This is a genomic window from Nonomuraea candida, assembly GCF_000725485.1.
In the GTDB taxonomy this organism is placed as follows: domain Bacteria; phylum Actinomycetota; class Actinomycetes; order Streptosporangiales; family Streptosporangiaceae; genus Nonomuraea; species Nonomuraea candida.
The window spans coordinates 55,883-166,714 of sequence record NZ_JOAG01000013.1; the positions used below are offsets into that span (position 1 = coordinate 55,883).

Here is a 110,832-nt window from a genome sequence, read left to right on the forward strand (position 1 = left end):
TGGAACAGCACGTCGTTGAAGCCGTGCCCGGCGACGTCGTCCATGAACGGCCCGACCTCTGCCACGGACTCGGCGGAGAGCATGTAGTTGGCGCCCACCGTGACCTCGTGCCGGCCGATCAGCCGATCGGCCAGGGCCAGTTGCCGGTCGTAGTTGCCCGCTCCCATCAGCCGGTCGTGCACCGGCCGCGACCCGTAGAACGAGAGTTTCACGTGCTCGAACGAGGTGATCCAGGCGGGCACGCCGGTGGACAGCCGGTCGCCGTTCGTGGTGACGAGCTGCAGGATGCCCAGCGAACGGACGTGCTCGACGAGGCGCGGCAGAAGCGGGTATTCGAAGGGCTCGCCCCCGGAATAGGAGATCTTCGCCACCTTCAGCGCCAGCAGCCGATCCGCCATGGCGAACGGATCGTGCGCCGGGTGCCGGACGTGCGGGCCGCTGACCGACAAACAGAACGGGCACGCCCGGTTGCAATTGCGGGAAAGGCGCCAGCAGATTATCCGATGCGTGCTGAAGTGGCGTGCCATGGTCCCTGCGCATCCAAAGAGAGCTTCGAGGTCCAAGGGCTCAGCCAGACGTCAGCAGGACCGTACGCCAGGACATCTCGCAGCGTCACCCTCGATCCGGCCATCCGTTCGAGTCCGCATAATATCCACGAGACGTGATGAACGTTCACTGTCCGGGCGGTCGAGGTACGTATACATACCTTTCTCGGCATGCGGAAACTCGATCCGGCGCTGGGCTGCACGACGCCCGCGCAATCCACCAGAGAAAGCCGGCCGGGGAGCACGTCCGGAATGGCCGGTCCGCCCGTTCCGGTGAGGAAGAAATCCACCACGCGCCCGGCGACGCGTAATGCGCACCAGCTTTTCCCGAGAATCCGCAGCACGTCGTCCCGGCGGGCCGAGCCGGCGGTGTTCGACTCGTAGGAGGCGGCGATGCTGGAGAATTCGCGCGGGCCCAGAAAGGCGCAGGACTGCCCCAGACAGCTGCCCAGGAGCTCGGCGAGGTCGCCCTCGTGATCGACGACGAAGTCCCAGTCGGAGCCGTACGACCGCAGTCCGAGCAGGCGCGACCCGTACAGGTAGACGCGGGCCCCCCGGGACAGCAGCGCCGACAGCAGGCCGCGCAGGACCGCGGGATGGTCGCGGACGGAGGAGCCGGCCGCACCCACCGGGCGGGCCCGGCACGGAGTCAGCAGCTTGACCTCCTTCGCCCCGGCCAGCGCGCAGTCCCGGTCGAGCAGCGGATGCCTGCGCCCGGGCAGGGCGGCCGCCATCCGGGGTGTCAGCTTCGTCCACCCGCCGGCGGAGCAGCGGTAGACGGGGCGGAAGGCCACGTCGCCGCTCTCGGTATAGGCCCGGAACACGCCCAGGACGCCGTTGGAGGTCAGGACGTAGTCGTAGGGCTCGTACATGGGACGGGCTAGGACGAGACCAGCTTGAGGCACTCGGCGCGCATGAACTCCTCGTGCAGCCGGAGCAGCGGGGTGCCGTGGGTGATCACGTAGGACGACTTGATGTCGATCTGCCGCCAGGAGAAGCCGGGCCCGGCCCGGCGGGCGAAGTCGGCGGCGTCCTCCAGGGTCGCGCCGTACACGATGCCTTCCAGCTTGGCCCAGATGGCCGCCGACGTGCACATCGGGCACGGCTCCAGGGTGCTGTAGAGGAAGCAGCCGGGCAGGTATCTGCAGTTCGCACCGGCGCAGGCGCGGCGCAGGGCGAGGATCTCCGCGTGGGCGGTGGGGTCGGGCTGCGAGTGCAGCTCGGTGAAGGCGGAGCCGAGGACCTTCATCCCGCCGTCCACGACGATCGCGCCGATGCGGTAGTTGCCGGACGGCGCCGCCTGCCCGGCGACGGTGATGGCCTCGCCCATCGCCCGGGCGTTCGGATGCGTCTCACGCATGGCTGTTCGCCCTCATCTCCTCTTCCCGCTCCAGCGCCCTGAGTCGGACGATGACCTCCGCCACGCCGACGGCCAGACTCTGGAAGCTCCTGCGGCCGGCGGGGTCGGACAACACCCGTTTGTTGCCGAAGGCGCAGACGACCCCGGCCGGCGTGTCGTCGTCGCGGTGCATCGGGAGCGCCAGGACCCAGGTGATCTGCGGGTCCACCTTGTTCTTGATCCGCGGGTTGTACCGCTCGGGATGCGTCACCGGCAGCTCTTCGTACAGGATCTCGTCGTTGTTGTACGCCTCGCAGATGACCAGCTCGTCGGTGTCGGGGTAGGCCACGTCGAGGGAGTAGTTGAGCGGCAGGTCCTCGCACTCGTAGTAGACCGTCCGGTCTTTCCGCAGCACCCGCCTGTCGTCCAGCGTGTCGGCATAGAACAGGTGCACGTTGACGTTTCCCCGGCGCGGGCTGCGGCCCATCGTGTGCAGGAGCGAGGAGAGCACCTGCTGGTTGCTCTGCTTGAGCCGCCGCAGGGACTCCAGATGGGCGTTCCGTTCCGCGGCGGCGGCCGCGCGCTGCGTCAGGATGTCGTTCACGAGGTCGAAGATCAGCAAGGCAACCCCTATGGGCAGCAGGAGATTCCACCAGCCGAGCCGGCCGGGCACCGAAGCTAGTCTTTGCCCGTCGGAGACCGTGTTCGCGACCAAGTTGGCAAAGAACCCCAATGTGGTGGGCACGGATAGCTTTATCAGGATGCGCAATGCCACCGGTTTCGGTTTACCCTGCCGGCGCAACGACTCGCCTGGGGATTTCGATGCACACAATGTCCGGAACACCCCTTTCCGGCCACTCTCCCGCCGATCAGCCGACCGTCTCAGGCGTACAAAGAGATTGCATTTACTTTCATACCTACCACGTTTATCAACCCTCTACCAGGGGTAACGGCGCCTGGGTCAGGGTCTGGCCGGAACGTTTCCTACTCCTGCGCCGCGTGCACCAAAAGCACCTTCTGCCGCGCCCGAGCCGCAAGGCCCGATATATACCAGCCCGAAAACATGAATCCTTACCACCCACCGGAAGCCCGCCGGCGGAACGAATGAATCACCCCGTTGCCGAACGTGCTTTGTCGGGCTCAGCTGGCAGCATGTCGGCATGATCGCGACCGCCGCCGACTACGCCTGGTTCACCTACGGCCGCTTCACCTATGACGAGTACACCGACCTACGGGCGGCGTACTGTTTCACCCTCGTCCGCGGGCTGACCCCCGAGCAGGTTCTGACCCGGGTGGGGGCGCGGGCCGGAGACTTTCCGCTCATGGGGCTCAAGGAGCTGATCAGAATGGGCTTCTCCGACCTCGACCGACCCGGCTCCCGGTACGGCCACTTCTTCGGGGTCGTCACCGTCGGTGACTGGGCGTTCATCGTCGAACCGAACGGCTTCATGGGCGTGCTCCCGGAGATCGCCGGACGGCTGTCGGCGGGCACCCGGCTCGTCTCCCATAGCCTCAACGCCGACGGGACGATGGAGGACTTCCTCTTCATGGAAGACGGCCAGGAGCGGCTGTCCCTGGAGCCGGATTGTCCCGACCTCGTCGCCTACACCAGATGGGCCGAGGAACTCGACGAGATCACCAGGCAGGTCGGTTTCGACTCCGAGCGAACCAGCGAGTCGCTCTTCGCGATGGCCGAGCACCTGACCGGGGTCAGAGTGACGCCGGACCTACTGGAGCATTCGATCTACCAGTGCGGGATCGCACAGTGACCGGAGCTTCGGGCACGCCGGCACCCGTTCACTGGAGTGCATTCCAGGGGTCGTCCGGGCTTGGGTGATCGTCAGGGGCGGCGTAGCATCTGGGCGGCCAGTCCGGAGCTACAACCGCTCCGTCTTTCCGTGGGCCGTCGCCGAGAGCCCACGCGTGAGGGTCAGTGAAGCGAGGCTCTTTGGTGACAGCTCATCAACGGGCGAGCGAGGTGAAGGCAGAAACGAAAACGCCCCGGAGCGGTATTCGCTTCGGGGCATCTTGGCTGTTCAAAGCTGGTGGTCAGGGGCAGGGTCGAACTGCCGACCTTCCGCTTTTCAGGCGGACGCTCGTACCAACTGAGCTACCTGACCCAGAGCGGTCCTGACGGGACTTGAACCCGCGACCTCCACCTTGACAGGGTGGCGAGCACTCCAAACTGCTCTACAGGACCTTGCGTCTTGCGTTTCGTTCTGTTTGCGCTCGCTTAGCTTACCAGCTCTTCGGTGGTCTTCGACCAGCCGTTTTGCGGGTGCGCTAGGCGCTCGCGGTGCCCCCAACGGGATTCGAACCCGTGCCGCCGCCTTGAAAGGGCGGTGTCCTAGGCCGCTAGACGATGGGGGCTCAGGATTCCCTGTCGCCTTCCGTCGGGGACCTCTGAAGCATAGGGGACGATTGCCCTTGATGCCAAAGTGGCGGACCGGCGGCCGGCGAAGGTGGCGTGCCAGTGGCCGATCCCGTTGGCGACGGGGCGGTCGTTGGCTCCGGGGAAATCATACGTTGTGGGTCGGGCTCCACGTGACGCTGGATGTACACCGACTGCTCCCCGAGCCCTCCGAGCGTGATGTCGTCCCAGGCCTGAAGGCGCCTGGTCTCCTTGTCGAAGTACAGCACCGAGGCCTGCACGGGGGTCGGCTGGGCGTGTTCCAGCGCCCGCAGGCCGGCCCCGCCGGTGGAGCCCTGGATGAGGATGCGGGTGCCCGTGGGGAGCATGGTGGTCCTGCGCTCGTGGGTGTGACCGGCCAGGATCATGGAGGCCGCGCCGGAGAAGCCGCGCCCGACCTCGGCGTCGTGCACGGCGATCAGGTCCGGCCTGGCCGCGGCGGCCCGGTCGCGGTGGGCGCGGCCGAACTCGGCGAGGGCCGCGGGGTCGGCGTCCACGGACACGGACTTGTCCGGGGTGAAGCGGGGGTCGCCGAGGCCGTAGATGGTCAGCCCGGCGACCTCGCGCGTCTCGCCGTCCAGCACGATGGCGTTCTTCTGCCTGGCCACCGCCTTCTGGGTGGTCATCGAGTCGTGGTTGCCGCGGACGAACACGTACGGAACCTTCAGCGTCGAGATCTCCTCGACGAACTTGTTCTCCGCCTTGGTGCCGTGGTCGGAGATGTCGCCCGTGTCGATGACGAAGTCCACGGCGAACTGGTCCTTCAGGGAGCGGATGACGTTCCAGGCGATGGGGTTGAGGTGGATGTCGGAGATGTGAAGGACCCGGATGGTCTTGGGGTCGGCGTCGTACAGGGGCAGGGTCGAGACCGTGTCGTACAGCTTCGAGACGTTCGTGACGAGCTTGGTGAGCTGGGAGCGGTACGACTCGAAGCGCGTCACGATCGACTCGGCGCTGCCCACGAGCGACGGCGCGGCGGCCACCAGGCCCGAGTAGCGCGGCTCCACGAGCGAGCTGGGGCGGAAGGTGAGGGCCGCCAGGGCTCCGGTGGCGGCGAGGGCCACGGAGGCCGCCAGAAGGCCCATGAGGGCCGTTCTGGGGCGCCTGAAGACCATCAGGACGGCCACGAGGGCTCCCGCGCCCGCACAGAGCAGCGAGCGGATGACGAGGTCCCGCACGCCGTGCAGCAGGTCGTCCTCGATCAGGTCGGGCAGGCGGTCGGCCAGGCGCGGGTCCTCCAGGAGGGCCTTGGCACGTTCCTGGTCGATGTTCTCCAGCGTGATGCGCAGCCGCAGGGGCGCCGCGTGGGTCTGGAAGGTGAGGGTGCCGAGCGGGCTGGCGTCGACGACCGTCTCGCCGTCCCAGGCCGGGCGCAGCGACATGCCGGTCTCCACCGGGCCCACCTGGGTGCGTACGGTGCCGCTGAGGAAGATGCCCAGCCAGGCGCCCACCGCGGCCACGAGGAGCACGGCCGCGATCCGGGCGCCGCGCGATCGAAGGACTGCCTTTGACCTCTGCGCGAACTTCATACGGATTCTTGCTTACCTAGAATGGCGAGGGTGATCGAGGTTTCGCGGGAGAAGTTCGAGGAGCTCGTGTCCGAGGCGCTGGACACGATTCCGCCGGAGCTCACGCGCGCCATGAGCAACGTCGTCGTCACGGTCGTCGATGACCCGCCCGAGCCCCACCTGCTCGGCTTGTACACCGGTGTCCCCCTCACCGAACGCGGCGACTGGTACTCAGCAGTTCTGCCCGACCGGATCGAGATCTACCGCAATCCCATATGTGAAATTTGCGATAGCGAGGAACAGGTGATCGACGAGGTCCGCATCACGGTCGTCCATGAAGTCGGCCATCACTTCGGCATCGACGACGCGCGCCTTCACGAATTGGGCTGGTAACCCTTTGCTTTTGGTTGGCCGCTTTCGGTTGCGGCCCGTGCCGCCCATCGGGCACCTTAGGTCACATACCGAGCACCCTGAGTCAGGCACAGCGGAGTCCAGTGGGGGCCATGCGGGCACGACGGCCGCCGGGACGGCATCGCCGTGCCGGAGAAGCACGACAAGTCACCTATAGGGAAGTCATCGCCATCAGGGAGTTCCGTGCCCTGTGGTACGGCCAGGGCATGTCGCTCCTGGGCGACCAGCTCGCCCAGGTGGCGCTCGCCGTCCTCGTCTACGACCGCACCGGCTCGGCGCTGGCCACGGCGGCCGTCTACGCGCTGACCTACCTGCCCTCCATCATCGGCGGCCCGCTGCTGGCGGGGCTGGCCGACCGGTTCGCCCGCCGGGCCGTGATGCTCACCTGCGACCTGCTGCGCGCCGCGCTGGTCGGCGTGATGGCGGTGCCCGGCGTGCCGTTCTGGGCGCTGTGCGCGCTGGTGTTCCTCGTGGTGCTGCTCGGCGCCCCCTTCTCGGCCGCGCGGGCGGCCCTGCTGCCCGAGGTGCTCAAGGGCGACGCGTACGTCCTGGGCTCGGCCCTGCAGAACATGACGAACCAGGGCGTGCAGATGCTTGGTTTCGCCACCGGCGGAGCGCTGATCGCCACGATGGGCCCATACCGCGCGCTGGCCATCGACGCGGCCACGTTCCTGGCCTCCGCGCTGGTGCTGGTCACGGGCGTGAGCCGGCGACCGGCGGCGGCCCGCGACGACTCCAGGCCGTCGATGTGGGCGATGACCGCGAGCGGGGCCCGGCTCGTGTTCGGCTCGCGCAGGCTGCGCACGCTGGTGCTGTTCGCCTGGTTGTGCGGCTTCTACATCCTGCCCGAGGGCATCGCGGCGCCGTACGCGGCCAGGCTCGCCACCGACGCGCTGCCCGCCCCCGTCGTCACGGGGCTGCTGATGGCGGCGATGCCCGCGGGGACCGTCGTGGGGGCGTTCCTGTTCAGCCGGTTCGTCTCGCCGGAGCGGCGGCTGCGGCTGATGGGGTGGATGGCCATCCTGAGCTGCGCGCCCCTGATCGTGACCGCGATCCGGCCGCCCCTGGCCGTCGTGCTGGCCGCGTGGGTGCTGTCGGGGATCGGCGGGGCGTACCAGCTCGCCGCCAACGCCGCCTTCGTGCAGCACGTGCCCGCGGAACGCCGCGCCCAGGCGTTCGGGCTCGTGCAGTCGGGTCTGATGGCCGTACAGGGGGTGGGCATCCTGGTGGGCGGTTTCGCGGCGGAGAGACTCGGCCCCGAGCCGGTGGTCGCGCTGGCGGGGTTCGCCGGGGTGATCAGCGCGGCCGTCCTGGCCATGCTCTGGGCCGAGTCGCGCGACAAGCCCGCCCGGCTGGGCGCCCGGGCCACCGCCTGATCACGGCTGGGGCTTCTGCTCGCCGCTCCAGTCCGTCGTGGTCGTCCGGCGGCTCTGCTGCTTGCTTATGACGTCCTGGACGATGGAGGTCTCGTGCTCCTCGTCCGGCATGAGGAGCCAGCCGATCGCGTACAGCGCGACACCCGCCCCGCCGAACAGCGTCGCGATCGCGAGCCCGATCCTGACCAGGTTGGCGTCGATGCCGACGTACTGGCCGACACCGGAGCAGACGCCCGCGATGATCCGGCCCTTCTGGGTCCTGCGCAGCTTCTTGACGTTGTATTCGCTCATGCCTCAAGACTGCCCCTCGGCCCGGTGTTCGCACATCAGGATTGCCCCTGGTAGAACCCTGGTAGTCCCCGATGCCCGGACGAGAGGACCCCGAGATGGACGACCTGCTCCGACTCGACGACAAGCTCAACTCCGACCAGCGGCTCATCCGCGACACGGTCCGGTCCTTCGTCGCCGACCGCGTCCTGCCACACGTGGGTGACTGGTTCGAGGAGGCCGCCTTCCCGGCGCGCGAGCTCGCCCCCGCGCTCGGCTCGCTCGGCGTCCTGGGCATGCACCTCCAGGGGTACGGCTGCGCCGGCACCGACGCCGTCTCCTACGGGGTCGCCTGCCGCGAGCTGGAGGCCGGCGACTCGGGGCTGCGCTCCTTCGTGTCCGTGCAGGGGTCGCTGGCCATGTACCCGATCTGGCGCTACGGGTCTGAGGAGCAGAAGCAGGAGTGGCTGCCCCGGATGGCCGCCGGCGAGGCGATCGGCTGCTTCGGCCTGACCGAGCCCGACCACGGCTCCGACCCGGCCGGGATGCGCACGTACGCGAAGAAGGACGGCTCCGACTGGATCCTGAACGGCTCCAAGATGTGGATCACCAACGGCTCCGTCGCCGACGTGGCCGTGGTGTGGGCCCAGACCGACGACGGCATCCGCGGCTTCGTCGTCCCCACCTCCACCCCCGGCTTCTCCGCCCCCGAGATCCACAAGAAGCTGTCGCTCAGGGCCTCGGTCACCTCCTCCCTCTACTTCGACGACGTACGCCTGCCCGCCTCGGCCGTCCTGCCCGGCGTCACCGGCCTGCGCGGCCCGCTGTCCTGCCTCTCGGAGGCCCGCTTCGGCATCGTCTGGGGCGTCGTGGGCGCCGCCCGCGCCTGCCTGGAGGCGGCCGTCGACTACGCCAAGACCCGCGTCCAGTTCGACAAGCCGATCGGCGCCTTCCAGCTCACCCAGGAGAAGCTCGCCTGGATGTACGTCGGCACCGCCCAGGCCGGCCTCACCGCGCTCCACCTCGGCGAACTGAAGGACGCGGGGCGGCTGGAGCCCCGGCAGATCAGCTTCGGCAAGCTGGCCAACGTACGCGCCGCCCTCGACATCGCCCGCCAGGCCCGCAGCATTCTGGGCGGCAACGGGATCACCCTGGAGTACCCTGTGATCAGGCACATGAACAACCTGGAGAGCGTGCTGACCTACGAGGGCACCCAGGAAGTGCACACCCTGGTGCTGGGGGAGGCGCTGACGGGGCTGGCGGCTTACCGGTGATGGAGGCGTCGCGGGCAGGGCGGTAATCTCTGTACCCTTGCTCTTGCGAGGGGCGTTAGCTCAATTGGCAGAGCTGCGGACTTTTAATCCGTAGGTTCCGGGTTCGAGCCCCGGGCGCCCTACCACTCTTCACCCTTCTGGCCAGGGGCTTTATCTCTCCCCTGGAATCCGCAGGGTCGCCAGTGCCCTCTGGGGAGACCGAGGGGAGACCGCCAGTTTGGGAGGCCGCCCTCGGCACGATCGCGACGCTCGCCTCGGCGGCGGCGTAGGCGCCGGACAACATGGAGCCGAGTTGCCGCCCGCTGGTGTCCTTGCGGCGCAGCTCATCGAGGTCAGGTGGCGGCGCCTGCTTCTTGTTGGCCGCCTTGGTCATCTCGCGGATCTCCATCCGCGCCTCGTGGCCCTCCGGGCCGGCCTCGGGGATGTCGAGCAGCCGCAGAGCCTTCTCGTAGAAGGCGATCAGCTCCGTCTCCGTATAGACCCGCAGACGCCCTCTGATGGCGGCGCCAGACGTGTAGTCCTCCCCACGCGAACCCGATCGTCGCCGCGACCGAGAAGGGGATGTGCGGCCGAGCCTCGCGCCGGCAAGAACCGCGCCGGTCATGGTCGCCGGCTGGATCATCGCGCTGCCCAGCCGGGTCAAGGCGATGGTCGCGTCGACCAGCTCGCTGTTGCCGAACCTCGCCATGGTGAGGTCGGCGCCGGCCAGGCTGGCATCGGTCAGGTTGGCATCGGTCAGGTTGGTGCCGGAGAAGATAGCGCCGCGTGCGGAGGCTCGCGACAGATTGCGCCGGTGAGGATCATCTGGTCGAGGTTCAGCCCGCGCCGAAACGCTTCGCCCGTAGCGGATCGTCGAGAGCGGCGCTCTCCTGCCTCGCGGCGGCGACCTCTGCGAGGAGTTCCTCGTCGTCGGGATACACCTCCGCCATCGCCTCCACCATCGTGAGGCGCGTGTCCAGCAGCCTGCGTGCGTTGTCCCGGTCGCCGTCCCTCTCGGCCAGGCCGGCAAGGCGCCGGAAGGCCAGAGCAGCTTCCATGGCGGCTGCCGGGCTCCTGATCGCCTGGAAGAGCCGGCTACGGATCACCGAGCACTCGGACCAGGTCTGGTACTCCTTGGCCTTGTGTCCCGGCAGGTCGAGCGCGTGGTACAACTCGCCGAGGCGTTGCAGCGAGTCAGCGAGCCGCTGGTCGGCCTCCATAAAGGTGGGATGCTCGGCCGCGAGCTCGCGGTAGACGTCCACGGCGATCGTGAGCACGGCCTCGGCCGCCGCCACGTGACCGTCGGCGAACCGGGTCTGGCCGCAGATGTCGTGTGCGGCGCCGAGGCGGAACCCGGCCTCGTCGCGCTGCGGGTGCGTGGCGGCCAACTCCTTGACGGCGGGCAGCGATCGTTCGGCCACCTCTCGTGCGGCGCGCGGGAAGCCGTGCCGGAGCAACATGGCGGTCAGGTGCTCACGAAGGAGACTGTGGTGACGCGCAGGCACGTGCGGCGCGATCTCTCCCAGGAGCGCCATCCCCGCGTATCCCCGTTCACTGTCGTCCTCCAGCAGGCACAACGCATGCGACTGGGCCGCCGGGCAGCGCCACGGCCGCTTGCGCCGGGCTGATGAAGAACGAGCTCAAGAGCAGGAACGACAGGGGCAGGCGCAGTCGCACACGACCTCCGCAGATGGGGGTTTCCGAGACGGCCACCGGTGTACCGGCCAGGTTCCGGCGTTCTCCGGAACCGGCCTTCAGTATGCCTGAAGGTGGGATCGGTGATCGCGGCGGGGTGCCCGTGCTCTCTCTCCGGAGCACGGCACCGCAGGAGGCTCAGCCGGTCGTGACGACCTGGGCGTCGAAGAGCTGCCGAACGTGAAGCCGAGCAGGCCCGCGTGGCGGGACTGCAGACGGTCGCCCGCACCGAAGAGGAACGGTCACCGGCGGATACCTGCCGGCGGTCATGTGCTGCGTCTGTTCGGCCGAATCCATCATCCTCCGTGTCAAGGCGTCGCGTTCAGGATGAACGGCTGGTCCGGCGGACCCGAGCGGCGGCTGTCGACGTTCCCGCCCGGCCAGAGCGCCGGCTCTGATGAGGCAAGGTGATAGGAGGGAGGCATGAACAGGAGTGATGCGCGCGTGCGAGAAACACAGGGTGACCTCGTCCTGCGGCCGGACGCCCGGAAGGGGGCGGCCTTTCTGATCACCGCTTCGGTGGCCACCGTAGCCATCGTCGCCGCCATCCTGATGGGTGACGCTCCGCCGGTGTTCGCCCTCGTCGTGGGCACCCTCTTCACCGTGCCGATCCTCCTGGGGGTCGGCGCCTTCTTCCGTGCCCGGATCATCCTGACGGCACATGACATCGTGCTGCGGGGAGTGTTCTCCCAGCGGCGCCTCCCACGCTCGCAGGCCGCGGAGGTGGTCCGCGCGACCCTCGTCGCACCGCGGGGATCTCCCGGCGACACCCTGTTCGTGCTCGACGCGCACCGCAACCTGCTCCTCAGGGTGCCCGGTGGCGGCTACGCGCGCGAGGACATCGACCGGCTGGTGACCGCGCTCGGCTTGCCATGCAGCGGCCCCGACCACGCCGTGAACGCCAGCGAACTGGCCAGAACGTATCCCGGCCTCGTGTCATGGGCCGAGCGGCATCCCTACCGGCTCGCGTTCGTGATCGCCGGGGTCCTGGTCGCAGTCGTCATGACGCTGGTGCTCTTCTCGATCTCGACGTGACCGAGGGCGGCTCCCGCTCACCGACTCAGCGCTTTCGTCCGGGGCGGGTGAGCGACCACGGTGGCCCCCTCCCGACACTGCTCGGCATCGGCGATGCGTCCGGCGTCGAGCAGTTCCCGGCCGGCCCACGTTTGGCGAAGGGGGCGGTGCGGGGCGTTCGGGGGCGTTGGGTACCCGAGAGGTAGTCTCGGATCTTCCCGGGCGCGGGCGGCCGGGCCGGGCGGGCTGACGGGCAGGAGTTGGTCTTGGTGGTCGCGAGTGTCGCGGACGAGCCTCCGGCGATCGATGCGGCGCTGGTCAGGCGGCTGATCGGGGCGCAGTTCCCGCAGTGGGCCGGGCTGCCGCTGGAGCCCGTGCGCCCGGCCGGCTCCGATCATGTGATCTACCGGCTGGGCACGGAGCTGTCGGTACGCCTGCCCCGCCACGCCGGCGCGAGCGGCCAGGCCACCAAGGAGTTCGAGTGGCTGCCCCGGCTGGCCGGGGAGTTGCCGCTGGCCGTCCCGGTCCCGGTGGGGCTGGGCGAGCCGGGCTTCGGCTATCCGTGGCCGTGGTCGGTGTCGCGGTGGCTGAAGGGCGAGGTGGCGACCGTGGAGGCGCTGGCCAGCTCGGCCGAGGCCGCGGTCGGGCTGGCGGAGTTCCTGACCGCTCTGCGGCGGTTCGCGCCCGCCGAGGCCGCGGCCGTCGCCGGCCGTGGCGACCTCGCCGGTGCTCCGCTCGCCGAGCGGGACGGCGCGACGCGGGCGGCCATCGCGGAGGTGGCGGGCGCCTTCGACGCCGCGGCCATGACCGAGCTGTGGCAGGCGGCGCTGGACGTCCCCGAGGGGGATCAGTCCCGGACGTGGGTGCACGGCGACTTCCACACCGGCAACCTGCTGGTCGATGGCGGCCGGCTGAGCGCGGTCATCGACTTCGGCGAGTTCGGCATCGGCGATCCGGCCTGCGACCTGACCATCGCCTTCACCCTGATGTCGGCCGGCAGCCGGGCCGTCTTCCGCGCCGCGCTCGGCGTGGACGATGCCACGTGGCTCCGAGGTCGCGGCTGGGCCCTGGCCACCGCCCTGAACGCCTACACCGGCTATGCGGCGGTCGATCCGCGCGTCGCCGCCCAGACCACCCGCCAGATCACGCAGGCTCTCATCGGCTGACGGCGCCGCGTTGAACCGCTGCGGTCCTCGTCGAGCAGGAGGCCCATCAGGCCGAGCACCAGGATGCCCTGGCCGGCCCCGAAATAGCCGACGCCCGCGCCGGCCGCCAGCATCTGCCTGCCATGGACGTAACGGGCGAAGCCCGACGAAAGGGGTGATAACCGATGGCTAGGCTCGGGGGGTTCGAGGGGCGACGACGGGGAGTGCAGTGGACTGGATCACCGAATACGTCAATGCGGTAAGTGATCTGCCCTTTCCCCTGGTGGGCGCGGTGGCCGCGCTCATGGCCTTCGCCGAGTCGGGCCTGGGCGTCGGGTCGGTGCTGCCGGGTGAGACCGGGGTGCTGCTGCTGGGCGCCACCGTCACCGGCCCGGTACGGTTCGCCGCCATGCTGCTGCTCGTGGCGCTGGGCGTGACCGGCGGCGACCACGTCGGCTATGTGCTCGGACGGCGGTACGGCGACCGCATGCGCCGGCTGAAGGTGGTGCGCCGGCTGGGAGTGCACCACTGGGACCGCGCGCGGGCCGCCCTGCAGCGTCATGGCGCGACGGCGGTGTTCGTCACCCGGCTGATCCCCATCGTGCGGACGCTCACGCCCGCGGCCGCCGGAGCGGCGCAGGTGACCTACCGCCGGTTTCTCATCGCCTCGCTGGCGGGCTCGTTGCTCTGGTCGGGGGTCTACGTGAGCCTCGGGGCGCTCGCGGGCGCCTCGGCCGCCCAGCTGGAGCGGACGCTCGGGCGCGCGTCGTGGCTGGTGCTGGGCGGGGTGGTCGTCGTCGTGGCGGGCGTGGGCCTGCTCCGGCGCAGGCGCGCCTCCGCGAAACGGCGCGAGGAGGCAGGAGACGCGGACCTGCGCGAGCGCACGCCCGCAACACGACGTGAGCAGGCGAGAGACGTGGGCCTGCCCAGGCCCGCGTCCGCGGAACGGCGCGGGGAGGGCGGCGGGTCAGCCGAGTAGCCGGAGCAGCTCGGCCTCCTCGGCGGGGGTGAGGCCGGAGCGGCTCACCGTGTGGCCCGACTCCCGCTGCCAGGCGAGGGTGTCGCGGGCCGTGTCGGCGACCGGGCGGATGCTCAGGCCGGCGGCCAGCGTGGCGGAGGTGTCGCGGGCCATGAAGCCGGCGTATTCGGGCAGCGGCAGCCACATCGGCAGGGAGCGCGGCCCCATCCACGGCTCCACCTTCTGCTCGACCAGGAACGCCTGGTCGGCCCAGACCAGCTCGGGCTCCACCGACAGGCCCGCCGCGATGCCGGCCAGCAGCTCGCCCCTGCCGAAGGGCAGGGAGATCGCGTCATAGGGCCCGGTCAGCCCCTTTTCCGCCGCGTCCAGCGTCCAGGCGGACAGATCGCGTACGTCGACGAGCTGGACGAGATCGTCGGGCGACCCGGGAGCCAGCACGGGGCCGCCGCGCGCCAGCCGCTCGACCCAGTAGGTGAACCGGTCGGACTGGTCGTCGGGGCCCACGATCAGCCCGGCGCGCACGAGCAGCGCCGTGTCGCCGAAGATCTGCTCGCACGCCACCTTGGCCGGCCCGTAGTTCTCCGGGTCGGCCTCGTCGGCGTCGGCGGCCAGCGGCGGGTGGAGGGTCTGGTTGGCCTCGCCCGTGTCGGCGTAGACGCTGCACGACGACACGAACGTCCAGTGACCGGCGCGACCGGCCAGCTCCGCCACCGCCCGGCGGACCACGCTCGGCTGCCTGGCGACGTCGACGACCAGGTCGAACGTGCCCTCCACCTGCGCCAGCCCGCCGTCCTGGCTCCGGTCGGCCCGGACGAACGCGACACCGGGCGCGGGGTCGCCGGCGACCCCGCGCGCCGCGCACACCACCTGGTGCCCGCGATCGCGCGCCTGCCGCGCGATCTCCCTGGACAGGAACTTCGTACCGCCGAGAACAAGTGTCCGCATTCCCCCATCCTGGCCGCCCGGACGGGGACGTTCCGCCCTTCTTCACCCGCAGCGTAAACAGGGCTCAGCGGTGGCTCTGCCGGGCCGGCGGAGCGGACGGCCGCAGGACGTCCCGCCAGTCGGCGGGCCAGTTGGCCAGCGCGAGGACCCCCATGATGACCAGGTGGACGGGAGCGGCGACGCTCTCGAACCAGGCGTCGTGGTTGACGATGTGGGTGGTGACCGCGCCGGTGAGCACGAACACGAGCGTGGTCGCCGCGAGGAACCGGGTGCGCCTGCTCGGGATCAGCAGCAACACCGCACCGAGGAGCTCCAGGCCGCCCACCACGAACCGCATCCACGACGGGTAGCCCCATTCGACGAACTTCACCGAGTACGGCGGTCCGTAGAAGGTCTCCCCCGGCATGTACTTGGTCACGGCTCCGACCACGAACTCCAGTGCCAGGAACACGTACAGGCCGGTCATCAGCCGTCGCCGCCACACCCCGGCGGTCACCGGCCGATCCCTCCGGCACAGGTCCCACCCCTGGTCGCGGTGACGGCCGGCGGGCCGATGGGAGGTTCCCGGCGTCGTCGCGGGCCCGGGAAGGCGCCGTGAATGGTGATGTCCATGGCGGTCACGCTAGGTGTGCCCGCCCGGCGTCGCTTCTCGAATCCTGATCGATCGCGGGCGCCGCCGGCCGTCAGCGGATGGTCAGGGCCGCGCGCACCAGCTCGCCGGGGTAGGCGGGGTGCAGCCCCTCCGGGCGGAACAGGATGCGGTACATGATCGGCGCCACCACGCGGTCCAGCACCGTCTCCACCTCCGGGGCGGGCTCCGCGCGCCGGCGCGCCCGGGCGAGGATGACCTCGACCTGGTCGGCGGCGTACGCCGAGCACTGGCCCGCGTTCGTGCCGTCCGGGTCGCCGAGCAGCGCGTCCCGGATGTAGGCGCGGCCCGGCGGCGAGGACATCTCGTCGAGGAAGTGCTCCGCCCAGGCCGTGAGGTCGGCCTCCAGCGCGCCGTGGTCGGCCGGCGGCGCCTCGGGGCGCAGGCGCTCGACCGCCACGTCCGACAGCAGCTCCTGCAGATCCCCCCAGCGGCGATAGACGGTCGAGGGCGTGACCCCGGCCCTGGCCGCGATGGCCGGGATGGTCAGCGCCGCCCGGCCCTGCTCGGCCTCCAGCTCCCGCACCGCGGCGTGCACCGCCTCCTGCACCCGCGCGCTGCGCCCTCCCGGGCGGGCCATGGTCTTACGACTCATGCCATTGATGCTAGTGAGTCCCGATGCCGGTGAGTCGCGTCAAGCCGCGGCCGGCGCCGGCAGACCGGCCCGCCCGTACGCCGACTCGTACGCCGACCCGGCCCGCAGCACCGTGGCCTCGGCCAGCGCCCGGCCGATGAGCTGCATGCCGATGGGCAGGCCGGACTCGTCGTGGCCGACGGGGAGGGTCAGCGCGGGCACGCCGGTGATGTTCGCGGGCGCGCTGAGGCGTACGTACGCGTCGGAGACGGCCTCCACGGTCCCGTCGGCCCAGGCCACGCTCTCCTGCCCGGCCGGGACGGCGGTCATCGGGACCGCGGGCGCCGCGATCAGGTCCACCCGCTCGAACAGGCTCGCCCACGCCTGCCGCATGAGCGTGCGCGCCCGCCGGGCCCGCACGTGGTCGGCGGCCGGGATCAGCGCGCCGGCCTCCAGGAGCACGCGCACGTCGGGGGCGTACCGGTCGGGCGTCGCGCGCAGGGTCGGCTCGTGGTAGGCCGTGGCCTCGGGCACCATCAGCCCCCACTGGGTGGCCTGGACATAGCGCGCGTAGGGGATCTCCACCTCGACCGGCTCGGCCCCGAGGTCGGCCAGCCGGCCGACGGCCGCCCGTACGGCGCCTTCGACGGCGGGGGCGACGTGCTCGAAGTAGTGGTTGACCGGCACCCCCACGCGCAGGCCCCGCAGGTCCCCGCCCGGCGCGGGCCGGAACGCGGCGGCGGGCCGGCTCGCCGGGTCCCTGGGGTCGTGCCCGGCCAGCGCGGGCAGCACGAGCGCGGCGTCCGCCACGGTCCTGGTGATCGGCCCGACGTGGTCGAGCGACCAGGAGAGGGGCACCACGCCGTGCCGCGAGACCAGCCCGTACGTCGGCTTGAGCCCCACGACCCCGTTGAGCGCGGCGGGCACGCGGATGGAGCCTCCCGTGTCCGTGCCCAGCGCGAACAGCGCGGTCCCGGCCGCCACGGCCACCGCCGAGCCGCCGCTCGACCCGCCCGCGATCCGGCCGGCGTCCCAGGCGTTGCGCGTCTGGGGCGTCGTCAGCCCGTACGCGAACTCGTGCGTGTGCGTCTTGCCCACCAGGATCGCCCCGGCCCGCGCCAGCCGGGCCGCCACGCCGCTGTCGGCGGTGGCGAGGTGGCCGTCCCTGGCCCGGGAGCCGGCCCCGGTCGGCAGGCCGGCCACGTCGATGAGGTCCTTCAGCCCGAACGGGATGCCGTGCAGCGGCCCTCGGTGCCGGCCGGCGGCGATCTCGCGTTCGGCCTCGGCGGCGGAGGCGCGGGCGGACTCGGCGAGCACGGCCGCGTACGCCTGGAGGGGCCCTTCGACGGCCTCGATCCGGGCCAGCACGGAGGCGGTCAGCTCCACCGGGGACAGCTCGCGGCGGCCGATGGCGGCGGACGCCTCGGCGATGGTCAGCTCAAAGGGTGACATCTGCGGCCTCCCAGCCCGCGGGCCACGCGCCGGGGGCGGTCTCGCCGAGCTCCAGCTCGCGCAGCGTGCTCACGACGGCGGCGATGTGGTCGGCGGTGGCGGCCACGACGGCGTGGCGCTCCTCCTCCAGGGGCAGCCCGGCGCGGTCCGCCCAGCGGGCGGCCTCCTGGGCGGTGAGTCGGTCGGTCATCAGCGGACTCCCTAAAGCTAAAATTTCGCGTTAATGGACTATAAGGAGGTAGGGTGCGCTAACGCAAATTTTTAGCTTTAGAAGGGACCTCCGATGACCTCCTGGACGGCGGGCGAGCTGACCATCCACCGCGTGGACGAGATCGAGCTGCCCCCGCAGACCGGCCCCTGGCTGCTGCCGGAGGCCACCCCCGACGTGGTGACCGCCACCCCGTGGCTGCGCCCCGCCTTCGCCGGCGACGCCGGCGGGCTGCGCCTGTCGAGCCACAGCTTCGTCTTCACCGCGGGCGGCGTGCGGGTCCTGGTGGACACCGGCATCGGCAACGGCAAGCGCCGCGCCAACCCCGCCTGGGACAACCTGGACACTCCGTACCTGAGCCGCCTCGCCGCCGCCGGCTACATCCCCGAGGACATCGACCTGGTGATCCTCACGCACCTGCACACCGACCACGTCGGCTGGAACACCCTCCCCGACGGCGCCCCCACCTTCCCCAACGCCCGGTACGTGACCTCGCGCGCCGAGTGGGACCACTGGGCGTCGGTGGACATGGAGGAGCCCAGGCGGGCGATGTTCCGCGACTCGGTCCACCCCGTCCGGGAGGCCGGCCTGCTCGACCTCGTGGACGTGCCCGCCGGCGGCGTCGAGGCGGCCCCCGGCGTGCGGCTCGTCCCCACGCCCGGCCACACCCCCGGCCACGTCGCGGTCCGGGCGGGCACGGCACTGATCACGGGCGACTGCGTCCACCATCCCGTACAGCTCCGCCACCCGGACATCACGAGCTGCGTGGACGTCGATCCCCGCCAGGCGGTCGCGACCCGGCGGCGGCTGCTCGCGTCGCTGGCCGGCACCGGCACCCTGCTGCTGGGCAGCCACTTCGCCCCGCCCACCGGCGGCGTGGTGGAGCGGGACGGCGACGGGTTCACCCTGGCGGTCCGGCCCCCGGCCGCGCCCTGACCCTCGCGACGCCGCCAGGGCCACGGTCGCGGTGGCGCGCCGGCCCGGCCGGCGGCCGCATCCGGGGAGCCTCTTGACGGTGTGACAATCTTGCATAAGATTGTCACGATGTCACAGGATAACGAGAAGCAGCAGCAGATCCTCGACGCCGCGCTCCAGGTGTTCGGCCGCTACGGCTTCCGCCGCACGTCGATGGAGCTGATCGCGCAGGCCGCCGGGGTGTCCAGGCCCGCCCTCTACAAGCACTACACGGGCAAGGAGGAGATCTTCCGCGCCATGGCGGAGCGGGCCATCGACCAGCTCATCACCAGGGCGGCGGAGATCGGCACGGGAGACGGCGACGTCGCCGACCGGATCTTCCGTGCGCTCTACCTCAAGCTGGAGTTCCTCGCGGGCAGCGTCGAGGCGGAGTTCAGGGGCGAGATGCTCGCGGAGGTGAGCGTGCTGGCCCCCGACCTGACGCGCTCGTTCAAGGAGCGTCACGTCGCCGTCGTCGAGTCCGTCCTGCTCGCCGCCGAGGCCGAGCTGCCGCGGCTGGGCGCCGTCCTGTCCGCGCGCGACGCCGCCGAGCTCCTGCTGGCCTCCTTGGCCGGCATCGCCCAGCAGGAGGAGGAGCTGGACGTGCTGCGCACCCGGCTGTGGCAGCTCGTCGACATCACCGTACGAAGCCTCACCTGACCACCGGAGCGACCATGACACAGACCATCCTGCTCAGCCTCTTCGCGGGGCTCCTCGCCGCCAACGCCACACCGCACTTCGTGAAGGGCATCACCAAGGAGGAGTTCCCCACCCTCTTCGGGCCCAGCCCGCTGATCAACCTGGTCGCCGGCTGGGGGATGTACGTGCTGGCCGCGATCCTGACGATCCTGGCCGACGTCGCCGCCCACCCGGTCCCGGCGTTCGCCGCGGGCGCGGTGGGCGTGCTGGCCATGGGCGTCTTCCACGCCCAGGTCGGCGCCGCCGGCGTCGGCAGGCGCTCCGCCCCGGCCCGCGGCCGCGCGACGTGAGAGGAGCGCCGCCCATGACCCCGCCCACGATCGTGATGACCGGAGCCACCTCCGGGCTCGGCGCCATCGCCGCCGCACGGATGACCGCCGCCGGCGCGCGGCTGCTCGTCGGCGCGCGCGGCCCCGGGCCGCACACCGGCGACGGGTTACCGCCCCTCGACCTGTCCAGGCTCGACTCCGTACGCGCGTTCGCCGCGGCGCTGGAGGAGCACCTCGGCGCCACCCCCATCGACGTCCTCGCGCTGAACGCCGGCGTCTCCTTCCACCACATCGACCAGCGCACCGCCGACGGCTACGAGACCACGTTCGCCGTCAACCACCTCGCCCACTACCTCCTGCTCCGCAGGCTCCTGCCCCGCCTCGCCGACGGCGGCCGGGTGGTGATCACCAGCAGCTCCGTGCACGACCCCGAGCGCGGCGGCACGCTGCCGCCGCCCAGGCACGCCAGCGCGAAGCTGCTCGCCGCCCCCGAGCTGGACCCGGACAGGGAGAGCAGCCCCCGGGCGGCCGGCGGCCACGCGTACACCGCGTCGAAGCTGTGCGGCCTGATGACCGCGCGCACGCTCGCCAGGCGGCCGGAGACCCTGGACAAGCGGCTCACCGTGCTCGCCTACGACCCCGGCCCGACGCCCGGCACCGGCCTGTCCCGCAACTTCAGCCTGCCCATCCGGATCGTCTGGTCCCTGCTCGGCACGCCCCTCGGCGCCCTGGTCCCGCGCATGAACAGCCGCCGGGCCGCCGGTCACACGCTGGCCGACCTCTGCCTCGGCACGATCACCCCGCCCGCCGGCCAGGGGTACGCCTCGCTGGTGCGGGGCCGGCTGACCTGGCCGCAACCGTCGAAGACGGCTCGCGACGACGCGGCGGGCGAGGCACTCTGGCAGGACAGCGCCGCCCTCGTCGGTCTGCCGGCCTAGCGACATGAGGTGCCCGGCATGCCGGTGATCCAGGAGAGCGGCCTGGTCCGGGACGCCGCCGGCGCGGACGGCCCGGCCTACACGAAGGGCACCCATCTCTCACTCGGCCCCGTGCTGGCGATGCGCAAGAGCTTCGTGCCGGAGGCGCAGGGCTGGTGGCGGGTGGCCGACGTGCGGCGTGACGCGGAGTTCGACCAGGCGTACCAGATCATGGTGCCGTTGACCGGCAGCCTGCACGCCGTCTGCGCCGACCGGCACGTCTCGTCCGGCGCGGGCCAGCTCGTCATGCACGACCTGGCGCGCATGACCAGCGTGGCGTTCCGGGGGCCGGCGCGGCGCGAGAGCTTCGAGACCGCCGCCGTCATGATCCCGAAGCCGATGCTGCCGCTCCCGGGCGGCCAGCTCGACGCGATGATGGGCAGCAACGTCTCGGCGCGTGACGGGATCGGCGGGCTGCTGGCGGACTTCGTCACCCGGCTGACGCACGAGCCCGACGCCTACCGGGCCTCCGACGGGCCGCGCATCGGGATGGTGCTGGTCGACCTCGTCACCGCGCTGGTCGCGCACGCCGTCGACGGCCGCTCGGCCGTCCCGCCCTCCAACCGCGACGTGCTGGTCATGCGCATCCAGGCGTTCGTCCAGGAGCACCTGCGCGACCCCGCCATGACGCCGCGGGCGCTGGCCGTCCAGCACCACATCTCCACCAGCTACCTGCACCGCCTCTTCCAGGAGCGCGGCCTGACGGTCGGCGGTTACATCAGGACGCAGCGGCTCGAACGCGCCCGCCGCGACCTGGCCGACCCGGCCCTGGGCTCCGTGCCGATCCACAACATCGCGGCCAGGTGGGGCTTCTCCCATGCCGCCGACTTCAGCCGGGCGTTCCGGCGCGCGTACGGCGTGTCGCCCAAGGACTTCCGCCTCGCGGCGCACGGCTGAGCCGTTCCCCGGGCGGGCGGCTCCTTCTCGGATGGCCCGGCCTCCGGGGCCGTCCGGTCAGGGGCGCAGGACCAGGCGGATCGGGTCGCCCTCCTTGCGGGGCACCTCGCCGGGGCCCGGCTCGGGCACGGGCACGCGCTCCATGCGCAGCTCGCGGGTGGGGACGTCGCATGGGGCCGGACGGGATGCCGTTCGCCGACGCGCTGCGCGCCGCGATCCTGCAGCTGTTGCCGCTGGACCCGGCCCGGCGCGACGCCCGGCTCCGGGCGGTGGACGCCGCCGTACGCCTGCTCACGCAGCCAGGGGCCGCGTGACGGCGGGAGAGCGGCGGGCCGCCGGAGCCCGCGACGGCGGGACGGGGCTGCGTGACGGGGGAAGCGGCGGGTCGGGGTTACGTGACGACGGGGAAGCGGCGGCCCAGGCCGGTGACGTTCAGGAGCCGGCTCATGAACGGGGGCAGGCCGGTCAGGGCCAGGGTGATGCCCTTGGCGCGGGCCCGGCCCTGCACGCCGAGCAGCACCGCGAGCCCGCCGGCGCCGCAGAAGGTCACCTGGGACAGGTCCAGGACGAGCAGGCGGTCGCTGTGGCCGAGGGCGTCCAGCAGGCGCCCGCGCAACTGCGCCGTGGTGAAGATGTCGATGACGCCGGACAGGTGGACGACGGTGGCCTCCGGCGCATCCGCCTCGCCAGGGGCGGCGGCGTTCGCTTCACAGGGGGTGGCGGCGTTGGTGACGGTCATGGTGTCTCCTCTTCGGAGAGGCGCATATGAAGGGCCGGCTGTGCCTGCTGACCGGGTGCGGTCCGGGCTCGCCCGGCCCGGGCGCCGCCGGTCCCGCGCGGGACTGCGCTGCGCCCGCCGCGCGGCGGCCTGGGAGATCGTGGACGAGGCGGCGTCGGGCGGCGCGTGTTGGGAGGAGCCGGTGTCATGGTCGCTGACCTGTTCAGGCCCTGGGAGAAGGGCCGATGGTGGTGGTTCGCCGGGGGCGACGCAGACCTGAGTGCCGACGCTCGAATAGTCCTCGGTCTCATCAGACTACCTCACGCCTCACAAAACAGGCCTTTCACGCATCCGGCTAGGGTTCTGCTGCCGGGCACGCCGGCAGCAGACGTCAGAACGGGACGGCGCGGATCTCCGTGACCGTGAACGCGTCCACGATGTGCCGGTTGTCGAGCAGGAACCCGACCAGCCCCGCGACCGCCTCCGCGTCCGTCGCGGCCCGTGCCTGCCCGCTGAGGAGGAAGACCAGGGGCGTGGACGGCTGGTCGAGGGCGAAGCGGCGGCCGTGGCGGCGCACGTCCTTCAGCACCCTGATCGGCATCGGCCGCTCGGAGGTGAACCACACCGCGATCCGCCACAGCGGCAACGGCGCGTCGGCCGTGAGGGAGGCGTGGTAGCAGGTGACACAGCCCGCGCCCGCGTGCAGGCCGTGCGGGCAGGCCCATCGGTTGACGTCCGGGGTCAGTTGGCCGCGCGGGCTCAGCTTCGCCTCACTCACGCGGCGGCGCGCCGGCCGGGCCGGCTGCTGGGACGGGAGAACGGAAGGGGTGGCGATGATGCGATTCCTTCGGTGAGTCGCTGGGATGTCAGGCGTCCGGTCCAGTGCCGGTGGTGGCGGCCGGGCGGGTGAAGGAGACCAGGTGGTCGATCTCCGCGAAGCCGGCGGCCTCGAACAACGCCCAGGACGGCTCCGGATCGCCGGCCGCGTAGAGGATCGTCTCCACCGCTCCATGACCGCCGAGGAGGGTGTCCGCCTGGCACAGCAGCGCGCGTTCGAGCCCCTCGTCGGCGTGGCCCGCGGCGGCGCCGAACCACCACAGGACGCCGAGGCCGTCGATCGGCTCCTGGGCGACCAGCTCGGCCGAGGCGTCGTCGTCGCGGGCCCGCAGCCACCAGCCCGGCGGCGTGGCGCTGGCCGCCACCTCCACCACGGGGGCGGTCTGCGCGGAAGGAGCGCCCGGCACCGTACGGCGCAGGTAGCGCCAGGAGTCCCGGGCGACGAACCCCGCGTGTTCGAGCACCTTGCGCGTCACGGGCCGGCGCCCCGTCGGCAGGGCGGCGGGACCGGGGCCCGGCGCGGCGGTGAACGCGTGCACGGGCGTGCCGCCCCCGAGCCGGCGCAGGGCGTGCCGGACGAGCGTCTCGACGACGCTCAGGACCTCGCGCCCGTGCAGCCACAGGATCTGCCCGCCGTCGTGGCCGGCGCGCGTCGCGTACGACACCACGCCCGCGACCTGCCCGTCCTCGTCCACCAGCACGTCGGTGCGGGGCGGCCCGAGACCGGAGGCCCGGGGTGACGTCCCCGCCACGGCCCGCACGAGCATGCCGGGCGTGCACGGCGGCCGGCCCGGCAGGCGGTCGGCGTCGATGAGCGCGAGCACCGCCCCGCTGTCGGAGCCCCGGTAGCGGCGCGTTCTCATGCCCGGCGCCGGCGGTTGAGGGAGCGGGCGAAAGGGGGCGACGACCTCGTCCGGCGCATCAGGGGGCGGGTGGAAGGGGGCGAGGATCTCGTCCGCGGACAGCATGTTGCCCGTGCGGGCGGCGGTTCTCATCGCGGCCGCCGCGGCCGGCGCGGCCGTGCGCGGCGGGATCACCAGGAGCCTGAAGCCGTCCTGGCCGCCGCGGATCACCTTGACGGTGTGCGGGGTCGCCGAGCGGCCGCTGACGCGTACGAAACGGCCGTCGACGAGCAGGTGCGCCGGGACCTCGTCCCAGGCGGCCGCGTCGAGCCCGACCCGCAGGACGGGGCCGAGCCGGCCCTCCAGGAACCGGACGAGGTCGGGCAGCTCCCGCTGGAGGTCGGTGGAATGCGGCCACCAGGCCCCGTCGAGGGTCCCGTCACGGGTCAGCGTGGGCTCGAGGAACACCCGGGCCGGTCGGAGGGCGATCAGCGCGGCGGTTGGGTGGCGGTTCGGCATCAGGTGTGCCGCCTGTCTCCGGCCGTGGCAGGCCGGCTGTGGCCGGGGCGACGCCGACGCGGTTGTCGGCATACGGAAGATCCCAGGTAACCCACCATACGCCGCCCCGCCCCGGCCGCCCATCACTCCACACGGGCATGGGGCAGGATCGCCCGGGCGTTGTCAGCGGCTCAGCGGGTCCAGCGGCTCAGCAGCTCGGGCGTCGTCAGCGGGTCAGCAGCTCGTGCAGCTCGCCGGCGAAGTACAGCTCGGGGTCGAAGCGCATGCCGGTGAAGTGGCCGGCCAGCTCCAGGGAGAGCGCGCCGTGCAGCCGGGTCCAGGCGGTCAGTGCCCGGCGTAGGACCGCGGGCGGGGCGGGATGGCCGCCCGCCCACTCGCGGTGCTCGCCGGACGGCGTCGCAGGGCCCTGCGACGGCAGCGCGGCGCTGACCCCGCCTCGCCACGTCCTACTGCCGGGGCAGGGCGAGGGGGCGGCGTGGATAGCATGGAACGATGAGACGGGCACACCACCCTCACGCGGGCGAGATCACGTTGATCGGCGTGATGTCCGCGCTCAGCGACCCGATCCGGGTCGGGCTGGTGCGCGTGCTGGCCGACGGCCAGGAGCGCGGCTGGAGCGAGTTGCGGGCGCCGGTGGCCAAGTCCACCCTCAGCCACCATCTGCGGGTGCTGCGCGACGCCGGGCTCACCCGCACCCGCGAGGAGGGCACCCGCTGCTACGTGGCCCTGCGCCGGCAGGATCTGCAGGCCCGCTTCCCCGGGCTGCTGGACTCCGTGCTGGCCGCGGCCGAGACCGAGGACGTCGGCCACCAGGTGGGCGTGCGCGAGACCTCCCTCACGACCTGACCTCCGGCCCGCCGCCGTCTTCCGGTTCGGCACCCGTCGCGGCGGGGCGGGGGTTGCGGCCGAAGTCGGTGACCAGCCAGGCCGCCAGGTCCGCCGCCGGTCTGCGGTGCTCGCCGGAGCCCGGTTCCCCCGTCTCCGGCTCCCGCACCCGGTCGAGGCGGAACACCCGCCAGTCGGCGGCGCCGAGGTCGTACGCGACGACGTACCAGTGGCCGCGGGCATAGAGGCAGCGCACCGACTCCACCCGCCGCTCGTTGGCCACCCCGTGCCGGTCGCGGTAGGCGAAGCGCAGCACGAGGTCGTCGCCGGCCGCCCGCAGCAGCACCGACAGGATCGCCGGGTCCACCTCCCCGCTCTCGCCGCCGGCGTTCTCGCTGCCCGCGGCGGCCTGGTCGAGCACGGTGCGCAACCGCCGCGGCAGCACCCGCGACAGCTTGGCCAGCGCCCGCTGCGCGGCGTCCCCCGCGAGCACCCCCTCCGCCATGCGCAGGGCCGCGACCAGGGCGAGGACCTCGTCGTCCTGGAAGATCAGCGGCGGCGTCCTGCTGCCGGGGCGCAGCGCGTAGTGGCCGCCCGGCCCGGGGCGGCTCTCGACCGCGTAGCCGAGGCGTTGGAGGCGGGCCACGTCGCGGCGCACGGTGCGGGTGCTCACCGCCAGGCGCTCGGCGAGCTCGCCCGCCGACCAGCCCGGCCGCGCCGCCAGCAGCTCCAGGAGGTGGAGGGTACGGCCGGCGGGATCGCCGTCGATCGGCTCGAACACGGTCATGGTTCCAGTGTGCCGACCATCGCGGACAGGATCCGGCCACATCTCTTCGTACGGTGACGGCATGGAAATCGCCATCACCGCACCGTCCGGTAATGTCGGCCGCCACCTGGTCGGCCACCTCGTCCGCGCCGGCGTCCGCCCGCGCCTGCTGAGCCGCCACCCCGGCCGGGCCCGCGCCGGCTGGGGCGACCTCGTGGACGCGCGCGCGGTCGACCTGCGGGACGCCGCGGCCGTCACCGAGGCGACCCGCGGCGTCGACGCGCTGTACCTGATCGTGCCGCCCGGCGAGGGCGACGACCCCGTGGCCGGGTACGTCGAGGCCGGCGAGGCCGTCGCCGCCGCGATCGCCGCCAACCGCGTCCCCAGGACCGTCCTGCAGAGCAGCGTGGGCGCGGAGCTGCGCAAGGGCGCCGGCGAGATCGACGGGCTGGCCCGCGTGGAGGAGCTGCTCGACCGGCTCGCCGCCGCCGATCCCGGCCTGGCCGTCACCCATCTGCGGTGCGGCTACTTCTTCAGCAACCTGCTGTTCGAGCTCGACGCCATCCGCTCGGGCTCCGTGTCCGTGCTCCTTCCCCCCGACCAGCGGTTCGGCTGGGTCGCGCCGGCCGACATCGCCATGGTGGGCGCGTCCCTGCTGCTGCGCCCCGACTGGTCGGGGCGGCACATCCGCGCCGTGCACGGCCCCCGGGACCTGTCCTGGAACGACGCCATGGCCGTGGTCGGCGAGGTCCTCGGCCGCACCGTCACCGTCCAGCGCGTCGAGGACGACGTCATGCGGGCCACGCTGTCCGGAGCGGGCCTGACCGAGGCGCAGGTCGAGGCCATCATGGGCATGTCGACGGGGCTGCGCGACGGGTTCGTGCCCGAGCAGCCGAGGACCCCGGAGACCACCACGGACACGACGCTCGGCGCGTGGGCCTGGGCCGAGCTCCGCCCCGCCCTGGCCGCCTCGGACTGACCCGGGCGGGCTGGGCGCGCCGGACTGACCCGGCGGGGCGACCCCGGCGCGACTCCGCCGCCGCCTTCCGCCCGGCCCGGTCGGTGCTCCACCTGGGCTTACTCCAAGCGTTCGCTCAGGTTGACCCCGTACCGTGACCGGATGTCCACGAACCTGGTGAGCCGAGAGAACGGCGGGCGGCAGACGGAGGACCCGGCGCCGGAGTCGCGGCGGGACCGCCGGCAGACCTGGCTGGACGCCCTGCGCGGCGTGGCCGTGCTCGCCGTGCTCTTCGAGCACCTGCTGGACCCCCTCTTCCCCGAGGTCCGCGCGGCCGTCAGCCCGTGGTTCGACTTCGGGCAGTACGGCGTCATGGTGTTCTTCCTGGTCAGCGGCTACGTGGTGCCCGCCTCGCTGGAGCGGCGGGGCAGCGTCGCCGGGTTCTGGCTCGGCCGCCTGTTCCGGATCTACCCGCTGTGGATCGTCGTGGCGGTGCTCGGCACCGTGTTCGGGCTCGTGCGGGTGTACTCGGTCCTGCCCGCCCAGCTGGCCGAGCAGCCGGTCACGGCGGCCGTCGCCCACCTGACGATGCTCCAGGACTTCCTCCAGGTGGTCAGCGTCGTCAACGTCTTCTGGACGCTGTCGTACGAGATGGTGTTCTACCTGCTGGTGACCGCGACCTTCGTCATCGGGCGGCGCCGCGTGGGCACCACGGGCACGCTCGCCCTCCTGCTGGCGGGCGTGCTCGCCGGCGGGGCGCTGCCGGCCGGCGCCCTGTCGCGCGCGCTCGGCGGCGACGTGGTGGTGCCGGCCGTGACCGTGGTCATGGTGGCGGGGCTGGCCATGATCCTGGGGGGCGCCCGCCGGGCACGGCTGTGCGGCGCGATCGCCATCGCCGTCCTGGCCGTCGTCCTGGTCGCGGTCAACAGCCGCATCGGGGCCTGGCAGAGCCTGGCCATCCTGGCCACCATGTTCGCCGGGACCGCGCTCTACCGGCTGGACCAGGGGCAGGACCGGCGGTGGGCGACGAAGGTGGCGATCGTGCTGACGCCCGTCGTGTCCGTGGCCGCCGCCGTCTGGTTCGGGCCGGGGTGGGGGATGTCCGAGGGGCAGGCGCTGGCGTTCCGGTGGAGCTGGTCCGCCGCCGTGGTGGCCGCGTGGCTGACCTTCCTGGCCGGCCGGCTGCTGCGGTCGGCCGTCCTGCCCCGCCTGCTCGTACGCCTCGGGCTGATCAGCTACTCCGTCTACCTGCTGCATCCCCTCGCGGTGCAGGCCCTGCGGCGGCTGGTCCCGTACCCCGCGCAGGTCGGCCTGCCCGCGCGGATCGCCTCCCTCATGGCGGTGTCCGCGGTGGTGGTCGGCTGCGCCGCCCTGAGCTACCGGTTCATCGAGCGGCCGGCGCAGGCCCTCGGCCGCCGGGTGATCCGCGCGCGCACGGCGGCCTGAGGTTTCCCTCGTGCGCCCGGTGGCAGCTCTGTGGCAGGTGGGCCGCCGCGCATCCGGGGGCCGCGAATCCGGGGGGCGCCCATGTCAGAGGCCGTGATGGACTACGTCCTGCCGCTGCGCTGGACGGACGACGCGGGGCTCGACGAGCTGACCGGCTACCTGCGGGACCTGTCCCGCCGGGTGCGGGTCATCGTCGTCGACGGCTCTCCCCCGCCGCTGTTCCGGCGGCACGCGGCGGCCTGGCGCGGCCTGGCGCTGCACGTCCGGCCGGACGCCGATCTCCGTCACGCCAACGGCAAGGTCAACGGGGTGCTCACCGGCATGCGGCTGGCCGGGGCCGAGCACGTGGTCATCGCCGACGACGACGTCCGCTACGAGGCGCGCGACCTCGCCAGGATGGCGGCCCTGCTCGCCGGCGCCGACCTCGTACGCCCCCAGAACTACTTCGCGCCGCTGCCCTGGCACGCCCGCTGGGACACCGCCAGGACCCTGCTCAACCGCGGCTTCGGCGCCGACTACCCGGGGACGTTCGGGGTGCGCCGCTCGTTCTTCGCCCGGATGGGCGGCTACGACGGTGACGTGCTGTTCGAGAACCTTGAGCTCATCCGCACCGTCCGCGCGCACGGGGGCAGGGAGCTGCGGCCCCTGGACCTCTACGTGCGGCGGCTGCCGCCCGACGCCGCCCGCTTCTGGGACCAGCGGGTCAGGCAGGCCTACGACGACCTGGCGCAGCCCGCCCGGCTGGTGACGTTCCTGTCCGTGCTGCCCGCGCTGGCCTGGTGCCTGCTGCGCCGCCGGTACGGCCCGCCGCTGGCCGCCGCCGGGCTGGCCGTGGCGCTGGCGGAGCTGGGCAGGCGCAGGGCGGGCGGCCGACGGGTCTTCCCCGGCACGGCGGCGCTCTTCGCGCCGCTCTGGATCATGGAGCGGGCCACCTGTGGCTGGCTCGCGCTGGGGGCCGCGCTCCGGGGCGGCGTGCCGTACGCCGGCCGCAGGCTCCGCCGGGCGGCGCACTCGTCACGGTGGCTGCGCCGCTCGGCGAGGCGTCAGGCGGCGGGGTCGGGCTCGCTCGGGGCGCGGAAGCCGGCCGCCTTGTGCGAGCCGTCGCAGAACGGTTTGGTCGAGGAGAGCCCGCACCGGCACAGCGCGACGGTCGCCCGGCCCGCCGGGATGGGCTCGCCGTCCTGAGTGACCAGCCGGAACGGCCCCCGCACCAGCAGCGGGCCGTCCTCGCACGGCGTCACCGTCACCGTGTCCTCCCCCTCGTTCGCCATGCCGCCCCTCTTTCCCGCCGGTAGCAGGGGAAACATGCGCACCGTCCGATTGCTCCCGCGCCTGCCGGGTAGCAGAGGCCCACGAACGCGAGGAGCCACGGTACGCCGGTCGTCCCCGTCCCGCTCCGCGAGAAGGGAGGCCCTGATGGGGTTCGACCCGTCGGCCTATGGGCGCGCCATCGCCGACATCTACGACGCGACCGTCGAGGACCTGCCCACCGACGCCACCGTGGAGCAGCTTCACCAGCTGGCCGGGGACGGCCCCGTGCTGGAGTTCGGCGTCGGCACCGGGCGGCTGGCCCTGCCGCTGGCCGCGCGCGGCCTGACGGTGGCGGGCATCGACGGCTCTCCCGACATGGTGGAGCTGCTGCGCGCCAAGCCGGGCGGCGAGCGCGTCTCCGTGACCGTGGGCGACTTCGCCACGACGCGGGTCGAGGGCTCGTTCAGCCTGGTGGCGCTGACCACGAACACGATCTTCGCGCTGCCCTCGCAGGACGCGCAGGTCGACTGCTTCCGCAACGCCGCCGCCCACCTGCGGGCCGGGGGCCGGTTCGTGGTGGAGGCGTGGGTGCCGGACCCCGCCGCCTTCCGCCGGGGCGCCGCGCTGCGGCTGCTGTCGCTGAGCGAGGACGTCGTGCTCGCCGAGGCGGCCCGGATCTCGCCCGCCGAGCAGTTCATGAGGACCACCAAGGTGCGCCTGACCTCGGACGGGGTGCGCCTGCTGCCCGCCGACCACCGCTACGCCTGGCCCGCCGAGCTGGATCTGATGGCGCGGCTGGCGGGGATGGAGCGCGAGCACCGGTGGGCCGACTGGCACAGGACCCCGTTCGGCGACGACAGCCGCGCCCACGTCACGGTCTACCGCAAGCCCACGACCTAAGACGACGCCCAGCCGGCGGCCCGCCGCAGGCCCACCACCTGCCCCCGGCCTACCGCAATCCCACAGCCTGACCCCGGCTCACCGCAGGCCCACGACCTGGCCGGTGCTTTCCTGCCGGGCGTCGGCCGGCGGGGCGGTCTCCAGCAGCGAGCTGCGGCCCCGTTCCCAGCGGGCCAGCACGTACGCCGCCCACCGCCGTTCCAGCTCCAGCGCGCACGCCGCGCCGAACAGGATGTCGCCCGCCAGCGACGGTTCGGCGGCCGCCAGCCCCCCGCACAGGTCGTGCGCGGCGATCTGCTCGTGCACGGCGTCGGCCTGCACGTGCTCGTCGTAGAAGCGGGCGGCGCCGGCGTCGCCCCCGAGCCGGCGCAGCCCGGCGGCGTAACGGCGGTTCGGCAGCGAGGAGGTCATCTCCAGCGCGGCGAGGTGCCCGGCCAGGGCGCCGCGCCGGCGGCGGTGCAGGCCGAACAGGGACATGGCGTTGGAGATGGCCAGCGTGATCCCCGGCACGCGGTCCAGGTAGGCGCCGTAGGAGTCGTCGAGGCCGAGGCCGCGCATGGTGGCGCGGAACAGCTCGCTGTGCATGCGCTCGCGCCGGCCGCCGCCGTACTCGTCGGCCTGGATCTCCACCAGCGCCGCCTTGGGGCCGCCCGCCAGGCGCGGGATCGCCCAGGTGTGCGGGTCGGCCTCCTTGAGCTGGTAGATCGACCGGTGGATGACGAACTCCCTGAACTGCCCGCGATCGGCCCGGCGCGCCAGGTATTCGGACAGGGAGGGCCCGTCGTCGGCGGCGACCAGCTCGTTGAGCGCCCGCCGCACCCCCTGCGGCTCCACCAGGGGCGGCCGGGGCACGGCCCGCGCCAGCGCCGCCTCGAAGCGCCGCTCCAGCGCCGCCCGGGCGGCCAGCAGCGACGGCTGCCACTCCCAGCGGTCGTCCACGTCCTCGAAGCCCCGGTAGTGCAGCTCGTAGCAGGCGAACAGGGCCAGTTGCACGTCAGGATCGGCCGGCGCGGCGCCGGTGACGTCGAGCGGCAGCGGCCGGTCGTCGGGCGGGCCTGCCAGGCGTTCGAAGAGCGTCGCGGTGACGGGACCGCGCGCGGCCGGCAGCCTCATCGCCTGCTCCCCCACACGCCGCCCCGGTCGCGGACGGCATCAACCACTGTCACGAGCCTCCCCCTTCCCGTCCTTCGCCAGTGCCCCCGGCGGGGCCCGGCAAACCCGGCGTCCGGGCGGGCCGGGGGTGGTCAGCGGTGAAGCGCGCCGGAGGTGTCGTCGTCGGCCAGGAAGCCGCCGGACTGGTGGTGCCAGAGCCGCGCGTACGGCCCTTCGGCCCGCAGCAGCTCGCCGTGGGTGCCCTGTTCCACGACGCGCCCCCGGTTGAGCACGACCAGCCGGTCCATCCGGACGACGGTGCTCAGCCGGTGGGCGACCACGAGCGCGGTGCGGTCCTGCATCAGGTGCCACAGGGCCTCCTGCACGAGCAGCTCGCTCTCGGAGTCGAGGGCGCTGGTCGCCTCGTCGAGCAGCAGGATCGGCGCGTCGCGCAGGATGGCCCTGGCCAGGGCGAGCCGCTGGCGCTGGCCGCCGGAGAGCTTGATGCCGCGCTCGCCGACCAGGGTGTCGAACCCGTCCGGCAGCGTTTCGGCGAACTCCGTGACGTGCGCCGCCCGCGCCGCCCGCAGGACCTCGGCCTCGGTGGCGTCCGGGCGGGCGAAGGCGATGTTGTCGCGGATCGACCGGTGGAACATGGCCGGCTCCTGCGGCACGTACGCGATGAGGCTGCGCAGGTCGGCCTGGCGCAAGCGGGTGATGTCCTGGCCGCCGATCAGGATGCGGCCGCCGTCGACGTCCATGAGACGCAGCAGCAGGCGGGTGAGCGTGCTCTTGCCGCCGCCCGACCGGCCGACCAGCCCGATCTTGGCGCCGCTGGGGAAGTCGAGGTCGAGGCCGTCGAAGAGCGGCGCATCGGCGTCGTAGCCGAAGCGCACCCGCTCGAAGCGCACGCTCGCGTCCTTCGGGCGCAGCGGCTGCGGGTCGGGCGGGTCGAGCACGGTCGGCGGCGCGAGGAGCAGCTCGGTGAACTGGGCGGCCTCGGTCAGCACGCTCTCGACGCGGCGGTAGATCTGGTTGAACTCGAACATGATGCTGATCGTGTTCGTGTAGTAGGTGAAGGTCACCACGATCGCCTCCACGCCCAGGCCGCCGCGCAGCGCCACGGCGAGGAGCAGGCCGACGGCGCTGGTGAGGACCGAGAGCGGGGCGACGACGGTGTCCACCCGGAGGTTGCTGTAGTCCCAGGAGCGCAGCGACAGCCGTTGCTGCTCGGCGAGCCTGGCCCGGTGCTCGGCGGCCTCACGCTCTTCGGCGGCGAACGCGCGCACCGTCTCCATGTTGGCCAGCACGTCGGCGACGTGGCCCGACACGCGGACCTTCGCGGCCTCGCGCTCGTCCACCAGCCTCTGCCTGCGGCGGATGAGCGGGGCGACGAGGAAGCCGGTGACGAGGATGAGCCCCACCAGCACGAGGACCAGCAGCGGGTGGTAATTCCAGAGCACCACCGAGGCGAAGATCAGCGGCACCAGCTTCGCCATGATCGAGAAGGCGAGCGTGTCGACGAAGTCCTCGAACCGGGCGGAGAAGCCGAGCACCCGCTTGGTCAGCGCCCCGGCGAAGTTGTCGTGGAAGAACGCCGCGTCCTTGACCAGCAGCTCGTCCATGCCGACCACGCCGAGCCGCTCGATGCCCCGGGCGTCGGTGCGGTTGAGGAAGTGCAGGCCCAACCGCCACAGCGTCTCGCCGGCCAGCAGCAGCCCGCCGAAGCCGAGCACGTACGGCAGCAGGGCGGGCAGCGAGCCGTCGCCCCCGCCCGCCAGGTGGCCCACGACCCCGGCCACCGCCAGCGGGGCCAGGTAGAACAGGCAGACGTTGCCCAGCGCCGGCAGGACCAGCGTGGGGACGGCGACCGGCCACTGCCGCCTCAGCTCGCCGCCGTAGAAGCGCAGGGCCAGCAGGATCGCGGGTTTGCGGGCGGCGGGCTTGCCCGCGGAGATCTCCTGTGATGCGAGCACGGCCGTCCGCCCTCCCCGAGTCCGACATCGCCGTGGTCATGCTGCCGCAGGTCGCGGGGGACGGCGACTGGTTTTTCGCCGCCCCCCCGGCCCGCGGGGGTGTCACAGCGACAGGCCGGAGGCCGTGGACACCAGGCCGCCGTCGATGATCAGGTCCTGCCCGTTGACGTACGACGCCTCCCCGGAGGCCAGGAAGGCGACCGCGGCGGCGACGTCCTCGGAGGTGCCCAGCCGCCCGGCGGGCACGGCGGCCACGACGGCGGCGCCTTCCTCCTCGGAGACGGCGGCGTGGTACATCGGGGTCTCGATGTAGCCGGGGCTGACGGAGTTGACCCTGATCCTCCGGGGCGCCAGGTCGGCCGCGAAGGTGTGCGCCAGATTGTGCACCGCGGCCTTGGTCGCCGCGTACACCGAGGAGCCGGGCAGGCCCCGGTGCAGCGTCCACGACGCGTTGATCACGATCGCCGCGCCCTCCGGCATCAGGGGCAGGCTCTTCTGGATCGTGAAGAACACGCCCTTGAGGTTGATCCGCACGACGCGGTCGAAGTCGTCCTCGGTGACGTCGCCGCCGTGCCCGAACGAGGCCACCCCCGCGTTGGCGAACACCACGTCCAGCCGGCCGCGCCACTCCTTGATCGCGGCCATCAACGCGTCGAGGTCGGCGAGGTCGGCCGCGTCGCCGCGGACCGGGAGGAGCCGGTCGCCGCCGCCCAGCTCCTCGGTGGCCGCCTTCAGCCGGAGCTCGTCGCGTCCGGTGAGGACCACGTGCGCGCCCTCGTCGAGCAGCCTGCGCGCGGCCGCCAGGCCCATGCCGCTGGTGCCGCCCGTGATGAGGGCGACCTTGTCGTCGAAACGGGAAATCGTCTTCGTCATGTGAGCCAGACTGCCGTCCGGTCCCCGGGGCGAACAGTGCGTGCCCAACCTGGGTCCGGCACCACCACCTTCGGGCCCGGGCCCTGGTCGCGGGCCCGGGGCGGCCGGTTCAGGGTTCGGACGCGAGCCCGCGGCGGCCGGTTCAGGGTTCGGACGCGAGCCCGGGGCGGCCGGTTCAGGGTTCGGACGCGAGCCCGGGGCGGCCGGTTCAGGCTTCGGACGCGAGCCCGCGGCGGGACAGCCGCTCCTCGGTGCCGGGCAGCGGGTTGTACAGCTCCAGGTACCAGTCCGGATGATCGGTCACCGTCAGCGTCGTCATGTCGAAGAACAGCTCACCGGCCACCGGGTGGCGCACCGCCTTGACCGCCTGGGCGGGCACGCCCACCTCGTGGCGCGCCCACAACTCGGCGAACTCGGGGCTCACGGCGGCGAGGGAGTCCACCAGCCGGCCGAACTCCGGGTCGCCGGGGGCGTGCGCCGCGTCGGCGCGGAAGGCGGCGACCACGGACGGCGCGACCGAGGCCCATTCGACGTGCATGTCCCGGTAGCGGGCGTTGGTGAAGAACGAGACCAGGCAGTTGTGGTCGCCGTCGCCGTAGCCGAACACCTCGCGGGTCGCGTCGTTGATCGCCAGCAGGTTCCAGTAGCGGTCGCGCAGGATCGCCGGGCGCGGCAGCCACGCCTCCAGCAGGCGGCGCAGCTCCGGGCCCACCGCCGCGTCGGGCCGCCCGCCGGCGCGCGGCGGGTTGAGGCCGGCCAGCACGTAGAGGTGGGCGCGCTCGGGCTCGGACAGGCGCAGCGCCCGGCCGATCGCGTCGAGCACCTCCGCCGAGACGTTGATGTCGCGGCCCTGTTCGAGCCAGGTGTACCAGGACACGCCGACCCCGGCCAGCACGGCCACCTCCTCGCGCCGCAGCCCCGGCGTGCGCCGCCGGCCCGCCGCGGGCATGCCGACGTCTTCCGGGGTGAGCCGCGCCCGGCACGCGCGCAGGAAGTCGCGCAACTGCTCGCGGCGCCGCAGCCGCGCCTCGGGGGTCTCGCTGGTCATACGCCACGGTATCCCGGTACGACGCCCGCCCCGGCACGGGCCGCCATCCCCCTACGACGCCCACCCCGGCACGGGCGCCGGCCGACGGAGTTATGCCGCATCGGGCGGCAAACACGCTGATCAGAGACGTGCGACAACGGCAAACCCGCTCCGCGCCGGCGATGGATCAAGCATTCTAAGGACGGCCCGCATCCCCCCGCCTGAAGGAGTCCTCGTGACTCGGTATGCGATCGACCGAGCCCGCAACGTGCTCATCGCTCATTGGGGCACCGGCATCGGCGACACCGCCACCACCGTGGCCGACCTGCCGAGCCCGCTCCCGTACCACGGCGTGCTGCGCCTGGCCGACTGCCTCGGCAAGCTGTCCAGAGCCTGCTGGCGCTGCTACACCCATCCGGCCGGCGCCGCCGACCGGCACGGGCCCGGCAGCATCGGCTGGCACCGGCAGCGGGAGCGCGACGCGTTCGCCTTCGTGCCCGCGATGCTGGCCCCCGCCGAGCGGGGCGGCGACGAGCCGGCCACCAAGGTCGAGGCCGCGGCCCACGCGGTCGGGCGGGCGCTGCGCGACGTCGGCTCGACCCGGCTCACCGCGTACGTCACGACCGACGTCACCGCCGAGCTGGCCGCCATCGAGCAGGCCGAGCGCGGCGACCTCACCGAGCGCGCCCAGCAGGCCGTCACCCTCACCCGCGAGGACGCCTCGCCGCTGCAGATCTCCCAGGCCGACCTGCTGCTGCGCCACGACCCCTTCGACGCGGAGGCGATCGTCACGCAGATCGATCCCACCGCCGCCGCCATCGCCGCCGCGCACTGGCTGTACGCGGCCGTCGCGGTCACCGCCCGGCACACCGGGACGCATCCCGTGCAGGTGGTCGTGGCCTCCGACCGGCGGGCCAAGCCCCTGGCCACCGAGAGCCTCACCGACGTGGTCGCGGCCATCGGCGCGGGCGGCCGGCCGCGCCAGGTGGTCATGACCCTGATCCGCAATGCCCTGCACATCGCCGAGGGACACCTGCACGGCATCAGCGACGCCCGCCACCGCATCACCGCGGCCGAGCAGCTCATCGAGCAGGCCCACACCGACCACCCCGGCCTGGACCTCGGCCCCGACACCGTCCACCTCCCCCTCACCTGCCTCGACCCCGCCCGCCCCGCCCCCGACCTGCTGGAGAACCTGCTGCACGGCATCCGGAGCTGCCGGCGGCTCTACGAGCGGCACGCGGGGCGCGGGGCCGGCGACCCGCCGCACGGCGCGTTCCTGGCGGCCGTGCGCCGCGAGGCCGCGGTGCGCGGCGGGCACCTCCTGTGACGGACGGCGGGCACCTCCTGTGACGGCGTCAGGAGGTGAGCCGGTCGGCCTCCGGCGCGTCCGGCTCGTCCCCCGGGCGGCGTTATGAGGTGAGCCGGTCGGCCTCGGGCGCGTCCGGCTCGTCCGCGGCGGCGGCCCGGGTGAGGCGGACCTCGGTGATGGCGTGCCGGTCGACCGCCGCCACGCGCAGCCGCCAGCCGCCCGTGGTGACGCTCTCGCCCGGCCCGGTCGGCACGTGGCCGAGCAGGGTCAGGACGAGGCCGGCCACGGTGGTGTAGTCGCCGTCGGGCCGCTCCTCCAGCCGGACGTCGAGGTCGGGCAGGTCGTGCACGGGGAACGTGCCGGGCAGCAGCAGGCTGCCGTCGGCCTCCCTGGCCACGGCCAGGACGTCGCGGTCGGTCTCGTCGTAGATCTCGCCGACCACCTCCTCCAGCAGGTCTTCGAGGGTGACGATGCCGTCGACGGAGCCGCGTTCGTCGATGACCAGGGCGAACTGCTGGCGGTCGGCCTTGAAGCGGCGCAGCGCGTCGGAGACGAGCAGGCTGTCGGGCAGCAGCAGGGGCGGCCTGGCCACGTCGGCCGCCGTGACGGCGCTCTCGTCGGTGAGCAGGTCGCGCAGGTTCACGATGCCGGCGACGTCGTCCAGGCCACGGCCGCGTACGACGGGGGCGCGCGAGTGGCCCGAGCCGGCCAGCAGGCGGCGGGCCTCCTCGACCGGGGCGGCGGCGTCCAGCGTGAACACCTGGCGGCGGGAGACGAGCACCTCGCGCAGCACGCGTTCGGTGATCTCGACGGCGCCGGAGATGATCAGGCGCTGCTCGGCGGTGAAGCCGCGGTGGCCGGCGACCATGTCCCGGATCTCCTCGGGGCTGATCTCCTCGCGGTGCTGGTCGGGGTCGCCGCCCATCAGCCGTACGGCCAGGTCGGTGGACTTGGCCAGCGCCCACACCACGGGACGCGACAGCGTGGCGACCAGGCTGAGCGGCCGGGCCACGAGCAGGGCCCACGTCTCGGCGCGCTGCATGGCCACCCGCTTGGGCGCCAGCTCGCCGAAGACCAGGGTGAGGAAGGTCAGCACGATCGTCACCAGCACGATCGCCACGGCGTCGGCGGCGCCGCCGAGGAAGCCCAGCAGCGGCACCAGCGGCTGGGCCAGGGTGACCGCCGCGGTGGCCGAGGCCAGGAAGCCGGACAGGGTGATGACGAGCTGGATGGTGGCCAGGAACTGGTTGGGGTCGCGGGCCAGCCGTACCAGCAGCTTCCCGCCCTGGCCGCGCTGTTCGAGCCTGCGTAGCTGTCCCTCGCGCAGCGAGATCAGCGCGAGCTCACTGCCCGCGAAGATCGCGTTGAGGATGACCAGGACCACGACGAGGGCGAGCTGAAACCAATAGCCGTCCACGGCAGAAGGGCTCCTTGAAGGGGTGATCCGGCAGATCGCCGGTGAAAGGGGTTGTCAGCCGACCGGCACGAAAGGGCCGGCGCCGACGATGGAGAGAAACCCGCTTCCGGTACGGGGAAAGCGGAGCCTGGTGCGGAGCTCACCGGCCGGAGCCGGGACGGCAGCGCTCGTGGAAGAAGGTACGCCGGGCCGATGCCCGGCCTGGTACTGCACTCCTCCACGGAAGAGTCGCCACTCCGTTCTTCACTCGCTCAACAGCACAGGTCAGTACGGATAACGGCGCGAAAACCACCAAAGTTCCCAGCCCGGGAGGAAAACCCCATCACAGCCGGCCCGAGGTGGAGAGGGTGATCAGCACGAAGGCGGCCGCCCCGAGGGCCACGGAGGCCAGGAGCACCAGGAACAGCCCGACGACGACCAGCACCCGGCGCCACCGCCCGGAACCCCCCGATGGCGGCATGTCCCGCCCCGCCCGTCGCGTCACATCTCCGACGGTAACAACCCGTGACCGCCTCGCCACACTCGGCCCCGGCCACGCTACTCACCGACCACCGCTCGGCCCGGCACCCCCGCCGGGTCGGATGTACGGCCTCAGGGTTTGCGGGCCACTCCGCCCGCCGTGCAGATCGCGCCCAGGCCCAGGGGCCGCTTGACCGGCTGCTCCGGCCGCCACTCCGGCACGTGCACGATGCCCGGCTCGACCGGCTCCAGGCCGTCGAAGAAGCGCACGATCTCGTCCATGTCCCTGGCCCGGCCGGTGCCCAGCATCGCCAGCAGCACCCCCTCCAGCGCCCGCACCTCGGGCGCGCACGAGCAGAAGTGCGTGAGCTGCATGTAGCTGCCCGGGGCCAGCCGCTCCTTGTAGGTGTCCACCAGCTCCGCCGGGCCCTCGTCATCGCCCAGGTGGTGCACCACGGCCAGCAGCAGCAGCCCGATCGGCCGCGAGAAGTCCAGGAAGCCCGCGACCTTCGGATGGTTGAAGATCACCTCGGGCTCGCGCAGGTCGGCGGTGATGACCCGGGTGTTGTCGTTGGTCTGCAGCAACGCGCGGGCGTGGGCGAGCACGATGGGGTCGTTGTCGACGTACACGACCCGGGCGTCCGGGTTGATGCGCTGGGCGACGGAGTGCGTGTTGTCCATCGTGGGCAGGCCGGAGCCGATGTCGAGGAACTGGTCGATGCCCTGCTCCGTCATGAACTTCACGCCGCGGAACAACATCGCCCGGTTGTGCCGCGCGCCCTCGCCGTTGTCGGGGAAGTGCTTCATCCCCTCCGCAGCGATGGCCCGGTCGACCGCGAAGTTGTCCTTGCCGCCCAGGAACGCGTCGTACACGCGGGCGATGCTGGGTTTGCTCGTGTCGATCTCCGGAGGCAGATAGTCCGGATCCTGATGCGTCCAGGTCACGTTCGGGAGCCCCTCGCCCATGGTCACCTTCCACCGCGGTCCGCTGATCGACAGGGAATGTGGTCGGGAGCATAACGAGCACGGGGCGAAAACACATGTTTCACATGAAACTTTCATCGGCGACCGGCAGGCGGGCGCGGCCGAGCAGGTGGGCGAAGGGTGGCATCAGCGGCTGCGGCGAGAAGGCGAACCGGTCCGCCTCCTCCACCGCGAACCCCGCCCGCCGGATCTCGGCCAGCGTGTCCCGGTTGGGCCGGCACCCGCCGGCCAGCCGCGTCCACAACGGCGTGACGGCGTCCTCCAGCAGGCCGATCACGGCGCGCTCCGACCGGACGTGCTCGTAGAAGCGCAGCTCCCCGCCCGGCTTCAGCACCCGCGCCACCTCGGCCAGCGCCGCCGCCGGTGCGGGCACGCTGCACAACACGAGCGACACCACGGCGGCGTCGAACGTCCCCGCCTCGCCCGGCAGCGCGCCCGCGTGCCCGGCCACCACGGAGACCGGCACGGGGGCCGAGCGGGCCGCGGCGACGGCCAGGCCGCGCAGGGTGTGCTCCGGCTCGACGGCGACGACCTCGGTGACGGTCGCGGGGTAGTGGGGGAAGTTGCGCCCGTTGCCCGCGCCGACCTCGATCACCCGCCCGCGCAATCCGGCCAGGAGCCGTACGCGGTGCTCACGGGCGCCGCGCCGGTCACCGATGACGGAGAAGTCAGCGTATTTGCGGGCGAAGCCCGGCCGCTGGAAGGCGGAAAGGTCGTCGGACATGTGGATCACCTCATCTTCAGCATGTCCGACAGCCCTCCGGATCTTGCGGCCCGCTGATCACCTCTTCTAAGTTAGGGGGCGTAACTAAGGGGGTCAGTCGATGCGGACCGGCGGGCGCACGGCCACGTTCACCCTCCGCGACGTGATCGCGGCCGGGGTCAGGATCGGCCTGGCCGAGCTGAGCATGCAGCGCGTCGCCGACGCGCTCGGCGTCACGACCGCGGCGATCTACCGGCACGTGCCCAGCCGCTCCGACCTGGAGCGCCTCGTCGGCGAGGCGATCCTGGAGGAGCTGCACCTGGTCGACGACCCCTCCGAGCCGGCCGTCGCCCACCTGGTCAGCTTCGCCGGGCAACTGCGCCGCTTCACGCTCGAACGCCCGGGAACGGCCGAATACCTGCTGCGGCTCTTCCCCCGCGGGCCGTCGGGCGTCCGGCTGCTCGAACACCAGGTCATGGCCCTGGGCAGGCGCGGCTACGACCCGGCCGCCGCCACCGCGCTCTCCTCCGCGATCGCCACCCTGGCCATCGGGGCGACCGTGGCCGACCAGGCCCGCGCGGCCCTGCACGGCTCGCGCGCCGCCGAGCAGGCCGTCGCGGCGATGGCCGGGTCCGAGCTGCTGCGGCAGGCCATGGCCGGCATCCCCCCGCACACTCCGGAGGACTTCTTCGTGTTCATGCTCACCGCGGCCGCCGAAGGGCTGGTCGCCCAGCTCCCGCCGGGCAGGCCGCTCTTCGATCTGAGGACGGCGTCCTGACCGCCCCGCGGCACGGCGACGCTCCCGAGGAGGCCCGGTGCCGGAACTGCTGACCCTGCTCCCCGAGGACCCGGAGACCGTGGGGCCGTACCGTCTGCAGGGGCGGCTCGGCACGGGCGGACAGGGCACGGTGTACGCGGGCCGCGCCCCCGACGGGGTGCTCGTCGCGGTCAAGCTGCTGCACCCGCACCTCGTCGCCGACGAGGAGGCGCGGGTGCGCTTCCTGCGCGAGGTCAGGACCGCCAAGCGGGTCGCGCCGTTCTGCACGGCGCAGATGCTCGACTCGGGTTTCGTCGGCGCGCGGCCGTACATCGTCAGCGAGTACGTGGACGGGCCCTCCCTCCAGCAGTCCGTACGCGAGAGCGGCGCCCGCGGCCCGGCGGCGCTGCACCGGCTGGCGATCAACACCGCGACGGCGCTGGCGGCGATCCACGCGGCCGGGGTGGTGCACCGGGACTTCAAGCCGGGCAACGTGCTGCTCGGCCCCGACGGGCCCGTGGTGATCGACTTCGGCATCGCCAAGGCGCTGGACCTGAGCCAGTCGCTGGTCAGCAGCCAGCCGATCGGCAGCCCCGCGTACATGGCGCCGGAGCAGATCGCGGACGGCGAGGTGGGGCCGCCCGCCGACCTGTTCGCCTGGGCCGCCACCATGTACTACGCGGCCACGGGGCGGCGGGCCTTCCCCGGCGAGACGATCCCCGCCACGCTGCACGCCGTCTTACGGGGCGAGCCCGACCTGAGCCGGTTCGAGGAGCGGTTCCGCGGGCTGCTGCGGGAGTGCCTGTCGAAGGACCCGGCCCCGCGCCCCACCGCCGCGCAGGTGGTCGAACGCCTGCGCGCCCTGCCCACCCCGGCCTGGCACGACACCCCGCCGCTCCCCACCCCGGGCTGGCACGACACCCCGCCGCTCCCCACCCCGGGCTGGCACGACACCCCGCCACTTCCCACCCCGGACGGGCACGGCTACCCGCCGTGCCCCGTTCCGCCGCTCTCCGTTCCGGGCGGGCAGGACAGCCTGCCGACTCCCGTTTCCGTGCGGCAGGACACCACGGCGGGGCACGATCCCGGCCGGCGCGAGCGTGGGGGCCGGCGGGCGATCATCGCCGTCTCGTCGGCGGCGGCCCTGGCCGTCACCGCCGGCCTCGTGCTCTACGCCCTGTCGCCCGCCACCGCCCAGCGGCAGGCCGCGGCGCCGACACCGGCCGCCTCGGTCCCGCCCCTGGCCTCGCCGCCCGCCGGCACCCCGGAGCCCAGCCCCACCGAGCTGCCGGCCACGATGACCCCGGGCGAGGCGAACGACCTCGCTCCCCCCACCAGGACCGGGACCGGGACCAGGGCTCCCCGCAGGTCCGCGACCCCGGCCTCAGCCTCGGCCTCGGCCCCGGCCCGGGACGCGGCCGCGAAAGACTCCACCGCGCCGCACTCACCCCGGTCCACGCCCAAGCCGACCCGGCGCCCGGCCTCGCCGTCGTCTTCCGCCAGGTCCTCCCCCAGCAGGACCCCGGCCGCCAAGAAGACCTCCAGCAGGCCGGCGCCCGAGCCCTCCACCGGCACGGTCTCCTGGACCGACGCCAGCGCGTACTGCAAGGCGCAGGGGGACACCAACTCGTTCGCCGCGGGCTGGGACAACATGCGCTGCCTGGGGAGCGGCACGACGATCACGCCGTCGATGCTGTGCCAGTGGAAATATCCGTCCTACAGCCAGGCCGTGGCCGAGCCCCCGGCCCACTCGTGGATGCCCTCGACCAACTGCAACCTGTCCTAACCGAGCCCAGCCCGTCCTGGCGAGACTCGTTGCTCCGGTCGGCGGGCTCTGGAGGCGCGCCGACCGGAACGATCGGGCGGCCTTCGCGATCGCTGCGCGAAGGCCGCCGTCACCTTCCCGCGCGGTCAGATCGACAGCGCGGAACCGCCGGCCTGCGACAGGCCGGACCTGAGCTGGTTGGCCCGGTCGCGGACGTCCTGCGGCACGTCCTGGCGCTCGGCGGTCTGCTGAAGGAAGTCCGTGATCGAGCGGACCACGTTCTGGACATTGTCGTTCTGAGCCATGTTTGACCCCCCACTTCGACTACTTACAGTTATGTACTGTAACCCGAGGGTTGCCACAGATCCGGCAGGGCACACCGGCATACTCAAACAGGGACGTGTAACATCCCGATTGTGCAGATGGGTGAAGGAGTCGAGTGGGGGTTGCACTGCTGTGTGACCCTGGGCTGGCTGAAGGACGAGGGACCGGTGTCGATCCGCAAGCTGGCGGCCTGGTTCGACCTGCCGCAGGAATATCTCAAGAAGCGGCTCCAGGCGCTGACCAGGGCCGGCGTCCTCAGCTCCGTCCCCGGCGTCAAGGGCGGCTTCTCGCTGGCCAGGCCGCCCGAGCAGATCACGATCATGGACGTGGTGACCGCGCTGGAGGGGCCGGCGGAGGCGTTCCGCTGCGAGGAGATCCGGCAGCGCGGCGTGGGGGCCGAGGGCGGGCGGTTCCGCCGCCCCTGCGGGATCTCCATCGCGATGCGACGTGCGGAGCTGGCCTGGCGGCGCGAGCTGGCCGGGCAGACGATCGCCGACCTCATGGCCGGCGCGCCCGAGTCCGCCGCACGCACCCGCCGCAACTACGCCCGCATGCCCGGCTGACCCCTCGCACCGGCACTCGCCCGCACGGGAACCGGCCGGGGCAGCGCGAACCCGCCACGCCGCTCGCGCGGGCTGCGGCCGGGCACCGCCCGCGCACCCTTCACGCCGCCCCGCGCGGGCCGCGGCCGAGTGCCGCGAACCCCCTTACGGCACGATCAGGACAGGAACAAGGATGTCTCGTATCCCGGTTAGGACGCTGGTCCTGGGGCTCGGCACGTTCGCCGTCGGCACCGACGCGTACGTGGTGGCCGGGTTCCTGCCGGCGATGGCCCGGTCGCTGGAGGTCTCCGAGAGCACCGCCGGGCAGTCGGCCACGGTGTTCGCCGTGGCCTACGCGCTGCTGTCGCCCGTGCTGGCCACGGTCGCCGCGCGGGTGCCGCGCCGTACCCTGCTGACCGTCGCACTCGTCGTGCTCGCGCTGGCCAACCTGGGCTCGGCGCTCGCGCCCGGCTACGGGGTGCTGATGGTCACCCGGGTGGTGGCCGCCGCCGGGGCCGCCGCCTTCACCCCGAACGCCGGCGCCGTGGCCGCGTCGCTGGCCGCGCCCGAGCAGCGGGCCCGCGCGCTGGCCGTCGTGGTCGGCGGGCTCACGGTGGCGACCGCGCTGGGCGTGCCGCTGGGCAACCTGGCCGATCGGCTGCTCGACTGGCGTACGGCGCTCGGGCTGGTCGCCGCGCTCTGCGCGCTCTGCGCCGCCGGCGTGTGGGCCGTCATGCCCCCGCTGCCGGGCGGCCCCAGCGTCCCCTTGCGGGCGCGGCTCGCCGCCCTGCGCCATCCCGGCGTCCTGGCCGTGCTCCCGCTGACCCTGGGCGGCATGATGGCCGGCTACGGCCTGTACGCCTACGCCGTCCCGCTCCTGCACGCCCTCGGCGCCGCGCCGGAGTCGGAGATGTGGCTGCTGTTCCTGTACGGCGTCGGCGCCGTCGCCGGCAACGTCGTGGCGGGCGGCGCCGCCGACCGGTACGGCCCGGTCCGGGTGCTGGCCGTGGGATTCACGGCGCTCTCCTTCACGATGGCCGCCTTCACCGTGGCCACCGGCGCCGGGCTGCGCTGGTTGCCGCTGACGGCGCTGCTCATGGTGGCCTGGGGGGCGAGCACCTGGTTCCAGACCCCGGCCCAGCAACTGCGGCTGATCTCCGCCGCGCCGCAGGAGACCGCCGTGGTGGTGGGGCTGAACGGCTCGGTGCTCTACCTCGGCATCGCCCTGGGCACGGCGCTCGGCGGGCTGCTCCTGCCCGTGGGCCCGCCGGTCGCGCTCGGCGTGAGCGCGGCGCTGGCCGCCGGCTGCCTGCTCTACCTGACCGCCACGCGCAAGGCTGGCGAACGGCCCCGGACGACGGCCGGCCACCCGCTCGACGCCCCGCCCCATGACTGACGCCCCGGGCCGGACCTCACGGCCGGAACAGCGTGAGGGTCGGAGCAGCGTCGGGGCCGGAGCAGCGTCGGGGCCGGAGCAGCGTCGGGGTCAGAGCAGCGTCGGGGTCAGAGCAGCGTCGGGAGCGGGCCGCCGTTCCAGGTCATCGCGTCACCGAAGGCGGCGATCAGGTTCACCTCGCCCCCGGACGCGTCGGCGTACGCCCGGTGCAGGTTGAGCACCAGCCGCTCGGCGTCCGCCCACCCCGCGAACTCCCCCAGGTCGGCCTCCCGCGCGGCCTCCAGCGGCCCGAGCCCCTTCTCGCGCCCCATGCGCGCGGTGTCGAGCACGAACCGGTAGTACCGCTCGTGGACGGCCAGCACCGCCGGCAGGCCGGCCGCCGAGGCGAGCGGCCCGTGCCCCGGCACGACGTGCTCGGGCGCGAAGCCCGCCAGCCAGTCCAGCGAGCGCAGCGCCCCTTCGACCGACCCCATCAGCAACATCGGCGTGAGCCCGTTGAACAGCAGGTCGCCGGTGAACAGCACCCGCTCCTCCGGCAGCCACGCCACCACGTCGCCGCGGGTGTGCGCGGCGTGCCCCGGGTGCCGCAGCTCGATCCGCCGCCCGCCGAGGTGCACGGTCAGCTCCGCCGTGAACACCGCCGACGGCGGCCTGCGCGTCACGTTCCCCCAGTCGGGCACCGGCGTCCACACCGGCGGGCAGGCGTCGATGTACGGGTCGGCCAGCAGCGCTTCCCGCATCGCCGCGTGCCCGAAGATCACCGTCTCCGCCGGGAGCAGGCTGTTGCCGTAAGCGTGGTCCCCGTGCTGGTGGGTGTTGACCGCCATCCGCACCGGCGCGCCGCCCGTCGCCCCGGCCACCGCGTCCAGGAAACGGCGCGTGCGCCCCTCGGTGGCGCACGTGTCGACGACGAACACGCCGTCGTCGCCCGCCACGGCCCCGGAGTTGTTCAGCCACCAGGTGCCGTCCGGCTGCAGCCAGGCGTAGATCCCCGTGACGATCTCACGCAGTTCCATCGATCCCCTCCATCCTCCGCGCTTGGCGACATCGTCTCCCCGCCCACCGCCGCTCCCGCAACCGGACCGGCGGCAGCCCGTGCCGGGCCTCGCGCGGGCGGGATCACCGCGCCGCGAGCACGGGCACGTCCTTCACCTTCGCGTACTCCTGCGTCTGGTCCCTGACCTCGAGCGTCACCGTCTTCACGGCGTCGGCGGGCGCCGGGTAGTAGACGAACACCCGCTGCGTGCCGCCGGCGTTGATCCCCGTGATCGCGTTCTCGGCGAAGAACGACTCGTTGCCGCGCACCGGGTAGTACCGCGCCTTGCGCTCCTCGTCCACCACCGTGAACAGCCCGTACGCCGAGTGGGTCACCCATTCGTGCTTGAGCGCCCCGCTGAACGGCTGCGGCGCGGGCACCACGAACGTGTCCTCGTTCAGGTTGTGCACCTCGAAGCTGCCCACCAGGTAGGCGCCGTCCCGGTAGAACGGGTGCACGTCCACCTTCAGCTCGCCCCGCGTGAACGACCCGGCCACCGGCCCCAGGTCGTCGCGGAACCCCGCGGGCGGGCCCACGCCGCCGCGCACGTCATCGGCCGGCGCGGCGACCTCGGCGCCGCCGGGCTTGGACTCCTTGACCTTGTACGAGATCTCCACCCGGCGGTTGCGCGCCCGTCCCTCCGGGTTGTCGCCGCCCTCCGGGCGCTCGTTCCTGGCGATGGGCTCGCTCTCGCCCTTGCCGGCGACCTGGTAGGCGTACTCGGTGCCGAGCTCCCCCGCCAGATGCTCGCGCACGGCCCGCGCCCGCTTCTCCGACAGCGTCAGGTTGTAGGAGTCCGAGCCCTTGCTGTCGGTGTGTCCCTCGATGGTGATCGGCGGCTTGGCCGGGTCGGCGCGCCGCCTGGTCTCCCGCGCCACCTCGTCGAGCACGCCGGCCGCCCTGGCGGACAACGTGGCCTTGTCGAAGGCGAACAGCACGTCCGTGCGCAGCGCCACCGTCTCGTCCTCGCCGTCCCGGGTGGTCGAGCGCCGCTCGGTCTCGACGAACTCCTCCAGGTCCTCGACCTGGGACCAGATCTTCCCCGCGGGCGGGACGACCGGCCACTGGAACTCCTGTCCCGGCGCCGCCTCGCCGTCGGCCCTCGGCTTCGCGACCGGCTCGGCGCCGCCGTCGGTGACGGGGATGCCGGTCATCTCGGCCAGCCCGTCGGTGCCGATCACCGTCACCTTCTCCACCTCGGGCGGCAGGGGCGGGAAGTACACCTCGACCGGATAGCGCGTGCCCTTGCGCCAGGTCTCGGAGTCTCCCGCGGAGGTGACGCTCCGCGTGCCGAACGCCTTGCCGTTCCCGTCGTTCTCCCGCAGGGTCGAGTAGAGCTTCTTGCCGACCGGGTCGAGCAGCCAGAACTCGGCGAAGTGGTCGGGCAGCAGGCCATGACCGAAGTGCGGGCCCTGGAAGGCGCCGAAGTCGTTGCTCATCTCCATCCTGAGCGTGGTCAGCGCGGGATGCCGTTCGACGGCCTGGACCGTCACGTCCATCACGGTCCCGGGATAGACGACGCCCCTCCTGGAGAAGCCCCCGGCCTGGACCTCCGCCGACGCCGCACTGCTCGGAGCCGTGCTGCTCGGGGCCGGGCCGCTCGGGGCCGTGCTGCTCGGGGCCGTGCTGCTCGGGGCCGGGTCGGCGGTGCCGGGCCGGTCCTGCGCCGGCGGCTCGGGGGGATCGCCCGAGCAGGCCGTGAGCACCACGACGGAGACGAGTAAGCAGGCGGGTCTTATCGGCCTCATGCCGGAAACCTCCCGAGTCGCTCTGGCGGCTCCGGTCATGCTAATGAGCCACCCCCTGGCTGATCAGCCGAACGGCCTCATCCGCCGGTGCCGTCACCAGCCCCGAGTTTGGTGATCTCGTATCCCGGGCATCCCCGATGCCGCCGAGACCTGGCATTGTGCCGCGCTCGAATCTCGCCTCGGGAGCTGATCAGCGTGGGAACCAACGCCGAGCGCGGGATCGTGCGGGGCGAAGCGGAATGGCCGGCCGATCTCGACGTCGGCAAGCTGCTGGAGTCGGGGTGGCGGCCGACGCCGTTCCGGCAGTTCATCCTCAAGCTGCACAGCCGCTGCAACCTGGCCTGCGACTACTGCTACGTCTACGAGATGGCCGACCAGGGCTGGCGCGACCAGCCGCGCCGCATGTCCAAGCAGACGATCGACCGGGTCGCCGGGCGCATCGCCGAGCACGCCGGCGCGCACGGCCTGACGCGGGTCGAGATCGTCCTGCACGGCGGCGAGCCGCTGCTCGCGGGGGTCGAGCACCTGCGTTACTCCGTCCACCGGCTGCGGGCCGCGCTCGGCGCGGGCGTCACGGCGTCGTTCACCGTCCAGACGAACGGGGTGCTGCTCAACGAGGCGTTCCTGCGGCTGTTCGCCGAGCTGGACGTGCGGGTGGGCGTCAGCCTGGACGGCGACGAGGAGGGGCACGACCGCCACCGCCGCAGGGCGCAGGGCGCCGGCACGTACAAGGAGGTGCGGGCGGGCCTGGAACGGCTGACGACCCCCGCCTACCGGCACCTGTTCAACGGCCTGTTATGCACGCTCGACCTGGCGGGCGACCCGGTGGGCACGTACGAGGCGCTGCTGGAGTTCGACCCGCCGATGGTGGACTTCCTGCTCCCGCACGGCAACTGGGACACCCCGCCGCCCGGCTGGACCGTGACCGGCACCCCCTACGGCGACTGGCTCGTCGCCGTCTTCGACCGCTGGTACCACGCGCCGGTGCGCGAGACGCAGGTGCGGCTGTTCGGCGAGATCATGCGCCTGCTCCTCGGCCGGCCCTCGCGCAGCGAGGCGGTCGGCCTGTCGCCGGTCGCGATCGTCGTGGTGGAGGCCAACGGCAGCATCGAGCAGGTCGACACGCTCAAGTCGGCGTACGACGGGGCCACGGTCACCCTGCTGCACGTCCTGCGCGACTCGTTCGACACGGCGTTGTTCCTGCCGTCCGTCGCGGCCCGGCAGGTCGGCGAGCAGGCGTTGTCGGAGCGCTGCTCCGCGTGCGAGATCGCGCGCGTCTGCGGCGGCGGGCTCTATCCGCACCGCTACCGCTCCGGCACGGGCTTTCGCAACCCCTCGGTCTACGGCCGCGATCTGTACCGGCTGATCACGCACATCGGGCAGGTCATGGCCGGCGACCTGGCGGCCCTGAAGGTCGCCGCCCGCCGGGCCACGCCTCCCGGATGAGCGATCAGATCGGCGGCGGGTCGAAGTCGAGGTCGAGATGGCGCCCCTCGGCCGCCGCGACGGCGTCGGGGTGTTCCAGGCCCAGCGTCTCGTCGTAGCGCCGCATCGTGTCGTCGAACAGTTGCTTGGCCTCCTCGCTCCGCCCGGCCGCGGCCAGGTCGGCGGCCAGGTTGGCGGCGGCGGCCAGGCTGCCGGGATGGTGCTCGCCGAGGAGCCGGCGCAGCCGCTGGACGCAGTCCTCCTCCAGCTCGCAGGCCGCCTCCAGCTCGCCCATGGCCGCGAGGTCGCTGCCGAGGTTGACGGCGACGGTCAGCACGTAGTGGTGGTCGCGCCCGAACCTGCCCTCCAGGCCGGCGATGGCCTTCCTGTTGAGCACGCTGGCCGCCTGCGGATTGCCGCGCACGCGCAGCAGCAGCGCCACGTTGCTGCTGCAGCCGTGGATGTAGGGGTGGTCGGCGGCGTAGATCCGGGCGTAGCGGCCCATGGTGTCCTCGGCGAGGGTGTACGCCTCCTCCGCGTGACCGTTGGCCCGCAGCGCGTTGGCCAGGCAGATGGCCGCGGCCAGCGTGCCGGGGTGGTTGAGCCCGTAGATGCGCACGTAACGGCCGTGCACCTCGCGCGCCGTCTCCAGGCCCTCGTCCCTGGCGCCCGACCGCAGCAGCGCGATGGCCAGGTCTTTCTGCACGATGAGGACGCGCGGATGGTCGACGCCGAGTTGCTGGCGCCCGTAGCCGAGCGCGTCGCCGCCCACGTCGCACGCCTCGGCGTAGTCGCCGCACTGCCGCACCGCGCGGCTCAGGCTGGCCCACAGGTTGAGGAAGGTGCCCCGGCTGACCGAGCCCTCGACGAGCTGCGCCGTTTTGTACGCCTCCAGCGCCAGCGCCTGCGAGCCGCGGTAGTCGCTGGTGAGGCCGTAGTCGAGCGCCAGGTTGTTGATCGCCCGCAACGTCTGCGGGTCCTCGGAGCCGAGCACCGCCCGGTGCAGCTCGACCGACTCCTGGTCGTGCTCCTTGGCGTCCAGGAAGCGGCCGCGGCCGCGCAGGTCGGCCCCGATGCCGTTGAGCAGGATCAGGGTCTCGCGGTGGTCGGGCCCCATCACCTCGCGCATCGAGGCCAGCGTCGTCGTGTTGAGCTGGTAGGCGTCGTCGTAGCGGCCGAACTCGCGGTGCATGTCACCCTGCACGCGCTTCATGCGCAGCACGTCGGGGTGCGTCGCCCCGGAGGACCGGCTCCACGCGTCGATGAACAGCTCGGCGTACGTGGTCACCGCGCCGTAGTCGCCGGAGGCGATGAGGTAGCTCATGATCGTGTGCGCGAAGGCGCGGACGTCGGACCGGGTGCTCTGCGCCACCTCCGCCGGCCGCACGTGGGCCAGCAGGGTCTGGTAGTGCGACCAGTTCTGGGGGTTGTCGGGGGCGGTCGGGGACGCGCCGACGAGCAGGGAGTGCACCTCCGAGCGGATCTCCTCCTGCGTCTCCTGCGGCAGCTCCTCGCGCAGCAGCGCCTGGATGAGGCGGTGGACCTGGAGCGTGCGGTCGTCGAGGTCGATGCGCACCAGCGCGTAGCGCGCCAGCGTGGCGATGGCCCTGCTCAGCCGGATGGGGGTCTTCAGCAGCTCGGCCAGCTCGGGCCGCACCGGCCCCTTGACCGGCCGGAAGACGTCGCGCGGGATGGGCTCGGGGCCGAAGAACGCGCAGCAGCGCAGCAGCTCCATCGCGCCCGGCAGGTGCTCCTTGAGCTTGGTGACCGACAGCTCCCAGGCCCTGGTCATCGACCACGGATATTCCCTGGGCTTGCCCTCCTTCAGCAGGGTCGAGGCGCCCTGCTCGAACAGGGCGAGGTAGTCGCGCGCCGACATGCCGGTCTCGACCTGGAGGGCGGCGGCCTGCTCCAGCGCCAGCGGCAGGTCGCCGAGCACCTCGGCGAGCTGGTCGGCCTCCTTGTCGGTGACCGACGGCACGCGCTTGGCGAGGAACTCCTTGCTCTCCTTGCGCGTGAACACGTCGACGGGGATCGTCTCGTAGACGCTCGCCCAGCGGTGGTTGCGCGAGGTGACCAGGACGTCGCCCGGGCCCGGCGGGATGAGCTCGCTGAAGTCCTCGGGCTCGTCGGCGTTGTCGAAGATCAGCAGCCACCGGTCGTAGGGCTCGCCCCTGCGCAGGGCCTCCAGCACGCCGTTCGCGGCGTCCTCGATGCCGGCCGTCGTGGCGTCGGGCACGCCGAGCTTGGGCGCGAGCTGCGCCAGGGTGGCGCGGACCAGGCCGGGCTGGTCGGCGGGGATCCACCAGACGACGTCGTAGCTGTCGCGGAAGCGGTAGGCGAACTCGATGGCCATCTGGGTCTTGCCGACGCCGCCCAGGCCGTGCAGGGTGTGCGGCACCACGGCCTTGACGTGGTCTTTGACGCCGGTGCGCAGCTTGTCGAGCAGCTCTTTTCGCCCGGTGAAGTTCTTGTTGCGCGGCGGGATCTTCCACACTGTCGGGAATTCGCGCGGCGTCTGCTCTGTGGCGGACGGTTGTGAAACCATCTCGCGTTTCGCCTCCCGTCCACTCGACTCGTTTTCGTTGAACGCGGGGATTGCGACGGCAATGGCATGGGGAAGAAAGAATGACAAGCGCCATCCTAACGGTCCACCCGACCGCGAAGAAGCGTCTCCATTTCGGTCCGGCCGCTCACTGGTCTTCGATGGCGCCGAAAACGGAGCACGACGAGGCGGATGGGCGCGGCCGGATGAAGATCGCCGGATGCGCGGCTCCGGAAAGAGTCCCGATCCTCCCGGGGGCGGCGCCGCCGCCGGGCCACTGCCACGAGGGAGCGTTCATGCGATCGCAGTTTTCCCCCCGACAGAGCGGATTGCTCGACGTGCCCGCTCTGACCTCCGCCGACCTGCGTGATCTCGACGACTCCGCGCTCGGTCACCTCCTGCGCGAGTCGCTCGCGCCGGGCCGCGAGCAGGAGGTGGTCTTCGCGGGCTTCGACAACAGCACTCCCCCGTTCCGCGAGGAGAGCTGACCGCACCGGGAAGTCCGGCGCCCGCCTGATTCTCGGCGGGCGCCCTCCCTTTTTCGGCGGCCCGCAATATCCGCCTGCCACTGAGCGCTCATATCGAGTTGCGGTACCTTGAGAATTGTGGCGCGGCGATGAGACAGAGGCGCGTTTCGGCCTGGACGTTATTCAGCCTCCCACCGCGTCGTACACCGCGAAGATCGGACAAAGGTTGCGGGGCCCCGGTCCCGGAAGACGCGATATGTCAGCTCCTCGGTGAGCGAGGTCTCCCATGGCAGGAATACCCGCGGCACCGCGTCGGCGACGCGGCCCCTTCATCGGCCCGCGGCCATTCGACGCTCATGACGAGAGCCTGTTCCTCGGGCGGGAGCGCGACATCGCGCTGCTGCTGACCCTGTGGCGGCGCAACCGGCTGACGATCCTCCACTCCGACGCCGCCGCGGGCAAGACCTCGCTGTTGCGGGCGGGCCTCATCCCCCGGCTGCACGCCGGCAACGCCTCCGTCATGCCCCTCGGTCACGCGGCCCCGTGCCGGGTCTGGCCCGCCGCCGCCCTGCCGGGGCACAACCCGTACGTGCTGGCGCTGCTCTCCTCGTGGGACGCCGAGGAGACGCTCGGGCGGCTGGCGGCGCAGCCGATCGAGGAGTTCGTCCGCAGGCGGGCGGGCTTCGACAGGAACGGCGAGCCGGCGCCCGTCTTCGCCGCCATCGACCAGGCCGAGACGTTCCTGCGCCGGCGACCGGCCGATCACGTCCACCGCCGCCGCTTCCTGCGCGAGCTCTTCGACGCGCTGGCCCACCGGCCGGACCTGCGCCTGCTACTGTCCGTGCGCACCGACTACCTCGACGACCTCCGGCACGAGGTCAAGCTGGCCAACGGGCCGGAACACGCCGAATACACCCTGGGCCCCTTCACCCCCGAGACCGCCGCCTTCGTGCTCGTCCGCTCGGCCCAGGCCACGCTGCTGCGCGTCCCCCGGGACGAGGTCGAGGAGCTGCTCACCGAGCTGCGCACGATCAGGGACGACGCCGGCGAGGTGGAGCGCCTGGCCCACGCGGTCGATCCGCTGCTCCTGCAGATCGCCGCCGCCCGCGTCTGGGGCGGCCCGCCGCCCCACCGGCGCCTCGGCCCCGCACGGCTGCGGGCCGAGGTCGAGCACGCCCTGCGCGACTGGTGCGGCCGGGTGCTCGCCGAGACCGCGGCCGAGCACGAGCTGGCGCCGCGCCACGTGGAGAGCTGGCTGCGCGGCGCCCTGCTGCGGACGGCCGGCAGCGCCGCGCCGGCGACCCCGATCACCGACGCGTTCCTGCACACGCTGGAGGACCGGCAGCTCATCGCCGACGGCCGCCACGACGCGGGCCCCGAACTGCCCCGGCCCCGGCTGCGCGCGCCGCTGCGCCGGCTCGACGCCGGGCAGTGGCCCGCCGGGTCGCCCGGCCCGGCCGCGCTGCTGCGCGCCGCCGTGCGCGCCCGCGCCGAGGACGAGCCCGGCCGGGCGGCGCGGCTGGCCCGCCGGGCCGCCGGGGACTGCCCGCCCGGGGAGATGCGCATCCGCGCGGAGATCGAGTCGCTGCTCGGCACCCTGGCCTACGAGCAGGGCCTGCTGGAGGAGGCCGTGACCGGCTACCGCGGCGCCGCGAACCTGTACGAAGCCATGTCCGACGGCACGGCCGTCGGCTGGGCGCTGGCCGCGATCGGCCGCATCCGCCTGGCCCAGGGCCGGCGCAGCACGGCCATCGAGCACCTGATGGCGGCCGTCAGCCGGGTCCCGAACGACCCGCTCGTGCAGACCGGCCTCGGCCAGGCGCTGCGCGCCTCCGGGCAGACGGGGGCGGCGCTGGACGTGCTGGTCCGGGTGCTGGAACGCGACGAGATCCCGGAGGCCCGGCGGGCGTACGACGAGCTGCTGGGAGGGCCCGATGCCTCCTGACCGCACCCCGGACGCACCCGCCCGACTCACCGGCCGCGCCACGGACGTGCCCGCCCGACTCACCGGCCGCGCCACGGACGCGCGCCCGCGACTCCCTGTCCTCGCCGGACGAGCCTCCGGGGCGCCCTCGGCGGCTCGCACTCACCCCCCAGGAGGTCCGATTGATCGGCGACACCGCGATCGTCGCGCTCATCACCGGCAGCAGCGCCGGGCTGGCGGCGCTCTCGGGAGCGGGCTGGGCCATGATGTCCGAGCGGGTCAAGGCCAAGCACGTGCGCAGGGCGGCGGCCGAACAACGGGAGGCCGACCGCCAGGACGCGCGTGAGCGGGCCCTGCTGACGGCTCTCGCCCAGGCGCAGAAGGCGGTGCTGCAACTCGGCACGACCGTCAGCAGGTCACTGAACACGCGCGCCAACCGGCTCGTCAGCCTGGGCAACGAGGACTGGGCCGAGCAGCTCCAGCAGATAGAGGCGGAGCACTCGAACGCCCTCATCGCGGTCACCTGGCTGCGCTCGCTGTGCCCGCCCCGGGTCCACGGCCACGTCGAGGCGCTGATCGGCGCGGTGGACGAGGCCTTCCTGCACGCGTGGTCCGTTTCGCCCCCGGTGGACGCGGCGGCGGCGATACAAACCAGCCTCCGCACGAGCCTGTACGCCCTCGACGACGAGCTCTTCCGCGACACCGTCAGGGAGCCGCCCGCCGGGACGCTCAGCCCGATCGCCCGCATCCAGGAGCAGCTGGCGACCGGCTGACCGGACCGCGTCCGGGAACAGCCGACGCCCGCCTGGCCGCACCGCGTCCGGGAACAGCCGACGCCCGCCTGGCCGAGCCGCGCCCGGAAACAGCCGGCGTGCGGCTGACAACCGGCGTGCGGCTGACAGGGGCGCCGGCCACGAGATCAGGACGGCGAGCGCGCCCACCACGGCGGCCACGAGCAGGACCACGCCCTCGGTGCCCAGCAGGGCGAGGAGGTAGCCCCCGGCCAGCGCGCCCAGCGGCACGGCGCTGCCGGAGAAGAACCGGATCGCGCTGGTGACCCTGCCGAACAGCTCCGCCGGCACCCCGGTGGTCTGGTAGAGGCCGAGCGCGACGTTGATGTGCGCCCCCGTGAACCCGATCCCGCCCCACACGGCGGGCAGCACGGCGGCGACGTAGAGGAAGGAGTCGTGGTCGACCACGGTGAGGAGCACGCTCAGCAGCAGCCACGTCCAGACGCCGGCGACGATCAGCCCCGGTGCCGGCATGCGGCGCAGCAGCCCCGGCGCCACGATCGAGCCCAGCACCCCGCCCAGCCCGGAGGCGGCGATCAACAGGCCGATCATCACCGGGGACATCCGCTGGTCGTGGGCGAGCAGGACCAGGCTGAGCCCGAGGGTCTGGAAGACGAAGTTGGCCAGGGCGCAGACGATCATCACGCGGGCGAGGAAGCCGTCGTTCCTGAGGAAGGCGAGGCCCGCGCAGAGCTCGCGCGTCTGCGCGACCAGGCGCAGCGGCCGCTTGACCGCGGGGCGCGCGAACCGCTCCTTGCGCAGCCGCAGCATCATGACGACCGACACGACCGAGGTCACCACGTCCAGCACGAACGGCCACACGCGGTCGATGGCGAACAACCAGCCGCCCAGCGGACGGCCGAGCAGCCCGGCCACGTGGGCGCGGGCCTCGTTGCCCGCCATGGCCGTGGCCAGCCGGTCGCGGGGCACGAGCCAGGGCACGGCCGTGGCCTCGGCCGTGGTGTAGAGCACGACGCAGATGCCCTGGGCGATGCTGATGACCGGCAGCAGGATCACGACCCACTCGTCGGCGAACAGGGCGCCGACCATCAGGACGGCGAGGGCCGCGCGTACGATCATGGTGATGACCATGATCCGGCGGCGGTCGGAGTGGTCGACGAGCACGCCGGCGGGCAGGTGGAGCAGGAGCCGGGGCAGGGTCCCCGCGGCGGCCACCCAGCCGGCGAAGACGGGTGAGCTGGTCAGCGAGAGCGCGAGCAGCGGGGCGGTCACCGTGGCGGCCATGGTGCCGAGCTGGGAGACGGCGGAGCCGGTCCACAGCAGCCGGAAGTCCCGTGAGCCGGTGAGGCCGGGAACACGACTGGATTGCCCGCTTTCGGTGCTTTCGGCCACCTCTATCTCTGCTTCCAGGCGGCGCAGAACGCACTGCGCGGTTGGCGTGCATGGAAAGACGCGCTCCCGCCGGAAGGTGGGAACGCTTCTCCCTTGGATAGGGAAAGGTAATCTACTTCATACCTGGCACGCATCGGAAACTGACCTGGCAACACTTCACAGTTCATCCATGACTTGACCGCGATAATCCCATTTGCACTTCTCGACGGTTCTTCGACTTCAGAGATCCTCACCAAACAGATGGCGCACCCGCCTGCGGACGTTACCGGGGTCACCGCGACCAGCGGTAACCGCAGGACACGACGGAAGGCCCGGTGGGAAGCCACCCCTGCCCTCTGTCCGATTCGGCCGCGCCCATGCCCCGCGCGCGGGCCGGGTCTTTTTGGAGTTGCCCATACCAGCCTAAACAACGGGCGATTACCTGGCGGCTCACAGGCCGAGCGAAACGGATTCACGCCATCGGGCCGGGGTGTTTCCGGTGAATTATCCGGTCAGTGCCGGGCGGACCGGTTGGCGGACCGGCCGACGGACCGGCTGACGGATCGGCCGGCGGATCGGCCGGCGTCACGAAGACGGTCGGGCCGGTTGGTCATGATGCCGTCCACCCCGTACCCGATCAGGCGCCGGATGAGGGCGGGCCGGTCCGCCGACCAGGTGTAGACGCGCATGCCGCGGGCGTGCGCCCGGGCGACGTAGCGGGCGGTGAGCCCGGTGTGCGGGAGCGTGACGCCGCCGGCATATCCGGCCAGCTCGGCGAGCCGGTCGGCGGCGGGCCTGCCGAGCAGCGCGATGGGCAGGCCGGGCATCATCTCGTGCAGCAGCCGCATCGACTTCCAGCCGAACGCCTGCACGGTCAGGTTCTCGCGGCTCCACAGGGCGCGCGCCTCCTGCAGCTCGGCGGCCACCCGCCGGTCGATGTCGGGGCTGCGCCGGGGGTGCTTGACCTCCAGCAGCAGCCCGGTCCCGGTGCCGCGCAGCGCCTCCAGGGCCTGCTTCAGCGTGGGCACGCCCTCGCCGCGGAACCGCCGGCCGAACCAGGAGCCGGCGTCCAGCCGCTGGATCTCCGCGAGCGTGAAGTCCGAGACCCGCCACGGCGACCGCTTCGGGAAGACCTTCTCGACGTCGGTGGTGCGGGCGAGCGTCTCGTCGTGCATCAGGACCAGCCGGTGGTCCCTGGTCTGCTGGACGTCGAACTCGCACACGTCGGCCCCCTGGCTCCTGGCCAGCGCGCAGGCGGCGATGGTGTTCTCGGGCGCGTTGGCCGCACCTCCCCGGTGCGCGATGTTCTCCACCGCACGCTTCCCCGCCGCCTCCGCGCGCTTCTCCACCGCGAGGTTCGCGACGCCGCGGTTCTCCACAGTGCGGTTCCCGGTCGCGCGGTTCTCCACAGTGCGGTTCTCCACAGTGCGGTTCTCCGCCGCGCGGCTTTCCGTCCTGCGGGACTCCGCGACGGGGGCGGTCCTGGCAGGGGTCGTCGCGAGGACCAGGAGCGCGGCGACGATGAGCGAACGGTACATACCCCTCCCCCCATGAGCTTTATGTGGAGAAAAGTGCCCACAAAGGTGGTGATAGACCGTTTTCTTGCGGCGTGTCGGCCGGATCAGCACGGACATTTGGCCGGCGGCAGAGGTGTCGCTGACCGGAGACGCCCGGCCCCGCAACGGGACCGGGCGTCCTGCGGTGAGCCTCAGAAGCGCAGCCTGCGCAGGTAGCGGTAGCCCACCTCCGACGTCTGCCGGGGCGTCACGTCGGGGGTGTCGTTCTCCACGATGTACTCCCTGACGCGGTGGGCCTCGAACACCCGCCGGAAGTCGATCGTCCCGGTGCCCAGGTCGGCCATGTCGCCGTCGAGGTGCCGGTCCTTGACGTGGTACTGCAGCACCCGCTGCGGCGCCCGCCGGATGACGTCGATCGCGAACTTCACCGGGTCCCGCGCGCCGCGCCCGACGCCGCCCGTGACCGCCCAGTAGATGTCGATCTCCAGGTGCACCAGGCGCGGGTCCAGCTCCTTGGTGAGCACGTCCCACGGCGTGACCCCGCCGCCGAGGTCGGTGGTGAACTCGTGGGCGTGGTTGTGGTAGCCGTACCGCAGCCCGGCCGAGCGGGCGGCCCGCGCCTCGACGTTCATCCGCTCGGCCCACCCCTTCCACTCGTCCAGGCTGTTCGAGGCCAGGTAGGGCACGACCATGTAGGTCTGGCCGAGGGTCAGCGCGTTCTCGATCTTCGTCTCCAGCGCGGCGTCGTCGGGGCTGATGCCCTCGTGGCTGGAGCTGGCCCGCAGGCCGAGCCCGTCGAGGAACTCGCGCAACTGCCGCGCCGTACGGCCGAAGTAGCCCAGCGCCAGCTCGACCTTCGGATAGCCGGCGGCGGCCAGGTAGGCGAGGGTGGCGTCGTAGTTCTGGGCCAGGTCGTCGCGTACCGTCCAGAGCTGGATGCTGATCTGGCCCGGCGGGACGCGTTCCCCGCGGCGGTGGTGCGGCGGGGTCGCCGCGGCGGCGGGCGTGGCGGCGGCGGCCAGCGCGGCCGCCCCGAGTCCGAGGCCGGCGGCGAGCACGCCGCGCCGGCTGGGGCCGTAGCCGTAGCACATGGGATCTCCTAGTCCGTGGGCTCGAGCACCACCTGGGTGCTGCTGGTGAGCGGGGGCAGGCCGCCCGTGCCGGGGTCGGTGTACGTGGCGACGAAGACGCCGGTCAGGTCGTCGGTCTCCGGGTCGTGGCCGCTCGGCACGGTCGTGCGGATGGAGCCGGTGCAGCCGCGCGCCGTGGTCTGCGGGTGGCCGTGGTCGTCGTGGCCGAGGATGTAGTCCACGGTGACGTTGTCGCAGTTCACCGGCTGGTCGTCGGTGACGCGCACTTCGAACTCGACGACGTCGCCGAAGGCGAACTGCTGGCCGGCGACGGGGCGTACCAGCTCGACGACGGGGGCGGCGTTGCCGACCACGACGCGCACCGACGTGGCGGCGGACCTGCCGCTGGGGTCGGTGACGTTGAGCGTGGCGTTGTAGAGGCCGTTCTCGGTGAAGGTGTGCGTGGCGTCGGGGCGGCGCGAGTCCACCCTGCCGTCGGCGTCGAAGTCCCACGCGTAGCGGAGCCGGTCGCCGTCCGGGTCGCTGGTCCCGGCGCTGGTGAAGGTGACGGTGAGCGGCGCGAGGCCGTTCGTCGCCGACGCCGCCGCGACCGGGATCGGGCTGTGGTTGCCGGTGTGGCCGATGTAGTCGATGCGGGCGAGCTGGGCGTCGGGGTTCTCGCTGAAGAACCCGTCGCCGTACTCCAGCACGTAGAGCGCGCCGTCGGGGCCGAACTCCATGTCCATCGGGTTGTCGAAGACGAACGAGGGCAGCACGTCCTCGATCCGCTGCCCGTCGCGGTGGAAGGCCTTGACGTAGTCGCGGGTCCACTCGTAGAAGAGCGGGACGCCGTCATAGTGGCGCGGCCAGCCCACGGCACGGGGGCCCCGCGTGTCGGAGGGGTCGAAGTCGTACGCCGGGCCCGCCATCGGCCCGATGCCGCCGGCGCCCAGCGCGGGGAACTCCTGCGACACCCCGTACGAGTACCAGACGTCGGGCTGCACCACCGGCGGCAGCTCGCGCAGGCCGGTGTTGTGCGGGGACTCGTTCACCGGCGCGGCGCAGTCGAAGGCCGCCCCCGACGCGCCGGTGGCGAAGTCGTAGTCCACGTACGGCAGCCGCGCCGTCGCGCAGTACGGCCAGCCGTAGTTGCCCGCCTTGCGGATGACCGTCCACTTGCCCTGCCCGGCCGGGCCGCGCGCCGGGTCGGCCTGCTGCTGGTCGGGCGAGTAGTCGGCGACGTACAGGTCCCCGTTGCGCCGGTTCAGCTCGATCCGGAACGGGTTGCGCAGCCCCATCGCGTAGATCTCCGGCCGGGTGCCCTTCGTGCCCGGCCGGAACAGGTTGCCCTTGGGGATCGTGTAGGAGCCGTTGTCGCGTACGTGGATGCGCAGGATCTTGCCGCGCAGGTCGTTGGTGTTGCCGGAGCTGCGCTGGGCGTCGAAGGCCGGGTTGCGGTCGGGCCGCTCGTCGATCGGGGTGAAGCCGCCGGAGAAGAACGGGTTGGTGTCGTCGCCGGTCGACAGGTAGAGGTTGCCCGCCGCGTCGAAGACGATGTCGCCGCCGACGTGGCAGCAGATGCCGCGGTTCACCGGCACGTCGAGGATGCGCTGCTCGCTGCGCAGGTCGATGGTGGTGCCCGTCCAGCGGTAGCGGGAGAGCCTGATCAGGCCGTCGAAGGGGGCGAAGTCCGCCGGCGTGCCGGTCATCGGGGCGTCGCCCTCGTTGACGTCCGGGGTGGCGGGGTCGTCGACCGGGGTGTCGAGGGGTGGCGAGTAGTAGAGGTAGATCCAGTCGTCCTTCTTGGAGCCCTTGCCGAAGCCCGGGCTGAGGGCGATGCTCTGCAGCCCTTCCTCGTCGTGCTGGTAGACGTCGAGTTCGGCGGCCAGCGTGTTGAGGCCGGTCCTCGGGTCGTGCAACCAGACCTCGCCGCGCCTGGTGGTGTGCAGGACTCTGGAGTCCGGTAAGACGGCCAGGTCCATCGGCTCGCCCGGATGGTCGTTGAGCGTCACCTTCTGGAACCGGTCGTCGGGTGGCGGGGCCGGCGCACCGGCCTGCGGGACTGATGGTGGGGCGGATCGCGGGGTGGCCTGGACGGCCGTCGCCGGCATGAGGATCGCCGTGGCAGCCAGGGCCGCGATTGCGGTTCTCGCGCTCATGCCTCTCTCCTTCGGTCTACTCGGGGGACAAGAGAGGGCAAAGTAACGTGAATGTAACCCGAGTTACGCCGATCGAGGAGGGCCTAATCCCCACTGATCATGCATCTTTCGCCTCCCTGTCGGACTAAGTCGCCAGGGTGTCCGGAAAGCGGTCGCCTCCCGCCCGCGGAGCGCGGACGGGAGGCGAAGGAAGACGAGGGGAAACGAGGGGAATGAGAGGGAACGAGGAGGAGCGGACCTCGCTACTTCTGCTCCTGCATGGTGACGGTGACCGTGCTCTCCTCGCCGTCCCGCTGGTAGGTGACCGGGACCTGCTGGCCGACCTTGAAGCCGCGCACCTGACCGACGACCGTGTCGCCGCCCGAGACCGGCGTCTGCCCGATCTTCGTGATGACGTCGCCCTGCTTGAGCCCGGCCTTCTCGGCGGGGCTGCCCGGGGTCACCTGGCGGATGAGCGCGCCGGACACCTCGCCGGTGGCGTCGGCCAGGCTCACGCCCAGGAAGACGTGGGTCACCTTCCCCTTGCTGATGAGCTGGTCGGAGACGTGCTTGGCGGTGTTCACGGGGATCGCGAAGCCGAGGTTGACGCCGTCGGCGGCGATCGCGCTGTTGATGCCGACCAGCTCGCCGGCCGCGTTGACCAGGGCGCCGCCGGAGTTGCCGGGGTTGATCGCCGCGTCGGTCTGGATCATGCCGCCCAGCGTGGTGGGCTCGGCCGCCTGCCCCTGGCCGCCCCAGCCGGGCGGAAGCTGCTGGCCCTGCCCGCCGCTCCCGGCGGTCACGGTACGGTCCAGCGCGCTGATGATGCCCGAGGTCACCGTGCCGTCCAGGCCCAGCGGGCTGCCGATGGCCAGCACGTCGTCCCCGACCTTGAGCTGGTCGCTGTCGCCCAGCGCCACCTTGGCCAGCCCTGACACGCCCTCGGCCTTGATGACGGCGAGGTCGGTGGCCGGGTCGGTGCCGACGAGGGTCGCACTGGCGGTCTTGCCGTCGTTGAACTTCACCGACAGGCGGCCGTTCTGCCCGGACACGACATGGTTGTTGGTCAGGATCAGGCCGTCCTCCGACAGCACCACGCCGGAGCCCTCACCCGTCTGCCCCTGGATCATCACCACGGACGGCTGCACCTTCGCCGCCACCTGCGCGATCGTGTACTGGTCGGAGGCGGTGTGGAAGACCGGGCTCGGCGCGCTCGTGGTCGCGGCCGCCACCGGCTGCGCGTTCCCCCCGGCGATGTAGGCGCCCACGGCCCCGCCGCCCAGCGCCGCCGCCGACAGGGCGGCCACGGCGGCCAGCGCGAGCCCGGCGATCGCCTTGCGGGTCAGCGTGAACCCGGCCCGCCGCGGCGGAGGGGGCGGCGGCATGATCGACGGGTTCGGCCGGGTGAACCCTCCGGCGGAGGGCGGGGTGGCGCCGAACTGGCTCCAACCACCGGTACGAGGCTCGCTCGGCTCGTTCGCGTCCATGTCATCTCCTAGTGTCCCGATGACATAAGAGTGCGGCATGGTGCGTAAGTCCTGATTAAGCGGATGATCCCCGGGTGGCGGCCCCTCTGACATCGGCCTTATCAGCCCTGGCCGGGCGGATCAGCGGGACCGGAAAATCCCGCGGAATCTCCTGGCGGCCGGCCGTCGCCGTCCTGAGGTGAAAGGACCTGACACTAGCCCGTCCGGCCTGCTCACGTCCATGAAACATCACCCTCAGGTGACTATCCGCTTACCTTCAGTGACAATGGGTTACTGATCGATTACGTTGCGTAGCGATCAAGCCGCTCGCGGTCAGCTCGCGGTCAACCCCCCAGACCGGTCCCGCCACCAACTCCCCCGAACGGTGGCGGGACCTCATCATCTCGCGAGGTGCCCCATGGCCGCACGCCGTTCAGCGGACGTCACCCGCAACGATCAGCCCCGTCTCGTACGCGGCGATCACCGCCTGCCCCCGATCGCGCAGGCCCAGCTTGGTCAGCACGTTGCTGACGTGCGTCTTGACCGTGTGCTCGCTGACCACCATCTCCTGGGCGATCTCCGCGTTGGACAACCCTCTGGCGATCATGCGCAGCGTCTCCTGCTCGCGCCCGGTCAGCACGGACAGCCGCTCCGACGGCGGCACGGCCGGCCGGGCGGACGGGGCCCGGGAGGTGAAGTCGGCGATGAGCTTCGTGGTGACCGACGGGGCCAGCAGCGACTCCCCGGCCGCGACCACCCGTACGGCGTGGACCAGGTCGTCGCGGCGCACGTCCTTGAGCAGGAAGCCGCTCGCCCCGGCCCGCAGCGCGTCGTAGACGTAGTCGTCGAGGTCGAACGTGGTCAGCATGAGAACCCGGCAGTCACCGTCGGCGCAGACCACGCGGGCCGCCTCGATGCCGTCCATGACCGGCATGCGGATGTCGAGCAGGAGCAGGTCGGGGCGGTGCGCGCGGACGGCGGCGACCGCCTGCGCCCCGTCGCCCGCCTCGGCGACCACCTCGATGTCCGGCTGGGCGTCGAGGATCATGCTGAACCCGGCGCGTACCAGCTCCTGGTCGTCGGCCACCACCACGCGGATGCTCATGAGGCCGCCGGCGGCAGCCGGACGAGCACCCGGAAGCCGGGCCCGTCGGAGCGCGGCCCGAGGGTGGCGGAGCCGCCGCACGCGGCGGCGCGCTCGCGGATGCCGATCAGGCCGTTGCCGCCGGAGGGCAGCGCCGTGTCCCGGCCGCGGCCGTCGTCGGTGATGTCGATCATGAATGCGTGGTCCTGCCAGGTGAGGGAGACGTCGGCGCGGGTGGCGCCCGCGTGCTTGACGATGTTGGTGAGGGCTTCCTGGGTGATCCGGTACGCGGCCACCTCGGTGTCGGGAGACAGCGGCCGGGGCTCACCCGCGGTGGAGTATGTCACGTCGAGCCCGGTCGCCCGGACCTTGTCGGCCAGGTCGGGCAGCGCCGTGATCGTGGGCTGCGGGCCGCGCGGGCCCTCCTCCTCCTTGAGCACGTTCAGCAGGCGGCGGAGCTGGACCATCGCGTCGCGCCCGGAGGCGGCGATGGCGTCGAAGGCGGCCACGGCCCTGGCCGGGTTCGCCTCGACCGCCACGGGGCCGGCCTCGGCCTGCACCACCATGACGCTGACCGCGTGGGCGAGGATGTCGTGCATGTCGCGGGCGATCCTGGCCCGCTCGCGCTCGGCGGCGCGCTCGGCCTCGACCTCGCGCTCGCGGACGAGCTGGGCCGCCCGCTCCTCCAGCGCGGCGGCGTGGGCGCGGGAGGCCGCGGCGGCCCGGCCGATCGCGTACGCGGCCACGAAGAGCACGATCCCGCGCACCGCGGTCTCGGCCGAGCCGATGACGAGCAGCCCGCCGCCGAGCGTGAACAGGGCCAGCGACCAGCGCTGCCACCAACCGGAGTAGGCGGCCACCGTGTAGAGGGCGACCATCGCCGTGTACCAGATCGGCTGGGCGGCCACCTCGTCCACGAGGTCGTAGAAGCCGGTGGGGATGACCGCGGCCAGCAGCACCGCCACCGGCGCGCGCCGCCGCCAGACCAGCGGCACGGCCGAGGCGACCACGACCACGTAGCCCCACCAGTGCCAGGGCCCGCCCCACGGGTTGTCGCGGGAGATGAACGGCCACAGTTGCACGACCAGCACCGCTGCCGCGAGCGTGCCGTCCACCAGGGTCGGGGGCAGCGCGCCGTACCAGCGGCGGAGCCGTGAGACATACTGCGACTCGGACATAAGCCCCCATTTTGCCCGTCGCGTCATGCTGCGGCGACCGCGGCGCGGGCGCGCGGCCGGCCCGCGAACGGCAGGAACGCGACCAGCAGGAACAGGGCGCCGACCGGGATGAGGTCCTTGCTCGCGAACGGCACCGCCAGGTTGGCCAGCATCAGCACCGGCACCCACGCCTTGACCAGGCGCTTCGCCGCGAGCTGACCGACCAGGGCGAGCTGGGCCAGGTAGAACAGGAACGGGCCGCCGTCGTAGACGACCAGCGACATCCCCGGCACGCTCTTCACCTGGGAGAACAGCACGCTCATGCCGGCGTGGTCGGCGGCCGTGAACCCGACCGCGATGTCGATCCCGAACTGCGCGAGCAGCGTCGCGATGCCGGCCAGCCCGGCCACCGCGCTCACGGTGGACAGCGCGTCCCGGCCCGCGAGGGCGCGCAACCGCCAGAAGATCTGGACGAACAGGACAAGCGCCACCATGAAGGCCAGGTGGCCGGTGGTCCAGGCGAGGCCGGGGCCGCGGCTGCCGTCGAACCCGTCGATGATGCGGATCACCCCGTAGGCGAAGACGAGCAGGGGCGCCGCGACGAAGGCGACGCGGGCGCCGGTGCGGACGTCGGCGCGAGGGGTGGTGTGGGTGTCGGTGCGAGGGGTGGTGTGGGTGTCGGTGCGAGGGGTGGTGTGGGTGTCGGTGCGGGAGGCGGTGCGGGTGTCGGTGCGGGTGTCGGTGCGGGAGTTCATGCCGGAGATCCTCCGGCCGGGGAGGGGGCCGGGGCATCGCCGGTGCGAGGGATTCGGGGGCTCACTCGCAGGAGGGAGGAGAAATGGGTCGTACCGGCGATTCGCGGTGGGGGTGCCTTTGACCAGGATTTTCGGTGTTCGACCAGCACCGAGGAGACCACCTTGTTGAGAATCGCCGCCACCGGCCTCGCCCTCGCCCTCACCACCGCGCTCGTGGCCGCGCCCGCCCAGGCGGTCGCACCCGTGACCACCCAGAAGGCCACGCCGGCGCCCTCCTGCCCGGAGCCGACCACCGCGCCGGCCGACCTCGACGCGCCGGTGCCGCCGATCAACCCGGCGGCGCTGGCCAGGTCGATCCACGGCCTGCCGGCGGCCGACGCCACCGCGGCGGTCGTGCGGGTGGGCGGCACGAGGGGCTCGTGGCGCGGCGTCAGCGGGATCGCCGCCCTGGACGGCCGGCGCAAGGCGTCCGAGCACGCACGGTTCCGCGCCGGCAGCGTGACGAAGATGTTCACCACCGCGGTCGTGCTGCAGCTCGTGGCCGAGGGCAGGATCTCGCTCGACGGCACCGTCCAGGAATACCTGCCCGGCCTGCTGCCCGGCTCCTACCCCGAGATCCGCGTCGGCCAGCTCCTCGACCACACCAGCGGCCTGCCCGCGCCCGACCTGCCGGACGGCTTCGAGTACGTCTACGAGACCCGGTTCAAGAAGTGGATGCCGGAGGAGTACGTGGCCCTGGCCGTGCGCAACCCGATCGAGTTCACCCCCGGCAGCAAGCAGCACTACCTCAACATCAACACGTTCGTGGCCGGGATGCTGATCGAGAAGGTCACCGGCAGCACGTACGAGCGGCAGGTCACCGAGCGCGTCCTGCGGCCCGTCGGGATGCGGCACAGCTACCTGCCCGGCGCCTCGGTCCGCCTCGGGGGCCCGCGCCACCAGGGCTACCAGGCGGTCCCCAAGGGCTTCCCCGGCTCCCTCCCCTACCGCGACGGGTACGTGGTGGACATGACGCACACGAGCGTCACCTCCACCTGGGCCTCGGGCGACCTCGTCTCGACGGCCGCCGACCTGGAGAAGTTCGTCAAGGCGCTGTTCTCGGGCAAGGTCGTGCCGCCCGCCCAGCTTGAGGCGATGTTCACGGTTCCGGACGTCACGATGTACGGCAGCTGCGAGCCGGCGGCCTACACCTCGGGCATGACCAGGATGGTGCTGCCCGGCGGGATCGTCGGGTACGGCAAGACGGGGGCGCGCTGGGGTTACTCCTCGGGCGTCGGCGCGACCCGGGACCTGTCGCGCGCGCTGGTCTACTCGGTCAACTCCACCGACGCCAAGGCTTCGGGCCAGAACCAGCGCACGATGGGCATCGTCCTCGCCTCCTTCTCCTGATCACCTGCCGGGGCCCTGCGAGATGTGAGGACCGGGGCCCCCACATCTCGGACGGCATCGCGGTCAGCGGCGCCGCCTCCTCCGCCGGCGCGCCCGGCCGCCGCCCGCGCCGCGGTTGCCCCTGGTGGGAGCGGTCGGCTCAGGCCCGGGAATCCCGGGCACGGGCCGGCGGAATGACGTGAGTCCCAGATATCGCTGTATGGCCATGGTGTCCCCCTCGTGGACCCTGGGGTGCGGGCACCGGACACTCCTCGCCCGGCGCCGCCGGACTGACTGGGTCCCCTACCCGGCGGCCTGCCGCAAAACACTCTGACCTGGGATTATTTGCCCGGGATCACTTATTGGACAGCTTGCGGCGCTTGAACATCGGGTGCTTGGTCTCCCAGTAGCGCCAGCCCTCCACCCGGGACGGCACGTTGGCGATGCCGGCGGCCACCTTGACGCGCTGACACGTGCCGAGCACCGACCAGGACGACCAGCCGACGCGGTAACCGAACACGCGGTACCACATGTTGCCGTACATTCCGTCGCTGATTTCCCGGGTGTATTCGTGGCCGCTGTAGACCATGTGCCGTTCTTCGAGGTGCGGCAGGCCGAGCCGGCGGAGGTTGTAAAGGACCTCGCCCTTGTCGATGACTTTTTCGGCCTCGTTCTCCGTCTCCAGGAACGCCGTCACCTCGTGCTCGCGCGTGACCGACACCGTCATCGAGCCGCCGGGGCCGTCGATGTAGCGGGTGCGGGGCACGAAGAAGTTGCGCGGCGACATCTGGTGGATCCGCCAGAAGGTGTGCGGCCTGCAGTTTCTGCCACCGTCGTCGTCGTGCCCGTGGGTGTTGCGGAACCCGTGGGTGAGCTTGTCGCCGTGGTGGTGGCCGTCGCGGTCGTCGCGGGAGTCCGCGCTCGCCGCCGGGGCCAGGGTGACGGCCAGCGCCGCCGCGAGGAAGCCGCGCATGCCGGGCAGCGCCATTTTTCGCATTGAGGTGAACAATTTACCGTTCCTTTCGGAATGCGACGCACATGGTCGCCAGACCGGTACGATGTTTACAGTTGCCGCGAGCCAGATGACAACGCCACGCCGAAGTCGAATTTCCCGTACCGGGAAAGAGCCGGTGAAAGACCGTCGATATAGGACGGCCATTCGGCAAAGAAATTCCTTTGCCGCGCGGCGTTCACGGCGCGTGCCGGGGCGGCTTCGCCCCGTGTCCCGCCATAGCGAGATGCGCCGGCGTTGAGTCGGACGGCGCGGTTCCCACGTACCTCCCTACGGCAGATTCCGGGTTCCGGGAGGTACGTCATGCACCGAAGAGTCAGCCTGCTCGCCGCCATCGCGCTCGCCCTGGCGGGCGCCCTGGTCCCCGCGGGCGGCGCGCAGGCCCGCGCCGTGAACGGGCTCGGCCCCAGGCCCGTGGAGTGGAGCGCGACGGACTCGCCGTCGCAGCGCAGGACCGTCTCGCAGTACTGGACCACGCGGCGCATGCTCGCCGCGCAACCCCTGGACACACCCGCGCCCCGGCGCGGCGCGCGGCCTTCGCTGGGCGACGCGTGGGCCGCGCGCGGCTCGGCGAACACCACCACGAGGCGCTCGCCGTGGACCTTCCGCGGCTCCTCCTGGTCGGTCGGCGGCACCGCCCCCGTCACCCCCGCCACCACCGTGACCGGCACGGGCACGACCGCGACCGAGGCCGCCGCGGGGCGGGGCGCGCTGGTGCCCAACAGCCGGGGCCTGCGGTGGACGGACGGCGGGGCGATCGTGCGCACGACCGGGCGGGTCTTCTTCACCACCGCCGACGGCCGCAACTCCTCCTGCTCCGGCTCGGCCGTGACCAGCGCGAACGAGAGCGTCGTGATCACGGCGGGCCACTGCGTGAAGCTGAACGGCGCCGCCCACCGCAACTGGGTGTTCGTGCCGGCCTTCGACGACGGCAGGCGGCCGTTCGGCACCTGGGTGGCCGCCAGGATGCTCACCACCCGGCAGTGGAACGCCAGGGAGGACATCAACTTCGACCTGGCCGCCGTCGTGGTGGCCCCGCTGAACGGCCGCACGCTGACCGACGTCGTGGGCGGCCAGGGCGTGGCCTTCAACCAGCCCAGGCAGCGGCAGATGTACGCCTTCGGCTATCCGGCGGCCGAGCCGTTCGACGGATCGGACCTGATCTACTGCAGCGGGCGGTCGTTCAACGACACCGTCATGACCGCCGACCAGGGGCTGCGCTGCGGCATGACCGGCGGGTCGAGCGGCGGGCCGTGGTTCCAGGGGTTCGACGAGTCGACGGGGCTGGGCTGGCTGAACTCGGTCAACAGCTTCACCTACAACTTCGCCCCGAACTTCATGTTCGGCCCCTTCTTCGGCGACGAGGCCATGTCCGTCTACCAGGCCGCCCAGAACATCAACGAGCTCTGACGCCCCGGACGGGCCCGGACGACGCAGGGCTGCCCGGGAAGCCGATGGTGCGGCATGATGGCCGGGGACCCCCACGCTCTGGAGGCAGGCCATGCCGCCGACCGCCGACCCGTTGCCGCTGCTCAAGAGCCTCATCGCCATCGACTCGGTCAACCCCGACCTCTCCCCGGGCGGCGCGGGCGAGTCGGCCGTGGCCGGGTTCTGCGCGCGGTGGCTGGGCGAGCGGGGGTTCGAGGTCCACCGCCTGGAGCGGCGGCCCGGCCGCCCCTCGGTGGTGGCCGTGGCCCGGGGCACGGGCGGCGGGCGCTCGATCATGCTGAACGGGCACCTCGACACGGTCGCGTACGGCACGTACGACGGCGAGCCGCTCACCCCGCACGTCCGGGACGGCAGGATCTACGGCCGGGGCGCGTTCGACATGAAGAGCGGCGTCGCCGCCATGATGGCCGCGGCGGCGCGCGCGACCGCGGACGGCCCGCTGCGCGGGGACGTCATCGTGGCCTGCGTCGCCGACGAGGAGCACGCCAGCGCCGGCACCGAGGAGGTGCTGGAGAAGTTCACCGCGGACGCGGCCGTCGTGACCGAGCCGAGCCTGCTCCAGGTGACGACGGCGCACAAGGGGTTCGCCTGGTTCGAGGTGGACGTGCTGGGCCGCGCCGCCCACGGCTCCCGCCCCGACCTGGGCGTGGACGCGATCGCCAAGGCCGGGCACTTCCTGGTCGCGATCGAGGAGCTGGGCCGGCGGCTGGCCGGCTCCGGCGGGCACCGCCTGCTCGGCCCGGGGACCGTGCACGCCGGGCTGATCTCGGGCGGCGAGGGGCCGTCCACCTATCCGGCCGCCTGCCGGATCACGGTCGAGCGGCGCACGGTGCCGGGCGAGAGCGCGCGAGCCGTACGCGCCGAGCTGGCGGCGATCCTGCACCGCCTGACCGCCACCGTCCCCGGCTTCCGGTACGAGCTGCGCGCCGGCCTGCACCGCGAGCCGTTCGAGGCCGATCCGGAGTCGGCGATCGCCCGCGTGCTGCTGCGCCGGGCGGAGTCGGCGCTCGGCCACCCGCCGGTGATCCGCGCCGAGCCGTTCTGGACCGACTGCGCGCTGCTGGACCGGGCCGGGATTCCGTGCCTGCTGTTCGGCGCGGACGGCGGCGGCGCCCACGCCGACACGGAGTGGGCCGACATCGCCTCGGTGCACCAGGTCACCGACATCCTGACCGCCACGGTCACCGACTTCTGCGCCTGACCCCGACTTCTGCGCCTGACCCCGGCTTCCGCGCCTGACCCCGGCCTTCCGCCCGCCGCCTCTTCTGCCTGCTCGGCGGGGGATGAATTTGGGCATTGACGAAAAATCCTTACATGGTACTCATAGATCAAGTCGGAAAGCTTCAACCCTCGCTGAGATCATCCAGAGCTCACCCAAGGAGGACGCGCATGGCGCGTAGCAAGGCAACCGACCCGCCCGCCGACTTACTCGGCCCCGTCCAAGGAGAGGTCTCCTGGTTCTGCTGCGGCACCGCCTGGGGCCCGTGCAGCAGCACCGGCAAGGGAGCCTGCGGCACCTGCAACTCCGGCAGCCTCCAGCACGCCTGGCCCAACACCTCCGACGCCTGCTGGTCGATCACCCGCCCCGACCGCTGCGGCGTCAGCCTGTCGCGCCGGACCTGTGGTTACCGGCACCGCGTCACGGCGCTGTGCAGCGGCGCCAGCGTCGTCACCGCCATCGCGGACTGCGGCCCGCAGACCGACCTGTTCTGCGGCGAGCGCAGTTGTTGCGGCGCGACCTGCGCGGACAACCGCCTGATCGACCTGACCCCCGCCGCCTACAGCCAGATCGCCAGCCTCTCTTCCGGCCTGCGGCCGGTGGAGATCTCGTCGGCCTGAGGGGGCGGAGCATGCGCAGCAGAAGAGATGTGCTCAGGTCCGCCGTGCTCGGCGGGGGCGCCGGCGTCGTGGCCGCGACCGCGATGGGCTCGCTCGGCCCCGAGGCGGCCTTCGCCGCCCAGAAGACGGCCCAGAAGGTCGAGCCCGGCGCGCCCGACCCCGACTTCGCCGAGGGCCGGATCCGCTCGATCAAGGACAACACGCTGCTCGTCCTGGGCTCGAACCTGGTCTTCCACACCATCAGGGTGGTGGACGGCACCAGCCTGTGGAAGCTGGGGCCGGTCCCGTTCGACGCGGCCAGGCCCGGCGACGGCCTGTACGCCAGAGGCGTGCGCATGCCCGACGGGATGCTGGCCGCCGAGTCGGTGTGGCTCAACATCGTCAACATCCGGGGCCACATCAAGAACATCGCCGGCCAGACCCTCCGTCTCGACCACAACGGGCACGAGGTGCTGTGCCACGTCGTGCCCGGCAAGTCGGTCGCCATCCACTCCGAGTCGCCGCCCACCGCCGACCTGTCGATGCTCAAGGTGAGCCAGCACGTGCAGATTCTCGGCGCCTGGCGGCCGGACACCAACGAAGTGGACATCGCCACCGTCTTCTCCCCGCACTGACCCGTCCTCTCCCCCGCCCGGAAACCCGGCTCCTCCCTCGCGAGGAACCCGTTTCCGCCGCGGCCGGAAAACCCGTTTCTCCCCCTCGCACGAAACCCGTTCTCCCCCACCAAGGAGGCAGCGGATGCACGGGATCGCCGCGTCGCAGCCGTACGTGATCGCTTTCTTCCTGCTCTGGGCGGGCCTCATGAAGCTGCTCAGCCGGCGGATGAGGGCGCAGGCCGGGCGGACCGCCCTGGCCCGGCTGAGCGGCCCGGCGCGCGCGGTCCCCGCGCTGCGGCTCGTGGGCCTGGGCGAGCTGGCGGTGGCGGCGGCGCTGCTGCTGCCGCCGCTCCACCTCCTGGACGCGGTGGCCGCCGCGCTGCTGTCGGCCGGGTTCCTCGTCTACCTCGCCTACGCCTCCGTGGCCGCGCCCGCGTCGTCGTGCGGCTGCCTGGGCACGCACTCCCGGCCGGTGGACGTGCGGGCCTTCGCCCGCGCGGGCCTGCTGCTGGCCGCCGCCCTGCTCACCGCGCTGGGCACCCGGCCCGCCGCGCCGGGCGCGGGGGCGCCAGGCACGGTGACGGGTGTGCAGGCGGGTCTGGAGGCGGGTGTGAAGGCGGGTGTGAAGGCGGCGGACGGGCTCGCGGCGCCGGTTCCCGCCGTGATCGTGCTGGAGGTGATCGTCCTCCTGGCGCTCTCGGCGGAGCTGGACCGCTACTGGCTCACCCCGCTGCGCCGTCTCCTCGTGCGGCTGCGCCGCCCGCTGGCCGCCCCGCCCCAGGAGCGCGTCCCGCTGGAGGCGTCGCTGCACCTGCTGCGGCGCAGCCCGGCGTACTGCTCGGCCGCCGCCGGGCTCACCTCGGACGTGCTGGAGACGTGGGACGAGGACGGCATGCGCTTCGTCGTGTACGGGGCCCGCGACCGGACGGCGGTCTTCGCGGTCCCCCTGTCCGGCGACGACCCCGGGGCCGTCAGGGTCGCCCTGGTGGCGGAGCCGCCCCTCTCCGGCAGCCCGGCCTGAGACCACCCGGCGGCGCGACCGGCGGCCCGCCGCGCGTCCGGCCGCCGGCCGCGGCCCCCGGCCCTGCGTCCGGCGGGCGGGCCGGCGGCGGGCTAGTGGTCGCGGCCGGCGGACATGTTGCTGAGGATGAGCTCGTGGTGCCGGACCACCTCGGCGATGATGAAGTTCAGGAACCGCTCGGCGAAGACCGGGTCGAGCTTCGACTCCTCGGCCAGCGCGCGCAGGCGGCGGATCTGGGCCGCCTCCCGTTCGGGATCGGCGGGGGGAAGCTGGTGCTCGGCCTTGAGCCGGCCGACCTCCTGGGTGCACTTGAACCGCTCGGCGAGCAGGTGGACGAGCGCGGCATCGAGGTTGTCGATGCTGGCGCGGAGCCGCTGTAGCTCCTCACGAACCACAATGTCCGCTTCTCGCCGATCTTCAAATGCTTTATCCACAGATAGCCCCCTTTGGCATCCTATGGGGGCAAAATATTACCCGCCAGCCATGAGGTCGGCGAAAGCCCTGGCCGCGGCCTCCGAGCTGAACAGCCGTTCCAGCCGCGCCCTGGCCAGTTCGCGCCGGAACGGCCCGGCCACCGTGTCGTCGCCGGCCTCGTGCATCATCTCGGTCAGCCAGCGCGAGAACTCCTGGTGGTTCCAGACCCGCTTGAGACACGTGGCCGAGTACGCCGCCAGCCCCGCCTCGTCACCCTCGCGCAGCGCCGCCCGCAACGCGTGGGCCAGCACGTCGGCGTCGGCGATGGCCAGGTTCATGCCCTTGCCGCCCATCGGGTTGACGATGTGCGCGGCGTCGCCGGCCAGGAAGAGGCGGCCGTAACGCATCGGGTCGGCGACGAAGCTGCGCATCTCCACCACGACCTTCTCCGTGATCGGCCCCGCCGGCAGCTCGGGGTCGCCGAGGCGCAGCCGTAACTGGGCCCAGATCCGCTCGTCGCCCCACTCGTCGAGGCTCTCGCCGGGCTCGCACTGCAGGTAGAAGCGGCTGGCCCGCGGCCCTCTCGGGAACTGGGCGGCGAAGCCGGCCCGATGGATCCCGAACAGCGGGTGGCGCGGCGGCGGGGCGTCGGCGAGGACCGTGAACCAGCCGATGCCGTGGTCGTAGGTGTAGACGGTCAGCGCGCCGGCCGGCACGCCGGCCCGGCTGACGCCGTGGAAGCCGTCGCAGCCCGCGACGTAGGCGCAGGCCAGCTCGTGCTCGCCGCCGCCGGCGTCGCGGTAGGCGACGACCGGGGCGGCGCCGTCCAGGTCGCGCGGGGTCACCTCGGCGGCCTCGAAGCGCAGGTCTCCGCCGCCCTCCAGGAAGGCGGCGATGAGACGTGCGACGAGGACCTGCTGCGGCACGATGCGGCCCGCCCGGCCGTCGGCGAACCGGACGGCGTCGAAGAAGCGCGCCCGCCCGTCGAGGCGGATCTCCAGCGTGCTGTCGCGCGCGGTGCCGGCCAGCAGGCCGCCGGCCAGGCCCCAGTCCTCGAAGACGCGCGCCCCGGCGTGGTCGAGCACGCCCGCGCGCTGCCGCCGCTCGACGTAGGCGCGGCTCTGCCGCTCCAGCACCACGCAGCGCACCCCGGCCCGCTGGAGCAGGTTGGCCAGGGTCAGGCCGGCCGGACCGGCTCCGATGACGACGACCTCGGTGCTCTCGCGCATGCTGGGCTCCTCCGCCGAGTACGGTCACCCGGCATCCGACACCAAGATCGAAAGATGCGCAAGCCCTCATTCCCGCCGGGAGCCGAAGAGGCGCGGGGCTCGGCCGGGCGGGGGCGTACAGCCTGCTGTACTCTTTCGCCGCCGATCTCCCTCACCCGCCCGCCCCTGACCTAGGGTCGGAGGGCGAGGAGGTGGGATGCCGACGACTCAGGAGCCGACGCCCGGCGAGCGGCCGGCACGTTCACCGGCACGTTCACCGGACCACTCACCGGCACGTTCACCGGACCACTCACCGGCACGCTCACCGAAACGCCCGCCGGCGCTGTTCGCCCGCGCCCGCACCACCCTCGACGCGCTCGAACACCTCGTCGGCGGCATGGGCACCGCCGCGCTCGCGCTGATCGTGCTGGCCGGGCTGTTCGCCGTCGCGCTGGCCTGCCTGGCCGGCGTGGGCCTGCTCCTGGTGCCCGCCGCGCTGCGCGGCCTGCGCGCGGTGGCCGACCGGGAGCGCTCGCGGCTGTCCCGCTGGGGCCCGCCGATCGCCGATCCCGGCCCGGTGCCCGGCGACTGGCGGGCCGCCCTCAGGCAGCCCGCGGCCGGGCGGGAGCTGCTGTGGGTGCTCCACCACGCCACTCTGGGCCTGCTGTACGGGCTGGTCGGCCTGACGCTGCTGTTCAGCGTGGTGCGCGACCTGCTGTTCCCGCTCTACTGGCGGCTGCTGCCGCCGGGCGACGCGGCCGGCGCGGGCCTGGGCTGGACCACCGACACGTGGCCGGGCGCGCTCGCGGTCAGCCCGGTCAGCCTGCTCTGGCTCGGCCTCGCCCTGCTGCTCATCCCCGGCCTGGCCCGGCTGCAGGCCGCGCCGGGCCGGCGGCTGCTGTCCGGCGACCCCGGCACCGACCTGGCGCTGCGGGTCGCGCAGCTCACCGCCACCCGCGCGGCGGCCCTCGACGCGCACGCCGCCGAGCTGCGCAGGATCGAGCGCTCGCTGCACGACGGCACGCAGAACCGGATCGTGGCCGTCAGCGTGCTGCTCGGCGCGGCCCGCCGCGCGCTGGCCCGCGACCCGGCCACCGCCGACGAGGTGCTCGAACGCGCCCAGGACGCCGCCGAGCACGCCCTGGCCGAGCTGCGCGCGGTCGTGCGCGGCATCCTGCCCCCGGTGCTGGACGAGCACAGCCTGCCCGACGCGCTGAGCGGGCTGGCCGCCGCCTGTCCCGTGCCCTGCTCGATCGAGGCGGACGTGCCGGGCCGCTGCCCCGCCTCGGTCGAGGCCACGGCCTACTTCGTGGTGGCCGAGGCGCTGACCAACATCGCCAAGCACAGCCGGGCCCGGCACGCCAAGGTGACCGTGCGCAGGACCGGCGACCGGCTGGAGCTGCAGATCTTCGACGACGGCCGGGGCGGGGCCGTCGAGGAGGCCGGGACCGGGCTGGGCGGCATCCGGCGACGTACCGAAGCACATGACGGCGCGTTCGCGCTGTCGAGCCCGCGCGGCGGGCCGACGACCATGAAGGTGAGCCTGCCATGCGGATTGTGATCGCCGAGGACGACCCGCTGCTGCGCGAGGGCATGGCGCTGCTGCTGCGTGCCGAGGCGCTGGACGTGGTGGCCACCGCCCCCGACGCCGCCGCGTTCCTGGAGGCCGTGGACGCGTACGAGCCCGAGGTCGCCATCGTGGACGTGCGCATGCCCCCGACCCACACCAACGAGGGCATCGTGGCGGCCGTCGAGGCCCGGCGGCGGCTGCCCGGCCTGGCCGTGCTCGTGCTGTCGGCGTACGTCGAGCAGGCGTTCGCCACCGACCTGCTCGCCCACGGCAGCTCCCGCCTGGGCTACCTGCTCAAGGAGCGGGTCGGGCGGGTGCAGGAGTTCCTGACGGCGCTGCACCGGGTGGCGGGCGGCGGCACCGCCATCGACCCCGAGGTGGTCGCGCAGCTCCTGACCCGCAGCCGGCCCGGCAACCGGCTGGACCGGCTCAGCCCGCGCGAGCGCGACGTGCTGGCCCTGATGGCGGAGGGCCTGGGCAACTCCGCCATCGCCGAGCGGCTGGTCGTCACCGACGGCGCGGTGCACAAGCACATTCGCAGCATCTTCGCCAAGCTCGACCTGGCCCCCACCGACGGCACGGACCGGCGGGTGGCCGCCGTGCTGCGCTACCTCGAGAGCACGTAGGAGTCGTTTCCGTATAAAGGGCCCGGGTAGCGGGGCGGCGAGGGACGAAAGAGTCTGCGGAGGAATCGTGCGACACGACGAATTCATCGGAAAAGTGCAGGCACGCGCTCACCTCGCGGGCCGCGACCAGGCCGAGCGGGCTTGCAGGGCCACGCTGGAGACGCTCGGCGAGCGGATTCCCGAAGGGCTCGCCGAGCATCTCGCCGCCCAGCTACCCCACGAGATCGCGGAGAACCTCCGGCGTACCGAGGTCATGGGCGGCTTCGGCACCGGCGAGCACTTCGGACGGGAGGAGTTCGTGCAACGCGTGGCCGATCGCGCCGGGGTCGACCGGCCCCAGGCGATCTATCTCGCGCGCGTCGTGCTGGAGGTGACCGGCGAGGCGACGCAGGGCCACATCATGGACAAGGTCTGCGACAGCCTGCCGCAGAACCTGCGCCCGCTCGTGACCGCGGGCAGCCAGGGCCACCTCTGACGGCCGTCACGCGCCCAGGTCCCGGACGATGTTGTCGAGCCTGACGGCCAGGTCGTCGAGCATCTGGTCGGTCGGGGCGGCGTCCGGGAGCTGGGCCAGCACGTCGTCGCGGCGGGCGATGACCAGCCCCTTGTGGGCGTCGTCCACCTCCGTGGCGGGCAGGACCACGCACTCCCCCCGCACGAACACCAGCGTCGCGTCCGGGTGCTGAGAGTTCAGCAAGGTACGGACGCATTCCCGGTCTATGAGTGACATCGTGGACATGAAGGCTCCTCGCCGTCCGTGCCGTCGGCGCCTGTTGCCCGATCGGCTCACAGCAGGGCGCTTACCCACGTGACAGGGGCGAAACCTCACCTCCCACCAGCCACGCGCCTCGCCCGGCGCTCCCCGCGCCACGCCGCCCTGCGCCTCTCCGTGTGCTGCCCTGTGCCCGCCGCGCGCCTTAGCCGAACGTGGGCGGGCCGCCGCCGGAGCGGGAGCGGCGCGCGCCGAACGCGACCAGGTAGACGGCCGCGGCCAGCGCCACCACGGCGGGCGGCACGGCGAGCCAGCGCTGTCCCGCGAGCACGGCCAGCACCGCCAGGACCACCCCGGCGAGCAGTGCCAGCGCGGCTGCCAGCAGGCGCAGGCTGAGCTTGTTCCGGGGCGGCGGCGCCTGCGCCCAGTCACCGTGCCCCGCCCCCCGCACGCCGGGCACCCCGGTGTCGCTGACCTTCCCGGCGCCCTGTCTCTCGCCGGTCGATGGCTCGTCGTCGCGGAGGACCGGGGCGAAGAACTCGTCGTCGGGGTCGTCGTCCGCTCGTCTGGTCATGCGCGCACACCTCCTGTGGGCCGTCCTGTGGGCCGTCCTGTGGGCAGGGCTGGGGGCAGTGCTGTGGGCAGGGCTGTGGGCAGGGCCCATTCCTCCCGCCAGCCGGGCCGCAGCCGGTAGCCGGAGGCCAGACGGCGCACCGTCGCGCACGGCCGGCCGCCCGCGCACTCCGGGCAGTCCCGCCCGTGCCCGGCCAGCAGCGCCAGCTCCGCCTCGCACCGCGCCACGACGTCGGCGGGGTCGTGCAGCGCGACGTGGATGGCCTCGACCGGGTGCAGCAGGTCGTCGTGGTGGAAGCCGATCGCCGTCACGGCGCGCCCCCGGCCGAACTCCAGCCGGTTGCCCTCCCCGGCCGGCACGTACCGCCAGGCGCCGCCTCCGGCGGTCTCGGCGATGGCCTTGTCCGCCTCGATCTGCGTGCGCAGCCACTGCGCCAGCGGCCCGGCGTCCCCATCGGCGTCCCCGGGGGCGTCCCCGGGGGCGTCCCCGGGGGCGTCCCCGGGGGCGTCGTCCAGCTCGCGCAGGAACGGGGTGACCACGGCGTTCAGTGCTGACACGAGGGCTTCGAGGGCGGCCTGGGCGTCGTCCAGGTTCGGCAGCCCGGCGGCCCGCGCCCTGGTCGGGGTGGGCAGGTCGGCCACCAGGGGCAGGCGCAGTTCGAGCGTGGTCAGCGCGGTCGGCCGCTCGTACGGCGGCGCCGCGTACGTCCCCCCGCCCCCGTCGCCGTCCTGCCGCTGCCATCCCGCCCACCCCTCGGGCAGCCGCACCGGCGCGGGCACGGCCAGCTCCACCACCGCCAGCAGCCCCGGGGCCTCCTCCGGCCGGTGGCAGGTGGCGTCCAGGACGCGGGGGTGGCGGCGTACGTAGGAGGTGTCGGCCACCGGGCGGGTGGCCACCTCCCAGGCGGCGAGCGCGAAGTGCGGCGGGTCCAGCGTGACGCCCTCGGCGGCCGGCTCCCCCTCGGCGGCGGCGAAGGCGTGCCGCCACTTGCGCAACTGCTCGCCGTAGTGCTCCTGTATGCCACGCGTGGCGTCGATCCAGAACGCCTGCGTTCCGGTGCCGGACATGGGCTCCCCCGGGATCGTTCCGATTGCTTCGCGGACTGCCCCTCTGCCCCCTGCTCGCGGCCTGTCACTTCTCATCTGACCTGCGGAAACACCCTCACGCGTGGCGCGCATCCGATTACGGAGAGTAACCGTATGGTGTGCTCAGTGGCCCCAGTGGGCCCAGCAGCTAGTGAGAGGATCCAGCATGGCGCAGGAACCCAGAATCGACGTCGAGACCAGGGCCGAGGGCATTCAGGCCAGCCTGACCGCCGAGCAGATCGACCGGGTCGCGGAGGCGCTCGGGCAGCAGGGGGTCTGGTTCGCCGCCCCGCCGCGGCGCGTGGGCGAGGCCCGCCGGCCCGACCAGGTCTGGAACCTGGTGGGCGACCGCCCCCACCAGGGCGAGACGGCCACCGGCCGGGCGGCGGTGCACCTGGCCGACGGGCACGACGCGCTGACCAGGCCGCTGATCCTGGCCGACGGCTTCAACTACGGCCCGAGCGACCTGGACGAGCTGTGGCGGCACTTCAACCAGCCCTACCAGAAGGGCGCGCCCGGCTTCCTCGACCAGCTTAGGACGATGGGCATCGACGTGGTGCTGCTGGGCTTCGACCAGCGGCAGGCCGCCATCCAGGCCAACGCCGCCGTGGCGGTCACCTGCGTGCTGCGCACGATCGAGGAGCGCCGGGGCGACGACCAGCTCGTCGTCGGCGGGGCCAGCATGGGCGGGATCGTCACCCGTTACGCCCTGGCCCGCATGGAGAGCGAGCGCGTCGACCACCAGACGGAGAAGTACTTCTCCTACGACAGCCCGCACCTCGGAGCCTGGATCCCGCTGGTGCTCCAGCAGCTCGCGTACCTGCACGAGTCCCTGTCGCCGCGCACCGACGGCCCCGGGCAGGCCGAGCTGATCCGCAGCCCGGCCGCGCAGCAGCTCCTGTGGGGCTGGGTGGAGAGCGCGGACTACTCGGGCCCGGTCACCGACAACCCGCTGCGCCGGGAGTTCCTGGAGGATCTGCGCAGGGTGGGCTGGTTCCCGATGCGCCCGTACAAGCTGGGCCTGGCCAACGGCACCGGCAACGGCGTGGGCCTCGACCTGCCGCCCGGCACGCCGGTCATCGACCTGCAGCACGAGGTGCTGCAGGTCGTCGCCCGGGTCCAGCCCGACCTGGGCGAGCTGCAGAACGTCGGCGTCGTGCGCTTCGGCGCCCCGGTGTGGACGAGCGCCACCTCCCACGTGGCCGCGTTCGACGGCGCGCCCGGCGGCACGCTGGACTCCTGGGGCAGGCTCGCCGACGCGGCCGGGCTGCCGATCCAGGACCGGTTCAGGAGCAGCTCCTTCGTCCCGTCGGTCAGCGCCATCGCCCTGGCCAGGGACCCGTTCGAGTGGCAGTCCGACCTGCACCTCGACCTGAGCGACCTGCCGAAGGACGAGACGTTCCTCGACGCGTTCTGCTGCGACGCCGTCAACACCGCGCACTCCTCGGTGTCCCGGCCGCTGATCGAGTGGTTCCTGGAGCAGCTCGCCGGCTGGTGATCCGGACAGGAAAGTGCCGGCCGCGCTGGTCGCGGGCCGGCACTTTCACGTACGAGCGAGCGCCTTCGAGGTCAGTGCGCGCCCCGGTGCACGCACAGGAGCTGGTCGTGGGTGGCGTTCTTGTCGCGGTAGGCGATGATCGCGGGAGCCTCGGCGCTGTAGTGGCGCGGCAGCCGCTGGTCGGCGGTCCAGCCGGAGCCGTTGAAGCTGCTCCACCACAGGCTCTGGTCGCTCGCGCCGCGGTGCACGCAGTAGAGCCGGTCCTTGTAGACGGTCAGCGCGGGGCCCTCGGTGGCGTGGTGGGCGGGCAGCTTCTGGTCCGGGCTCCACTTCGAGCCGTCCCAGCGGGTCCACCACAGCGCGGTGTCGCCGCCGACGCCGCGGTGCACGCAGTAGAGGTGGCCGCGGTAGACGGCCAGCGCCGGGGCCGCGTCGGTGGCGTGCTGCGGCAGCCGCTCGTCCGGGCTCCAGTTCGAGCCGTCCCAGCGGGCCCACCACAGCGCGGTGTCGCCGCCCGCGCCGCGGTGCACGCAGTAGAGCTGCCCGTCGTACGCGGCCAGCGCCGGAGCGGCGTCGGTGGCGTGCTGCGGCAGCCGCTCGTCCGAGCTCCAGTTCGAGCCGTCCCAGCGCGTCCACCACAGCGCCGCGTCGCCCTCCGCGCCGCGGTGCACGCAGTAGAGCTGCCCGTCGTACGCGGTGAGCGCGGGCCCGGTCGCGCTGTAGTGACCGGGGAAGCCCTGGTCCTCGCTCCACCCCTCTTCCGCGTCGTAGACCGCCCACCACAGGCCGACGTCGCCGCCGGCGCCCCGGTGGGCGAGGTAGAGCCGGTCCTGGAACTCGGCCAGCGCCGGGTTCGCCACGCTGAAGTGGTCGATGAAGCGCTGGTCCTGGCTCCAGCCCTCGCCCGGCTCGTGGACCGTCCAGTACAGGCTCGTGTCGCCGCCGCTCTCGCGGGCCGGGACGAGCATGCCGGGCGCGGTCCAGGGCGAGGCCAGCTTGACCCCGTACGGGCGGGCGATCGAGGCGATCCAGTCCGACTTGGCGCGTACGGCGCGCTCGACGATCGGCCCCAGCCAGGCCCCGAGCACGGCGCCCGTGGTCTCGCCGATGAGCTGCGGGATCTCGGCGGCCAGCAGCGCGGCCGACTCGTTGAGGTGGACCTCGTAGCCCCACCACCTGGCCACCGGCCAGACCTCGGCGCCCATGGTGCGCAGCTCGCGCTGGAAGCCGCGGAAGCGCTCCTGGTCCTTGGTGGTGAGCTCGGCGATCTGCCGCTCGCTCTCCTGCCTGGCCTCGATCGCCTCGCGGCCCGGAGCGTCGTCCAGCAGCTCGGTCTCGACGGCCGCGTCCACGACGGCCGAGGCCACGGGGTCGTCCTGGGCGGCGTGCAGCAGCGCCGCCTCTTCCCCGAGCGCCGTGTCGTCGGTCCTCGTCTTGTCGGCCCGGATATCGTCAGTCATTTCCAGCCCCCTGGAGTGATAGATGCGCGAACTTCGCCATCGTAACCAGGAGTAGTGATTCGATTACTCTAGGGCTGTATCGTTCCTAGTAAAGACCATCTGGCACAACGTGTCGGTATCCCCCACTCCCCGCCCCTGGACGATCTTCGCCGGGTACGCTCCCTGACATCACCCCCTCTATCCCGGGAAGGCGCCCCTGATGACCGATCGCCCGCTCGACATCGACACCGGCATCCCCAGCCCCGCCCGCATCTACGACCTGTGGCTGGGTGGCAAGGACAACTACGAGATCGACCGGGTCGTGAGCGAGCAGATCCTCGCCGCCGTGCCCGAGCTGCCGGTGCTCGCGCGGACGAACAGGGAGTTCCTCGGCCGCGCGGTGCGGCACATGGCCGGGGAGGCCGGCATCCGCCAGTTCCTCGACATCGGCACCGGCATCCCCACCGCGAACAACACCCACCAGGTCGCCCAGTCGGTGGCGCCCGAGAGCCGCGTCGTCTACGTGGACAACGACCCGATGGTCCTGGCGCACGCGCGGGCCCTGCTGCGCGGCTCGGAGGAGGGCTCGACCGCGTTCCTGGACGCCGACCTGCGCGAGCCCGACAAGATCCTGGCCGCCGCCGGCGAGCACCTCGCCTTCGACCGGCCGATCGGCCTCACCCTCCTCGGCGTCGTCGACTTCCTGCCCGACACCGGCGAGGCCCGCGAGATCATCCGGCGCCTGATGGCGGCCATGGCCCCCGGCAGCCACCTCGCCATCTCCCACGGGCTGGTGGGCAAGCAGCTCGAAGAGGGGGTGCGGCACTGGAACGAGAGCGGCGGCAGCCCGATGACGCTCCGCACCCTGGAGGAGGTCACCGGCTTCTTCGACGGCCTGGAGCTGCTGGAGCCGGGCGTGGTCCCGCTGCCGCGCTGGCGCCCCGTGCCCGAGACGCTGTATGCCGACCACGAGGCGGTGTACTACGCGGGCGTCGGCCGCAAGCCCTGACGGGCCGGCGGCGCCCGCCCGTACGCGCACCCCATCCGTCACCACCGTGACCAGGACGGTGGTGACGGCCCCCGTAGGGGTGGGCGTGCGGGATCAGCAGTTGCGGATGGACCAGACCGGCGTCCAGTCGTATTCGTGCACCGCCGAATAGTCGGGCTGAAAGGAATGCAGCCACGTCAAAAGACTGGACGGGGCGGCGGCGCCAGGGCATCGTGTTTCGGGGTGCGCCGAAACACGGAGGCTGGCGCCGCGAGCACCAGCATTGCGGGGGGCGACGCTCTGGTGACTTTACGCATTCATTTTTCGGGGGACGACCTGGCCCGGGTCCGGGTGGCTCCGGGCCCCGACATTCTGTGGGAGGTGCTGCTCAGCGTTCATCTGCTGGGCCGGCGTGAGGGCGTCGCGGTGTTCGACGGGTGGCGGCGCCGGGCGCGGCGGGCGCTCAGCCCGGAGCTGCGGACGTTGTTCGCGCTCGCTCCGCCGTGGGGCTACTCGGCGGACTTCCTGACGCCGCCGGAGGCGCCCGACGACATCGACGCCGCCGTGGAGGCGGTGCTCGCCACGCCACGGGCCCGGCTGCGCCACGACATCGACCAGCTGGCCGGCCCTCCCCGGGCGGACCTGGCCGACCTGCGCCGCGGCCGCCCGGCGGCGCTGCGGCAGCTCGGCGCGAGCCTGAAGGGCTATCACCGCCGCGCCGTCGCCCCGTACTGGGACGCCATCGACGCCGAGGTGCGGGCGGAGCGCGCCCGGCTGGCGCGGGAGTTCCTCAAGGGCGGGACCGAGGCCGTGCTGACGGCGCTGCGGCCGTTCGCGATCTGGCAGCCGCCGGTGCTGCGCCTGCCTCGCCACCCCGCCGAGCGGGACGTGCACCTCGGCGGCCGCGGCCTGATCCTGACGCCGTCCTTCTTCTGCTGGCGCGCGCCGACCACGCTGAAGGAGCACGACGACCCGCAGGTGCTGGTCTACCCGATCGAGCACGATCCGGCGTGGCCGGCCGACGACCCGGCGGAGGCGGCGCGCTCGCTGGGCAGGCTGCTGGGCAGCACCCGGGCCAGCGTGCTGGAGGCCGTGGCGGAGACGCCGGCCACGACCACCGACATCGCCCGGCGTGCCGACATCTCCCTGGCCTCCGCCAGCGAGCACGCCAGGGCGCTCAAGGACGCCGGGCTGCTCACCGCCAGCCGGCAGGGGAACCGGGTCTACCACGTCCTGACCAAGCTGGGCGCACGCCTGCTCCACGGCCCCGCCGCCGACCGCGCGGGGTAGCGCGACCGGGGGGAAGCGGGGCCGGGGGAAGCGCGCCCGGGAAAGGCGGGCATCCGGGGAAGGCGGGCATCCGGGGAAGCGCGCGCCCGGGGAAGGTGAGCGTCCGCCGTGATCCGGGCCGCTAGATCCGATCTAGCGGGTGATCTAGCGCCTCCTGGGCGAAAGGGGGCGATGGCCCCTCCTGGCTCTCACTCCGCGCTCTCGCGCGAGCTTCCATGACTCCCACTGAAGGACGGAACCATGCCAGATCTGGCGATACAGACCAGCGGCCTGGTCAAGGTCTTCGGCGACACGCGCGCCGTGGACGGCCTCGACCTCGCCGTGCCCGCCGGCGCCGTGTACGGGGTCCTCGGGCCCAACGGCGCGGGCAAGCCGAAGACAGGATTGTGACACTTTAGTTACGTTGAGTACGGCTACCCGCTCAGCGTGGCTCGCTGGCTCTGTATGGCAAGTTCACTCGGCATAGAGGAGGCAGCGACGCTTGGGCCGCTCCTCCCCCTGCTCCCGCTAGATGCCGCCTCCGGGACTGTCAGGCGGGTTCTGTCAAGGATGGCTTCGCGTGTACGTGCCCCGGTGACCTTCCGCCTCACGTCGTTGTCCAACGTGCGCAGCCATCCTTGACAGGTTCCGCCTGCCCCGGAAAATCAGGCATCGGGTGCAGGGGATACGGCGAGAACCTGGCCACGGCTGGCGATCAGCCTGACTTGGCCGGCCGCAACCCCGCCCTAGGGCCGGAACTCACCCGCGATCACTCCCCGGGTGAAGGCGTCCCACTCGCTCGGGGTGAAGACGAGGCAGGGGCCGTTGCGGTCCTTGCTGTCACGCACGACGACCACTCCGGGGAGATTGGTCGCCACTTCAACGCAGTTGTTGCCGCTACCGCTGAAGCTACTCTTGTGGAACTCGGCCTGCGAGAGATCGATCATGAGATGTAGTCGTCCTTGATTTCCGTGATCAGCCGAATCGAATCCTCTGGGGACAGGGCAGCCGTGGTGATCTGCTCCAAAATCACCCTACAGCGCTCGATTTGATCACTACTCTCCACGTAGACATCGCCGCCCACTCCTTCCACATAGACGACGTCTGGATCTACATCGTCAGCGAAACTCAGGAGGGTGAAGGCCCCCTCCAGCCCGGCATGGTGACCGGCGCTGAATGGAAGCACCCTGATAGAGATGTTCGGTCGCCTGGCGGAGATCAGCAAAGCCCCGAGCTGCTCAAGCATGACCTCCCGACCACCGATAGGACGGCGGAGGACCCCCTCGTCGATGATCGCGTCAAGTTGCGGCGCGTCTGGACGACTCAACAGAGTCCGGCGAGCCATTCGGGCCATGACACGGCGCTGCACTTCTTCTTGAGTGCGATGTTGAGCGATGACCGTGCGCGCGTAGTCCTCGGTCTGGAGAAGTCCGGGAATGAGCTGGACCTCCCACTGCCAGATCAAGGACGCGTCGTCTTCCAGGCCGATGTAAGAACCTGTGAACACGTCAGAGTAGGCGGTCCACCATCCACGCTGGCGGGCTTCGCTCGCCAACTGGACCAAACGGGCCCTGTCACTTGAGTTCATCCCGTACAGATCGCAGGCCGCCATCACATCGGCACGGCTGGGGGCGTGCGCCGGTTCGGTCAACAGTCCGCAGTCTGGGCCCATGTGCCAGTGACGATGGATGTCGGAGAGCTGGGCATGGGGCGCGATCAAGCGGACGCGAAGTGATCTACCGCCCCAATCGGGGCGGTTACGAGCTGGGGTGAAGTCCGAGCAGCTACTGCCTGAGCTGCTTGTGGGGAAGCTTCACCCCGGATGGCGGCAACGCGGTGATGCTCCTCTGGGAGGGGGTTGAGCGCCCGCGTTGCCGCCCTTGAGCCCTCACGAGATGGAGGTGATCGAAAACAGTTGTTGCGACAGTCCGAGCATTGCAGCCAAAACAACAAAGAAGCCGGTCTATGTCCACACGCCAACAAGTAGGGCCGAGAGGTCATGAATCGCCATGGCCCACAAAACCACAGCAATGACCAATTAGGGGTGAATGACTTAAACGAGCGCAAATATATGCAGCCCCGGCGGGCTGATAGAACACCAAGGAGGTACTGTGCAGCAACACGATCTTCTCAACTTCGTATGGTGGGAGATCACAGGTAAGTGCCAGCTTTCCTGCGATCACTGCTACGCGTCCTCAGGCCCTGACGGGACGCAGGGAACGATGACCGTCGCCGACTGGCAGCGCGCCATCACTCAAAGCCGGGACGTCGGCGCGACACTGGGACAATTCATTGGGGGCGAGCCCACGCTGCACCCGGCGTTGCCCCGCCTCGTGCGGCACGCGCTCGACACCGGGATGGAGGTCGAGATCTATACGAACCTCGTCCATGTCACATCGGCGCTGTGGGAGACGTTCAGCCTGCCGGGCGTGCGACTCGCAACATCCTACTATTCCGATCACTCGGACGAACATGAGGCGGTCACCAAGCGTCCCACACTCAGGGTCACCACGAAGAACATCGTCCGCGCTCGTGAGATGGGCATCCCGCTTCGGGCGGGCGTCATCGGGGTTCTCGACCAGCAGCGCGCTACCCAGGCCCTAGCGGTTCTGGAAGAGCTAGGCGTTCAGGAGATCGGCTACGACGACCTTCGAGAAGTCGGTCGTGGCGTGCGGGAACAAGGCCCCAGCGTGGCCCAACTGTGCGGCCACTGCGGGGACCGGCAGGTCGCCATCTCCCCCACGGGGGATGTCTGGCCGTGCGTGTTCTCCCGCTGGCTGCCTGCCGGTAACGTTCGACGAACATCACTGTTCGGTATCCTCGCCGGAGAGAAGTTCACACAGATCACAAACGAGCTGCAAGCGGAGTTCAGGCTACGTCAGCGCGGGGCGTGCAAGCCCAACCAGCCATGTAGGCCCGATCCGTGCAGCCCGGACTGTAGCCCTTCCTGCGCGCCGCAGCGCAACTGCCGTCCCGCGAACAACTGCCAACCGAACTACGTGTGCGGCCCGTGCGCACCCAAGGATCAGAACTGCAATCCGGTAAGAAACTGCCAGCCGAACAAGTGCCGCCCTACGGGTAAGTAAGGGAAACGACATGGCCAGCCGACACCGTCATCCCGAGTCCGGACAACGCGCGTTCCTTCGACGCATCCTTGCTGAAGGAGCGGATCGACTAGGCGTGTCCTTGATCGGGGAAGCGGTGTTCGGCTGGCATGACCGCACAATCGGGTCGGCTTCCGCCACCGAGCGGTGCCGGTTCTGGCTTCGCGCAACTGCCGAACAACGGGACTGGGCGCACGGCGAAGCATGGACCGGAAATCGTGATGCTGCGACCATCAAAGGTGTCCCAAAGCCTGAACTAATTGCTCGCACCGATTGGGATGAGCCTCCCGTATCTATATACGCGGAACTGCTGACTTATATCTCTGATGCGCCTTGTTCCAGCTCTCCCGAACTGACCGAACCCTTGACATTGGCCTCTTCCTGGTGGGTGGGCCTACGTGCTGCGATGGATGTGCTTGCCGAGCATCCCACCGCGCGAGGTGAGCATGATCCGTGGGCGCTGGTCCGGAGGGTCGAAGTCTTCTATGGCCAGCCGCTCAATATGCCGAAGGCCCCGGCCCTGCGTACCGAACACACCGATCTACACTGGTCCAACTTGACCTGTCCGCGCCTGTGGCTGCTGGATTGGGAACACTGGGGCATGGCCCCTGCCGGATACGGTGCGGCTGTCCTCTACCTGCACAGTTTCATGGTCCCTGATACGGCCGCCCATGTGCGTACAGTATTCGCTGATGTTCTCGACACGCCTACTGGTCGTCTTGCGCAGCTCTCTGCGGCGGCACATATCCTCGATCGTGCCGACCGGAGCGATGACTACGCGACTCTTGCCGATCCAGTACGCGCCCACGCTGCCCGGCTGCTTCAGCTCGCAGGAAGACATTAGCCATGCTGCTTACTCATCTGAACGCCCGTCAGCTTCCCGCAGGCTGGCCCGCTGCCCTGGCCCCCGTTCGCCAGTTGGCGGAGCAACGTCTTGAGCTGACTGCTCCTGTCGCCTTCTTCGTTGGAGAGAACGGCTCGGGCAAGTCCACCATCATGGAGGCGATTGCGGATGTGTCCGGAATCAACTCTGCTGGCGGCAAGGCCGGTACCAAATATGCCAGTGCCGGGCCCACGACCGCGCTTGGGGAGGTTCTTGATGCCGAACTCACCACGACAGGCTTGCGCCTCCTACATGGCCCTCGCCTTAAGCGGCGCGCGTTCTTCTTCCGTGCCGAAACCCTGTTCAACCTCGGGCAGAACGTGTCGGGCAGGTATGGATTCTGGGAAGAAGATCTGACGGAGCAGTCCCACGGCGAGGGGTTCTTCACGGTTCTTGAGCGCATGGTGCACGGGCCTGGGCTCTACCTGATGGACGAACCCGAGGCAGCGCTGTCGTTTCTGTCGTGCGTGCGCCTGGTCGGCATGATGAAACGCGTTGCAGACGAGGGTGGGCAGATCATCTGTGCCACCCACTCACCGATCCTCGCTAGCCTGCCGGGCGCACAGATAGTCGAACTCGGCGAACATGGAATGCGCACGACCAAGTGGGAGGATCTCCAATTGGTTGATCACTGGAGACGCTTCCTCTCCAAGCCGGACTTCTATCTGCGATACGCCTTGGACAACGAATGAGGCGAAGCAGGCAGTCTGTACTGCGGGAGTGGAGAGGCCGGCGGAATGGCCGTAGGCCACCCGTAGGGCGAGCGCGAGCGAGTTCCGCCGGCGTCTCCACGGCCTGTTGGTGATCAACGAATGCCATAGCGGCGTCCTCGTGATCACCTCGGCAAAGAGCTAGGTGTGTCCCTCGGCAGTTGCGTTGCCGAGGGACACCCCCTTTTCGGTGCCCGTGTTGCGTTCTCCCTCGGCCAGCCCAGCCTGGACGAGGTCTTCCTCGCCCTCACCGACCGCCCCGCCCTTGAGGAGACCGCAGCATGAGCGCCCCCACGACGAACACCACGACCGGCACCGGCGCCGGCGCCACGACCGGCACCACGACCGGCTACACCGCCGACACCGCCACCGGCACCGCCACCGACACCGCCTACGCCCCCTCCGCCGGCGCCCTGGCCGCCGTCCTGGCGCCGACCGCCCGGCCCCCGCGCCCCAGCGCCTGGTCGGCGTCGGTGACGTTCGGCTGGCGGGCCATGTTGAAGATCAAGCACGTCCCGGAGCAGCTCTTCGACGTGACGGCGTTCCCGCTGATGATGACGCTGCTGTTCACGTACCTGTTCGGCGGGGCGCTGGCCGGCTCGCCCACCGAGTACCTGCAGTTCCTGCTGCCGGGCGTCATGGTGACGAGCGTCGTGATGATCACCATGTACACCGGCGCGGAGGTCAACAAGGACATCGGGAAGGGCGTCTTCGACCGGTTCCGCACCCTGCCCATCTGGCGTCCGTCCACCATGGTCGGCTACCTGCTCGGCGACGTCCTGCGCTACCTCATGGCCTCGACCGTCATCCTGCTGGTCGGCCTGGCGCTCGGGTTCCGCCCGCCGGGCGGGTTCGCGGGGTCGGTGGCCGGGATCGGGCTGCTGCTGGTGTTCTCGTTCGCGTTCTCGTGGGTGTGGACGATGTTCGGCCTGCTGATGCGCAGCGAGAAGTCGGTGATGGGGGTCAGCATGCTGGTGCTGTTCCCGCTGACCTTCCTGAGCAACGTCTACGTGGACCCCGCGACGATGCCCAGCTGGCTCCAGGTCTTCGTCAACGCCAACCCCATCTCCCACCTGGTGACCTCGGTGCGCTCCCTGATGGCCGGCGCCCCCGACCTGGGCGAGATCACCTGGGTCCTGGTGTCGTCGGCCCTCTTCGTCACGGTGTTCGGCACGCTGACCATGCGTTTCTACAACCGCAAGTAGGTGAGGCCGGGCGGGGGATCCACGCCCCCCGCCTCACGCCCCCCACGATGCCGCCTCACGATGCCGCCTCACGATGCCTGCCTGCGCCCGAACGACCGCTCCTGCCCGCGCATCTCCTGCTCCAGATGCTCGTACAGCTCGGCAAGATCGGCGCCACAACGCACGTTGCTCAGCCCGCTCCGCCCGGACACCGGCTCCGTGCGATAGGCGATGTAACCACCCCCGGCACCGTCCAGGATCACCCAGCCCGGGAATCTCCTGGTCATCGCCACGGCGCTTTCACCGGTCACGTGCATCGCCTCCCGAGGGTGTCGTTCTTGACGGAGGAGCGGTGGGACGGCGCAGGCCGGGCGCGGCGGCGCCACTTCGGCAGGAACGCCCGGCCTGCGCCACAGGTGCGTGCGGCGGGGAAGCCGTCACCGGGCCGCACGCACGCCACGTGGCGCGCAACGCGATACGCGCGCTCTGGCCTTCAGCCGGGTGCACGCCACGACCAGTCGACGAGGACGCGAGGAGATGATCTGGCGCGAAGCCATCACACAGAACCTCCAGCCGTTTCGTAGCACCGCGATTTCACTCGGCCACTTCCATAAGCCAGCGTGTCAGCGGCGGAGTAGCTACGGTGTATCTCGCAGATACTTGTGTCACACAGACGAAACCGGAAGTCTGTGTGATTGATGCGTGTGATAGCCGTGGCACAGACTCTGGAAGGGCACCGATGCCAGGCCCCAAGCCGCTCAATCCCGACGACGGCGCCGCCGCCCGCTTCGGTTACGAACTACGCAGAGCGCGGGAGGCCGCCGGGCTCACGCAAGCACAGCTGGGCCAGCGAACCGGTTACCACGCCAACGCGATAGGCATGTGCGAGCGCGCCGAACGCTCCCCCAGAGCCGCGTTCGCGCAGGCCGCAGAGGATGCCCTGGGACTTGAACGGGGCGAGCTGGCTCAGCACCTGCCCATCGGCAGGCGGGAGACGATCTTCAAGACCCTCGTTCCGTGGCTGGAGATCGAGGCCGACGCGCGGGAGCTGTGGGCATGGGCGCCCACTATCGTGCCCGGCCTGCTCCAGCACCAGGACTACGCCCGGGCCATCCTGGAGGGGAAGCCGGGCATCACCGTCGACGAGCTGAATGCTGGCGTCAAAGATCGGATGGCGCGGAAGAAGGTCTTCGACAGAGCGGATCCTCCTCTCCTGTACGCCGTGCTGGACGAGTCGATCCTGTATCGTCCGATCGGGAGCGAAAGCGTCACCCGTGACCAACTGAACTACCTGCTCGATGTGGCCCAACCCCCCGCCGTCACGATTCAGATCCTTCCCTTCAGCGCTCGTGTCACCGCCGGCCTTCTGGGCGGGTTTCTGATCGCGCACATGTCAGCCGGCCCTGCCGCCGCCTTCGTGGACAGTCCGGTCAGCGGGAAGGTGTGGGACGGCGAGGCGGACATGGAGGTTCTCATCCGCCGATACCAGACCTGCCGCTCCGAGGCGCTCCCCCAAAGCCTGTCGCTCCGCAAGATCGAAGAAAGGTTGGACCAGGAATGGAACTGGAGCTGAGCCAGGACCTCGCCGGTGCCGCCTGGCGCAAGTCGTCGTTCTCCGGCGACAACGGAGATTGCCTGGAAATCGCGCCACTGCCCGGCGGTCGCGTGGGCATCCGGGACACCGAAGACCCCGGTAACCCTCCCTTCGTGGTGACCGCCGACGTGTTCAGGGCATTCACCGATGGGGTCAAAGCCGGAGAGTTCGACTTCCAGTAAGCAGCAGGCGGGTGCGGCCTTCTCACCGATGCCGGCACGGTTCACGCGCCGGACCGGCCCGGGGGCGTACCGGCCGAAAGCAGGGAGTCGGGCGGTCTCGGACGGCACTTTCGACCGATGTCGCCGTGGGGTGCGGCCCGAAGAATGGGGCCCCATGTCTGAGAGAAGGCGGCGCATCGGCGCGCTCGACGTGATCCGCGGGTTCGCGCTCTGCGGGATCCTGCTGGCCAACGTCGGGCCGATTTCCAACATCAACGGCAAGGTCGTGCCTGCCGGGACGGGCGGCTGGACGGGGTACCTCGTCGACCATCGGTTCTTCCCCGTCTTCGCCGTGCTGTTCGGCGTGGGGTTCGCGCTGCTGCTGGAGTCGGCCGGGGGACGCACGGCCCGGCCGCGGCTGCTCCTGGTGCGCAGGCTGCTCGTGCTGCTCGCGGTCGGCCTGCTGCACATGTTCCTGATCTGGCCCGGTGACGTGCTCGCCATCTACGCGCTCTCCGGGCTGGTGTTCCTGCTGCCGTCGACCTGGCTGCCACGCTGGGCGGTCGCGGTGCTCGCCGTGGTGATCCTCGTGGCTTCCCTGTTCGTCACCGACGGCTACCTGCTCGCCCCCGGCCTGCTCCTGGTGGGCGCGGCTCTGGTCAGGTACGGCGTGATCGACCGCATCGAGAGCTCCGCGAAGGGACCGGCCATCGCCGGGGCGCTGCTCGCCACGGCCGCGGCGCCGGCGCTGGCGCTGCAGATCGCCCTGCAGGCCAGCGGTCCCGCCGGCCGCGCCACCGGCGTCGCGATGGCGGTCGCCGGCATGCTGATCGGCGGGGTGTACGTGTGTGTGCTGCTGCTCCTGCTCAGGACGCCGCTGCGGGCCGCGCTGCACGCGATCTTCGCGCCGCTGGGCAGGATGGCGCTGACGAACTACCTCACCGCCTCGGTGCTCGTGCTGGCCGTGGCTCACCTGCACGGTCACCCGCAGGACTGGACCCAGCCCGCGATCCTGGCGGTCGTGGCCGGGGTCCTCGCCGCGCAGTGGCTGTTCTCCACGCTGTGGCTGCGCCGTCATCGGTTCGGCCCGCTGGAGTGGTTGTGGCGCTGGGCCACGTGGGGCCGCCGCCCGGCCCTCCGGCGCGCTTAGTGGGGCGACCGCAGACCTCGGCCCGGGGCCCTGCCCGGGTGGCGGCCGGTCGCCCCACCGGCGGTCTCAGTTCACGTACGCCCACAGGTCGTAGGTGTAGTAGCCCGGGTACGTCTGCGGGTAGTGGGTGCTGCACCACCAGGTCTGCCAGCGACCGGTCTGCACGCCCGACTGGCCGAAGGAGATGCAGACGTCGTAGGGCAGGTTGCTGTAGACCATTTGGAGCGTGGGGGACGCGTGGGCCGGCGCGGTCGTGACCAGGGCGGGCGCCAGGGCGGTGACCGCGAGCAGCACCAGGGCGGTGATTCGGCGACGCACCGGTTTCTCCCTTCGTGAAGGCCCTCGGGGCAGCCCTCGCGCGGAGGGCCGGAGGGCGTGAGGAGCGATCACCGTGCATTGGACGACGGCGACCGGCGGCATCGCAAGATCTGCCCGCGCCGGCCTCCGGCGACCAGGGTTTACGTCCCGGTGGCGATGAAAGCTTCATGGCTCGTGGCGTTCAGAGGCGCCAGGGGGTCTCCTCCTGGGGCCGGTAGCGGCAGGTGGAGCCGGTCGAGACGGACGCGCGCAGGTGGGCGGCCAGTTCGGGGTGGGCGTGGTCGAGCTTGCGCAGCGTGTCGCGGATCCGCGCCGTGACCGTCTTGCGGGCCCGCTCCGCCTCGTCGCCCAGCCGCCGCGTACGCCCGCCCGGTCGAGCCCGGCTGGGCATGACGCTTGCACGGTATCCGCCCGGCCCGACAATTCCCAGCCCGCCGGCCCTCGAACCGACCGGAACGACCGGCCCGCGGGCCGGCCGGGGGCCGCCGGAGCGGTTACCAGGTCAGTTCGAGGGAGCTGAGGCCGTACACGATGGAGGACGAGCGGAACTGCGGGGGCGTGTCCGTCACCCGCAGGTCCGGGAAGCGGCGCAGCAGCGCGGGGAAGGCGATGCGCATCTCCATGCGGGCCAGCGGCGCGCCCAGGCAGTGGTGGATGCCGTGGCCGAAGGCGAGGTGGCCGGGGGCGCCGCGGGTGAGGTCGAAGGCGTCGGCGTCCGGGAGCAGCGAGGGGTCGCGGTTGGCGGCGGGCAGGGAGCAGATCACCAGCTCGCCCGCCTTGATCTCCTTGCCGCCGATCTCGACGTCCGTCGTGGCGATCTTGGTGGTGCCCGAGTTGACGATGCTGAGCCAGCGCAGCAGCTCCTCCACCGTGGCGTCGATCCGCTCCGGCTCCTTGCGCAGCAGGGCGAGCTGCTCGGGGTGGCGCAGCAGGGCGAGCGTGCCCAGGGAGAGCATGTTGGAGGTGGTCTCGTGCCCGGCGAACAGCAGCAGCCCGCCGATCCCGACCAGCTCGTCGGTGGACAGGTCGTCGCCGTGCTCGCGGACGAGCATGCCGAGCAGCTCCTCGCCCGGGTCGGCCTGGATGCGGGTGACCAGGCTCTCCATGTACGCGCGCTGCTCGAACTGGATCATCATGCGTTCCTGGCCGGGCACCGTCATGTCGAGCATCCTGGCGGTGCGCTGCTGGAAGCCCTCGCGGTCCTCGTACGGGACTCCGAGCAGCTCGCAGATCACCAGCGACGGGATCGGCAGCGCGAACGCCGGCACCAGGTCGGCGGGTGCGCCGGCCGCCTCCATGGCGTCGAGGTGCTCCTCGACGATGCGCTTGATGCGCGGCTCCATCCGGTTGATCCGGCGGATGGTGAACTCCGGCGTCAGCATCCGGCGCAGCCGCGTGTGCTCGGGCGGGTCGGCGCCGAGCAGGTTGCCCGCCCGTACCTTGGCCTTCTGCTCCTCGGTCATCTCCGGCGCGCCGGGCAGCCGGGCGATCATCTGCGGCGCGACCTTGAAGCGCTCCGCGTCGCCCAGCACCGCCCGCACGTCCGCGTGATGGGTCACGAGCCAGGCGTCCTGCCCGAACGCCGTGGCCATCCTCGTGACCCGCTCCTCATCCCGCGCGGCCGCCAGCTCCGGCGCCGGATGGAACTCCACCCGCCGCATATGCAGCGGCATCGCCGAGGTCTCGTTCATGCCATCCCTGCCCTGGGTGATCCCGGTTTTGTGGGTTGCACGCTACTGATCGGGGACCCGGTGCACTAGTTGCGATCTTCAATTGTTGCGAGCTCGTACCACAGCCATGGCCGCTTCGCGATCACGGCGGCCGGGCGCGGGCGGCGGCGGTGTGCTCGATCGTCCGGGCGGCGTCTTGACGGGGGCAGACGGCCTGAGGAGTATGCCTGCATTGATCTTGATGAATAGGACACATATGGACGAGGTAAGGCAAGTCCCCGACTCCGTGCCCGTACTGATCGCCGGAGGCGGACCGGTCGGCCTGGCGACCGCCGTGGAGCTGGCCCATCACGGCGTGCGCTGCCTGGTGGTCGAGCCGCGTGAGTCCGTGTCGTGGCTGCGCCCGCGCGCGAAGACCACCTCGGCCCGCACGATGGAGCTGCTGCGCAGGTGGGGGCTGGCGCGGACGTTACGGTCGCGGGCGCCGCTGAAGGTGTCGTGGTCGGACGAGGCCGTGTTCGTCACCATCCTGCTCGGCCGGGAGATCGCCAGGATCGGCGGCTGCTTCGGCCTCGACCTGACCGGCTCCGACCTGGCCGCCGAACCCGGCCAGCAGGCGCCCCAGCCGCTGGTGGAGGAGGTGCTGCGCGAGGCGGTCGGCGACGCGCTGCTGACCGGCCACCAGGTGAACGACCTGCGGCAGGACGCCGACGGCGTCACCGTCCGGATCGCCTCGGCCTCGGGCGAGGAGCACGAGGTCCGCGCCCGGTACGTCGTCGGCTGCGACGGCTCCCGCAGCGTGACCAGGGCCGCCATCGGCGCCCGCTACGAGGGCCGCCGGGACGAGCGGCCCAACTTCAACGTCGTCTTCCGCGCCCCCGGCCTGGCCGAGCGCATGCCGCACGGCGCCGCCGTGCACTACTGGGTGCTCAACCCGGCCCAGCCCGGCATCGTCGGCCGCCTGGACCTGGAGGACACCTGGTGGTGCATCGCGCAGGGCGTGCCCGCGCGCGACGCCGACCCCTTCACCCTCATCCGCAACCTGATCGGCGCCGACCTCGACGTGGAGGTCCTGGCCACCGACCCGTGGACGGCGCGGATGCTGCTGGCCGACCGGTACGCGAGCGGGCGCGTGTTCCTGGCCGGCGACGCCGCCCACCAGAACCCGCCCTACGGCGGCCACGGCTTCAACACCGGGATCGGGGACGCGGTCAACCTCGGCTGGAAGCTGGCCGCCGTGCTGAAGGGATGGGCTCCGGCGGAGCTGCTGGCCACGTACGAGAGCGAGCGCCGGCCCATCGCCGCGGACACCATCGAGGCGGCCGCCGCGAACATGGCCACCCTCGCGCCCGAGCTGGCCGACCCGGCGCTGATGGGCACTGAGGAGGAGTTCGAGAAGGCGCGGCCCGCCGTGGCCGAGGCGGTGCGGCGGACCAAGGACAGCGAGTTCCACAGCCTGGACCTGGTGCTGGGCTACACCTACGACGGCTCCCCCGTCGTCGCCCCGGGCACCGGCGAGCGGCTGCCGCACCGGTGGCTCTCGCCCGGCGAGTCCCTCTACGACCGGCTCGGCCCCGCCTTCAGCCTCGTCGGCGACCAGAGCCTGCCCGGGGCCGCGACGCTGGTGGCCGAGGCGCGCGAGCTGGGCGTGCCCCTGCAGATCGTCGACCTGCCCGGCGAGCCCCTGACTCTCGTCCGCCCCGACCAGCACGTGGCCTGGCGCGGCGACACCCCCTCGAAAGCCCTCCACACGGCCCTCGGCCTCGCTCTGTGAGCAACCGGCCACCGGCTCCTGGGTCCCGACATTAAGATGCGCGGAATCCAGGAGATCGGGGGTCGGTGTCCCATGCACGAACGCCGTCTTTGCCACCGCGGCTGGAATCCGGCGGATCCGGTGGCCGACCGGAACCAGGAGGCGGTGGCGCGCCGGTCGAGGCGCCGGCTGCTCGGCGCCGAGCTGACGCGCCACCAGGAGGAGCGGGGAGAGTTCACCGACGAGGAGCTGACCGAGGCCCGCACCCGGATCTTCGGAGAGGCGGAGCCCGGCAGCTCGGCGGGCACGGCCGGATGATCAGCGCCGGCGCCGTCGTCGCCGGCTGCTTTCGTGTCGTGGTGGTAAGCGGCTGACCTGGTGTTTGTAAGCCTTCGCCCGGTTCTCACCAAGAAGGGGTGTAGATCGACGAAGGGAGCAAGGCCGGTGCGTCTCAAACGGGGGAAGCTCGCCACCGACCCCGTGGCGTTCGAAGCCTTCTACCGCAGGCACATCGACGCCGTCACGCGGTTCCTGGCCCGCCGGGTCGACGACCCGCACACGGTCGCGGACCTGGCGGCGGACGTGTTCCTCGCGGTGTTCGACTCGGCGCACACGTACCGGCCGGGCAAGGGGAGCGAGATCGCGTGGTTGTACGGGGTCGCGCGCAACACGCTGTCCGCCGAGCGGCGGCGGGCGCTGCGGGAGTCCCAGCTCACGCACCGCGTGAGCGGGCGGCGCCCGCTCGACGGCGACGACGTGTCCCGGCTGGAAGAGCAGATAGACGCGGAACGGCCCGCCAGGGCGGCCTTCGAGGCCATGGCCGGACTGCCCGACGGCGAGCGCGCCGTCCTGGAACTGGTGGTTCTGGAGCAGCTCACGCCGTCTGAGGCGGCGGGAGCGCTGGGCATCCGGCCGGGGACCGCCATGGTGCGGCTGCACCGCGCCCGCAAGGCACTTCGCAACCTGCCCTTCATCATGGAAGGAACCCCACGATGAGATTCGAGGAGCAGTTGCTGATGGACCTCAAAGCCGAGATGGCCGCGCAGAACGAGCGCCGCCGCAAGATCGGCCGCCGCCTGATCGCGGGGGCGTCGGTGGCCGGGCTGGCCGCGGCGGCGGCCGTGGCGCTGCCGCTGCTGACCGGCTCCGAGCCGGCGGCGTACGCGGTGAGCAAGAACACCGACGGCACGATCAAGGTGCAGGTGAAGGAGTTCCGGGACGCCGACAGGCTGCAGCGGGACCTCAAGAAGCTGGGCGTCACCGCCGACGTCACGTACCTCAAGCCCGCCTACATGTGCGAGTCCGACCGGGGCAGGCTCGTCGGCGGCAAGTACGACACGCCGGAGGAATGGCGGAAGTCCGTCCACTACAAGGTCGCCAGGCCGGCGACCAAGGGCTTCGTCATCGACCCCGGCCAGGCCAAGGCCGGCCAGACCGTGGTGCTGGAGTACGCCGAGCCGGAGGGCGGCGGGCCGGGCTCGCAGCTCCGCGCCCTGGTCGTCGAGGGGCCGGTCAAGCCGTGCGTGCAGGTGAAGAACCCCTTCTGGAACGACCTGAAGGGCTCCGGAGGGTGACCGCCGGGCCGGCGGCCGATCACTGACCGTCCGGCCCGCAGCGCCGGACGGCCGCCTGAACACGGACGGCCCGGCCGCCGGGACACGGACGGCCCGGCCACCGGAACACGAAACGGCCCGGGCCGGCCCGCCGATAGTTTCACCGGCGGGCCGGGTCTCTCCTTCCGAACCACGAAGGAGAGACTTCCGGCATGACGCAGAACCCCGGGGGCGCCCGCCGCTCCCCCGAGCACTGGACGCTGATCCACGCAGAACGGGCCGCCCTGGCCGACGACCTCGCCGGCCTGACGGAGGAGCGGTGGGCGACGCCGTCGCTGTGCGCCGGCCTGACGGTGCACGAGGTGCTCGCCCACCTCACGGCGGGGGCGAGCCTCACCCCGCTGCGCTGGCTGGCCGGGGTGATCCACTGCCGCTTCGACTTCGACAAGCAGGTGGCCATGCGCCTGGCCGAGCAGCTCGGCGGGTCGGGCGCGGAGACGCTGGACCGGTTCAGGAACGTGGTGACCAGCACGACCTCGCCGCCCCTCCCGGCGGTGGCGATGCTCGGGGAGACGATCGTGCACGGCGAGGACATCCGGCGGCCCCTGGGCATCCACCGCGACCATCCGATCGCCACGGTCACCCGGGTGGCCGAGTACTACCAGGGGTCGGACCTGGTCGTGCAGGCCAAGGGGCGGCTCGGCGGGTTGCGGCTGGTCGCCGACGACGGCCCGTTCGCGTCAGGGTCGGGGGCCCTGGTGTCGGGGCGGACGGTCGCGCTGGTCATGGCCATGACGGGGCGGGGGGCGTACTGCGACGAGCTGAAGGGGGAGGGCGTCGCGCTGCTGCGCGAGCGCTGCTGACGGGCAGCGGCTGGACCCGGCCGGCGGGAGGGCGTCGCGCCGGACGCCCCGGGCCGGCGGGCGGCCTGCGCGGGGTTAAGGTGAGCGCATGCGTGTCGTGGTCATCGGCGGTTCTGGGCATATCGGTACTTACCTCGTTCCGCGTCTCGTCGGCGCCGGTCACGAGGTGATCAACGTCAGCCGGGGGAAGCGGGAGCCCTACCGGCCGCACGGGGCCTGGCAGCGGGTCACCACCGTCGTCGCCGACCGGGAGGCCGAGGAGGCCGAGGGCACGTTCGGACGGCGCGTCGCCGAGCTCGGCGGTGACGTCGTCATCGACCTGATCTGCTTCACGGAGGACAGCGCGCGGGCCCTCGCCGACGCCCTGACCGGGCGGGTGCGGCACTTCCTGCACTGCGGCACGATCTGGGTGCACGGTCCCAGCGCGCAGGTGCCGACCACCGAGGACGCCAGGCGCGAGCCCTTCGGCGAGTACGGCGTCCAGAAGGCCGCCATCGAGGCCCACCTGCTCGACCGGGCCCACCGCGACGGGTTCCCGGTCACGATCATCCACCCCGGGCACATCACCGGGCCCGGCTGGGTGCCGGTCAACCCGGCGGGCAACGTCAATCCGGCCGTGTTCCAGGCGCTGGCCCAGGGGGCCGAGGTGGCGCTGCCCAACCTGGGCATGGAGACCGTCCAGCACGTGCACGCCGACGACGTGGCCCGGCTGTTCATGGACGCGATGGCCGGGCGCTCCGCCGCCCTCGGGGAGAGCTTCCACTCCGTGGCCACCACCGCCCTGACGCTGCGCGGCTACGCCGAGGCGGTGGCGGGCTGGTTCGGCCGGGAGGCGCGGCTGACCTACCTGCCGTGGGAGCGGTGGCGGGAGACGGTGTCGGAGTCCGACGCGCAGGTGACCTACGACCACATCGCGCACAGCCCGCACTGCAGCATGGACAAGGCCGCCCGGCTGCTGGGGCACCGGCCCCGCCACACCTCGCTGGAGGCCGTCTCCGAGGCGGTCGACTGGCTGGTCGGGGCCGGTGCCATCACCCCCTGAGAGCTGGTTGCGGGTCAGCCCGTGGGATGGCCGGTCGGGTGAGGGTCAGCCCGTGGGATGGCCGGTCGGGTGTGGGTCAGCCCGTGAGGGGGCCGAACTCCTTGCGGGTGTCGATCACGTCGCCGAACAGCTCCCACCGCTCCCCCTTGAACGTCATGAGCTGCATCGACTCGATCGGGAACCCGTCGCCCTGCCCGGTGCTCAGCGTCACGCCGGGCAGCAGCATGTCCACCTTGACGTCCTTGAGGTTGCGCACGGAGTCCCGCAGCCCCTCGCGCGTCGGGCACGCGGCCGCCTCCATGGCCTTGTGGAAGCTGCTGGCCACCGCCCATCCGAAGGTGTGGTAGGGCACGTTGACGTCGGCGCCGGGCGCGTACTGCTGCATCTTCTGCTTGTAGAGCGTCATCTCGGCGTCGTTCGCCCAGGTCGGGTCGTTCGGGTCCTTGTAGTACGTGGCCGACACGACGCCCTGCACGTTCTCGAACCCGACCGGTTTGAGCACGGTGATCGAGGCGGCGACGTTGTTGACGATGTGCGTCGGGTTCCACTTGGTGTTCTTGGCGTCGGCCGCCAGCGCCTGGGAGCCGAACTTGGGCGTGGTGACGTTGAGGAACACGTCGGCCTCGGACTCGGCGAGGTTGCGCATCTGCGGGTCCACGCTCGGGTCGGACACCTCGTAGCTCTGCTCGGCCACGACCTTCACCTGCGAGCCCTCCAGGGCCCGCTTGAACCCGCCGAGCAGGTCCTTGCCGAAGTCGTCGTTCTGGTAGAGCACGGCCACCTTGGCGTCGGGCTTCTCCTTCTTCAGGTACGCCGCGTAGACCCGGGCCTCGGAGATGTAGTTGGGCTGCCAGCCGATCGTCCACGGGTGGGCCGTGTCGGTGCCCCACTGGGAGGCGCCGGTGGCCACGAAGACCTGCGGCACCTTGCGCTGGTTGGCGTAGTCCCAGGTCGCCGCCGTGGACGGGGTGCCGAGCGTCTGGAACAGGGCGAAGACCTGCTCCTGCTCGACCAGCCTGCGGGCCTCCTCGACGGCCTTGGGCGGCTGGTAGCCGTCGTCGCGGACGACGAACTCGACCTTGCGCCCGCCGATGCCGTTCTTCTCGGCGTTGACGTAGTCGAAGTAGGCCTTGATGCCCTTGGGGATGTCCCCGTAGGCGGAGGCGGGGCCGGACAGCGGGTAGATGCCGCCCAGCTTGATGCTCGTGTCGGTGATGCCGGTGGTCTGCTGCCCCGCGCACTGGCCGGCGGCGGCGGTGCCGCCCCCGGTGCCGCCGGTGTCGCCTCCGCTGTCGCGCCCTCCACAGGCGGCGACCGCGAGCAGGAGCAGTGCCGTGCAGCCGATCGCAGATACTCGCATCCCTCTTACTCCTTCCGGGGAATCTTCTTGATCAAGCGCCCGGCCAGACCGGCCAGCCCCGTCGGGGCCACGTACATCACCGCGATGATCAGCAGGCCGAAGATGACGCCGGGCGCCGCGTCGTTGATGTCCTGCGAGATGCTCGGCACGAACATCACGAACAGCCCGCCGAGCACGGGTCCTGACAGCGAGCCGAGCCCGCCGACGACCAGGCCGGCCAGCAGGGTGATCGACAGGTTGACGGTGAAGGAGTCGGGCGAGACGAACCCGATCACCCACGTGTAGACGCAGCCGGCCGCGCCGGCGAACATGGCGCTCCAGGCGAAGGCGAGCGTCTTGTAGAACGACAGCCGCACCCCCATGACCTCGGCGGCGATCTCGTTGTCCCGCAGCGCGTGCAGCGCCCGGCCCACCCGCGAGCGCAGCAGCGAGGCGGCCAGCAGGAAGGCGGCGACGGCGACGGCCAGGGTGAGGAAGTAGAGCCACTGGTCCTCGGCCAGGCCGCTCCAGGCGGGCGGCGTGGGCTTGGCCAGCGTCAGCCCCATGGAGCCGCCGGTCAGCTCCTCGAAGCGCTTGAGCAGCGGGACCAGGAAGATCGCGATGGCGAGCGTGACGAGCGCCAGGTACAGTCCGCGCAGCCGCATCGCCGGCACGCCCAGCGCCAGGCCGAGCACGAACGCCACCGCCGCCGCCAGCGGCAGCGTCAGCGGGTACGGCAGGTCGAAGCGGTCGAGCAGGATGGCGCAGGTGTAGGCGCCGATGGCGAAGAAGGCGCCGTGCCCGAGGGAGATCTGCCCGGCGTGGCCGACGAGCAGGTTGAGCCCGAGCAGCGCGACCGCGTACACCAGCACCATCGTGAGCTGGAAGACGTGGAAGGGGACGAGCTGGAAGGGCGCGTAGACGGCGGCGGCCAGCAGCGCGGCCAGGCCCGCCCACCGCCAGTCGAACCGCCCGCCGCCCTTGCGCACCGACGCCGGCCGCTCGACCTTGGCCTTGGTGGTGCTCATGCCCGTTCCACCGCCGCTCGCCCGAACAGCCCCTGGGGCCGCAGCAGCAGCACGCCCAGAATGATCACCAGCGGCACTCCCACCTTGAGGTCGGACCCGATGAAGCCGACGTACGCGCCGGCGAGCGTCTCGGCGACCCCCACGACCAGCCCGCCGACGACGGCGCCGAGCGGGCTGTCGAAGCCGCCGAGCGTGGCGGCGGCGAAGGCGTAGATGAGGACGCCGCCCATCATGTTGGGCTCCAGGAACAGCAGCGGCGCCACCAGCACCCCGGACACCGCGCCGACGGTGGCGGCCAGGCCCCAGCCGAGCGCGAGCGTGCGGCCGACGCGGATGCCGACCAGCCGCGCGGAGGCCGGGTTCGCGGCCACCGCCCGCATGCCGAGCCCGATCTTGGTGTACTGGAAGAGCAGGTAGAGCAGCCCCATGACGAGCGCGACCACGCCGAGCACGCCCAGCGTGGAGAAGTTGACGCTGATCCCGGCCGCCTCCAGCGCGCCGCCGGGGAACGGGTTCGGGAAGTCCTTGATGAGGAACGTCCAGATCCAGCCGGCCGCGGCGTTGACGAAGATGAACAGCCCGACGGTGACGATGACGATGGTCAGCTCCGGCGCGCCCTCGACCGGGCGGATGATGATCCGTTCGATGAGCATGCCGCCCGCGAACGACACCGCCAGCGTCACCACCAGCGCCAGCCAGAACGGCATCCCGGCCGCCACGCACTGCCAGGCGATGTAGGTGGAGAACATGGCCAGCTCGCCCTGGGCGAAGTTCACGATGCCGGTGAACTGGTAGATCAGCACCAGGGCCAGCGCCAGGCTGGCGTAGATGGCGCCCGCGCCGAGCCCCTCGACGACCTGCTGCAGGAATGCGGCCATCGGCGTCACACCCGGTATCCGAGGTAGGACTGCGCGACCTGCTCGTCGGCCCGGATCTCCGCGGCCGTGCCCGACAGCACGATGCGCCCGGTCTCCAGGACGTGCGCCTGCTGGGCGATGCCCAGGGCGAGGTGGGCGTTCTGCTCGACGACGACCACGGTGGTGCGCTCCTCTGTGTTGATGGCCTGGACGATGCGGAACAGCTCGCGGGTGACCAGCGGGGCCAGGCCGAGCGACGGCTCGTCGAGCAGCAGCACCCGGGGGCGCAGCATGAGGGCCCGGCCGAGGGCCAGCATCTGCTGCTCGCCGCCGCTGAGGCTGCCCGCGGCCTGCTTGAGCCGCTTCTTCAGGACCGGGAAGTAGGTGTGGATGCGCTCGAGGTCCTCCTCGACGGAGGGGCCGCGCCGCACGTACGCGCCCAGCCGCAGGTTCTCCTCGACCGTCAGCGGCATGAACGTGCCGCGCCCCTCGGGCACGTGGGCGACGCCGAGCCGGGCCACCGCGTCGGGCGACCGGCCGGTCAGGCTCGTGCCGCCGAGCGTGATCGTGCCGCGCGCTCTGATCACGCCGGACAGGGCCCGCAGCAGCGTGGTCTTGCCCGCGCCGTTGGGGCCGAGGATGGCGCAGACCTCGCCCTGGCGGACGGTGAAGCGCACGCCGTGCAGCACGCGCGCGTCCCCGTAGCCGGCGTGCAGGTCCTCGACCACCAGGTCCTCGCTCATGCCGCCGTCCCCAGGTACGCCTCGATCACGGCCGGGTCCCGCTGGACCTCCTCGGGCGGGCCCTCGGCGATCTTGCGGCCGAAGTCCAGGCAGACGATGCGCTCGCAGATGCCCATGACGAAGCCCATGTGGTGCTCGACCACGATCACCGTCAGGCCGTACTCGGCGCGGATCGCGCCCAGCGTGCCGGCGAACTCCTCGACCTCGGCCGCGTTCAGCCCGTTCACCGGCTCGTCGAGGAGCAGCAGCCGGGGCCGGGCGACCAGCGCGCGGGCCAGCTCCACCCGTTTGAGCGTGCCGAACGGCAGCCCGGTCGCCGGGTGCGCGGCCACCCCGGTCAGGCCCAGCCGCTCCAGCACGGCGTCGGCGTCGGCGCGCAGCGCGCGTTCCTCGCGGCCCACGCCGGGCAGCCGCAGCCCGGCGGAGAAGAAGCCGGCGCGGCCCCGGTGGTGCGCGCCGACCAGCACGTTGTCCCGTACCGACAGGCGCGGGAAGAGGCCCAGGTTCTGGAACGTCCTGGCGATGCCCAGGCCCGCGATGGCGTGCGGGGCCACGGCGGTGAGGTCGCGGCCCTCGTAGGAGATCGTCCCGGCGTCGGGGTCGTACCGCCGGGTCAGGCAGTTGAACAGGGTGGTCTTGCCGGCGCCGTTCGGCCCGATGAGCCCCACCATCTCCCCGGCCGCCACCTCGAACCCCACGCCGTCCAGCGCGGTGATGCCGCCGAAGCGAACGGTAAGATCGTGTACCTCCAGCATCCGGCCTCCTGGAGAACAATGTTCTGAAGTTGGCCTCAGCGTAGGAGCCGCTCGTCAGGGGCCGCATTGGGCACGGTGACCCAAGATGTCCCCGGCGAGTTGTCCTCTGAGCACAGGGTGGGTCTCGGACCGGTCACAACCCGTTGACCGTGCGGCGATGGGCATGGATCATCCCGGCATGTCCACTGGTTCGAGCACCGTGGAAGCCGCCGTCCGCGCCGAACGCAACCGCATCCTGTCCGAGCTGCTCAGCGCCCTGCCGGAGCTGGTCGACGTCGCGGTGGCGACGATGCGCGCGGAGATCCCCGCCTACGAGGCGCAGGGCCCGGCCTTCCACGCCGACGTGCGGGACCAGGTGGCCAAGCACTACCGGGCCAAGCTGGCCGTGCTCCTGGAGGAGCGCACGGTGACGTTCGAGGACATCTCCTTCACCCGGCGCGCGGCGATGCGCCGGGCCAGGGCCGGGGTGGCGCTGGCCGACTACATCAACGCCTTCCGGGTCGGGCAGCAGGTGTTCTGGGAGGCCGTGGTCGAGCGGTCGGGGCAGCGGTTCGCCGGCTGCGAGGCGGCGCTGTCGCTGGCGGCCCCGCTGATGAGGTACTGCGACTTCGCCAGCACGCACGCGGCGAACGCGTACATGGAGTTCCAGCAGTACGCGGCGGCCGAGGCCGTGCGCGAGAGCCGGGACCTGCTGGAGACGCTGCTGGCCGGCGCCGTGCCCACGCGCGGCAGGGAGCTGGCCGCGGCGCAGGCGCACGGCCTGGCCCCCGACGCGCGCACGCCGCTGCTGGTGGTGACCGCGGTGCTGGCCGGGCTGTCGGCCGACCCCGAGGACGCCAGGCACGTGGCCTGCGCGGCCGTCGCGCGGATCGCCGGGAACGGCACGCGCACGCTGTCGGTCGTGCGCCAGTCGGAGATCGTGGCCATCCCCGTGCTCGGCCCCGGCAACGGCCCCGAGGAGCTGTGCGACCGGCTGCAGGCGGCGGTGGCGGGCCTGGCCGCCGAGGGCATCCGGCTGGCCATGGGCGTCAGCACCGTCTGCACCGGCGCCGCGCAGATCCCGGCCGCCTACGAGGAGGCCAGGGCCGTGCTGGAGTTCGTGCCCGAGGAGGGCGGCGTGGCGGCGCTGCCCAGGATCACCCCGTTCCAGTACCTGGCGCTGAAGGCCGACGACACCGCGCGCAACCTGGTGGACGCGCGCATCACGTCGCTGCTGTCGGAGGACCGGGCGCGCGGCGGCGTGCTGACGGCCACGATCAGGGCGTTCGCCGCCGCCGACCTGAACCTGCGGGCCGCGGCCGAGCAGCTCCAGATCCATCCCAACACCGCTCAGTACCGGCTGCGCCGGATCCAGGAGCGCACCGGGCGGAGCCTGCGCTCGATCAACGATCTTGTCGAGCTGCTCGTGGCGATCGCGCTGCACGACGCGCGGCCCGTACCGGGCCCGCCGACCAATACCGCGCGGGAAAGACTGGCTGCCGCGACCAATGAGAGCCGTGGGAGATCGGACGTACGGTCTTTCCATGAACCTCGCTGACCGGCTCCACACCGCCGCCGTCCGGCTCGGCGGCAGAGCGGTTCTCACGCTGGACGAGGCGGAGCTCACCTACGGCGTGCTGGAGGAGCTGAGCGCACGCCTGGCCGCCCTGCTGCGGTGCCGCGGGATCGGCCCCGGCGACCGGGTCGCGATCATGCTGCCGAACGTGCCGGAGTTCGGCGTCGTCTACTACGGGGTGCTGCGGATCGGGGCGGTGGTGGTGCCGCTCGACCCGCTGCTGAAGCGGCGGGAGATCGCCGCGTACCTGGGGGACTGCGGGGCGCGGCTGCTGATCGCCTGGCACGCCTTCGCCGAGACGGCGGAGGCGGGCTCGGCCGGCACGCGGACCGACTGCTTCTTCGTCGTCCCCGGGGAGTTCCGCCGGCTGCTGCGCGGCGTCGCGGCCGAGCGCGAGATCGCCTCCATGGCGGCCGACGACACCGCCGTCATCCACTACACCTCCGGCACGACCGGCCGGCCCAAGGGCATCGAGCTGACCCACGCGAACCTGGGCGGCAACGCCGCCACCGTGGCGCGCATGCACGCGCTCGGCGTCGACGACGTGGTGCTGGGCGCGCTGCCGCTCTACCACACCTTCGGCCAGACCTGCTCGCTCAACGCCACCGTGCACGCGGGCGCGCGGCTGACGCTGCTGGGCCGCTTCGACCCCGGGCGGGCGCTGGAGGTGATCAGGCGCGACGGGGTGACCGTCTTCCAGGGCGTGCCGACCATGTTCATCGCGCTGCTCGACCATCCGGGCGCCTCCGACCTGTCGATGTTGCGGGTCTGCGCGTCGGGCGGGGCGGCGCTGCCGCTGGACGTGCTGCGCGCGTACGAGGCCAGGTTCGGCTGCGAGATCGTCGAGGGGTACGGGCTCAGCGAGACCTCCCCCGTCGCCGCGACCAACCGGGGCGGCGCGCACCGCAGGCCCGGCTCGATCGGCTGGCCCATCAGGGACGTCGAGATCAAGGTCGTCGGCGAGGACGGCCACGAGCTGCCCACCGGCGAGATCGGCGAGCTGGTGGTGCGTGGCCCCAACGTCATGAAGGGCTACTGGAACGACCCCGAGGCCACGGCGGAGGTCATCCGCGACGGCTGGTTCCACACCGGCGACCTCGGGCGCCGGGACGAGGACGGCTACCTCTTCCTGGTGGACCGCCGCCGCGACGTGATCATCCGCGGCGGCTACACCGTCTATCCGCGCGAGGTGGAGGAGGTGCTCTACGAGCATCCGGCGGTGCGGCAGGCGGCGGTGATCGGCGTGCCGCACCCCGAGCTGGGCGAGGAGATCGAGGCGGTGGTGGCCCTGCGCGCGCCGGTGAGCTGCGAGGAGCTGCGCGACTTCGTACGCGAGCGGGTGGCCGCCTACAAGTATCCGCGCCGCCTGTCGTGCGTGGACGAGCTGCCGATGAGCCCCACCGGCAAGATCCTCAAACGCGCCCTCCCCCGCCCGGCCGCCCGCTAGAGCCGGTACGTCCGGGTGATCGCGACGATGCCGCCGTCCTCGCGGGTCGCGGCCACCAGGCCGGGCGGCATGGGCGTGAACCCGGGCACCGCCGCGAACCCGTCCCGCTCCCCGATCGCGGTCACCCGCAACCCGCCCGCGTCCGCCGTGCCACTCGCCGTGCCGCCTGTGGTGCCGCTCGCCGGGCTTCCCGCCGCGCCTCCCGCCACGCGCAGGGTGAGCTCCACGCCGCCCCGGGGGATGCCGCGGAAGCGGAGCTCGCCCGGCCAGGTGTTCGCGCGGACGCCGGTCACCGGCACGGTCACCGGGCGCAGGCCGGCCGCCCTGGCGGTGGCCTCGACGATCGGCCGCTCGACGCGCAGGGTGAGGGAGCGCGCGCCCCTGCCCGCGGTGACCTTGAGCCGGTAGGTGTCGCCGCTCTTGGACAACACGCTTACCGTCGGCCCGTCGGCCTCGACCGCCGGGGCGCGGCCGGTCCACAGGCCGGTGCCGCGGACATAGCCGGGCGGCAGGAAGGAGGTGTCACGGCCGGCGACGTACTGCTTGGTCCAGGCGGACGGGTCGAGGTCGGCGCTGACCCATCCGGCGCTGCCGCTGTCGGCGTCCATCACGTACGCCAGGTGCGTACGCCGCGGGTTGGCCGCGTCGAAGCCGTCCAGCGCCAGCCCGGCGGGCACCAGCGCGACCGCCAGCGCGGCGGCGGCCAGCGGCGCCCCGAACGCGACGGGCCGGCCGAGCGGGCGCTCCGGGGCGGGCAGCCACAGCTCGACGACCGGCAGCGCGGTCAGCGCGAACAACGCCAGCACCACCGCGCTCACCCCGCCGAGCGCCAGGCCCATGCCGTCGAAGACCACCAGGGCCAGCGCGGGCAGCAACGCCGCCGCCACGGACAGCCCCGCCGTCAGCGCCACCACCCGCACCACCCCGCCTCTGGGCGGCAGCAGGGCGACGATGCCGCCGAGGCCGGCGAACAGGGCGGGCAGCGCGAACATGAAGGAGGCTCCGGGCGCGATCTGCGCGCACGCCACGCCGAGCAGCGCCGGCCAGGCCAGCGCGCCGATGGCCAGCGCCGCGGGCCCGACCCTGCGCCGCAGCGTCAGATACCACCCCAGCACCGCCAGCCCGGCCATCACGGCCACGGCCGCGCGGAACGCCTCGGGCCGGTGCAGCAGGCCGCCCATCCCGTAGTAGTCGGGCCGCACCGCCACCAGCAGCTCCCACAACCCCTGCGCCAGCAGCGCCGCCAGCCCGACCGGCACCACGGCCGACACCGCGCCGACGACGATCCGGGCCGGGCCGGCCACCCGCCGCCGCCACGCGAGCAGCGCCAGCCCGGCCACCGCCGCCACGCCCAGCCCGGCCAGCGGCCAGACCAGCGCGTTCGGGTAGGTGACCATGACACCGAAGAGCCGGAAGTAGGTCACGTCGTGGTCGGCGTCCAGCGCGGGCAGGTCGGCCGCGCCGAGGGCGCGCGCCAGGGCCAGCATGTTCGTGCCGTGGTGCTGCAGGCTGCCCCGGTTGAGCAGGGCGAGGGAGTCGTCGGCCGTGTGGTAGCGCGAGGAGTCCTGGATGTAGGCGAAGTTCATGCCGGTGAACCCGGCCTTGGTCAGCGGGGTGAAGTCGGTGTTGTTCGGCAGCAGCCGGTACAGCTCGACCATCATGGAGTCGCCCCGCGGGTACGGCACGGCCCCGGTGAACGCCGCCACCAGCCCGGCGTTGTCCTTCGAGGTCTCGAACATCAGCGAGGGGCCGCTGACCCCGCGCGCCTCCCAGTTCAGCAGCACGCCCCCGGCGCGCCCGAGCGGATGCTCCCTGACGAACGCCTCGGCGCCGAGCACGCCGTCCTCCTCGCCGTCCGTGATCAGGAAGACCAGGTCGTTGCGGAGCCGGGTGTCACCGAGCGCGCGCACGGTCTCCAGCATCGACGCCACGGCGGCCGCGTCGTCGGAGACGCCGGGGCCCATCGCGGCGGAGTCGTAGTGGGCGGCGATCACCACCGTGCCGGTCGGGTCGGTGCCGCGCCGGGTGGCCACGACGTTGTGCACCTGCCCGAACGCCGCCAGCCCCGTCGAGGAGTTCGCCCCCACGGCGCGCTGGACCGCCACCTCCAGCCCCGCGGCCCGCAACTGGCCGGCCAGGTAGTCTCTGGCCCGCGCGCCGGCCGCGCTGCCGATCGGCCGCGGCCGGGTGGCGAACCGCTCAAGGTGCCGCACGGCCCGCTCGGCGCTGAACCGCTCGGCCGGGGCGGAGGCGGGCAGCGGCTGCATCGTGCTGTTCGTCATGGCGGTCAGCACGATCACGCCGGCCAGCGCGAGCAGGGCCAGCACCCCCGCCGTCACGCGGCGGGGGACGTCGAACAACTTTCCCATCATGATCGGGAAGGCTAGGTTTCCGGACCCTGCGGCCGGAATGATGCGCGTACCCCGATCGGGCTGTGGTTTTCCTCAGGTCTCGTTGACGCAGCGCAGCACCGGGTACGAGGTGAGCGCCTCCGGGTCCAGTTCCTCCCCCGTCGTGACGTGGAAGGTCACGCTCTCCCCGGGCAGCAGCGTGACGAGCTGGTCGTCCACGGTCGCGGCCGGGTCGAGCCGGTCGGGGAAGATCGCCAGCTCGCGCACGACGGTCGCGGCGGTGACGGTCACCGCGTAACCGCCCTCCTCCCGCTCCACGACCGCGGCCGCCTTGGCCTTGGGGTAGCCCATCTCCGGGTCCTCGGCCAGCGCGAACACCGCCCGCTCGCCGTCC

General features: G+C 72.1%; 111 protein-coding genes, 4 tRNA genes and 2 pseudogenes (2 of these 117 only partly in view). 55 read left to right on the forward strand and 62 right to left on the reverse strand.

The window, feature by feature from the left end; all coding sequences use genetic code 11:
* The 4 genes in view from IO39_RS13730 to IO39_RS13745 are tightly spaced (at most 8 nt apart) and all read right to left on the reverse strand, a layout consistent with a single transcriptional unit that may run on beyond the window.
* On the reverse strand, positions 1–527 hold the 5' portion of the coding sequence (locus tag IO39_RS13730) for a radical SAM protein (RefSeq protein WP_084772812.1). 343 nt of this gene lie to the left of the window's left edge; only the first 527 of its 870 coding nucleotides appear in the window; its start codon is at positions 525–527; its stop codon lies off the left edge, out of view.
* A complete protein-coding gene (locus tag IO39_RS13735) occupies positions 497–1,417 on the reverse strand; it encodes a nucleotidyltransferase domain-containing protein (RefSeq protein WP_043621533.1) in 921 nt (306 codons plus the stop codon). Before IO39_RS13735 ends, IO39_RS13730 begins: the two co-directional genes overlap by 31 nt.
* Before the next feature lie 8 nt (positions 1,418–1,425).
* Positions 1,426–1,905, reverse strand: a complete 480-nt coding sequence (locus IO39_RS13740; RefSeq protein WP_052422850.1) for a nucleoside deaminase — start codon at positions 1,903–1,905, stop codon at positions 1,426–1,428.
* The gene (locus tag IO39_RS13745) at positions 1,898–2,599 is read right to left on the reverse strand and encodes a hypothetical protein (protein ID WP_157548293.1); all 702 of its coding nucleotides are present in this window, start codon (positions 2,597–2,599) and stop codon (positions 1,898–1,900) included. Before IO39_RS13745 ends, IO39_RS13740 begins: the two co-directional genes overlap by 8 nt.
* A gap of 445 nt (positions 2,600–3,044) precedes the next feature.
* On the opposite strand from IO39_RS13745, the gene IO39_RS13750 reads away from it, so the two are divergent.
* On the forward strand, positions 3,045–3,653 hold the full coding sequence (locus IO39_RS13750) for a DUF6461 domain-containing protein (protein ID WP_043621541.1): 609 nt from the start codon (positions 3,045–3,047) through the stop codon (positions 3,651–3,653).
* Between the two features lie 274 nt (positions 3,654–3,927).
* On the opposite strand, the gene IO39_RS13755 is transcribed toward IO39_RS13750, so the two are convergent.
* The 4 genes from IO39_RS13755 to IO39_RS13770 all read right to left on the reverse strand — a co-directional run bounded on the left by IO39_RS13755 (position 3,928) and on the right by IO39_RS13770 (position 5,763).
* Positions 3,928–4,004: transfer RNA gene (locus tag IO39_RS13755), tRNA-Phe, on the reverse strand.
* Positions 4,005–4,009: 5 nt separating this feature from the next.
* A tRNA-Asp gene (locus IO39_RS13760) sits at positions 4,010–4,084 on the reverse strand.
* A 97-nt stretch (positions 4,085–4,181) separates the two neighbouring features.
* Positions 4,182–4,254, reverse strand: a tRNA-Glu gene (locus tag IO39_RS13765).
* Positions 4,255–5,763 (reverse strand): metallophosphoesterase family protein, encoded by a 1,509-nt coding sequence (locus tag IO39_RS13770; RefSeq protein ID WP_342671416.1) that lies wholly within the window; start codon positions 5,761–5,763, stop codon positions 4,255–4,257.
* Positions 5,764–5,844: 81 nt separating this feature from the next.
* On the opposite strand from IO39_RS13770, the gene IO39_RS13775 reads away from it, so the two are divergent.
* Positions 5,845–6,195, forward strand: a complete 351-nt coding sequence (locus IO39_RS13775) for a metallopeptidase family protein (protein ID WP_439331474.1) — start codon at positions 5,845–5,847, stop codon at positions 6,193–6,195.
* A gap of 224 nt (positions 6,196–6,419) precedes the next feature.
* A complete protein-coding gene (locus IO39_RS13780) occupies positions 6,420–7,589 on the forward strand; it encodes an MFS transporter (protein WP_245641957.1) in 1,170 nt (389 codons plus the stop codon).
* Here IO39_RS13780 and IO39_RS13785 read toward each other — a convergent pair whose 3' ends face one another.
* Entirely contained in the window at positions 7,590–7,880 is a 291-nt protein-coding gene (locus IO39_RS13785; protein ID WP_052422853.1) for a PspC domain-containing protein, read from the reverse strand.
* 95 nt (positions 7,881–7,975) lie between these two features.
* Between IO39_RS13785 and IO39_RS13790 the strand changes: the two genes are divergently transcribed.
* A complete protein-coding gene (locus IO39_RS13790; RefSeq protein WP_052422854.1) occupies positions 7,976–9,130 on the forward strand; it encodes an acyl-CoA dehydrogenase family protein in 1,155 nt (384 codons plus the stop codon).
* Positions 9,131–9,179: 49 nt separating this feature from the next.
* Positions 9,180–9,255, forward strand: a tRNA-Lys gene (locus IO39_RS13795).
* 602 nt (positions 9,256–9,857) lie between these two features.
* Here IO39_RS13795 and IO39_RS59640 read toward each other — a convergent pair.
* Together IO39_RS59640 and IO39_RS57665 are read right to left on the reverse strand one after the other, a co-directional pair.
* Positions 9,858–9,980, reverse strand: a pseudogene (locus IO39_RS59640) (hypothetical protein); the annotation flags it as partial.
* Positions 9,946–10,644 (reverse strand): hypothetical protein, encoded by a 699-nt coding sequence (locus tag IO39_RS57665; RefSeq protein ID WP_043621550.1) that lies wholly within the window; start codon positions 10,642–10,644, stop codon positions 9,946–9,948. The gene IO39_RS57665 and the pseudogene IO39_RS59640, both read right to left, overlap by 35 nt.
* Before the next feature lie 604 nt (positions 10,645–11,248).
* Between IO39_RS57665 and IO39_RS13810 the strand changes: the two genes are divergently transcribed.
* The 3 genes from IO39_RS13810 (at position 11,249) to IO39_RS13820 (ending at position 13,942) form a co-directional block, all read left to right on the forward strand.
* A complete protein-coding gene (locus IO39_RS13810) occupies positions 11,249–11,839 on the forward strand; it encodes a hypothetical protein (RefSeq protein WP_157548295.1) in 591 nt (196 codons plus the stop codon).
* 248 nt (positions 11,840–12,087) lie between these two features.
* A complete protein-coding gene (locus IO39_RS13815) occupies positions 12,088–12,984 on the forward strand; it encodes an aminoglycoside phosphotransferase family protein (protein ID WP_211267011.1) in 897 nt (298 codons plus the stop codon).
* Between the two features lie 208 nt (positions 12,985–13,192).
* The gene (locus IO39_RS13820) at positions 13,193–13,942 is read left to right on the forward strand and encodes a DedA family protein (protein WP_052422855.1); all 750 of its coding nucleotides are present in this window, start codon (positions 13,193–13,195) and stop codon (positions 13,940–13,942) included.
* Here the strand turns inward: IO39_RS13820 and IO39_RS13825 are convergent.
* The 5 genes from IO39_RS13825 to IO39_RS13845 form a co-directional block, all read right to left on the reverse strand.
* A complete protein-coding gene (locus IO39_RS13825; protein ID WP_043621558.1) occupies positions 13,931–14,887 on the reverse strand; it encodes an NAD-dependent epimerase/dehydratase family protein in 957 nt (318 codons plus the stop codon). The two genes, IO39_RS13820 and IO39_RS13825, sit on opposite strands and share 12 nt — an antisense overlap.
* Before the next feature lie 64 nt (positions 14,888–14,951).
* On the reverse strand, positions 14,952–15,383 hold the full coding sequence (locus IO39_RS13830; protein WP_211267003.1) for a DoxX family protein: 432 nt from the start codon (positions 15,381–15,383) through the stop codon (positions 14,952–14,954).
* Positions 15,384–15,570: 187 nt separating this feature from the next.
* Entirely contained in the window at positions 15,571–16,131 is a 561-nt protein-coding gene (locus tag IO39_RS13835; protein ID WP_043621561.1) for a TetR/AcrR family transcriptional regulator, read from the reverse strand.
* Between the two features lie 39 nt (positions 16,132–16,170).
* Complete coding sequence (locus tag IO39_RS13840) at positions 16,171–17,562, reverse strand: Asp-tRNA(Asn)/Glu-tRNA(Gln) amidotransferase GatCAB subunit A (protein ID WP_043621565.1); 1,392 nt, start codon at positions 17,560–17,562, stop codon at positions 16,171–16,173.
* Entirely contained in the window at positions 17,549–17,752 is a 204-nt protein-coding gene (locus tag IO39_RS13845; protein ID WP_043621569.1) for a hypothetical protein, read from the reverse strand. The genes IO39_RS13840 and IO39_RS13845 overlap by 14 nt, the downstream gene beginning before the upstream one ends.
* A 93-nt stretch (positions 17,753–17,845) precedes the next feature.
* On the opposite strand from IO39_RS13845, the gene IO39_RS13850 reads away from it, so the two are divergent.
* The 6 genes from IO39_RS13850 (at position 17,846) to IO39_RS54340 (ending at position 21,880) form a co-directional block, all read left to right on the forward strand.
* Positions 17,846–18,706 carry an MBL fold metallo-hydrolase gene (locus IO39_RS13850; protein ID WP_043621570.1) on the forward strand — a complete coding sequence of 287 codons (861 nt, stop codon included), beginning with the start codon at positions 17,846–17,848 and terminating at the stop codon, positions 18,704–18,706.
* Positions 18,707–18,814: 108 nt separating this feature from the next.
* On the forward strand, positions 18,815–19,384 hold the full coding sequence (locus IO39_RS50595; protein WP_052422856.1) for a TetR/AcrR family transcriptional regulator: 570 nt from the start codon (positions 18,815–18,817) through the stop codon (positions 19,382–19,384).
* 14 nt (positions 19,385–19,398) lie between these two features.
* Positions 19,399–19,713, forward strand: coding sequence for a hypothetical protein (locus tag IO39_RS13860; RefSeq protein ID WP_052422857.1), 315 nt, complete (start codon positions 19,399–19,401; stop codon positions 19,711–19,713).
* 14 nt (positions 19,714–19,727) lie between these two features.
* On the forward strand, positions 19,728–20,630 hold the full coding sequence (locus IO39_RS13865) for an SDR family NAD(P)-dependent oxidoreductase (RefSeq protein WP_043621573.1): 903 nt from the start codon (positions 19,728–19,730) through the stop codon (positions 20,628–20,630).
* 18 nt (positions 20,631–20,648) lie between these two features.
* A complete protein-coding gene (locus IO39_RS50600; RefSeq protein WP_052422858.1) occupies positions 20,649–21,566 on the forward strand; it encodes an AraC family transcriptional regulator in 918 nt (305 codons plus the stop codon).
* A 170-nt stretch (positions 21,567–21,736) separates the two neighbouring features.
* Positions 21,737–21,880 (forward strand): hypothetical protein, encoded by a 144-nt coding sequence (locus IO39_RS54340; protein ID WP_157548299.1) that lies wholly within the window; start codon positions 21,737–21,739, stop codon positions 21,878–21,880.
* A gap of 77 nt (positions 21,881–21,957) precedes the next feature.
* On the opposite strand, the gene IO39_RS13875 is transcribed toward IO39_RS54340, so the two are convergent.
* From IO39_RS13875 to IO39_RS57675, 4 genes are all read right to left on the reverse strand, one after another.
* Positions 21,958–22,305 carry an STAS domain-containing protein gene (locus tag IO39_RS13875; protein ID WP_043621576.1) on the reverse strand — a complete coding sequence of 116 codons (348 nt, stop codon included), beginning with the start codon at positions 22,303–22,305 and terminating at the stop codon, positions 21,958–21,960.
* Positions 22,306–22,675: 370 nt separating this feature from the next.
* On the reverse strand, positions 22,676–23,062 hold the full coding sequence (locus tag IO39_RS13880) for a hypothetical protein (protein WP_043621579.1): 387 nt from the start codon (positions 23,060–23,062) through the stop codon (positions 22,676–22,678).
* Between the two features lie 88 nt (positions 23,063–23,150).
* Positions 23,151–24,482, reverse strand: a complete 1,332-nt coding sequence (locus IO39_RS56720; RefSeq protein WP_211267004.1) for a DUF5994 family protein — start codon at positions 24,480–24,482, stop codon at positions 23,151–23,153.
* A 205-nt stretch (positions 24,483–24,687) separates the two neighbouring features.
* On the reverse strand, positions 24,688–24,987 hold the full coding sequence (locus IO39_RS57675; protein WP_052422859.1) for a TetR-like C-terminal domain-containing protein: 300 nt from the start codon (positions 24,985–24,987) through the stop codon (positions 24,688–24,690).
* Between IO39_RS57675 and IO39_RS13900 the strand changes: the two genes are divergently transcribed.
* The gene (locus tag IO39_RS13900) at positions 24,975–25,328 is read left to right on the forward strand and encodes an ArsR/SmtB family transcription factor (RefSeq protein ID WP_043621582.1); all 354 of its coding nucleotides are present in this window, start codon (positions 24,975–24,977) and stop codon (positions 25,326–25,328) included. The two genes, IO39_RS57675 and IO39_RS13900, sit on opposite strands and share 13 nt — an antisense overlap.
* On the opposite strand, the gene IO39_RS13905 is transcribed toward IO39_RS13900, so the two are convergent.
* Positions 25,318–26,094: a helix-turn-helix transcriptional regulator gene (locus tag IO39_RS13905; protein ID WP_169789063.1), complete on the reverse strand. Its 777-nt coding sequence runs from the start codon at positions 26,092–26,094 to the stop codon at positions 25,318–25,320. The two genes, IO39_RS13900 and IO39_RS13905, sit on opposite strands and share 11 nt — an antisense overlap.
* Before the next feature lie 61 nt (positions 26,095–26,155).
* Between IO39_RS13905 and IO39_RS13910 the strand changes: the two genes are divergently transcribed.
* From IO39_RS13910 to IO39_RS13920, 3 genes are all read left to right on the forward strand, one after another.
* Positions 26,156–27,052, forward strand: coding sequence for an NAD(P)H-binding protein (locus IO39_RS13910; RefSeq protein WP_043621584.1), 897 nt, complete (start codon positions 26,156–26,158; stop codon positions 27,050–27,052).
* 141 nt (positions 27,053–27,193) lie between these two features.
* Positions 27,194–28,477, forward strand: a complete 1,284-nt coding sequence (locus IO39_RS13915) for an acyltransferase family protein (protein ID WP_084772815.1) — start codon at positions 27,194–27,196, stop codon at positions 28,475–28,477.
* Positions 28,478–28,558: 81 nt separating this feature from the next.
* The gene (locus IO39_RS13920) at positions 28,559–29,662 is read left to right on the forward strand and encodes a glycosyltransferase family 2 protein (RefSeq protein WP_052422860.1); all 1,104 of its coding nucleotides are present in this window, start codon (positions 28,559–28,561) and stop codon (positions 29,660–29,662) included.
* Here IO39_RS13920 and IO39_RS57680 read toward each other — a convergent pair.
* A pseudogene (locus IO39_RS57680) lies at positions 29,626–29,784 on the reverse strand (hypothetical protein); the annotation flags it as partial. The gene IO39_RS13920 and the pseudogene IO39_RS57680 sit on opposite strands and share 37 nt — an antisense overlap.
* A 109-nt stretch (positions 29,785–29,893) precedes the next feature.
* Here IO39_RS57680 and IO39_RS13925 point away from each other — a divergent pair.
* Positions 29,894–30,628, forward strand: a complete 735-nt coding sequence (locus IO39_RS13925; protein WP_043621587.1) for a class I SAM-dependent DNA methyltransferase — start codon at positions 29,894–29,896, stop codon at positions 30,626–30,628.
* A 78-nt stretch (positions 30,629–30,706) separates the two neighbouring features.
* On the opposite strand, the gene IO39_RS13930 is transcribed toward IO39_RS13925, so the two are convergent.
* The 4 genes from IO39_RS13930 to IO39_RS13945 form a co-directional block, all read right to left on the reverse strand.
* Positions 30,707–31,741, reverse strand: coding sequence for an iron-containing redox enzyme family protein (locus IO39_RS13930; RefSeq protein ID WP_052422861.1), 1,035 nt, complete (start codon positions 31,739–31,741; stop codon positions 30,707–30,709).
* Positions 31,742–31,872: 131 nt separating this feature from the next.
* Positions 31,873–33,696: an ABC transporter ATP-binding protein gene (locus tag IO39_RS13935; protein ID WP_084772827.1), complete on the reverse strand. Its 1,824-nt coding sequence runs from the start codon at positions 33,694–33,696 to the stop codon at positions 31,873–31,875.
* A gap of 102 nt (positions 33,697–33,798) precedes the next feature.
* Positions 33,799–34,569: a glucose 1-dehydrogenase gene (locus IO39_RS13940; RefSeq protein ID WP_043621591.1), complete on the reverse strand. Its 771-nt coding sequence runs from the start codon at positions 34,567–34,569 to the stop codon at positions 33,799–33,801.
* Positions 34,570–34,777: 208 nt separating this feature from the next.
* Positions 34,778–35,617 carry a helix-turn-helix transcriptional regulator gene (locus tag IO39_RS13945; RefSeq protein ID WP_043621594.1) on the reverse strand — a complete coding sequence of 280 codons (840 nt, stop codon included), beginning with the start codon at positions 35,615–35,617 and terminating at the stop codon, positions 34,778–34,780.
* Positions 35,618–35,831: 214 nt separating this feature from the next.
* Here IO39_RS13945 and IO39_RS13950 point away from each other — a divergent pair, with 214 nt between their 5' ends.
* The gene (locus IO39_RS13950; protein ID WP_052422862.1) at positions 35,832–36,926 is read left to right on the forward strand and encodes a hypothetical protein; all 1,095 of its coding nucleotides are present in this window, start codon (positions 35,832–35,834) and stop codon (positions 36,924–36,926) included.
* A gap of 82 nt (positions 36,927–37,008) precedes the next feature.
* Here IO39_RS13950 and IO39_RS13955 read toward each other — a convergent pair whose 3' ends face one another.
* The 4 genes from IO39_RS13955 to IO39_RS13965 form a co-directional block, all read right to left on the reverse strand.
* A complete protein-coding gene (locus IO39_RS13955) occupies positions 37,009–38,325 on the reverse strand; it encodes a hemolysin family protein (protein WP_043621597.1) in 1,317 nt (438 codons plus the stop codon).
* 322 nt (positions 38,326–38,647) lie between these two features.
* Entirely contained in the window at positions 38,648–38,809 is a 162-nt protein-coding gene (locus tag IO39_RS54345; protein ID WP_157548301.1) for a hypothetical protein, read from the reverse strand.
* A 107-nt stretch (positions 38,810–38,916) separates the two neighbouring features.
* Entirely contained in the window at positions 38,917–39,750 is an 834-nt protein-coding gene (locus tag IO39_RS13960; protein WP_211267005.1) for an SAM-dependent methyltransferase, read from the reverse strand.
* A gap of 79 nt (positions 39,751–39,829) precedes the next feature.
* Positions 39,830–40,492, reverse strand: coding sequence for a class I SAM-dependent methyltransferase (locus IO39_RS13965; RefSeq protein ID WP_043621608.1), 663 nt, complete (start codon positions 40,490–40,492; stop codon positions 39,830–39,832).
* A gap of 100 nt (positions 40,493–40,592) precedes the next feature.
* On the opposite strand from IO39_RS13965, the gene IO39_RS13970 reads away from it, so the two are divergent.
* Together IO39_RS13970 and IO39_RS50605 are read left to right on the forward strand one after the other, a co-directional pair.
* On the forward strand, positions 40,593–41,249 hold the full coding sequence (locus tag IO39_RS13970; RefSeq protein ID WP_043621611.1) for a TetR/AcrR family transcriptional regulator: 657 nt from the start codon (positions 40,593–40,595) through the stop codon (positions 41,247–41,249).
* Positions 41,250–41,286: 37 nt separating this feature from the next.
* A complete protein-coding gene (locus IO39_RS50605) occupies positions 41,287–43,014 on the forward strand; it encodes a serine/threonine protein kinase (protein WP_052422863.1) in 1,728 nt (575 codons plus the stop codon).
* 125 nt (positions 43,015–43,139) lie between these two features.
* Here IO39_RS50605 and IO39_RS54350 read toward each other — a convergent pair whose 3' ends face one another.
* Positions 43,140–43,298, reverse strand: coding sequence for a hypothetical protein (locus IO39_RS54350; RefSeq protein WP_157548303.1), 159 nt, complete (start codon positions 43,296–43,298; stop codon positions 43,140–43,142).
* Between the two features lie 117 nt (positions 43,299–43,415).
* On the opposite strand from IO39_RS54350, the gene IO39_RS13980 reads away from it, so the two are divergent.
* Complete coding sequence (locus tag IO39_RS13980; protein WP_211267013.1) at positions 43,416–43,880, forward strand: RrF2 family transcriptional regulator; 465 nt, start codon at positions 43,416–43,418, stop codon at positions 43,878–43,880.
* Between the two features lie 172 nt (positions 43,881–44,052).
* Entirely contained in the window at positions 44,053–45,255 is a 1,203-nt protein-coding gene (locus IO39_RS13985; protein ID WP_052422864.1) for an MFS transporter, read from the forward strand.
* Positions 45,256–45,362: 107 nt separating this feature from the next.
* Here IO39_RS13985 and IO39_RS13990 read toward each other — a convergent pair whose 3' ends face one another.
* Together IO39_RS13990 and IO39_RS50610 are read right to left on the reverse strand one after the other, a co-directional pair.
* A complete protein-coding gene (locus IO39_RS13990; RefSeq protein WP_043621616.1) occupies positions 45,363–46,271 on the reverse strand; it encodes an MBL fold metallo-hydrolase in 909 nt (302 codons plus the stop codon).
* A 103-nt stretch (positions 46,272–46,374) separates the two neighbouring features.
* Entirely contained in the window at positions 46,375–48,039 is a 1,665-nt protein-coding gene (locus tag IO39_RS50610) for an OmpA family protein (RefSeq protein WP_157548305.1), read from the reverse strand.
* A gap of 195 nt (positions 48,040–48,234) precedes the next feature.
* Between IO39_RS50610 and IO39_RS14000 the strand changes: the two genes are divergently transcribed.
* The gene (locus tag IO39_RS14000; RefSeq protein ID WP_245641959.1) at positions 48,235–49,485 is read left to right on the forward strand and encodes an FxsB family cyclophane-forming radical SAM/SPASM peptide maturase; all 1,251 of its coding nucleotides are present in this window, start codon (positions 48,235–48,237) and stop codon (positions 49,483–49,485) included.
* Between the two features lie 4 nt (positions 49,486–49,489).
* Here IO39_RS14000 and fxsT read toward each other — a convergent pair whose 3' ends face one another.
* Positions 49,490–51,961 (reverse strand): FxSxx-COOH system tetratricopeptide repeat protein, encoded by a 2,472-nt coding sequence (fxsT, locus tag IO39_RS14005; protein WP_043621619.1) that lies wholly within the window; start codon positions 51,959–51,961, stop codon positions 49,490–49,492.
* 344 nt (positions 51,962–52,305) lie between these two features.
* On the opposite strand from fxsT, the gene IO39_RS54355 reads away from it, so the two are divergent.
* Positions 52,306–52,497, forward strand: a complete 192-nt coding sequence (locus tag IO39_RS54355) for an FxSxx-COOH-like cyclophane-containing RiPP peptide (RefSeq protein WP_157548307.1) — start codon at positions 52,306–52,308, stop codon at positions 52,495–52,497.
* Positions 52,498–52,762: 265 nt separating this feature from the next.
* Positions 52,763–54,421, forward strand: a complete 1,659-nt coding sequence (locus tag IO39_RS14015) for an nSTAND1 domain-containing NTPase (RefSeq protein WP_052422866.1) — start codon at positions 52,763–52,765, stop codon at positions 54,419–54,421.
* 395 nt (positions 54,422–54,816) lie between these two features.
* On the opposite strand, the gene IO39_RS14025 is transcribed toward IO39_RS14015, so the two are convergent.
* The 8 genes from IO39_RS14025 to IO39_RS14060 form a co-directional block, all read right to left on the reverse strand.
* A complete protein-coding gene (locus IO39_RS14025) occupies positions 54,817–56,544 on the reverse strand; it encodes an MFS transporter (RefSeq protein WP_052422867.1) in 1,728 nt (575 codons plus the stop codon).
* Positions 56,545–57,035: 491 nt separating this feature from the next.
* Positions 57,036–58,061: a glycerophosphodiester phosphodiesterase gene (locus IO39_RS14030; RefSeq protein ID WP_063765268.1), complete on the reverse strand. Its 1,026-nt coding sequence runs from the start codon at positions 58,059–58,061 to the stop codon at positions 57,036–57,038.
* A gap of 170 nt (positions 58,062–58,231) precedes the next feature.
* Complete coding sequence (locus tag IO39_RS14035; protein ID WP_043621629.1) at positions 58,232–59,131, reverse strand: sugar phosphate isomerase/epimerase family protein; 900 nt, start codon at positions 59,129–59,131, stop codon at positions 58,232–58,234.
* An 8-nt stretch (positions 59,132–59,139) separates the two neighbouring features.
* Complete coding sequence (locus IO39_RS14040; protein WP_043621631.1) at positions 59,140–61,269, reverse strand: PQQ-dependent sugar dehydrogenase; 2,130 nt, start codon at positions 61,267–61,269, stop codon at positions 59,140–59,142.
* Positions 61,270–61,511: 242 nt separating this feature from the next.
* Positions 61,512–62,735 carry a S1C family serine protease gene (locus tag IO39_RS14045; protein WP_043621634.1) on the reverse strand — a complete coding sequence of 408 codons (1,224 nt, stop codon included), beginning with the start codon at positions 62,733–62,735 and terminating at the stop codon, positions 61,512–61,514.
* 412 nt (positions 62,736–63,147) lie between these two features.
* A complete protein-coding gene (locus tag IO39_RS14050; protein ID WP_043621637.1) occupies positions 63,148–63,819 on the reverse strand; it encodes a response regulator in 672 nt (223 codons plus the stop codon).
* Positions 63,816–64,976: a sensor histidine kinase gene (locus IO39_RS14055; RefSeq protein WP_043621640.1), complete on the reverse strand. Its 1,161-nt coding sequence runs from the start codon at positions 64,974–64,976 to the stop codon at positions 63,816–63,818. The genes IO39_RS14050 and IO39_RS14055 overlap by 4 nt, the downstream gene beginning before the upstream one ends.
* A gap of 23 nt (positions 64,977–64,999) precedes the next feature.
* Positions 65,000–65,710, reverse strand: coding sequence for a hypothetical protein (locus IO39_RS14060; protein WP_245641960.1), 711 nt, complete (start codon positions 65,708–65,710; stop codon positions 65,000–65,002).
* 162 nt (positions 65,711–65,872) lie between these two features.
* Here IO39_RS14060 and IO39_RS14065 point away from each other — a divergent pair, with 162 nt between their 5' ends.
* Entirely contained in the window at positions 65,873–67,099 is a 1,227-nt protein-coding gene (locus tag IO39_RS14065; RefSeq protein ID WP_169789064.1) for a serine hydrolase domain-containing protein, read from the forward strand.
* Between the two features lie 334 nt (positions 67,100–67,433).
* On the opposite strand, the gene IO39_RS14070 is transcribed toward IO39_RS14065, so the two are convergent.
* Positions 67,434–68,075: a hypothetical protein gene (locus IO39_RS14070; RefSeq protein WP_157548311.1), complete on the reverse strand. Its 642-nt coding sequence runs from the start codon at positions 68,073–68,075 to the stop codon at positions 67,434–67,436.
* 318 nt (positions 68,076–68,393) lie between these two features.
* On the opposite strand from IO39_RS14070, the gene IO39_RS14075 reads away from it, so the two are divergent.
* The 5 genes from IO39_RS14075 (at position 68,394) to IO39_RS14095 (ending at position 72,995) form a co-directional block, all read left to right on the forward strand.
* A complete protein-coding gene (locus IO39_RS14075) occupies positions 68,394–69,500 on the forward strand; it encodes a trypsin-like serine peptidase (RefSeq protein WP_043621645.1) in 1,107 nt (368 codons plus the stop codon).
* 91 nt (positions 69,501–69,591) lie between these two features.
* Positions 69,592–70,740, forward strand: a complete 1,149-nt coding sequence (locus tag IO39_RS14080) for an ArgE/DapE family deacylase (RefSeq protein ID WP_043621648.1) — start codon at positions 69,592–69,594, stop codon at positions 70,738–70,740.
* A gap of 188 nt (positions 70,741–70,928) precedes the next feature.
* A complete protein-coding gene (locus tag IO39_RS14085) occupies positions 70,929–71,378 on the forward strand; it encodes an RlpA-like double-psi beta-barrel domain-containing protein (protein WP_043621651.1) in 450 nt (149 codons plus the stop codon).
* Positions 71,379–71,389: 11 nt separating this feature from the next.
* Positions 71,390–71,992, forward strand: a complete 603-nt coding sequence (locus tag IO39_RS14090) for a hypothetical protein (protein ID WP_043621654.1) — start codon at positions 71,390–71,392, stop codon at positions 71,990–71,992.
* Positions 71,993–72,116: 124 nt separating this feature from the next.
* Positions 72,117–72,995, forward strand: coding sequence for a MauE/DoxX family redox-associated membrane protein (locus IO39_RS14095; protein WP_043621656.1), 879 nt, complete (start codon positions 72,117–72,119; stop codon positions 72,993–72,995).
* A 92-nt stretch (positions 72,996–73,087) separates the two neighbouring features.
* On the opposite strand, the gene IO39_RS14100 is transcribed toward IO39_RS14095, so the two are convergent.
* Together IO39_RS14100 and IO39_RS14105 are read right to left on the reverse strand one after the other, a co-directional pair.
* Positions 73,088–73,390 carry a chorismate mutase gene (locus IO39_RS14100; protein WP_245641961.1) on the reverse strand — a complete coding sequence of 101 codons (303 nt, stop codon included), beginning with the start codon at positions 73,388–73,390 and terminating at the stop codon, positions 73,088–73,090.
* 75 nt (positions 73,391–73,465) lie between these two features.
* A complete protein-coding gene (locus IO39_RS14105; RefSeq protein WP_043621662.1) occupies positions 73,466–74,638 on the reverse strand; it encodes a 4-hydroxybenzoate 3-monooxygenase in 1,173 nt (390 codons plus the stop codon).
* Positions 74,639–74,834: 196 nt separating this feature from the next.
* On the opposite strand from IO39_RS14105, the gene IO39_RS14110 reads away from it, so the two are divergent.
* From IO39_RS14110 to IO39_RS14120, 3 genes are all read left to right on the forward strand, one after another.
* Positions 74,835–76,178 (forward strand): sensor histidine kinase, encoded by a 1,344-nt coding sequence (locus tag IO39_RS14110; RefSeq protein WP_084772831.1) that lies wholly within the window; start codon positions 74,835–74,837, stop codon positions 76,176–76,178.
* Positions 76,166–76,813, forward strand: coding sequence for a response regulator (locus IO39_RS14115; RefSeq protein ID WP_043621664.1), 648 nt, complete (start codon positions 76,166–76,168; stop codon positions 76,811–76,813). The genes IO39_RS14110 and IO39_RS14115 overlap by 13 nt, the downstream gene beginning before the upstream one ends.
* Positions 76,814–76,880: 67 nt before the next feature.
* Positions 76,881–77,288, forward strand: a complete 408-nt coding sequence (locus tag IO39_RS14120) for a DUF2267 domain-containing protein (protein WP_043621667.1) — start codon at positions 76,881–76,883, stop codon at positions 77,286–77,288.
* A gap of 6 nt (positions 77,289–77,294) precedes the next feature.
* Here the strand turns inward: IO39_RS14120 and IO39_RS14125 are convergent, their stop codons facing one another.
* The 3 genes from IO39_RS14125 to IO39_RS14135 all read right to left on the reverse strand — a co-directional run bounded on the left by IO39_RS14125 (position 77,295) and on the right by IO39_RS14135 (position 79,166).
* Positions 77,295–77,552: a hypothetical protein gene (locus IO39_RS14125; protein ID WP_043621669.1), complete on the reverse strand. Its 258-nt coding sequence runs from the start codon at positions 77,550–77,552 to the stop codon at positions 77,295–77,297.
* A 178-nt stretch (positions 77,553–77,730) separates the two neighbouring features.
* Complete coding sequence (locus IO39_RS14130; protein ID WP_043621672.1) at positions 77,731–78,099, reverse strand: hypothetical protein; 369 nt, start codon at positions 78,097–78,099, stop codon at positions 77,731–77,733.
* Positions 78,096–79,166, reverse strand: a complete 1,071-nt coding sequence (locus tag IO39_RS14135; RefSeq protein ID WP_043621675.1) for a DUF6221 family protein — start codon at positions 79,164–79,166, stop codon at positions 78,096–78,098. Before IO39_RS14135 ends, IO39_RS14130 begins: the two co-directional genes overlap by 4 nt.
* Positions 79,167–79,350: 184 nt before the next feature.
* On the opposite strand from IO39_RS14135, the gene IO39_RS14140 reads away from it, so the two are divergent.
* Positions 79,351–80,682: a hypothetical protein gene (locus IO39_RS14140; protein WP_052422868.1), complete on the forward strand. Its 1,332-nt coding sequence runs from the start codon at positions 79,351–79,353 to the stop codon at positions 80,680–80,682.
* Positions 80,683–80,753: 71 nt separating this feature from the next.
* Here IO39_RS14140 and IO39_RS14145 read toward each other — a convergent pair whose 3' ends face one another.
* A complete protein-coding gene (locus IO39_RS14145) occupies positions 80,754–82,142 on the reverse strand; it encodes a hypothetical protein (RefSeq protein WP_052422869.1) in 1,389 nt (462 codons plus the stop codon).
* A gap of 199 nt (positions 82,143–82,341) precedes the next feature.
* Here IO39_RS14145 and IO39_RS14150 point away from each other — a divergent pair, with 199 nt between their 5' ends.
* The 3 genes from IO39_RS14150 to IO39_RS54360 all read left to right on the forward strand — a co-directional run bounded on the left by IO39_RS14150 (position 82,342) and on the right by IO39_RS54360 (position 84,789).
* Entirely contained in the window at positions 82,342–83,130 is a 789-nt protein-coding gene (locus IO39_RS14150; protein ID WP_043621678.1) for an SAM-dependent methyltransferase, read from the forward strand.
* 360 nt (positions 83,131–83,490) lie between these two features.
* Positions 83,491–84,399, forward strand: a complete 909-nt coding sequence (locus IO39_RS14155; protein ID WP_211267006.1) for an ArsR/SmtB family transcription factor — start codon at positions 83,491–83,493, stop codon at positions 84,397–84,399.
* A 240-nt stretch (positions 84,400–84,639) separates the two neighbouring features.
* Positions 84,640–84,789, forward strand: coding sequence for a hypothetical protein (locus IO39_RS54360; RefSeq protein ID WP_439331475.1), 150 nt, complete (start codon positions 84,640–84,642; stop codon positions 84,787–84,789).
* A gap of 335 nt (positions 84,790–85,124) precedes the next feature.
* Here IO39_RS54360 and IO39_RS14160 read toward each other — a convergent pair whose 3' ends face one another.
* Positions 85,125–85,325, reverse strand: coding sequence for a DUF397 domain-containing protein (locus IO39_RS14160; RefSeq protein ID WP_043621680.1), 201 nt, complete (start codon positions 85,323–85,325; stop codon positions 85,125–85,127).
* On the reverse strand, positions 85,322–86,029 hold the full coding sequence (locus IO39_RS14165) for a DUF5753 domain-containing protein (RefSeq protein WP_157548313.1): 708 nt from the start codon (positions 86,027–86,029) through the stop codon (positions 85,322–85,324). Before IO39_RS14165 ends, IO39_RS14160 begins: the two co-directional genes overlap by 4 nt.
* A 460-nt stretch (positions 86,030–86,489) precedes the next feature.
* On the opposite strand from IO39_RS14165, the gene IO39_RS52570 reads away from it, so the two are divergent.
* The 4 genes from IO39_RS52570 (at position 86,490) to IO39_RS14175 (ending at position 90,280) form a co-directional block, all read left to right on the forward strand.
* A complete protein-coding gene (locus IO39_RS52570) occupies positions 86,490–87,464 on the forward strand; it encodes a radical SAM protein (protein WP_157548315.1) in 975 nt (324 codons plus the stop codon).
* Positions 87,465–87,558: 94 nt separating this feature from the next.
* A complete protein-coding gene (locus tag IO39_RS54365; RefSeq protein WP_157548317.1) occupies positions 87,559–88,326 on the forward strand; it encodes an aminoglycoside phosphotransferase in 768 nt (255 codons plus the stop codon).
* 2 nt (positions 88,327–88,328) lie between these two features.
* Positions 88,329–89,057: an AAA family ATPase gene (locus tag IO39_RS14170; protein ID WP_052422871.1), complete on the forward strand. Its 729-nt coding sequence runs from the start codon at positions 88,329–88,331 to the stop codon at positions 89,055–89,057.
* Positions 89,058–89,356: 299 nt separating this feature from the next.
* Positions 89,357–90,280, forward strand: a complete 924-nt coding sequence (locus IO39_RS14175) for an ABC transporter permease (protein WP_084772835.1) — start codon at positions 89,357–89,359, stop codon at positions 90,278–90,280.
* A 68-nt stretch (positions 90,281–90,348) separates the two neighbouring features.
* Here IO39_RS14175 and IO39_RS14180 read toward each other — a convergent pair whose 3' ends face one another.
* Positions 90,349–90,570, reverse strand: a complete 222-nt coding sequence (locus IO39_RS14180; protein WP_157548321.1) for a hypothetical protein — start codon at positions 90,568–90,570, stop codon at positions 90,349–90,351.
* Positions 90,571–90,998: 428 nt separating this feature from the next.
* Here IO39_RS14180 and IO39_RS14185 point away from each other — a divergent pair, with 428 nt between their 5' ends.
* The 3 genes from IO39_RS14185 (at position 90,999) to IO39_RS14195 (ending at position 93,164) form a co-directional block, all read left to right on the forward strand.
* Positions 90,999–91,832 (forward strand): helix-turn-helix domain-containing protein, encoded by an 834-nt coding sequence (locus IO39_RS14185; protein ID WP_052422872.1) that lies wholly within the window; start codon positions 90,999–91,001, stop codon positions 91,830–91,832.
* Positions 91,817–92,035: a DUF397 domain-containing protein gene (locus IO39_RS14190; protein WP_043621687.1), complete on the forward strand. Its 219-nt coding sequence runs from the start codon at positions 91,817–91,819 to the stop codon at positions 92,033–92,035. Before IO39_RS14185 ends, IO39_RS14190 begins: the two co-directional genes overlap by 16 nt.
* Positions 92,036–92,189: 154 nt before the next feature.
* Positions 92,190–93,164, forward strand: a complete 975-nt coding sequence (locus IO39_RS14195) for a DUF418 domain-containing protein (protein WP_052422873.1) — start codon at positions 92,190–92,192, stop codon at positions 93,162–93,164.
* 66 nt (positions 93,165–93,230) lie between these two features.
* Here IO39_RS14195 and IO39_RS14200 read toward each other — a convergent pair whose 3' ends face one another.
* From IO39_RS14200 to IO39_RS14210, 3 genes are all read right to left on the reverse strand, one after another.
* A complete protein-coding gene (locus IO39_RS14200) occupies positions 93,231–93,482 on the reverse strand; it encodes a hypothetical protein (RefSeq protein ID WP_043621690.1) in 252 nt (83 codons plus the stop codon).
* Positions 93,483–93,663: 181 nt separating this feature from the next.
* Positions 93,664–93,873: a hypothetical protein gene (locus tag IO39_RS14205; RefSeq protein WP_043621693.1), complete on the reverse strand. Its 210-nt coding sequence runs from the start codon at positions 93,871–93,873 to the stop codon at positions 93,664–93,666.
* A gap of 103 nt (positions 93,874–93,976) precedes the next feature.
* On the reverse strand, positions 93,977–95,173 hold the full coding sequence (locus tag IO39_RS14210) for a cytochrome P450 (RefSeq protein ID WP_043621696.1): 1,197 nt from the start codon (positions 95,171–95,173) through the stop codon (positions 93,977–93,979).
* 235 nt (positions 95,174–95,408) lie between these two features.
* On the opposite strand from IO39_RS14210, the gene IO39_RS14215 reads away from it, so the two are divergent.
* The 6 genes from IO39_RS14215 (at position 95,409) to IO39_RS14235 (ending at position 100,363) form a co-directional block, all read left to right on the forward strand.
* Entirely contained in the window at positions 95,409–96,926 is a 1,518-nt protein-coding gene (locus tag IO39_RS14215; protein ID WP_043621699.1) for an FAD-dependent monooxygenase, read from the forward strand.
* Between the two features lie 120 nt (positions 96,927–97,046).
* Positions 97,047–97,223: a hypothetical protein gene (locus IO39_RS56025; RefSeq protein WP_169789065.1), complete on the forward strand. Its 177-nt coding sequence runs from the start codon at positions 97,047–97,049 to the stop codon at positions 97,221–97,223.
* Positions 97,224–97,349: 126 nt separating this feature from the next.
* On the forward strand, positions 97,350–97,901 hold the full coding sequence (locus tag IO39_RS14220; RefSeq protein ID WP_043621703.1) for an RNA polymerase sigma factor: 552 nt from the start codon (positions 97,350–97,352) through the stop codon (positions 97,899–97,901).
* Positions 97,898–98,479: a hypothetical protein gene (locus IO39_RS14225; RefSeq protein WP_043621707.1), complete on the forward strand. Its 582-nt coding sequence runs from the start codon at positions 97,898–97,900 to the stop codon at positions 98,477–98,479. Before IO39_RS14220 ends, IO39_RS14225 begins: the two co-directional genes overlap by 4 nt.
* A gap of 191 nt (positions 98,480–98,670) precedes the next feature.
* Positions 98,671–99,321, forward strand: a complete 651-nt coding sequence (locus IO39_RS14230; protein ID WP_043621710.1) for a maleylpyruvate isomerase family mycothiol-dependent enzyme — start codon at positions 98,671–98,673, stop codon at positions 99,319–99,321.
* Positions 99,322–99,409: 88 nt separating this feature from the next.
* Complete coding sequence (locus tag IO39_RS14235) at positions 99,410–100,363, forward strand: NAD-dependent epimerase/dehydratase family protein (protein WP_043621713.1); 954 nt, start codon at positions 99,410–99,412, stop codon at positions 100,361–100,363.
* Between the two features lie 76 nt (positions 100,364–100,439).
* Here the strand turns inward: IO39_RS14235 and IO39_RS14240 are convergent, their stop codons facing one another.
* The 5 genes from IO39_RS14240 to IO39_RS14260 are packed head-to-tail and all read right to left on the reverse strand — an operon-like array spanning position 100,440 to position 105,085.
* Positions 100,440–101,723, reverse strand: a complete 1,284-nt coding sequence (locus IO39_RS14240) for an ABC transporter substrate-binding protein (protein ID WP_043621716.1) — start codon at positions 101,721–101,723, stop codon at positions 100,440–100,442.
* A gap of 5 nt (positions 101,724–101,728) precedes the next feature.
* Positions 101,729–102,730 (reverse strand): branched-chain amino acid ABC transporter permease, encoded by a 1,002-nt coding sequence (locus IO39_RS14245; protein WP_043621718.1) that lies wholly within the window; start codon positions 102,728–102,730, stop codon positions 101,729–101,731.
* Positions 102,727–103,608: a branched-chain amino acid ABC transporter permease gene (locus IO39_RS14250; RefSeq protein WP_043621917.1), complete on the reverse strand. Its 882-nt coding sequence runs from the start codon at positions 103,606–103,608 to the stop codon at positions 102,727–102,729. Before IO39_RS14250 ends, IO39_RS14245 begins: the two co-directional genes overlap by 4 nt.
* A 5-nt stretch (positions 103,609–103,613) precedes the next feature.
* Complete coding sequence (locus IO39_RS14255; RefSeq protein WP_043621720.1) at positions 103,614–104,330, reverse strand: ABC transporter ATP-binding protein; 717 nt, start codon at positions 104,328–104,330, stop codon at positions 103,614–103,616.
* Positions 104,327–105,085: an ABC transporter ATP-binding protein gene (locus IO39_RS14260; RefSeq protein ID WP_043621723.1), complete on the reverse strand. Its 759-nt coding sequence runs from the start codon at positions 105,083–105,085 to the stop codon at positions 104,327–104,329. The genes IO39_RS14255 and IO39_RS14260 overlap by 4 nt, the downstream gene beginning before the upstream one ends.
* Positions 105,086–105,263: 178 nt before the next feature.
* On the opposite strand from IO39_RS14260, the gene IO39_RS14265 reads away from it, so the two are divergent.
* The gene (locus IO39_RS14265) at positions 105,264–106,622 is read left to right on the forward strand and encodes a PucR family transcriptional regulator (RefSeq protein WP_052422882.1); all 1,359 of its coding nucleotides are present in this window, start codon (positions 105,264–105,266) and stop codon (positions 106,620–106,622) included.
* A complete protein-coding gene (locus IO39_RS14270; protein ID WP_043621727.1) occupies positions 106,609–108,087 on the forward strand; it encodes a long-chain-fatty-acid--CoA ligase in 1,479 nt (492 codons plus the stop codon). Before IO39_RS14265 ends, IO39_RS14270 begins: the two co-directional genes overlap by 14 nt.
* Here IO39_RS14270 and IO39_RS14275 read toward each other — a convergent pair.
* Positions 108,084–110,459: a M20/M25/M40 family metallo-hydrolase gene (locus IO39_RS14275; protein ID WP_043621731.1), complete on the reverse strand. Its 2,376-nt coding sequence runs from the start codon at positions 110,457–110,459 to the stop codon at positions 108,084–108,086. The genes IO39_RS14270 and IO39_RS14275 overlap by 4 nt on opposite strands.
* Positions 110,460–110,531: 72 nt before the next feature.
* On the reverse strand, positions 110,532–110,832 hold the 3' end of the coding sequence (locus IO39_RS14280) for a glycoside hydrolase family 2 protein (RefSeq protein WP_043621736.1). The gene runs 2,033 nt beyond the window's last position; only the last 301 of its 2,334 coding nucleotides appear in the window; its start codon lies off the right edge, out of view; its stop codon occupies positions 110,532–110,534.

Bases quoted from the DNA above. Each gene is read 5' to 3' on its own strand.
- IO39_RS13735 (WP_043621533.1), bottom strand. From the start codon at position 1,417: ATGTACGAGCCCTACGACTACGTCCTGACCTCCAACGGCGTCCTGGGC.
- IO39_RS13740 (WP_052422850.1), bottom strand. From the start codon at position 1,905: ATGCGTGAGACGCATCCGAACGCCCGGGCGATGGGCGAGGCCATCACC.
- IO39_RS13750 (WP_043621541.1), top strand. From the start codon at position 3,045: ATGATCGCGACCGCCGCCGACTACGCCTGGTTCACCTACGGCCGCTTC.
- IO39_RS13775 (WP_439331474.1), top strand. From the start codon at position 5,845: ATGGCGAGGGTGATCGAGGTTTCGCGGGAGAAGTTCGAGGAGCTCGTG.
- IO39_RS13780 (WP_245641957.1), top strand. From the start codon at position 6,420: ATGTCGCTCCTGGGCGACCAGCTCGCCCAGGTGGCGCTCGCCGTCCTC.
- IO39_RS13785 (WP_052422853.1), bottom strand. From the start codon at position 7,880: ATGAGCGAATACAACGTCAAGAAGCTGCGCAGGACCCAGAAGGGCCGG.
- IO39_RS13790 (WP_052422854.1), top strand. From the start codon at position 7,976: ATGGACGACCTGCTCCGACTCGACGACAAGCTCAACTCCGACCAGCGG.
- IO39_RS57665 (WP_043621550.1), bottom strand. From the start codon at position 10,644: ATGGCGCTCCTGGGAGAGATCGCGCCGCACGTGCCTGCGCGTCACCAC.
- IO39_RS13825 (WP_043621558.1), bottom strand. From the start codon at position 14,887: ATGCGGACACTTGTTCTCGGCGGTACGAAGTTCCTGTCCAGGGAGATC.
- IO39_RS13835 (WP_043621561.1), bottom strand. From the start codon at position 16,131: ATGAGTCGTAAGACCATGGCCCGCCCGGGAGGGCGCAGCGCGCGGGTG.
- IO39_RS13840 (WP_043621565.1), bottom strand. From the start codon at position 17,562: ATGTCACCCTTTGAGCTGACCATCGCCGAGGCGTCCGCCGCCATCGGC.
- IO39_RS13845 (WP_043621569.1), bottom strand. From the start codon at position 17,752: ATGACCGACCGACTCACCGCCCAGGAGGCCGCCCGCTGGGCGGACCGC.
- IO39_RS13850 (WP_043621570.1), top strand. From the start codon at position 17,846: ATGACCTCCTGGACGGCGGGCGAGCTGACCATCCACCGCGTGGACGAG.
- IO39_RS50595 (WP_052422856.1), top strand. From the start codon at position 18,815: ATGTCACAGGATAACGAGAAGCAGCAGCAGATCCTCGACGCCGCGCTC.
- IO39_RS13860 (WP_052422857.1), top strand. From the start codon at position 19,399: ATGACACAGACCATCCTGCTCAGCCTCTTCGCGGGGCTCCTCGCCGCC.
- IO39_RS13865 (WP_043621573.1), top strand. From the start codon at position 19,728: ATGACCCCGCCCACGATCGTGATGACCGGAGCCACCTCCGGGCTCGGC.
- IO39_RS50600 (WP_052422858.1), top strand. From the start codon at position 20,649: ATGCCGGTGATCCAGGAGAGCGGCCTGGTCCGGGACGCCGCCGGCGCG.
- IO39_RS54340 (WP_157548299.1), top strand. From the start codon at position 21,737: ATGGGGCCGGACGGGATGCCGTTCGCCGACGCGCTGCGCGCCGCGATC.
- IO39_RS13875 (WP_043621576.1), bottom strand. From the start codon at position 22,305: ATGACCGTCACCAACGCCGCCACCCCCTGTGAAGCGAACGCCGCCGCC.
- IO39_RS56720 (WP_211267004.1), bottom strand. From the start codon at position 24,482: ATGCCGAACCGCCACCCAACCGCCGCGCTGATCGCCCTCCGACCGGCC.
- IO39_RS13900 (WP_043621582.1), top strand. From the start codon at position 24,975: ATGAGACGGGCACACCACCCTCACGCGGGCGAGATCACGTTGATCGGC.
- IO39_RS13905 (WP_169789063.1), bottom strand. From the start codon at position 26,094: ATGACCGTGTTCGAGCCGATCGACGGCGATCCCGCCGGCCGTACCCTC.
- IO39_RS13910 (WP_043621584.1), top strand. From the start codon at position 26,156: ATGGAAATCGCCATCACCGCACCGTCCGGTAATGTCGGCCGCCACCTG.
- IO39_RS13915 (WP_084772815.1), top strand. From the start codon at position 27,194: ATGTCCACGAACCTGGTGAGCCGAGAGAACGGCGGGCGGCAGACGGAG.
- IO39_RS13920 (WP_052422860.1), top strand. From the start codon at position 28,559: ATGTCAGAGGCCGTGATGGACTACGTCCTGCCGCTGCGCTGGACGGAC.
- IO39_RS13925 (WP_043621587.1), top strand. From the start codon at position 29,894: ATGGGGTTCGACCCGTCGGCCTATGGGCGCGCCATCGCCGACATCTAC.
- IO39_RS13930 (WP_052422861.1), bottom strand. From the start codon at position 31,741: ATGAGGCTGCCGGCCGCGCGCGGTCCCGTCACCGCGACGCTCTTCGAA.
- IO39_RS13940 (WP_043621591.1), bottom strand. From the start codon at position 34,569: ATGACGAAGACGATTTCCCGTTTCGACGACAAGGTCGCCCTCATCACG.
- IO39_RS13945 (WP_043621594.1), bottom strand. From the start codon at position 35,617: ATGACCAGCGAGACCCCCGAGGCGCGGCTGCGGCGCCGCGAGCAGTTG.
- IO39_RS13960 (WP_211267005.1), bottom strand. From the start codon at position 39,750: ATGGGCGAGGGGCTCCCGAACGTGACCTGGACGCATCAGGATCCGGAC.
- IO39_RS13965 (WP_043621608.1), bottom strand. From the start codon at position 40,492: ATGTCCGACGACCTTTCCGCCTTCCAGCGGCCGGGCTTCGCCCGCAAA.
- IO39_RS13970 (WP_043621611.1), top strand. From the start codon at position 40,593: ATGCGGACCGGCGGGCGCACGGCCACGTTCACCCTCCGCGACGTGATC.
- IO39_RS54350 (WP_157548303.1), bottom strand. From the start codon at position 43,298: ATGGCTCAGAACGACAATGTCCAGAACGTGGTCCGCTCGATCACGGAC.
- IO39_RS13980 (WP_211267013.1), top strand. From the start codon at position 43,416: ATGGGTGAAGGAGTCGAGTGGGGGTTGCACTGCTGTGTGACCCTGGGC.
- IO39_RS13985 (WP_052422864.1), top strand. From the start codon at position 44,053: ATGTCTCGTATCCCGGTTAGGACGCTGGTCCTGGGGCTCGGCACGTTC.
- IO39_RS13990 (WP_043621616.1), bottom strand. From the start codon at position 46,271: ATGGAACTGCGTGAGATCGTCACGGGGATCTACGCCTGGCTGCAGCCG.
- IO39_RS50610 (WP_157548305.1), bottom strand. From the start codon at position 48,039: ATGAGGCCGATAAGACCCGCCTGCTTACTCGTCTCCGTCGTGGTGCTC.
- IO39_RS54355 (WP_157548307.1), top strand. From the start codon at position 52,306: ATGCGATCGCAGTTTTCCCCCCGACAGAGCGGATTGCTCGACGTGCCC.
- IO39_RS14015 (WP_052422866.1), top strand. From the start codon at position 52,763: ATGGCAGGAATACCCGCGGCACCGCGTCGGCGACGCGGCCCCTTCATC.
- IO39_RS14030 (WP_063765268.1), bottom strand. From the start codon at position 58,061: ATGTACCGTTCGCTCATCGTCGCCGCGCTCCTGGTCCTCGCGACGACC.
- IO39_RS14035 (WP_043621629.1), bottom strand. From the start codon at position 59,131: ATGTGCTACGGCTACGGCCCCAGCCGGCGCGGCGTGCTCGCCGCCGGC.
- IO39_RS14040 (WP_043621631.1), bottom strand. From the start codon at position 61,269: ATGAGCGCGAGAACCGCAATCGCGGCCCTGGCTGCCACGGCGATCCTC.
- IO39_RS14045 (WP_043621634.1), bottom strand. From the start codon at position 62,735: ATGGACGCGAACGAGCCGAGCGAGCCTCGTACCGGTGGTTGGAGCCAG.
- IO39_RS14050 (WP_043621637.1), bottom strand. From the start codon at position 63,819: ATGAGCATCCGCGTGGTGGTGGCCGACGACCAGGAGCTGGTACGCGCC.
- IO39_RS14055 (WP_043621640.1), bottom strand. From the start codon at position 64,976: ATGTCCGAGTCGCAGTATGTCTCACGGCTCCGCCGCTGGTACGGCGCG.
- IO39_RS14060 (WP_245641960.1), bottom strand. From the start codon at position 65,710: ATGAACTCCCGCACCGACACCCGCACCGACACCCGCACCGCCTCCCGC.
- IO39_RS14070 (WP_157548311.1), bottom strand. From the start codon at position 68,075: ATGCGAAAAATGGCGCTGCCCGGCATGCGCGGCTTCCTCGCGGCGGCG.
- IO39_RS14075 (WP_043621645.1), top strand. From the start codon at position 68,394: ATGCACCGAAGAGTCAGCCTGCTCGCCGCCATCGCGCTCGCCCTGGCG.
- IO39_RS14080 (WP_043621648.1), top strand. From the start codon at position 69,592: ATGCCGCCGACCGCCGACCCGTTGCCGCTGCTCAAGAGCCTCATCGCC.
- IO39_RS14085 (WP_043621651.1), top strand. From the start codon at position 70,929: ATGGCGCGTAGCAAGGCAACCGACCCGCCCGCCGACTTACTCGGCCCC.
- IO39_RS14090 (WP_043621654.1), top strand. From the start codon at position 71,390: ATGCGCAGCAGAAGAGATGTGCTCAGGTCCGCCGTGCTCGGCGGGGGC.
- IO39_RS14095 (WP_043621656.1), top strand. From the start codon at position 72,117: ATGCACGGGATCGCCGCGTCGCAGCCGTACGTGATCGCTTTCTTCCTG.
- IO39_RS14105 (WP_043621662.1), bottom strand. From the start codon at position 74,638: ATGCGCGAGAGCACCGAGGTCGTCGTCATCGGAGCCGGTCCGGCCGGC.
- IO39_RS14110 (WP_084772831.1), top strand. From the start codon at position 74,835: ATGCCGACGACTCAGGAGCCGACGCCCGGCGAGCGGCCGGCACGTTCA.
- IO39_RS14115 (WP_043621664.1), top strand. From the start codon at position 76,166: ATGCGGATTGTGATCGCCGAGGACGACCCGCTGCTGCGCGAGGGCATG.
- IO39_RS14125 (WP_043621669.1), bottom strand. From the start codon at position 77,552: ATGTCCACGATGTCACTCATAGACCGGGAATGCGTCCGTACCTTGCTG.
- IO39_RS14130 (WP_043621672.1), bottom strand. From the start codon at position 78,099: ATGACCAGACGAGCGGACGACGACCCCGACGACGAGTTCTTCGCCCCG.
- IO39_RS14135 (WP_043621675.1), bottom strand. From the start codon at position 79,166: ATGTCCGGCACCGGAACGCAGGCGTTCTGGATCGACGCCACGCGTGGC.
- IO39_RS14140 (WP_052422868.1), top strand. From the start codon at position 79,351: ATGGCGCAGGAACCCAGAATCGACGTCGAGACCAGGGCCGAGGGCATT.
- IO39_RS14145 (WP_052422869.1), bottom strand. From the start codon at position 82,142: ATGACTGACGATATCCGGGCCGACAAGACGAGGACCGACGACACGGCG.
- IO39_RS14150 (WP_043621678.1), top strand. From the start codon at position 82,342: ATGACCGATCGCCCGCTCGACATCGACACCGGCATCCCCAGCCCCGCC.
- IO39_RS54360 (WP_439331475.1), top strand. From the start codon at position 84,640: ATGCCAGATCTGGCGATACAGACCAGCGGCCTGGTCAAGGTCTTCGGC.
- IO39_RS14160 (WP_043621680.1), bottom strand. From the start codon at position 85,325: ATGATCGATCTCTCGCAGGCCGAGTTCCACAAGAGTAGCTTCAGCGGT.
- IO39_RS14170 (WP_052422871.1), top strand. From the start codon at position 88,329: ATGCTGCTTACTCATCTGAACGCCCGTCAGCTTCCCGCAGGCTGGCCC.
- IO39_RS14175 (WP_084772835.1), top strand. From the start codon at position 89,357: ATGAGCGCCCCCACGACGAACACCACGACCGGCACCGGCGCCGGCGCC.
- IO39_RS14185 (WP_052422872.1), top strand. From the start codon at position 90,999: ATGCCAGGCCCCAAGCCGCTCAATCCCGACGACGGCGCCGCCGCCCGC.
- IO39_RS14190 (WP_043621687.1), top strand. From the start codon at position 91,817: ATGGAACTGGAGCTGAGCCAGGACCTCGCCGGTGCCGCCTGGCGCAAG.
- IO39_RS14195 (WP_052422873.1), top strand. From the start codon at position 92,190: ATGTCTGAGAGAAGGCGGCGCATCGGCGCGCTCGACGTGATCCGCGGG.
- IO39_RS14205 (WP_043621693.1), bottom strand. From the start codon at position 93,873: ATGCCCAGCCGGGCTCGACCGGGCGGGCGTACGCGGCGGCTGGGCGAC.
- IO39_RS14210 (WP_043621696.1), bottom strand. From the start codon at position 95,173: ATGAACGAGACCTCGGCGATGCCGCTGCATATGCGGCGGGTGGAGTTC.
- IO39_RS14215 (WP_043621699.1), top strand. From the start codon at position 95,409: ATGGACGAGGTAAGGCAAGTCCCCGACTCCGTGCCCGTACTGATCGCC.
- IO39_RS14225 (WP_043621707.1), top strand. From the start codon at position 97,898: ATGAGATTCGAGGAGCAGTTGCTGATGGACCTCAAAGCCGAGATGGCC.
- IO39_RS14230 (WP_043621710.1), top strand. From the start codon at position 98,671: ATGACGCAGAACCCCGGGGGCGCCCGCCGCTCCCCCGAGCACTGGACG.
- IO39_RS14235 (WP_043621713.1), top strand. From the start codon at position 99,410: ATGCGTGTCGTGGTCATCGGCGGTTCTGGGCATATCGGTACTTACCTC.
- IO39_RS14240 (WP_043621716.1), bottom strand. From the start codon at position 101,723: ATGCGAGTATCTGCGATCGGCTGCACGGCACTGCTCCTGCTCGCGGTC.
- IO39_RS14245 (WP_043621718.1), bottom strand. From the start codon at position 102,730: ATGAGCACCACCAAGGCCAAGGTCGAGCGGCCGGCGTCGGTGCGCAAG.
- IO39_RS14250 (WP_043621917.1), bottom strand. From the start codon at position 103,608: ATGGCCGCATTCCTGCAGCAGGTCGTCGAGGGGCTCGGCGCGGGCGCC.
- IO39_RS14255 (WP_043621720.1), bottom strand. From the start codon at position 104,330: ATGAGCGAGGACCTGGTGGTCGAGGACCTGCACGCCGGCTACGGGGAC.
- IO39_RS14260 (WP_043621723.1), bottom strand. From the start codon at position 105,085: ATGCTGGAGGTACACGATCTTACCGTTCGCTTCGGCGGCATCACCGCG.
- IO39_RS14265 (WP_052422882.1), top strand. From the start codon at position 105,264: ATGTCCACTGGTTCGAGCACCGTGGAAGCCGCCGTCCGCGCCGAACGC.
- IO39_RS14270 (WP_043621727.1), top strand. From the start codon at position 106,609: ATGAACCTCGCTGACCGGCTCCACACCGCCGCCGTCCGGCTCGGCGGC.
- IO39_RS14275 (WP_043621731.1), bottom strand. From the start codon at position 110,459: ATGATGGGAAAGTTGTTCGACGTCCCCCGCCGCGTGACGGCGGGGGTG.